This window comes from Allobosea sp. 05T438, from assembly GCF_056396025.1.
In genome coordinates, this window is record NZ_JBFTKQ010000005.1 from 1 (window position 1) to 110,956 (window position 110,956).

Sequence of the window (110,956 nt, forward strand, 5' to 3'; positions counted from 1 at the left end):
CATGAGATCAAGCATGAGATCAAGGTCGGCCGCTTCAACTTCGTCGCCAACGGCAAGGCGGTCGCGCTCGGCGAGGACAGCGGCCTCGCCAAGACGATCTTCGACGCCAAGACCGGCAAGCTGCTCGGCGCCCATCTGGTCGGCCCGGAAGTCACGGAACTAATCCAGGGCTTCGTCGTCGCGATGAACCTCGAGACGACCGAAGAGGAGCTGATGCACACCATCTTCCCGCATCCGACCCTGTCGGAGGTGATGAAGGAGAGCGTGCTCGACGCCTACGGCAAGGTGCTGAACGCCTGAGGGTTCACCTTCGGGCGCTGGGCTCGCGGCGATCGTTGGGGTACTCGCGCGTCATGCTCGGGCTTGACCCGAGCATCTCGTGACAAGAGTACGCCTGAACCTCATCCTGCAAGAGATTCTCGGGTCGTCGCTTTGGGCCGCCCGAGAATGACGGCCGCGTTTCGAGAATAACCGCCTTGCGCTTGGCGTCGGCCTGCCTGCGCTCCATATTGGCGCCATGCCGCCTCGCACCCGCAAACCGCCCAAACCCGACCGCGTCGTTCGCGACGAAGAGGTTGAGGTTCTGCCGCCGCGCCGGACGCTGCCGCTTGACTGGAGCGTCGTGTTGCCGACCGTGGCGTTCGGAACCGTCACGGGCTTCGTCGCCAGCCTCGTGGTTGGTGGTGGCGGGTTGATCCGTCATGCCGTCGTCGGCGTGCTCGGCATGCTGGTCGGGCAGGGCATCGTACGGCTGACCGGCTGGCGGCTGAATACCGGCCACGGCTTTCTCGACGATGCCGGCATGGCTGTGCTGGGCGCGATCCTCGTCATCCTGCTGGCGCGCTTCATTGCCTGACCGGAACCGCCGGCCGCCGTCATCGTTATCCGGACGCGCATTCGCGCATGGCTAGGGGGACTTCTTCGATGGAAAGCTTTGCCGCCACCATGGCCCAGCCGGGCTACGGTTTCTTCATGACGCTGCTGATCGGCGTGCTCGCCGGCTGGATCGCCGAGCGCCTGACCTCGTCCGATCACGGCCTCTTCACCAACATGCTGGTCGGCGTCGCCGGATCCTTCGTGGGAACGAGGGTGGCAGAACTCCTGCAGATTCCGGTCTTCGGCTTCTGGCGCACGCTGACCGCAGCCATTGCCGGCGCGGTCATCATCATCGCGATCTGGAATGCGGCCCGCAGCCGCAGCTGAGGCCGTCCAGTGCGGCCCGGCAGTTGCGGGAGCGAGCTTTGGGGATTAGCTAGGGAGGAGCCGGCAGTGCCGGCTCCTGCTTTTGAAGCCCGGACCCCGACATGGCGCTTGTTCTCGACCTGCTGAACCGCGATCCGCGGCCCAACGCCGGCAATCCGAAGGCGCAGCCGGCCCCAGTTGCGGGCGAGGTGCGCCATCCGGAGAAGCAGAAGCGCCCGGAAAACCCCGTCCTGCGCAAGCCGGACTGGATCCGGGTCAAGGCGCCGGGCTCGCCCAAATGGGCCGAGACCAAGGCGATCGTGAAAGCCGAGAAGCTGGTCACGGTCTGCGAGGAGGCCGGCTGCCCGAATATCGGCGAGTGCTGGGAAAAGAAGCACGCCACCTTCATGATCATGGGCGACACCTGCACGCGGGCCTGCGCCTTCTGCAACGTGAAGACCGGCGTGCCGCAGGCTCTCGACCTCGAGGAGCCACGGAAGGTCGCGGAAGCCGTCGCCAAGCTCGGGCTCGAACATGTCGTCATCACCTCGGTCGACCGCGATGATCTCAAGGATGGCGGCGCCGAGCATTTCGCCAATGTCGTCCAGGCGATCCGCAAGGCCTCGCCGGGCACGACCATCGAGATCCTGACGCCGGACTTCCTGCGCAAGCCCGGCGCGCTCGAGGTCGTCGTGGCGGCCAGGCCCGACGTCTTCAACCACAACCTCGAAACCGTTCCGGGCAAGTACCTCAAGGTGCGGCCGGGCGCGCGCTATTTCCATTCGCTCAGGCTGCTGCAGCGGGTGAAGGAGCTCGACCCCACGATCTTCACCAAGTCCGGCATCATGGTCGGCCTCGGCGAGGAGCGGAACGAGGTGCTGCAGTTGATGGACGACCTGCGCTCGGCCGAGGTCGATTTCATGACCATCGGCCAGTATCTCGCGCCCTCGCGCAAGCACCACGCCGTGATCCGTTTCGTCACGCCCGACGAGTTCAAGAGCTTCGAGACCATCGCCTATGCCAAGGGCTTCCTGATGGTGTCCTCGACGCCGCTGACCCGCTCCTCGCACCATGCCGGCGAGGATTTCGCGCGGCTGCGCGCGAACCGGGCGGCGCGGCTGGGCCAGTAACGGCAGCGCTGCCATGCCGATGTTCAACAGCACCCGCCGGGTGAAGCATTCGCCCGAGCAGATGTTTGCGCTTGTGGCGGATGTCGAGAAGTACCCGCTGTTCCTGCCGCTCTGCGAGGGGCTGGCGGTACGCCGGCGCACGCCGCGCGAAGGCGGCGGCGAGGTGCTGCTGGCCGACATGACCGTCGGCTACAAGGCCATCCACGAGACCTTCACCAGCCGCGTCACGCTCGATCCGGCGAACCTCAAGATCCTCGTCGAATATGTCGACGGTCCGTTTCGCCATCTGGAGAACCGCTGGACCTTCAAGCCGCTCGAGACGGGCTGCGAGGTCGGCTTCTTCATCACCTACGAGTTCGCCAGCCGCATGCTCGGCATGCTGATGGGCGCGATGTTCGACAAGGCCTTCCACAAGTTTTCGGAGGCCTTCGCGCGCCGGGCCGATCTGGTCTATGGCGGAGCCGCGTCAAAGGCAGTGACGGGCACCTGATCTCAACGCGCAGCCGACGCTCGGCCAGCGGTTGATGCCTCCCGGCGATATGGCGCCGCCTTTCCCGCTGAGGCAGTTCAGCGCGCAGCGTCCCGCAGCAGTTCGAGCGCAACGATCACGGATAGCCGCCGGATCTCGTCGCGCGACAAATTCCCGAAGCGCATTTCGCGGTGCACGGTCCCGGTGGACGTCGCACAGGCAAAATGCACGAGGCCGACCGGCTTGCGCTCCGTTCCTCCGCCCGGACCTGCGACCCCGGTGATCGCGACGGCCAGATCGGCGGACAACCGGGCGCGGCCGCCTTCGGCCATGGCGCGCGCCACCGGCTCGCTGACGGCACCATGCCCTTCGAGCAGTTCAGCCGCCACATCGGCGAGTGCCGTCTTGGCTGCGTTCGAATAAGTCACCAGACCGCCGTTCACGACATCGGAGGAGCCGGCAATCGCCGTAAGCGCTCCCGCGACAAGGCCGCCTGTGCAGGATTCGACGGTGGCGACCCTGAGACCGGCTTCACGGCACATTGCCAATACGGTCTCGGACAGCGTCGTGACTTCGGCATCGAACATCGCGCTACTCCGCTTCGGGCAACCGGATCGTCGCCGTTCCCAGTGCGACGAGGCCCTCGCGCCGGCCCGTGAAGCCCATGCGCTCGGAAGTCGTCGCCTTGATTGCGACCTTCTCGACCGGAATGCCGGCGGCCGCTGCAATCGCAGCGCGGATGGCCTCGCGATGCGGCCCTACCTTCGGTGCCTCGCAGACGATCGTCAGATCGAGATGGTCGATGCGCCCGCCGCGCAGGCGCACCCGTTCGGCGGCAAAAGCCAGGAACTGCGCTGAGGCAGCACCGCGCCATTGCGGGTCGCTCGGCGGGAAATGCGTGCCGATATCGCCATCGGCCAGCGCACCGAGCAGGGCATCCGTCAGGGCATGGAGCGCCACGTCGCCATCCGAATGGGCGACGACGCCGTGGTCATGGGCGATCCTGACGCCACCGAGCCAGACATGGTCGCCCGGACCGAAGGCGTGGACGTCATAGCCGGTGCCGACCCGCGTCACGAGCGTCTGGCCGGCGCGCGCATCCATGCGCCGGAAATCCGCGGCATGGGTCAGCTTGATGTTGGCGAGTTCGCCCTTGAAGGTCGCGACCAGGTGGCCGGCCCACTCCATCAAGGCCGCATCATCGGTGAAGCCGTGCAGCGAAGCCGTTTCGGCTGCCTCATGCGCGGCCAGGAGGGGCCTGAAGCGGAAAGCCTGCGGAGTCTGGACGGTGACGAGCTGGTCGCGCGACGGGGTCTCTGCGACATGGCCGCCGGCGTCGATGCGCTTGACCGTGTCCGTGACCGGCAGAGCGGGGATGGCCGCCAAACCGGTTTCGCCGAGCGCGCGGATCGCCGCGCCGATCAGCGCCTGCGAGACGAAGGGGCGGGCGGCGTCGTGGACCAAAACGATACCGTCGAAACCCTCGCGTGCAAGCGCGAGCAATCCGCGTCGCACCGAATCCTGCCGGGTCGCACCGCCCAGCGTCGGAGCCGCAAGCCGGTTGTCGTCGACCCCGGCGACAGCATTGGCGTAGCGGATTTCGTCGTCCTCACCGATGACGACCACCACGCGGCCGATCGCGCGTTCGGCCAGAAACGGGGTGAGCGCGCGCGCGAGGACCGGAACACCGTCGACGAGCCGATACTGCTTCGGCTCGCCTGTGCCCGCGCGCAGCCCGCGCCCGGCAGCGACGAGCAGGGCCGCCACCGGAATGCGGCTATCGGCGCGGCCGGAAGCGGGGATGGATTCTGCAGGATGGCTGTTCATGCGGCATGCCATAGCCAATTCCGTCCGCACAGGGCAGGGGGTCTGTTGTCGCTGCAGTGCAACATAAATCTGTACACCCTTGCGCTCCTGCAGCATTGTCCAATAAATATGCATGCTGAAAGTTGCCTCAAAAGCAGGCTGGGCCGTTTGAACATCGCAGGAATATCAATCGAATCCCGCGCCTTTCTGGCGCCGATGTCCGGCGTGACCGATATCGTCATGCGCCGGCTGGCAGCACGCCGCCATGCCGGGATCGTCGTTTCGGAAATGGTGGCATCGGACGAATTTGTCCGAGGCAGCGAGGAAGCGCGCATCCGCGCCGAGGGCGAGGGTGTCTCGCCCCATGTCGTCCAGCTCGCCGGATGCGACCCTTATTGGATGGGCGAGGCTGCAAGGCTGGCCGAGGCCAACGGCGCGGCGATCGTCGACATCAATATGGGCTGCCCGGCGAAGAAGGTGACCGGTGGCTGGGCCGGCTCTGCGCTGATGCGCGATCTCGATCACGCCGTGGCGCTGGTCGAGGCGGCTGTCGCCGCCGCCACGGTGCCCGTGACGGTCAAGATGCGGCTGGGCTGGGACGACGCCTCCCGCAACGCCCCCGAGCTCGCGCGCCGCGCCGTCGCCGCAGGGGCGCGGATGATCACCGTCCACGGCCGCACCCGCCAGCAATTCTACAAGGGCAAGGCCGACTGGCGCGCCATCGCCGCCGTGCGGGCGGCCGGTGATTTTCCGCTGGTGGCGAACGGCGACATTCACGATGTCGCCGATGCCGAAGCCTGTCTCGCCGAGTCGGGAGCCGACTTCGTCATGGTGGGACGGGCGGCACTCGGGCGCCCCTGGCTGGTCGGCGAGATCGGGGCCGCACTCGACGGTCGCACGCTGGCGCCCCTGACCTTGGCCGACAAGCTCGGCGTCGCGCAGGAACACTATGAAGGGCTGCTGACCTTGATGGGAACGGCGCATGGCGTGCGCCACGCCCGCAAGCACCTCGCCGCCTATGCCGACGAGGCCGTGGCGGAGGGCTGTGAGCCGAATCCCGAGCTGCGGCGGACGCTGCTCACTTCGGAAGATCCTGGCCAGGTCCTGGCGGCGCTTGCGGGGCTGTTTTCGACGGAACGAAGCCGCGAAGCGGCCTGAGACGGAAAGGAAGGGCCGATGACGGCGATGTTTGCCGACAAGGGGCTCGCGAGCGGGCGGACCTATTTGCTCGACGCTATCGAGGTTCAGACGTTGAATGTCCTGCCGATGCCGGTCCTGGTCATCGGCGAAGGGCACGTGGTCATCTACGCGAACACGGCGGCTGAGGATTTTTTCCAGTCGAGCGCCGCCGTGCTCAAGCGCCAGCGCATCGACGATCTCGTCGCCTTCGGCTCGCCGATCCTTGGACTGATAGAGGAGGTGCAGCGCCGTGGCGCGAGCGTCAGCGAATACCGTCTCGACTTTGGCTCGCCGCGCCTCGGCAGTGATCGTACCGTCGATGTTTTTGCCTCTCCGTTGCCCAGCCAGGGCGACGCCGTCGTCCTGATGCTGCAAGAACGGACAATTGCTGAAAAAATGGACAGGCAATTGACGCATAGAGGGGCAGCTCGTTCAATCACCGCACTCGGCGCCATGCTCGCCCATGAGATCAAGAACCCGCTTTCGGGCATCCGCGGAGCGGCGCAATTGCTCGAAGGCTCGATCTCGGATGCGGATCGAATGCTGACCCAGCTCATCTGCGACGAGACCGATCGCATCGTGAAGCTGGTCGAGCGTGTCGAGCTCTTCGGCGACGAGCGGCCGAGCGAACGCGACCCGGTCAATGTCCATGACGTGCTCGATCATGTGAAGCGCCTGGCGCAGTCGGGTTTCGCCCGCCACATTCGCTTCTCCGAAGTCTACGATCCCTCCCTGCCGCCTGTGTCCGGCAATCGCGATCAGCTCGTCCAGGTCCTGCTGAATCTGGTCAAGAACGCCGCCGAAGCCATTGGCGAACATGCGATCAACGGCGAGGTCACGCTGTCGACGGCCTATCGCCCGGGCATCCGCATGCAGGTTCCCGGATCGTCCGAAAGGATCGCGCTGCCGCTCGAAATCGTCATCCGCGACAACGGCCCGGGCGTGCCGCACGACCTCGTCCAGCACCTGTTCGATCCCTTCGTCACCACCAAGGCACAGGGAAGTGGCCTTGGACTTGCACTCGTCGCCAAGGTGATCGGCGACCATGGCGGAATCGTCGAATGCGAGTCCGTCCCCCGCCGCACGCAATTCAGGATCCTTCTGCCGCTGCACCAGCTTGGTCAGGGCAGTCAACGCAAGGCCTAATCGAACACATGCCGACCGGTCATATCCTCGTTGCCGACGACGACGCCGCGATCCGCACCGTCCTCAATCAGGCGCTCGCCAGGGCCGGCTATGAAGTCCGCACCACCGGCCAGGCCGCGACATTGTGGACCTGGGCCGCTCAGGGCCTCGGCGATCTGATCATCACCGACGTCGTGATGCCGGACGGGAACGCCTTCGACCTGCTGCCGCGCATCAAGCGCGTGCGGCCCGAACTGCCGATCATCGTGATGAGCGCGCAGAACACCTTCATGACGGCAATCAAGGCGTCCGAGCGCGGCGCCTATGAATATCTGCCGAAGCCCTTCGACCTGAAGGAACTCGTCGCCATCGTCGGCCGCGCCATGTCGCGGCCCCGCGGCGAGACCGCACGCAGCCACGCCGCCGAGCCCGAGGACATCCCGCTGATCGGCCGCTCGCCCGCGATGCAGGACGTCTACCGCGCGCTCGCCCGCCTGATGCCGATCGACCTGACCGTGATGATCAACGGCGAGTCGGGCACCGGCAAGGAGCTGGTGGCGCGGGCGCTGCACGACTACGGCAAGCGCAAGAACGGTCCTTTCGTCGCGATCAATATGGCGGCGATCCCGAAGGACCTGATCGAATCCGAATTGTTCGGTCACGAGAAGGGCGCCTTCACCGGGGCGCTGACGCGCTCCTCCGGCCGCTTCGAGCAGGCGGAAGGCGGCACGCTCTTCCTTGACGAGATCGGCGACATGCCGATGGAGGCACAGACCCGCCTCCTGCGCGTGCTCCAGCAAGGCGAGTACACGACCGTCGGCGGGCGCACGCCGATCAAGACCAATGTCCGCATCATCGCGGCGACCAACAAGGATCTGCGGATCTCGATCGCGCAGGGGCTGTTCCGCGAGGACCTGTTCTTCCGGCTGAACGTCGTGCCGATCCGGCTGCCGCCTCTGCGCGAACGCGTCGAGGACATCCCGGATCTCGTCCGCCATTTCTTCTCGCTGGTCGAGAAGGAGGGACTGCCGCGCAAGCAGGTCGATTCGGAAGCGATGGACGTGATGCGTCGCTACCGCTGGCCCGGCAACGTCCGCGAGCTGGAGAATCTGGTCCGCCGCCTGGCTGCGCTTTATCCACAGGAGACGATCACCGCGCCGATCGTCGAGGCCGAACTGCAGCCGGCAGCGGCCGGGGCGGGATATTCGAGCAGCCCGGCCGCCCCGGAACGCGCCGAGACCCTGTCCGGCTCAGTCGAACGCCATCTCAGCCAGTATTTCGGCGGTTTCGGCGAGAACATCCCCCCGCCGGGCCTCTATCACCGCATCCTGCGCGAGATCGAGCCGCCGCTGATCGCCGCAGCGCTGGCCGCGACGCGCGGCAACCAGATCCGGGCTGCCGAACTGCTCGGCCTCAACCGCAACACCCTGCGCAAGAAGATCCGCGAGCTCGATATGCAGGTCGTCCGCTCGCCGCGGTGAGCCGCCGGAGCGCCCGCCTTGTCCATGTCATATTTTGACAACACCGTTGCGGCGGCGCATCAGTCGCGTCCGTAGGTGTCGCCATGCTTCGGCGGCGCCGCATCGGAGTTGTCAGAACACGTGTCCGCTTCCGCAACTGAAGCCAGAATGATGCCGCGCGGCGAGGAGAAATCCCGCCGCGTTTCCGGCTGGATCGGCGGGATCATCGTCTTCCTGGCGCTGGTCTCGGCGCTGCTCACCTTCCTCGTCCTGTCGGGCGCGACGCCGATCGCCCCGGTGCATGAGGTCGTGATCGGCGTCTTCGTCCTCAACGGACTTCTGATTCTGGCTCTCCTGGTCGTCGTCGCGATCGAGGCAGCCGTGCTGATCCGGGCCCGCAAGGCGGGAGCCGCAGCCGCCGGGCTGCATGTGCGGATCGTCGGCCTTTTCAGCATCGTGGCAGCCTTGCCGGCCGTGCTCGTCGCGATCATCGCAACCGTCACCATCGAACGTGGCCTGGAGCCCTGGTTCTCGGACCGGATGCGGGATGCGATCTTCAAGTCGGTCGAGGTCGCGGATGCCTATGCCGCCAGCCAATGCCGCTCGCTGGGCCGCGAAATCCGTGTGCTCGCCGATGATTTGACGCGCGCCAAGCCCGCCTATGACGCGGACCGCAAATGGTTCGAGAATTTTCTGACCTCGCGCGCAACGGCGCTCGGCGTCCCGGTCGCTGCGATCATGCAACCGCCGGACAAGGTCCTGGTGCGCGCCAACATCGACGTGCTCAAGGACGCCCCCAAGCCCGATCAGGCCGCTTTCGACGACGCCCAGTCGGCGCCCGAGCCGATCTGCGTCATTCCGCGCACCGGCAGGGTCTTCGGCGCGGTGATGAAATTGCCGGCCTATGACAACAGCTTCCTGCATATCGCGCGGGAGGTCGATCCGCTGGCGGTCGAGTTCCCGGCGGTCGCTCGCGGCGCGGCTGTCGAATACCTGTCGATCGATGCCCGCCGCAAAGGGGTACAGGTCGCCTTCGCTTCGATGTACGGGCTGATAGCGCTGATCCTGCTGCTCTCGGCGATCTGGCTTGGCCTCAGCTTCGCCAACGGGCTCGTCGCTCCGATCAGGCGGATGATTCACGCGACCGACCAGGTCTCCAGCGGCAATTTCTACGTCCAGGTGCCGATCCGAAGATCGGAGGGCGATCTTGCCCATCTCGGTGAGACCTTCAACAAGATGACGGCGGAGCTGCGCCGCCAGCGCGACAGCCTGGTGACGGCGAGCGAGGTCATCGACAGACGCCGGCGCTTCACCGAGACCGTGCTCTCCGGCGTCTCTTCCGGCGTGCTGAGCCTCGACGGCGATGGCCATATCACGACGATCAATCGCTCGGCCGAAGCGCTCCTCGGTACGGGTGGTCGCCTGCTGGGCAAGCCGATCGCCGAGATCGCCCCCGAGGTCGCGGCCCTGGTCGCCGAGGCCCTGCAGGGCAGGCAGCGGCAGATTTCGGGGCAGGCGACGCTGACGCGGGCCGGACAGGAGCGAATGGTCAACATCCGCGCCGTACGCGAAGGCGAGGGGCTCAGCGCCGGTCTCGTGGTGACGCTCGACGACATCACCGACCTCGTCTCCGCCCAGCGCACGGCCGCCTGGGCGGACGTCGCGCGACGCATCGCGCATGAGATCAAGAATCCGCTGACGCCGATCCAGCTTTCGGCCGAGCGGATCAAGCGCCGTTTCGGCCGCGTCATCACCGAAGGCAAGGATGTCTTCGACCAATGCACCGACACGATCGTGCGGCAGGTCGAGGATATCCGGCGCATGGTCGACGAGTTCTCCTCCTTCGCCCGCATGCCGAAGCCGTCCCTGGCGCGCGAGGACATCGTCGAGACGGTTCGTCAGATCGTCTTCCTCTGGCGGGTCGGCAATCCGGAGACGACAATGGAGGAGAGCCTGCCGGCGGAAGCCGTCTTGGCCCGTTTCGACCGCCGCCTGATTTCCCAGGCCCTGACCAATGTCATCAAGAACGCGACGGAAGCGATTGAGGCGGTCCCGGCCGACGAGCGCGGCCGGGGTCGCATCGATGTCCGCGTGGAACGGCGTGACGACGGGCGCGTCGTCATCGAGATCATCGACAACGGCAAGGGGCTGCCGGCCGACCAGCGCCAAAAGCTGCTGGAGCCCTATATGACGACGCGCGAAGGCGGGACCGGTCTCGGCCTCGCCATCGTCGGCAAGATACTGGAGGACCATGGCGGCGGCATCGAACTGCTCGACCGCCCGGACGCCTCCAGCGGGGCGAGGGGCGCCCGTATCCGCCTCTGGTTCCCCGAAGCCGGCCCGTCCGAGGCCGATGGCGGCGATGATGCCGCCCAACCGGGCACCGGCCCGGTCAATCACGTTTCGCAGAATGGGATAGGTTGATGAGCGCTGACATCCTGGTGGTGGACGACGAAGTCGATATCCGCGATCTGGTCGCCGGCCTTCTCGAGGACGAAGGCTACCGGACCCGCAAGGCGGGCTCGGCCGACGAGGCGCTGGCCGCGATCGCGGCGCGGCGGCCGAACCTCGTCTTCCTCGACATCTGGCTTCAGGGCAGCCGCCTCGACGGCCTGCAGGTCCTCGAGCTGATCAAGGAGAGCCATCCGGATCTTGCCGTGGTGATGATCTCCGGCCACGGCAATATCGAGACGGCCGTCTCCGCGATCAAAAGCGGGGCCTACGACTTCATCGAGAAGCCGTTCAAGGCGGACCGGCTCGTCCTTGTCGCGGAACGGGCGCTGGAAGCGTCGCGGCTGCGCCGCGAGGTACGGGAGCTCAAGACCCGCTCGGTCCAGGCCAACCGCATCGTCGGCCGCACGACCGTCGTCAACCAGCTCCGCCAGACCATCGAGCGGGTCGCGCCGACCAATGCGCGCGTCCTCATCACGGGCGAGCCGGGCTGCGGCAAGGAACTGGCGGCGCGGACGCTGCACGAGGCGTCCACGCGCTCGCACAGCCCCTTCGTCGTCATCAATGCGGCGACGATCACGCCAGAGACGATGGAGGAGGAGCTCTTCGGCGTCGAAAACGGCGACGGTCGCTCGCGCCGGATCGGCGCGCTTGAGGAGGCGCATGGCGGCTCGCTCTATATCGACGAGATCGGCGATATGCCGCGCGAGACGCAGAACCGCATCCTGCGCGTGCTGGTCGACCAGAATTTCCAGCGCGTCGGCGGCGCCACACGGGTCCATGTCGACGTCCGCATCATCTCCTCGTCGAGCCGCGATCTTGCGCAGCTGATCGCCGAGGGGCACTTCCGCGAGGATCTCTATCACCGCCTCAGCGTCGTGCCGATCCGCGTGCCCGCGCTCTCCGAGCGGCGCGAGGACGTGCCGGAGCTGATCGAGTTCTTCATGGACCAGATCTCGGTGGCGAGCGGCCTGCCCAAACGGCGGATCGGCTCCGATGCGATGGCCGTTCTGCAGTCGCATGAATGGCCGGGCAATGTCCGCGAGCTGCGCAACAACGTCGAGCGGCTGATGATCCTGACCAAGGGCGACCCGACTGCAGAGGTCACGATCGAGATGCTGCCGGCCGAGGTCGGAGCGATGGTGCCGACGACGCCGTCGGGCACCGGCGGCGAGCGGCTGATGAGCCTGGCGCTGCGCGATGCGCGCGAGATCTTCGAACGCGAGTATTTGATCGCCCAGATTGCGCGCTTCTCGGGCAACATCTCGCGCACCGCCGAATTCATCGGCATGGAACGCTCCGCATTGCACCGGAAGCTCAAATCGCTCGGCGTCGGCTAGGCCTTTATTCGCGGGCATGTGTGCGCGCAACGCAAGCGCACATGCGAAAAAACGCGGTATTGCTGCACTTGCGTTGAAAGCAAACTCGACGATCTAATGGCTCGTCGGTGTTCCGAGGCTGGCGGAATGCGCCGCCGGCCTGAACGGAACGAACTGGATCGCGGGCGTAAACCGATCGACGATCCCAACAACAGGGACTTCCTATGGCCGCAGAGCGGGCACAGAACCTTCAGGACACCTTCCTCAATCATGTTCGCAAGCAGAAGATTCCGCTGACTATTTTCCTGGTCAACGGCGTGAAGCTGCAGGGCGTCGTCACCTGGTTCGACAATTTCTGCGTGCTGCTGCGCCGTGACGGTCACTCGCAGCTCGTCTACAAACATGCGATCTCGACCATCATGCCCGGTCATCCGGTGCAGCTGTTCGAGCCCGAGGACACGGACAAGAACTGACTTGGCGGCAAGCCGCGACAGCGACAAGGAGCGGGCGGCCGTGAAGCCGCTCGACGAGATCGAACGCGACATCGCGGCGAATACGCGCGCCTTTGTCGTGGGGCCCTATCTGCAGAAGCGCGGCGTCGCAGCCGACGCCAACCAGCGCTCCTTCGCAGCGCGCCTCGACGAGGCCGTAGGCCTTGCGGCCGCGATCGACCTGACGGTCGTGGAGCCGGTCCAGGTGCTGCTCACAGCGTTGCGCCCCGCGACCTATCTAGGCAAGGGCAAGGTTGACGAGCTCGCCGAGCGCATCAAGATCGAGGAAATCGGCCTCGTCGTGATGGACTGCGCGCTGTCGCCGGTTCAGCAGCGCAACCTCGAAAAGGCCTTCGGCTGCAAGGTCATCGACCGCACGGGCCTGATCCTCGAGATCTTCGGCCGGCGGGCACGGACCAAGGAGGGCGCGCTCCAGGTCGAGCTCGCGCATCTCAACTACCAGAAGAGCCGGCTGGTGCGGTCCTGGACCCACCTCGAGCGCCAGCGCGGCGGATTCGGCTTCCTCGGCGGCCCCGGCGAGACGCAGATCGAGGCCGACCGGCGCATCATCCAGGAGCGCATGACCAAGATCGAGCGCGATCTGGAGAGCGTGAAGCGGACCCGTTCCCTGCACCGCGCAAGCCGGAAACGCGTGCCTTATCCGATCGTTGCGCTGGTCGGTTACACCAATGCCGGAAAATCGACGCTGTTCAACCGGCTGACGTCGGCCGAGGTGCTGGCGCAGGACATGCTCTTCGCCACGCTCGATCCGACGGCTCGGGCGATCAAGCTGCCGCATGGCGCACGAATCATGCTCTCCGACACCGTCGGCTTCATCTCCGACCTGCCGACGCAGCTCATCGCCGCGTTCCGCGCCACGCTGGAGGATGCGATCGAGGCCGATGTGCTGCTGCATGTCCGCGACGTCTCGCACGAGGACACGCAGGCGCAGGCCGCAGATGTGCAGGCGATCCTGCGCGACCTCGGCATCAACCCGGATGACGGCCAGCGCGTCATCGAGGTCTGGAACAAGGCCGATCTGCTCGATCCCGCCGAGCGCGAGCGGCAGCTCGGCGTTGCCTCGCTGCGGCCGGCGGAGACGCGCCCGGTCCTCGTTTCGGCGCTGACCGGCGAGGGGATCGATCGCCTGACCCGCGCCATCGAGACCCGGATCGCCTTGAGCCGCCCGGTCTACGCGCTCGAGCTCGCGCCCGGCGATGGCAAGTCGCTGGCCTGGCTGCACGCCAACGGCGAAATCCTGGAGCGTGAAGACGCCGAGGATGGCGGGCTGAAGCTCATCGTCCGGCTGCCGCCGGAGCGGGAAGGAGCCTTCACCGCTCGCTTTCCCGAGGCTGTTCGGCAGTAAGGCCGACAGGCTTCGTTCTCGGGCGGAGCGAAACGCAGGCCCGAGAAACTCATGACGAGAGGCGCTGGTTTCCGAGATGGTCGGATCGAGCCCGACAATGACGGCTGTTCCGGCTAGCCGCCTGCCTTCTCATCCTGCTTCACACGCTGCCAGAGGGCTTCCAGCTCGTCGAGCGTCGCATCCTTGGCGCTGCGCCCCTGGGTTTCGAGCTTCTCCTCGATGCCCTTGAAGCGGCGTTCGAACTTCGCATTGGCAGCGTTGAGGCAACCTTCGGGGTCGGCGTCGACATGGCGGGCGAGATTGGCGACGACGAAGAGCAGATCGCCGATCTCCTCCTGGATCGCCGCCTTGTCGCCGCTGGCCAGCGCTTCGTCGATTTCCTGGGTCTCCTCGCGGATCTTGTCGAGCACGAGCCGGGCATTGTTCCAGTCGAAGCCGACGGTCGAGGCGCGGGCCTGCAGCTTCCAGGCGCGGGTGAGGGCGGGCAGGGTGTGCGGCACGCCGGCGAGGACACTTCTGTCCTCCTGCAGCGGCGGCAGGCCGGCTGCTTCGCGCGCCGCCGCCTTGGCGGCCTTCTCCTCCGCCTTGATCCGGTGCCAGAGCACCTTCACCTCCGCCGGCGAGAGATCGCGCGCATCGCCGAAGACATGCGGATGCCGGCGGATCAGCTTGCTGGTGATCGCTTCCACCACATCGGGGAAGGCGAAGGACCCTTCCTCCTCGGCCATACGGGAATGAAAGACCACCTGCAGGAGCAGGTCGCCCAGCTCGTCCCTGAGGTCGAGCTTGTCGCCGCGCGCGATCGCATCGGCAACCTCATAGGCCTCCTCGACGGTGTAGGGAGCGATCGACGCGAAGTCCTGCTCCAGGTCCCAGGGGCAGCCGGTCCCCGGCGTGCGCAGCGCGGCCATGATCGCGATCAGGCCGTCGATCTCACGAGAAGGCTTCAACGCTGCATGTCTCCGTGGATTCGGGCAGGGCATTGCGCGACAATGGGAAACCGGTTTTTCGCTGAGGCAATGCGCAAAACTTTGATAATCCTCCTCCCATGATTCAAGCCACCCCGTCCATCGCGATCGACGAGAGCGAGATCGAGGAAAGCTTTGTGCGTGCGTCGGGCCCGGGCGGCCAGCACGTCAACAAGGTCTCGAGCGCGGTTCAGATCCGCTTTGATGCGCGCCATTCACCATCACTGCCGAATGATGTCGCGATCCGGCTGATGAAGCTCGCCGGCAGCAAGCTGACGCAGGACGGCGTCATCGTCATCGTCGCGCAGACGCATCGCAGCCAGAAGCGCAACCGCGAGGAGGCGGTGGAGCGTCTGCTTGAATTGATCCGCGCCGCCGCCGTGCGCCCTCAGATCAGGCGTGCGACGAAGCCGACCAAGGCATCTAAGGAACGCAGGCTCGCTTCCAAGGAGAAGCGCTCGGGCGTCAAGGCCGGACGGCAGAAGCCGGGATCCGACTAGCATGGCAGAGCAGGACGAGGGGCGAGGGCAGGGCGCGCGCCCCGCCCGGGCACCACGGCGAATTACGTCGGATTATCTCCAGCGCGCGGCGATGCACTATCTCGAACGTTATTCCGCGCCGGCCGCGCAGTTGCGCCGGGTGCTGGCGCGCAAGATCGTTCTGAGCTGCCGCCATCATGGTGAGGACCCGGCGCTTCACGGCGCCGCGCTCGATGATGTCGTCTCGCGCTGTATTGCCTCCGGGCTGGTTGACGACCAGCGTTTCGCCGAAGCGAGGGCTGCAACGCTCCGTCGCAGGGGCCGTTCGGCGCGCGCCGTCGCCGCCACGCTCGCCGCGAAGGGTGTGGGCCGCGAGCTCGCGGAACGGGTCAGCAGCGTCGACGAAGACGAGGAGTTGGCCGCCGCCCGGAAAGCCGCGCGGCGCAAAAGGCTCGGTCCGTGGTCGCGCGGTGACCGGGCCGCGAGCCGTCAGAAGGACCTCGCAGCGATGGCGCGAGCTGGCTTCGCGATCACGGTTGCCCGTGTCGTCATCGACGGTTCAGGAGACGAGGATGCGAACTGCGGCACGCCGATCTGATGGAACGCCAAGCGCATCCAATCAGGTCGGAATGCAACGTTGCTTGGTCGCATCCCACACCCCATCCTGACAGGGCACGGTCGCGAAATCGGTAAAGAGACCTACCGCCAGTAGCGCGGCAAAAGCGGCCAACGCGATCGCCAAGCCAATGACGGCCAGTCTCATCATGCTCCATTCCTCTCCATCGGGCCCATCGTTCAGGCCGACGTGACAAGGGAAGGGTGGCAGCAAGCTGCCGGCCTCACTCCAGTTTGACCTGCGCCTCCTTGACGACCTTGCCCCAGCGCTCGACCTCGGCTGTGACGAAGCGACCGAAGGCTTCGCCGCTCAGGCTCGGGATCGGCGAGCCGTTCTTCTTCCAGGCCGCATCGATGGCCGGCGACTTCAGCGCTTTCTCGACCTCCGTCCGCATCCGCGCGACGATCTCAGGTGGCGTTCCCCTGGGAGCCCAGAGCGCATACCAGGTCGAGACCTCATAGCCGTCGAGCCCGGCCTCTCTGGCGGTCGGAACATCTGGCACGGCCTCCGAACGCCTGGGCGCGGCGACGGCCAGCGCCCGCAAGGCGCCGCTCTGAATCTGGGCTGCCGAGGAACCGAGCCCGTCGAACAGGATATCGACCTGCCCGGCGACGGTATCCTGCAAGGCCGGCCCTGCGCCGCGATAGGGCACATGGGTCAGCTTTGTTCCCGTCGACAGCTGGAACAGTTCGCCGGCGAGATGATGCGTCGTGCCGTTTCCGGCCGAGGCGTAGTTCAGCTTTTCCGGGTTCTTCTTCGCGAAGTCGATCAGCTCGGCCACGGTCTTGGCCTGAACCTTGTCGGGATGGACGACGATGACCTGTGGCGGCTGGGCGATGACCGCGATCGGCATGAAATCGGTCTCGATGCTGTAGTCGAGCTTCGGATAGAGCGCTGGCGCGATGGCGTGATGCGCCGCCCCGACGAAGAAGCTGTATCCGTCGGGCTTTGCCTTTGACGCAGCGGAGGCCCCGACCGTCCCGCCAGCGCCGCCGCGATTCTCGATGATGATGCGCTGGCCCAGTTGCTGGTCGAGTTGCGCTGCAAGCGGCCGTGCAAAAGCGTCGGTACCGCCGCCGGCAGGGAAAGGCACGATGAAGGTGATCGGCCGCACGGGCCAGGCTTCCGCCCATGCAGGAGCATGCAAGGCCAGAACGGATGCGGCAGCGGTCGCCGCGATGAAATATCGCTTCGTGATCATCGGCTCTCTCCCTGGACAAGGCTCTTGCTGGCCTTCGCTATGTATCCGACGATGCGGACTGTCCTGGGGATTAGGCCATCGGGCCAATCCGTTTGGCAAGCGCGGGGCCGAGGGGTGTACCGGTCGCGCGATCTCGACTTTGGGCATTGGCAGGCGAGGCACCATGAGCCGGCTCGACAGTTTCATTCGCCGCCTGGAGGCTCAGCGCAGTGTGCTGAACTGGGCAGCTGATTTCGTCGCGGACAAGGAGGGCTTGATCCTGGAGCTGGGCCTCGGCAATGGCCGAACATACGACCATTTGCGCGAGAGGTTGCCGGGTCGCGCGATCCATGTATTCGAGCGCTCGCCCAGCCCCAATCCGCGATCGATGCCGCCGCAACACCTCCTCATCATCGGCGAGATGGAACAGACGCTGCCGGCCTTCGCGGCCCGGCATGGCGCCGCGGCGAGTTTGATCCATGTCGATGTCACGACGGGTGTGCCCACGCGCGACCGGGTGGCCTTTGCATGGCTGCCGGAACAAGTGGCGGCGCTCGCGCGCCCCGGCGCGCTGATCGTCAGCGGCTGGCCGCTCGACGATCCGGCGTTCGAGGCGGTGCCGCTTCCCATCGACATACCCGAAGAGCGCTACTTCGCGTATCGGCGCCACGGCACCGGCTAAGTCGACGGCGGAAGGGGTGCCGAAGACGTCAGCCGGCAGATCTGCGGAGCAATCGCGGCTTTCGGCCCGACGGCCGCAGATGGCCAATGACGTCGTCTGAATTGTCGACCTGCCGGTACGTCCGGCTCTATTGAAGATCGATCTCGAAACTGCGTTCGAGAACCACATTTTTATCGTGGAACACCGTATAGTTGGCGCGATAAGTGCCTCTATCCCATCCGGCTGCGGGCTTCCGGAGACCGGCAAAGATCAAGGTTTGCGCCTGATTTCGCTCAAGCGGCTGGGCTTCATGCTTGGCAAGCACCTGACCAGACGGACTGCTGACGACCATGGCCTGGACATCGCCGACCTTGAGGCCGATCCCACGGGCATAGGCGACGAGCGCAGGGGCCGTGATGCCGGGCGGCTGTTCGGCGTCTCCCGCCTCCAGCGTCTCCATTGTCACGGAGGCGGCGGCAAAGCCCGCATTCAAGACCCACCGCGGCCTGTAGGCGAGCAGGGGAACCAGTGCGGGGTCCCAAAGCATGCGACCGCCTCCGCATGAGTTCGGCGATGCCTCGTGAGCGAAAGGATCTGCGATCTCGCCGCGATGACGGACGATGAAATGAAGATGCGGATATTCGGTCAGGCCGGACAGGCCGACCCGACCGATCGCCTGACGCGCTTCGACCCGGTCGCCGACCTCGACACGCAGGCTGCCGCGAGCCATGTGGCAATACTGCGTCTGCCAGCCGGCGGAATGCTCAATCACGACGGCGTTGCCGCATTCGGACCCCTTCACCGACGCTGCGCCGTTGGCGCGGACGGACACGTCGGCCATGCCGTCGCGCCGGCGGACGACCCGGCCGGGGGCAGCGGCCAGCACTTCGACCCCTGCTCGCTGCGCGGCCATGTTCGGCAGGCGGAAATCCGTCCCGTTATGGCCGTCATAGGAGAGGGTGCCGCATTGATAGTCGCGGGCTGAGGGTGTGGGATTGGTGTCGACGTAGTTCTGAATGAAGCAGCTGCGTCCGAGCTCGCAGGCGACCGGCAAGGCGAAAACCGGCACCTCCTCGGCAAGAACGACTGTCGGGAAAACGAGAAGGACGACGGCTTTGGCTACGCGAAGGCAACAGCCGCCGATCATGAAATCAAGCCTCCTCGTGCCGAAACCGGTCCGGCTTAATACATGAATTGGGAAGATGTATTTCGTCCGGGAACAGTTGATCCCGGCACCCTTCGGCGAAGGGCGACAATGTCAGAATATAGAGCAGGAAAAACTCGATCTGCCGATTGATTCCGAGCTTGAGCATGATGCGTTTGATATAGGTCCTGACTGTCGCTTCGGTCAGCTCCAGGGTCTGGCCGATCTTCCATGGCGGCTCGCCACCCAGGATGCGCGTCACGATTCTTTCCTCGGCCCAGGGCAGGCCGAAGGCCGTCGCTATCCGCTTGGCCCCCGCCGCCGGGTCGATCTGCGGGATGACGACGAGCAGCCGGTCCATATGCCGCTCGGTGGGGGCAGCGCCGATCCATGCGAACGCAAAGGCGCGGTGGTCGGTCGACAGGGGAATGATCGTGTTCGTCCAGCCCCGCCCTGAGCGGGATGCCATCGTATCGCGCAACGCGTGGCGCAAGAGGTTATTGACGAGCGAGTTCGGGCCGGCGAGGGCGCCATGATCGAGACGAACCGGGTTCTTCGCCAGAAGCATCTGCCGGCCGGCATCGTTGGTTTCGAGGACGCGCAGTTGATGGTCCACGGCGAATGCCGGAAAGGCCAATTCCTGCAGGAGGGTGTCCAGGCTCAGGTTTTCGTGTCGCCGCTGCGTGAAGCCCTGGGTCGTCGCCCAGATCACGCTTGCGGCGCGGGATACGCAGACCATCTCCGTGGCCGAGAGAGAATGCGGCCGCCAGCCCGCCAGGAAAACCAGATCATTCCCGTCGCTGGCGGGCAGGCACCCTGCCAGCGCGTGCTCGGCCTCGTCCGGCTCCTTGCCGAGCAGTTCCGTGACCAGCGCATCGGTCGAATCGACGGCGAACAGACCGCTGCCCTGCCAATCCGGCCTGCACACCAGGCGCGTAATCACATCTGCCGATGGCTGCACATCGCCGTCAAAGCCGACACGAACCGCCGCGACGGCGAAGCCGCTCGGCCGGGAAAGCGTCAGGACAAAGCATCGCTTGCATTCGAGCAGTCCGAGCATCGCCCGTCCGAAAGCTTCCAGAGCGAGAAGCGTCGCGGCTCTGCCCGGCTGCGCCGGCGTGGTGGAATCGTCCCGCAACATCGAGGCCTCCTCAGTCGCATTGATCCCCCGCCGTGTTGGTCAACTCTCCTTGAAGGCGCGCTGCATGCGCAGCATCAACGGCTGCAGCAGGTATTCCGCGAATGTCCGCCGACCGGTCTCTATGAAGATCTCGACCGGCATGCCCGGCTGAAGCGAAGCGAAATAGGGAGTGAGCTCCGGCGTTTGCCGGAGGTCAACCTCGGCCTTGTAGAACGACTTGCCTGATCTCGGCTCGATGAGCGCATCAGCCGTAACCATCGTGACGGCGCCGGTCAGCATGGGCGTGCGTCTGGAGTTGAAGGCGAGAACCCGCACGCGAGCCGGCTGTCCGACCCTTACCTCGTTCCGATCGCTCGGCTTTACCTCGCCCTCGACGATCAGACGATCCTGCATCGGCACGATGTCGAGCAGGGTTTCACGCGGATTGAGGACCGCGTTCAGGCTGCGCGTGTTGAGGCCGACGACCGTGCCCGCCTCAGGGGCGCGGATCTCGCTCCGACTGAGCATGTCCCGCGCCGCCTCTATTCGGTGCCGCGCGTCGGCGATCCGTTCACGAGCGGCGTGGCTCTGCTTGGCGACATCCTCGAGCCAGGTGTTGACGGTTTGTCGACGCTTATCCTCCAGCTCGGCGATCTTGCCTCTTGATTGGGCCACCGACGATGCGTTCGTCGCCATCTGGGCTTCGACATCGGCTTCCGCTCGCTTGAGAGCGAGAACTTTCGGTCTTCGCGCCAGCCCCTTCGCCAAGAGAAAGTCTGAATCCTTGATTTCCTCCTGGAGGTAGGCGAGCTGTCGCCCCAAGCCTCCAGAACCGCTCTGGAGTCCCCGGATCGCCTCTTCGAGCTGCAATATCTGCTGATCGATGAGCTTGCGCTCCCCTTGGAGCGAAGTGGCCCTTGCGGCGAATTCGGAAAGCTGGGTCGCCATTGCAGACCGCGCCTCCCTGCTTGTCGTATTGGTTTGCAGCTCGTCGGGGAAGGAAACCTCGGCAGCGCCAGCCTGTTCCGCCTCCAGGCGGGCCACCGTCGCAAGATCGGAGAAGAGCTTCGCTTCGAGGACGCCGAGATTGGCTTCGATCTGCGTCGTGTCGAGCTGGGCAAGGAGCTGACCACGCTCGGCCTGCTCGCCTTCATGGACAAGAATGGCCTTGACGATCCCTCCTTCGAGGTGCTGCACCGCACGATGCTGGGACAATACCTTGACCACGCCGGGCGCGATGACCGCGCTCGCAAGCGGCACGGTTGCAGCCCAGATGCCGAAGATGCCGAAGAGAAGGATCACCAGCGCGGCCCCCCAGCGGACGAGGGAGGCGGTGTCTGACCGGGGAAGCTCCGGTACCTGGTCCAGGTCGGTGCTTGCGGCCCGGATCAGCGCGGCGGGCCGGCCGTCCTGGGCGACGCTCAGCCCACGCGACAGGGACGGAAGGTCGACGGCAGGCATCAGCGCCTCCTGTCAACAATGTCGGACCTGGCCTTCTCACTCGGGACAGGATGTGAATGCCGCATCGGCGTGGCGCCGGCCATGGTCTGCGGGAGCACCTGGCAGGGAGACCCGAAGGCAACCTGGGCGCCGTCCCGCAAGAACAGAATCAGGTCTGCCACAGTGAAGAGCCGCGGGCGATGCGTGACGATGACGAGCGTCGCTCCCCGCGCTTTCGCCTCGCGGATCGCTGCGCACAACGCCTCCTCGCCATCCGGGTCGAGATTGGAATTGGGCTCGTCCAGCAGGATCAGCTTGCGCTTGCCGAAGAGCGCGCGCGCCAGTCCAATGCGCTGGCGTTGCCCGCCTGAAAGCTTGTTGCCATCCCGGCCGATGTCGGTCTCATAGCCGTTCGGGAGAGACAGGATCATCTGATGAGCGTTGGCTTGCCTGGCGGCACTGATCACGTCCGTATCGGTTGCCGTTTCATCGAAGCCGGCGATAGCCTCCGCGACCGTGCCACCCAATAATTCGACATCCTGCGGCAGGTACCCGACGTAGCGTCCGAGTTGATCCGGGTCCCAATGCTCCAGGGAGGCGCCGTCCAGACGAATCGTGCCCGTCGTCGGCTTCTCGAGGGCGGCAATCATCCGCAGGAGTGTCGACTTGCCCGCACCGGTCGGGCCGATGACGACGATGACGCTGGCCGGGAGGCAGCGGAAACTGATGCCGGCCAGGATAGATCGCCTCGCATTCGGGTTGCGAAAGGTGACGGCATTGATGTCGAGCGCGCCAAGGGGAGGCGGCAGGAGCGTTCGCCCCTGGCTTACAAGGGCGGAAGCGGCGGCGCTGCTGACATGCCCCCAGGCATCGCGCGCCGAAGTCAGCGTGCGCAAGCCGGCGACGAGTTGCTCCATTGGCGCCAGCGTGCGGCTGATGAGGATGGAGCTTGCCATCATGCTGCCGCTGAGCACCTCGTTCTGCAGCACGAGCCAGGCACCGGTCCCGATAGCGGCGACCTGAAGCACGATCCGGATCGCGCGCGCGACGGAGGCGATCAGGGCCACGCGCTCATTCGCCTTGACCACGGGCACCAGCGCGGCGTCGTTAAGCCGGAGGAATTCGCGGATCGCCCCATGCGTCCACCCCATCGCACGGACGAGATTGGCATGAGCGACGATGCCGTCCAGCGCACGCTGCGCGCGCAGGGCGGTGCCCGAAGCCTGCACCAGCTCGGCGCGCGCCACGCGCCCGCTCACAAACGCCAGGAGGAGCAGGAGCAGGGAGCCGATCAGCGCGATCGTGCCGTACCAAGGGTGAATCAGGAAGAGCACGGCGACAAAGGCCGGCAGGAAGGGCGCGTCGATCAGGGTCGAGGCGGTGCCGCTCGACAGGACGTTTCTGAGTTCGCGCACCCGCACCATGTCGTGAGTGCCGCCCTCGTTGCGCTTAGCCGAGTCCGCAATCGCGGCCTTGAGCACGAGGGGCGCGAGCAATCGCTCGAAGCCGACCGCAAAGCGACCGAGCAGGCGGTTGCGCAGGATATCGAAGCAGGCGCTGAAGCCGAGCGCCGCGACGGCAAGGCCGGTCAGCCCGACGAGCGTCTCGATGTTGCCGCTCGTGATCACCCGGTCGAAGACCTGGATCGAATAGAAGGGCAGGATCAGCAGCAGCAGGTTGATCGCGACGCTGAAGACGACGACCCACAGCAATGAACGCCATCCCGGGATCGCCATGAGAAGCCTGCGGCCTCTCAATATGGCGGTGTCGGCGGTGACCCTGGTGCGAAACCCGGAAGTCGTGCGGCCTGCAGACGCGTCGGACATGTGTCCTCGGACTGAAAGAAGCGTTTGCGCGATATGGCAGGAGGATGACGCCGACTCGGACAAGCCGATTCACGGACGTGATCATGCTCCGGCGCATTGGAGCGAGGCGGGAGGCAGCCTTCAGATCGCGCCGTATCGCGATTTCACCTGAAGCTGTCGGCCTCTGGCCGGGGGCGGCGAGCCCCTGTTGCACAGTCGTGTTGCTATCGAGAAGTTCTTCAGCGCCCACGCCACCGCAGCCATGATCTCGCCTCCCTTGATCCAGCACGCCCCCGTCGTGGATTGCCGCAAACACCGGGCTCGGCCGGGCGCCGCTTTGCTGCCACGGAAGGCGGCCCGAGAGCGGACAAGCGACGCTAGGGAAGCTTATCCTCCGGCATAATCCCCATTTGGTGACAGAAACGGTTTGAGGCGATGAACGCCTGCAAGTCTCGCGATCTGAGCATCCTGGACACCCGGGGCATCCGTGCCTTTGCGTCGATCGCCACGCGGAATCCGTTCGACGGCGATTTGTTTTGATTGCTGCGCAAGTTGCAGCGTCTAACGCTCGGATTCTCGAAGATAAAACCAATTAGACTTGCGAAATGACGACAGAATAGCGTCGGCGTCGCCGGMTTTTGTCTCCAAATGGGGATTGCGTCGCCCCCCTGTATCTCCCTAGCTTCCGCCACCTTCGCAAATCTCTCGATCCGTAACGATCGATACCCGGCGCACGACAGCGCATGGGCGGTCGCTTGCCTATGCGAGGGCCATCTGCAGCAGGGAGAACTGCCATGGCGATTATCAATGGTACACCCGGCGACGATATCATCCCCCCTCCCGATACCAGCGGTGACGACATCATCCATGGCTTCGCCGGCAATGACACGATCGACGCCGACGGCGGCAATGATTTCGTCAGCGGCGGAGCTGGCGACGACAATATTCTCGGCGGCGTCGGCGACGACACGCTGGATGGCAATGCCGGCAACGATACGATCAGCGGCGGCGACGGCGACGACGTCGTCAACGGCGATGCCGGCAACGACATCCTGTCCGGCGACGCCGGCAACGACACCATCAGCGGCGGCGCCGGAGACGACAATATTCTCGGCGGCGTCGGCAACGACACCCTGTCCGGCGATGCCGGAAACGACACGATCGGCGGCGGCGACGGCGACGACGTCATCAACGGCAACGCCGGCGACGACACCCTGTCCGGCGATGCCGGCAACGACACCCTCAACGGCGGCGCCGGCAACGACACCATCGATGGCGGCGATGGCGACGATGTCCTGAACGGGGCGGCAGGTGCCGACACGCTGAACGGAGGGGCGGGGGTCGACACGATGGACGGCGGCGCCGGCAACGACACGCTGAATGGCGATGCCGGCGACGACGCCATGAGCGGCGGCATCGGCAATGACACGCTGAACGGCGGCGACGGCAATGACGTCATGAATGGCAACGCCGGCAACGATACGATGAGCGGCGATGCCGGCAACGATACCATGGAGGGCAATGCCGGTGCCGACGTGATGGATGGCGGTGATGGCGACGACAACCTGAGCGGCGGCGACGGCGACGACACCCTGGACGGTGGGGCAGGGCTGGATACGCTCAGTGGCGGCGACGGCGATGACACGCTGAGCGGCGGAGCGGGGGCGGATACGCTGAATGGCGACGCCGGTAACGACGAGCTGGCTGGCGGCGAAGGCAACGACACGGGCAATGGTGGCGACGGCGACGACGCCCTGGCCGGAGGGGCCGGAAACGACACCCTCTCGGGCGACGCCGGGGACGACGAGATCAGGGGTGACGCCGGCAGCGACGAGCTCCATGGCGGCGACGGCAACGACGAGATCGACGGCGGCAACGGAGCCGACAACCTGTACGGGGATGCTGGCGACGATCTGCTGACGGGCGGTGCCGGCACCGACACCTTCCATTTCGGTGATGGCGCAGACACTCCGTTCGGCGACGACGAAGTCACCGACCTCAATGCAACGGACGAGGACACCATCCAAATCGACGTTGCCGACCCGACGACGGTCTCGGTGACGGTGGATGATTCCGGCTCGAGCGTCGTTCTGGATTTCGGCTTCGGCACGATCCAGATCGACGGCGTCTCCGGCGGCGGCACGTTCACATCGATCGACGACATCAACAACGCGTTGGGATACGACGCCATCACGCTCGTGTGACGTCGCCTTGCCAAGGGTGGCGGCGAACCGCGGCGCCACCCGCCGCGAATCTCGGCCTCGCGTCCGGCGGAAGCCCGATTGGCGTCACGGTGCGGTGTTTGCCACATCGTGATGCCGGCACGGCCGGGATTTCCGTGCGCGGGCAGCCGTTGCCGACCCCATGCAGGTCGGGACGGAGCGCCGAGTCGTTTGCGGGTTTCTTCCATCTCGGCGTCGCAACGGACGCTCTCGAATCGCGCTCGCGGCCTCGCCTCGGGAAGGCCCTTTGCCTTGAGCGATTTCCCACGGTTCCCAGACTTGAACACGTGCTGCGAGCCGGCCGGATGTTTGTCTCGAAGGAGCAGGTTCCGTCTCGCGCATGGAGGCGGTCAGGCATCTCGTCTCAGCCCCCGGCGCAGCGTCCCGGTATGGCAGTTGCAGGATTTTTTGCTTGAGACGCCACGGGCTTAGAAGGAAACCAGCGACTTGGAGATGCGCTGGCGGAAGGGGTGGCGTCATGGTGTTCATCCGGTAACGTCCGGTCACGTCTGAAAAGGCCAGCAAACATAAGCACTATCGGTTCAGATTAGCACTTGAGTCGTCCGGCAACGTCCGACAAGAACCGATGGTGATTTGTGGGTCAGACCGGGGGACAGCATGGCTAAGACAATCAATCGACTGTCAGTGACGAAGATAACCAAGGCGCTTGAGCCGGGCATGTATCACGACGGTTCGGGACTATACCTACAGGTAGGTCCGACAGGCGCCAAGTCATGGTCACTCAAGTACCAGCTTAACGGCCGGGCGCGTCAGATGGGTCTCGGACGCTTCATCGACTTCGGACTGGCCGAGGCACGCGAGCGCGCCCGGCTGGCGCGTCAGAAGGTTGCAGACGGCATTGACCCGATTGATGAGCGAACGATCGCGAAAAGCCTCGCCGTTGCGAACGTCATCAAGGCGACGACGTTCAAGCAGGCGACGGAGAAGTACATCTCCGCACACTCCGCAGGATGGAAATCCGTCAAGCACGGGGCGCAGTGGTTGGCGACGCTGACCACGTACGCGTTCCCGGTGATCGGTTCGCTTGACGTGGCGCATATTGAAACGTCGCACATTCTCAAAATTCTCGAACCGATTTGGACGACGAAATCCGAGACCGCAGGACGCGTCAGGGGTCGGATTGAATCGGTGCTCGATTGGGCGAAGGCTAGGCATCTTCGCACGGGCGAGAACCCTGCAAGGCTGAAGGGTCACCTAGACCACATCCTGCCGAGCCGCGCGAAGATCGCGAAGGTGAAGCACCACGAGGCGATGAATGTCGACGACCTGCCGGCGTTTATCGCCAAGCTGCGAGAGCTGACCAGCGTCTCGGCGCGGGCGCTTGAATTCTGCATCCTGACAGGCGCTCGCACGGGCGAAGTCATCGGCGCGACGGAAAGCGAGATCGACAGGAATGCGAGCGTCTGGGTGATACCTGCGAACCGTATGAAGGCGGGCAGAGAACACCGAGTGCCGCTCTGCCACCGGGCGCTCGAAATCCTGGCAACGGTCCCGAGGGAGGCCGGCAATGCGCATCTGTTCTGCGGTGCGAAGGCGACACGCGGTCTCTCGAATATGGCCCTGCTTGAGCTTCTGAAGGGTATGGCGCCGGGTCTCACCGTGCATGGGTTCCGATCGACCTTCCGTGACTGGGCCGGTGACCGGACTTCGTTCCCGCGCGAAGTGATTGAAGCTGCCTTGGCGCACGGGATCAAGGACAAGGCCGAGGCTGCGTATCGCCGTTCGGACGCGCTCGAAAAGCGTCGTCGGCTGATGCAGGCTTGGCAAGACTTCGCTGACAGCCCGACCGCTGACACTGCGGCCCCCGGTGGCAACATCGTATCCCTGCGAGGCGCATCGGGTCTGACCATAGGTCTCGGATGATGACCATACGGAAGACGTATCGGCGCTAATCAGCCGGGAAGACATATAGGCAGCATTCACACGGGTCGTCCTATCGGGCGGCCCGTTCGCATTTATGCGTATCGCTTCGATCCTGTATCGTGATGCATATCCTTCCGACTACCGCGAAGTAGTATTAGGCTTGCGATTTCAGCAAAGAGACATATCGCTTCAAAGTTCGGAAAGAGTATTAGGCGCCGCGTTGCTTGCCTAGCGCCGGTACTCTGCTTGACTTCCCGAGCCTTCCCGGACTATTTCTGGCTTCAACGCAACGGAGCCGCGCCATGTCGCAACAGAACACCTTTATCCGCCTGCCCGAAGTGCTTCGTCGCACAGCGCTAACTCGCACCACGCTGTACGAACTGATGCAGCGGAAGGAATTCCCGGCACAGGTGGTTTTGTCGCCGCGTCGGGTCGGTTGGGTTGAGCATGAAGTTGACGCGTGGTCAGCGACCCGAGCTGAGAAGCAACGCGGCGCTTGCGCGGCTTATCGCCCGGACCTGATCAAGGACACCGTCAAGACTGCGCTCGCCGCGCCTGTCGTCCCGCCTGCATTGATCGCTGCCGCGCGCGCCCTGATCGCTCAGGTCGACGGGACCGAGCCGCAGTCATGAGCACGGTCGATCTCGCCAAAGCTGCCGCCGAGCTGGTTGCGCAGGCTGATCAGCGTGCAGCCGCCGAGGCAGCGAGGGAAGCGCGTACCCCTAAGCGCCCGTACGTTCCAACCCCGCGTCACATAGCGCTGGGCGCGAAGTTGGACGAACGACTGGCGGCGACACCGAGCCAGCTACAGGAGCACGGGGCCTTCGCCCTCTTCGGATACGACAAGACGCCGTATCTGGTCGGACCGGTCCTGTCTCACGCCCCGCAATTGTACCCATGCAAGGGTAACGATCCGTCGCGCCTGACCTCTTTTGCCGACGCGGCGAGGGCCGTGCGGATGCGTCGTCATGCCGAACTGGCGGGCGTGACCCTGCGCATGAATTCTCAGCAAGGGCTGGTCTGTCTGGATATCGACGATGTCCGAGGCAAGCTGGCCTCCATGGCGGCTACCGGTACCATCAGCGCCGAAGTGCAAGAGCGAGCCGATAAGCAACAGCGCTGCAATGATGAAATGCTGGCGTACTATCTGAATGCTGGTGCATACGTGGAGCGCTCTCTGTCTGGTAACGGTTGGCATGTCTTCGTTGCGGGCAGGCTTCCTGCGGATCGATATTCATTCGACTTCTGCGGCGGCATCTTCACCACGGGGCAGTTCATTCATCTGACCGGCGACAAGCACCCGCAATCAGGCAGCAATATCCTCGTTCAACATATGGCGCTAAATCAGATGGTCGCGCATTACGTTGGGACGATGATGCTGGTTCCGTCCAAGGCGAACGAAGGACTGAAGAGCCCCGACAATATCGACACCATGAATTCGATCGGTGATCAGGAGCCGACGGAAGGTCTGGAGGATGTCTGCGCGCGGATGCTGGCGACGAACAACCGGTTCCTGATCAGCTCGGCCAATATACTACTTACCGGTGATGCGAGCTGGTGCATCAAGGCGCCGGGCGACATATCCGAGGCCACGTATCAGGTCATCAGTGACCTCGATAAGTTCGAGCCTGACCCGCGCGTAATCCTACAATACGTCCTGGCTTCGCCGCTGATCACCCGGAACCCGTATACGACCAAGGGCCGGTTGCGCGTCGAGAAGGTCGAGCGGCTGTTCGCCTACCACATGCGCTTGGTTCGGGCGAGCAACGCGAGGCTCGCTGAAGAGCGTGCGCGGGCGAAGGAGCGCGGCGAGGCGCTGCGTCAGGCCATGGGCGGGCGCTGGGCATGAACAGACGCCGCAACGCCGTCCTCATTGCCGTAGAGACAGAGCTGCGAGAAGCCGGGCTATCCTACCGCATTGATACGAACAAGCACGTTCGCGTCAAAGCCCTTGGTCTGCCCCCGATCTTCTGCGCCGCGTCACCATCGGACCGGCGTGCAGCTCGCAACGCACGGGCGTTTGTGAGGCGCCTGATAGCCGAGCGGGGCGATGCGGGCGGATTGCCACCGGTGTCGTGATGATCGACCGCGATCCAGCCTGATCGCCAGCCCGGTGGCCATGCCGTCAAGCGGGAAAAGCCTAGTCGGCGAAAGACCTACGGCCGGTAGGCGTGGCGGGCAGAGCTTGACCCTTCCGCGCTTCAGAGCAAGTTTCGGCGAGCGCTGCAAGCAGCAGCGAAAGGTTTTCGAAAATGAAAATTGGCAGACCGCACTCTGCTACGGAAGTAATCCGTAAGATTTTGAACAACGATTCACGCTCGAGCAAGGAAATTGCACGTTCGTGCGGCATCGCCGAACGTTCGCTTCAACAGTTTGCGAACGGCGGTCAAGCAGGTTTGTCTGCTGGGGCGCTCGAAAAGCTGGTGCCGATGCTTGCGAAGGGATGGGCGTTCGGACTGTATGAGATCAAGGACCAACCGTCCGATGCCCAAAAACGCACTTAGGGCGAACCGGTGCCCAACCGGAACGCCCTAAGCGATAGTCGAAGGTCACACCAAAGAGACCCCTGAAACCAGTCTCTTTTTGGTCGGCCTTCGGCGGAAGTCAACTCTACCGCCTGAAAGGCCACGTCCATGACCACGCCGTCCCCCACCACCCTCACGCCTGTCGCCGAGACCCATCCCGACGAACTGGAGCAGGCTGCGGCCGATCTGGTTGCGCAGGCTGGAAACCCCACGCCAGCCGATGACGATGTGCAGCGGGATGGCCCATTCAAGGTCCGACTGCCCGCATCGCTCACCCAGGAGGCGGACGCGCGCACCACCGTCGTGTATCGCGCCACCAAGCATGCGACCAGCGTAGACGACTATGAAGACGCGCTGCTCGACGCAGACCTCTCGCTCTACCAGACAACCGGCAGGCTGGTGCGCGTTTCGAACAATGCTCCAGTCCTTCGCGTTTACGAGACGCAGGAGGATGGCACCAAGCGAGGCGTCAGCAAGCCTGTTGCTTCGCTCTGTCTCCAGAACATGACCGCAACGGCGCTTGATGATGTCATTTCGCGTACTATCCGCTCGGTCACGAAGAAAGTTGCGGTAGGGCCGAATGGGCAACCGGGCGAACCCACGATCGTGCCTGTCGGGGTTCCGGCTCGTGTCTCAGCAACCATCCTAGAGCGCAAAGGCACGTGGAAGTACAAGACCCTTCGCGGCATCCTGTCGTGCCCTTCGATCCGTCCTGACGGGACACTCGTCACCGCTGCCGGTTACGATGAAGCGACGGGCTATTACCTGTCCAAGGACGCTGCAATCAGCCCGGAAATCGCCAAGGCCATTGATGGTGCTACGGAAGCGATGGCTCGCATGGCCCTCTACAATATCCGTCGTCTGTTTCAGGAGTTTCCGTTCTTCGACCCAGAGACCGGCGCCAATAACATTGACCCGAACGACAAGGACGCTCAGGGCGTTTCAAAGACCGTCACCATCAGCGAGAGCGTGGCGCTCGCGGACCTGCTCTCGTCTGTTTCTCGCATGGCGTTTGACGTGCTTCCGGCAGTTTGCGTCAGCGCTCCTGACTTTGGCGCCGGCAAAACGTTTTTGTCAGAAATCATCGTGTATCTCGCCACAGGCGAATGGCCCGCGACGCTGTTCTGGTCCACCGTAAAAGAAGAAAACGACAAGCTGCTAGCATCGCTCCTGCAAGCCGGCCTGACGCATGTCGTCCTCGATAACATCAATGGTCGGCTATTCAATACCTTGCTCACGCAGATGATCAGTAGCAAATATCCCAAGCCTCGGTTGCTCGGCAAAAACGAGACTGTCGAGCGCGAGCAGTGGATGAATATCCATATCAACGGGGTCAATATCGCGCCGGCAGAGGATTTGGAACGCCGCACACTAATGTGTCTGCTCGATCCGCGAATGGAGGCGCCAAAGAACCGTAAATTCAAACAAGACCCACGACGGATGGTTACCGCGAATCGAATGGACTACGTCCTATGCGCACTCACTATTCTGCGGGCTTACGTGAATGCTAAGCCAGACATCAAAGTACCGGTGCTGAATTCGTTTCAGGACTGGTCGCGGTTGATTTGCGGGGCGCTCTTGTGGCTCGGCTGTCCAGACCCGGTCCTCTCGCAGAAGCGAGTTGCCGAGAACGACGATAAGAAGACGCGGCACGGCGCGCTCATGGCCGCAATGGAGGCTCGGTACGGGCTCGGTGCGTTCGTCACCGCGACCCAGTTGCGCGAAGACGCCAATAACCCCGAACTCATCTCGCGCCCGCTGCGTGAAGCGCTGCTCGCATACGATGCGAAGACGGAGGGTAATAACATGCCTTCGGCGCTGTCGATCGGTCACGCTATGCGTAAGCTGAATGGTGCGGTCTTGAATGAGCGGTACATCACGTCGGGAATGGATTCACACAGCAAGATTAAGTCATACGCCATCATGCAGAATGTGCCACTGGACGATGAATAGGCACGGTATGATGGGGATGGTTCGGGGTCGGCATTCGCATGGGATTCGGGGGTGGGCTCGCGGGTGTCGCGGGGATGCGGGGATTGCCCCCCCCCCTGTCAGCCCGTGGCACTCTGCCTCCTGGAATCCACCAAAATAGGGTCCTGGCTTAAGTATCCAAAACAATACCCGCAATACCCGCTTAATGCCCGAAACCCCTGCAGAAATAGGCCAAATCGCAGCGGGGATTGTAGCGGGGATTACGCGGGGATTGCGGGGAGTGGTCCGCGAAATCAGTAGTACCCGACCCCGAAACCGACCTGATTCAGCGGGGGATTGACGCGGGGATTGCACGTTATGAGCGGGGATTGCCCGCGACCACCAGTTTCATACCGGATCAGGCCACACGGTGGCAATCCACCAAGCAATCGACAACCAACCGAGACCCCGGCGAGGCAATGCCACCGGCATCGCTGACCGGAGCACTTGGCGGGAAGGCGGGTCGGCGACAAACTCGGCTCCACACAACTCCGCCCGCGCATTTAGCCGGCTTATTATAATCTGCGACTGGTTCGCAGTAACCTACGAACGGACCCCATCATGGCGAGCCAAATCATCGACTTCCCGTCCACCGGCAAGAGGGACGGTTACGACACCAAGGATGAACGCATCATCGCCGAACGCATGCGCGAAGCGTACTTCATGACGCGAATGGCCGAGCTGGATATCTACGAACAAGTCCTTGAGCACATGGGCAACGCCGTGCTCGCCGAGGAAGGTCTGTTTGGCCTGTCGAAGGATGATCGTGCCAAGCTCACGGCCATCCGTCAGAAGGTCATGCAGCATGCCGCTCTCGACCCGGCCGAGCAGATCGTCCTAGACCGGGCTGCAAAGCACTCGGAACAACTCGGCAAGCGTCTCGGCGGTATGACGCTTCGTATGACGGCCGCAAGCCGCGTGCAGCTCCTGACGATCAAGGCACACTCGCCCGTGTATGACCCGGATCGGCAGCTTAAGGCCATGAAAATGCTGATCGACATGGCCAATCGTGATGTGATGCTGTCGAAGGCGATCACCGACGAACTGCTGTCCCTGACGCTGTCGAATGCTTACGCCAAGGTCGCCGAGCTGTTCTTGATTGGCGAGCTGACGAAGGAGCAGTCCGACCACGCGCTTAAGCTTCTCGACCATCGCATGGCCGCAGCCGAGCTTGACCTTAAGGCGAAGTATCTCGGTCGCGAGGGAGAGCAGCCGCAGCAGGCGCAGGCCAATCCTCACGCGGCTGATGGTTACGAGCCGGAGTAATCATGCGTTGCCGTGTCACACCGACCGAACGTGCGACGCTGAGGCGGGCGCTTGCAGCCGAGCACGCGAGGAATAACGCGTCAGGTGCAGGCGTCCTGCGGTTCGATGCGGATGGCACGCCACATCCTTCAAACGATGATCCGACCAAGGCGCGGTTGATACTGGCGGTGCACGCCATCCCGTCAGGGCGCTACCTGTTCAAGCCGCTCACCCCCGGCCCGGTACTGGTCGACAGCAAGGGGCAGCGTCTCCGGGCACGCCTAGTCGACGCTCCGCCAAGCCCGGTGCCCGAACGCTCGGCGCCGACAGCGGTCACCCAGGAGGCGCCCCGGTGGCAGCCCCCGGAAGACCCAGACGCCGCCTTTCTTGCCAAATACGGGGTGTGACCATGTTCAGATTATTCGGCGCCAAGCGCCCGGCCGGCGAACCTACCGAGTTAGACGAGCGTAATCGTCAACGAGGGGGCGCTGATCGTGGACTGCCAGCAGATACCGGCGCCCGCTAAGGATTACGCGAGGCAGATATGATTGGTCACACCCTGATGCCGCCTGAAGCCTCATGCTCCGACCGATGGTCCAGCGCCAGCACGGTGCCGCGCATCGGGAAGCGCACAGGCTGCAGTCGCATCGCTGTCGGCAGTTCAAGCTGTCCAAAGATCCGAATTTTGTGCGGAAGCTGCGCGACGTGGTCGGCCTCTACGTTGAGCCGCCAGCCCATGCCATCGTGATGTCCGTCTATGGGAAGAGCCAGATCCATGCGCTCGACCTCACGGAGCCGGGCCTACCTCTGAAGAAGGGCCGGCCCGGCACCATGACCCACGAATACAAACGCCATGGCACCGCGACCTGTTCGCCGCGTTGAATGTCCTCGACGGCTCTGTCGACCGCAACATGCAGCGCCATCGGCACCAGGAGTACATCCGCTTCCTCAACGCCATCGAGGCTGAGGGGCCGGCCGGCAATATCGTCCCCGTGATCCTCGACGACCACGCCGCCCATTAGAGTCCGAAGGTCCGCCGATGGCTCGGTCGGCACGACGCCGTGTGTCCGAGAGGGCTAGAACTTGTAGAGCAGCCGCCCGACAACCTGATTGGTGCTCAGTTGCTGCTTGAAGCCGATGATCCCGAGTCCGCCAACGCCGACCGGATAGGTGTAGGTATCCTCCTCGAACTGCGAGTACCGATACTCCAGACCGGCGATCCAATTGTTCGTGATGGCATATTCGGCGCCTGCACCAAGCGTCCAGCCAACACGGGCGCCGTCACCCGCGCCATAGGAATAACCTGTCCCCGTCACCGTCGACTTGGCCTCGGCCAATGCCAGGCCGCCAGTTGCGTAGATCATGAAGCGATCAAAGGCATAACCGACTCGCAGCCTGGCCGAGCCTACCCAATTGGTATGCGCGGTGATGAAATCGCCGGTTAGCGCGGTGAAGCGCTGCTTGCCGGTGATGAGGGCTGCGCCGTCGATCTCGCCGCCGAGGACCAGCTGACCGATCTGGTAGTTGTAGCCCGCCAGCAGGCCGACCGCAGCGCCGTCCCGGTTCAGACTCGGCAATGAAGCAACGGCAGCCCGCCCGGCGATCACGGCGCCCGGCGTCAGTTCGGTTCTGGTCTGCGCCCAGCCGGCCTGGGCACCGACATAGAAACCGGTCCAGGTGAAGGCGGGCGGCAAGGGAGCAGCAGGTACGATCCGCCGAGACGGCAGGTCGGCGGCCTGCGCGGTGATCGAGCATGCTGCGAAGGCAATTCCGGCAAAGATTTTTATAGTGCGGAGTGGCATATCGAATGAATCCTTTGAGATGGTGGAGAGACTGGGGCTATGCAATATTGATATGGCAAGGTTTCTCTGGCTCGCGCTCGTTCTCTTACGGCACGGCCCGGTCCCGACCTCAGTCGCCTGTCGGAGCGCCAAGCGCGTAATCCTTTTGCAACTGCCGACTCGTCGACGGATAAAGCGACTGACATTCTGCCCAGTAGAAGGTATTGGGCTGCCGGTTGGCCGGATCAGCACAAATCGCGGCAAGCTGCTCTTGCCTTGATTGCGAAGTTTGGCAGCCTGCAAGGATCAGTCCGAGTGGTAGCGCAATCCCGGCTGAGATATATGGACTCATGACGTTCTATCCTGGCTGAGATTGGAGCTACCTGAAATGATTGCCGATGCTTCAAATATTTACTTCAGGTGAATTCCGAGCTTGGCGCGCTCATCCTTGAACACGACCGCAAGCGCCTCGATGATCTTCTTATCGGGATTGGCTTTGCAGTAGACGATGAGCTCGTGCTCGACGACCTTGCCCTTCTTCAGGTCAAGGAAATGCTTCTTGGCGAGACCGTTATACCAACCGCTATACCAGGCAGAAAGTGCGTCGGCATCCTCCTGGAAGGTCCCGGCGAGTTGCGCGCAGGTCAGGGCCTGAACATCGATGAAGCCGTTGGCGTCGACATAGCTCGTGAGCGGAACCTGGGCCGTCGCCGAAGACGAGGCTGCGCAGACGAGCGAAAACGCCACGGCAGCGAGAGTTTTGGACATAATGATCTCCTGTTTTAAAGTGTAAGAGTCGCAGGTATTGAGAGAAAATGGCAAGCCGATCATATTAGGCGACCCAGTTTTGGGTCGCCTTGGCGATAATTCCGATTGAATATTATGCCGAATCTGCAGACGGCACGGAAGACGACCGCGTTATCGCAATGACCTTGCGACTAGAGGGCGCACCAAGTCTTTCGTATACTATCAGACCCGCTTCACGCCCGGTGGCTGCCATGTTCCTGTGCCCGCCGGCAGAATCGAAGGCGGTGTAGGCTTCGGCCAATAGAGGCGCATCACGAGATAGATTTTGTCATCCGGCGCCGGAAGCCAGTTTGCCTCCTTGTCGGCACCAGGGCTGTCTTTTTGGAGATACAGCGTCAGCGAGCCGTCCGCGTCCTTTTTCATCGCCGGCAGCATCGGAGAGTTGATGAGGTAGCGATTGATCGGGTTCTTCACCAGCAACTGACTCTTGCCGTCGTACATCGTAACCGACCAGAACGCATTCACTGGCGGCAACTGGCCCGGCGCGAAGGTGATGGTGTATTTGTGCTTGCTGCCGTCGAGCGGCTCACCGGTCGCGTCCGTTCGCGTGTAGGGGTACATGGCTTCCACGGCGTCGTTGCCGAGGAGACCGCCCTTGGCAGACCCCGCCCGCATGATCCAATCGCCGTTGTAGAAGGCCTCGTCGCCGAAGAACGCGCCGACATTCCAGCCGTTGATATTCTTGTTTCCGCTGGCCAGCCATTTGTCGACCTTGTCGTCACCCTGCTTCATGGCGATCAGGATTGCGGCCTTATGTTCGAGTGACAGATCCTTGAACGCGAAGGTCTTGCCGGGGCCGATGCCGATCTTCGCCAGTTTCGCACGAACCGCCTGGTCCCTTGGCGTCTCGGGAACATATTGCAGCGCCGCGTCGAGATACTCGAAGAAGTTATCCTTGATCCCCGCAGTCGTGGCGGGAACGAACGCGATCTTCGGTGCGGCAGGCGGGGCGGGCTGTTTGAGGAAGGTCGAAAGCGGTTGCCCCTTGTAGCCGGCCTGGATCTTCTCGACGTTCGTCATGTCGCCGGGGTTGAAGAGCTGGGTGCGGATCAAAGCGAGCGAGAACGGCGTCGTCGATCGGAAGACCTGCTTGATCCCGGTGGGCGTTCCACCCTTCCAGTCGGGGCCAACGACCAGATAGTCGCCCGGCTCGGTTCCCGTGGCGCGCGTGCCGATATAGCCGTAATTGTAGGTATTGGCGTCGATGAGCTGGACCGCGTAGTAGCGCTCCCTTTCGACCGTCGGCACCGAGATGACCATCGGTTCAGCACGCAGATCCAGCCATATGAACGAGTAAGGCGTGTCGCTATTCGGCGTGATGACTGCCGTGTCCGCCGGGGTGGCGACATGGTGTTGGTTTTCGATTTGGTTGAACGGTGCCTTGAACTGCCCCGAATTCCTGTCGACGGCGAACTCTTGCATGACCGCGTAATTCATGACGAGCGGCAGGCCGTAGATGAAGCCTTCTTCGGCAATGTCCTTGGCCTCGAACACGTTGGGCCATTCGGCTTTGTTCTGAGCCAAGACGGGGCTAGATTTTACTGCGGCCACAGATATCGCAGCCAATGCCGCGGAGCCGAGGAGATCGCGTTTCGTGATCATCTGAACACTTCCTTCCGGTTTATAATTTATGAGGAAACCGCGCGCAGGAAGCGGAGAAAGCTATGCGACCTCGGCGAAGATTAACATTGCAAAAGCGACCAATTAGCCCGCTTGAATATTCGACCTGGGCCCGCTCGCGACACCCGAGAGGCATCCTAGGAGCGGCGTGTTCGTTCATCACTTCGGAAACAGGAACTGGAGCTGGGCCCTCAGCTGCCAATCGGCGGCGCCGCTGGGCGTTGCGACATTGTAGTAGGCTGCGAGCTGCGCATTGACGGGCTGATGGCCGATCTTGAACACGCGCCCAAAACCGCCTCCGATCGGCACCGTCCAACGTTCGCCGTGGCCGGCATCCCAATTGGCGGTGATAACGGGGGACGATGTCAGGTACCAGCCGCCATGGAAGTTGTAGTTAACAAAGGGTTGCAATGTCATCGCGTTGACCGCGCTGCGGTTGCTCTTGCCCGCGAAGGACCAGACGTTGTTGACGAGGACGCCGACAACCCAGGGTCCTTCGATTGCCAAGGCTACGAAGGCCGGCCCCGCCGAGTACTTGCCAGACGTGAGGGTCTTGTCAGTGCCGGTGGGGAGTACGACGGTCGGCCCGATGCCCCAAATGATGCCGTGAGTCGGCTGCTTCGGCGAGAAGAAGAAGCTGGGATTGATGTCGCCCAGGCCGAACTCGCGATCCCCATTCACCGTCAGGGCCGGCTGCGAGATCACAGGCGTGATCCAGCGCGTGATCAGGTTCCAATCCTTGTTCAGCGTGATCGGAATCACCGGCTGGATGTTGAGGACATTCTGCAGCTGTTTGTGCGGACCGACATTGAAGTTGAAGTTGTTCTGGAAAGGCACGCTGATCATGTCGGCAACGGGGTTCTGCGCTGCTTTAGCCAGATCGCCGGGGCTGCCCGTTGAATCTTCCGCCAGCGCGGCTCCTGAACACGACAGGGTCGCGCAGAGTGCCAGCTTAGCCAGCCCGATCGACGTCCTCATGCGCACGGCAGTAAATTCCCTCGACTTTAATAAAAGTGACGGCGATCAGAATCAGATTTCCGTTTGCTCGCGGCACTTATGCTGTGCGACAAAGCAGTAATCTAATTTTGGTGCTACTCATTTTGCGCCAACCTTGCGGCATTCCGGAGCGTCCAGCGCGTGGCTGAGATTTCTGTCATCTCGAGCCATATCCTGCACGGTCTACCAGCTTTCCTACGTCAGGAAATCGGGGCAAAGGCGCTTCTGCAGGCGAACCGCGCGGCAGGCTTCGATCTGGAGCTGATCGAAGGTCGCAATTGTTTCATCCCGCATGCCGCAGTCCTTGCCTTCGTGAATGCTGCGGCAAGGGCGGCCGGCGAGCCCAATCTCGGGCTTCTGATCGCACCGATGATGAGCGCAGGCAATTACGGCAGCTTCGGGCACTTCGTTCTGGGGGGCGATACTCTCGGCCAATCCATCCAGCGGGCCATTACGGCGCTGCCTTATCATAGCACGCAGGACAGGATGTCCTTCGCCATCGTCGGCGACGAGGCACGCTATAGCTACGTCTTTGCCTTGGCTGGCCACGCGGGCTACGACATGATCGCGGGAGCGGCTGCCGGCGTTCTGCTCAGCGTCCTGAGGGCTTATTTGCCTTTCGACTGGCGGCCATTGCGCGTCGAGCTCAATATCAACAGGCCGCGCCAGATCAGACCGTTCGAAGATCTCTTCCAGTGCCCGGTCCTGTTCAACGCGCCCGCCGTGACGATCGTCATGGAACGGCACCTCTTGTCGGCCGCCCCCAACCGCGGGGCATGGCCCATCGTCACCATCGAGGATGTGGCCCGAGACCGGCCCGGCGGCGCTCCACGCGATCTGCTCGGCGTCGTGGTGGAACAAATTCGCGCCCAGGTTCTCACCGGCAGTGTGTCCATCGATCGTGCCGCACGACCGATGGGTACCAGCGTTCGGACGCTGCAACGCGAGTTGGATCGGCTAGGCACCGATTTTCGCAGCTTAACGAACGCTGCAAGGCTTCAGCGAGCGATCGAGTTGCTCAGGCACATGAATGGCTCGATCACCCGTGTTTCGGTAGAGATGGGATATTCCTCTCCAGCCAATTTCGCGCGCGCCTTCCAAAAGGCGACCGGCCGAACACCCCGGGCGTTTCGCTCGAAAATCTAGCATTAAGAGTTCCGGGCATGTCCAAGCCTGCCGGCACAGCCGAAACTCGGCGATTGGTCTGCGACCTACGCGCTTGGGCCATCTGCAACGATTTGCGCCTCAAGCGCCACAGTACCGAAGTGACCGAGGCAACCGGCATTCGCCTCCGGCGCCGACACCCTTGACCACCCCATCAGGAGGCAAGTGTGTAGGCGCTCCTGACCGGCGCGAACAATTGACCCGGGCTCAGACCATGCCACGAGCGCCGCGCGCTCACCACAAACGCAGCGCTGGCAGCCGCCCCTGAATGACCTCCCGCTGTCGGAACTGGAGTGGCTGATCTCGCTCGCCCGCAAAACTGCGTGATCCTTCGACTGAACAGCTATCCCCGCTAGGCGATTTGGCGACTACCGCCCGGATGGCCCACAAAAAGACCCCCGTTCGGCGCCGCAGGAGTATGAAATGCACATAAACACCCACCAAATTGAATTGCTCGCTACCGTCATGGCTGAAGAAGCGGTGCGAGTGCAGCAGGCTCGCGCGCTAAAGGCATACTGTGCCGCGCTGCTGATCGTTGAAGAGCGCACGGGCGATGACCGCGCTGACCGCTCTGTGTCGCTCGGTACTGTTATTGATATCGTCGGCTCCGGGTATGTTCACACATTATACTTCGCTGACAGGCTCGGCATCGTGCCTCGGAGCGGCGATCGATTTTATGTCCGACCGCTGAAGGAGATGAGCCTACAGATGTTCGGCGCCCCGGCCACACTCGGCGCGTCAAATGCCCCCGGTGGCATCTCCCTTAAGTACTAAGGAGACAGCGCCGTGAACGAGATTGAGAGCGCCGAACTGAACCGCCACCCCCGTGATATCGACGCAGTGCTGGCCTATGCAGCCGAGCAGAAGAGTGGTGCTGTAGCGATGGATTACGTCCGCCACGCTATCCCTTGGACGAACAGCGGTCTGACCGAGGAACGTCAGCGAGCCTACGTCCTGGCTGTCTGTGAACATCTGGTCAGCGAGGGCCGGATGATTCGCCGCGACAATGGGCAAGAGGGCCGCTGGCTTCGAATCAAGTACGGCGTCCCGGGCATCGTCATGGATTTCCCGACCGCAGAGCAAAGTCGGGAGAACCGCAGACGTCAGGCAGCGAAAACTGCCTGAACGCGGTACCGACGAGCTGCTTACAAGCGGAGGTTCCAGACTCTGTTGTTTCCATCCACAACAACTTTGGGCGCGAGCTTGACTCCGTCGGGGACGGTTCCCTCTGCTATACTTTGCGGCAGGGGAACGACAATGCCAACCAAGCTTAAGATCAAAATGGGTCACATCGAGTTTGAGTACGAAGGCGACGCAGTCTACGACAATGAGGCGGTAAAGGACCTCTTCAGCCATATCGAGTCGTTGGCCGGCGCGGCCCCTCCCGGCACGTTCGACGGCCTGGCTCCGCTAAATGATTCCGACAATGGAGAGGAAGGCGCGGACGACACTGCCGATATTGCTAATCTCTCGGTGCAGACCGTTGCAGCCCGCCTCAGCGCCAAGTCTGCGCGAGAAGTTGCACTTGCTGCTGCGGCCCATCTGCAAGTGTGTCAGGGTCGAAAGAGCTTCAATCGCAAAGAATTGCTTGCCGATATGCAGCAAGCCCACGGGTACTACCATCAAACTATGAGCTCAAATCTCAGCAAGACGCTGCAGGCGCTCGTGGTTGGGAAGGTACTCATGACGATGACTGGTGATCAGATGTCTCTGTCTGCGAGCGAGCTGGCGAGCTTGAAGGCCCGAATTGCTCAGTCCTGACGAACTTAAACTCGCCCTCCAGCGCGACGGACTTTCACGGGCCGATAAGGTCCTTCTCGTCATCGCGAGCCTCAACCAGCCGGTAAAAAGCCCTGCCATCATGGCGCGGGCGGTTGAATCCGGCTGCAATATGAAGACGTGGAACATCGCCGTCATTCTGACGAGGGCGAAGGGCACAACCCTCAAAATGCCCGAGGGCTACGAGGTATCGGAGAAGGGTCACGCGCGGCTCGAAGAACTCGGTGTAAGCAAGCTCCCGCCCGCCGCCGCGAAGATCGCCCAGGACCTGCGTAAGCACTTGGCCTCCATCAAAGACGATACGACGCGCGCCTTCGTAGCTGAGGCTATCCAGTGCCACGAGGCTGCTCTCTATCGGTCCGCCATCGTAATGTCGTGGCTCGCTGCGGTCGGCGTCCTACAGAACGAGGTTGCTACTAACCATCTGGCAGCCTTCAACGCCGAGGCGAAGAAGGTCGATTCGAAGTGGAAGGTCGCGGCGACTACGGACGACCTCGGACGCATGAAAGAGTCCGACTTTCTTGACCGGATCGCAGCCATCGGGATGGTGGGCAAAAATGTGAAAATGCAGCTCGCGACTGGCTTGACCCTGCGAAACGGCTGTGGACACCCCAACAGTTTGAAGGTCGGGCCTAATACGGTCGCCGCCCACATTGAGATGCTGCTCCTCAACGTGTTCGATAAATTCGGCTCCTGAAGTTCCCGCTCTCGGCTAACTGGGCATCTCCGCAATGCCACTATGTTCGGAAGAATCAGGCACCAAAACGCCCGATTGCATCCGGGGGTGAATTGGGGGTTCGTGGGTCAGTGGGGCAAATAAGCCTATAAAACATAGGATTTTGGCGGAAGGGGTGGGATTCGAACCCACGGTGGGCTTGCACCCACGGCGGTTTTCAAGACCGCTGCCTTAAACCACTCGGCCACCCTTCCGGCCATGGTTCAATGCAATCGGGGCTGCCGATTTGCAAGGGGCCTGTGAGGGTAAAGCGCAACTTCCCGATAAAACGACCCATACATCCCGACCGTAATCGAAGCGCCGGGCTTTCGTCGACGATAGTGGCGATAAGGTCACTGCCGGTGGAAAAAGTGGCGAAGTTCTGTCGGGCCGGTTGACACCCGTCACCGTTCGAACACCTTTGTGCCCGCTCAAAGGCAGGGACGTCCTGTTCAGCGAATCCTCAACACAGGCATTTCGCTGTTTAACGATCCCTTAAAGGAATTGACCGAAAACTCGGACAAGCCGTGCATGCGGCTTGGGCGAAGCCGTGGTTTTTGGCGCAGAAAGCGGAAGAGCAGAATGATGCGAGACGCTAGCCTTTCGGCCAAGGAGCTCCCCTCCAGCGTGACCGGATCGCCTCCAGCGTCTTCTTCCGTCTCGTCCATTGCGCGTCTGGGCTGCGTCGTGCTGGCCGGGCTGTTCGTCGCCAACTGCGCAGGCAATCAGACCGCGGGCCGCCGCTCCAAGGAGATCGGCGCCTTCCCGCAGTGGAAATACGGCCCCGCCAGCCCGCGCGTCGTCGCGGATGGCGAGGAGGTGCCAAAGGGGGGCGGTCGCCAGCTCGTCGGCAAGGCCTATTCGGTCGCCGGCAAGCGCTACGTGCCCTACGAAAAGCCGCTTGGCTATTCCGCTGTCGGCATGGCCTCCTGGTATGGCGAGGCCTTCCACGGCCGGCGCACGGCCAATGGCGAGGTCTATGACCGCAACAGCATCTCCGCCGCGCATCCCACCATGCCACTGCCGGCCTATGCGCGTGTCACCAACCTTTTGAACAATCGCTCGATCATCGTACGCGTCAACGACCGCGGCCCCTACCACGGCAATCGCCTGATGGACGTGTCGCAGAAGACCGCCGATGCGCTCGCCTTCCGCCATCTCGGCACCGCGCGCATCAAGATGGAATATCTCGGCCAGGCTTCGCTCGCCGGCTCCGACGATAATCTCCTGCTCGCCACGCTCCGCACCGACGGCAGCCAGGCTCCGATCCCGGGCACCAGCGCACGGACGATGGTCGCCAGCACGGAAGGGGTCGCCACGACGCGCACGCGCAGCGCCGATATCGACGCCCCGGCCCCAGCCCCGGCGGTCGAGCCTGAACCCGCTCCGGCGCCCGCGATCAGCCAGCCTGTCGCCCAGGCCTATGCACCGCAGGCGACGCGGACGATCTCGCCCTCGTCGCCGGTCATGGCGACATTGGCCTCGGCCGGTCCCGCGGCTGCTGAAGCCACGCCGGTCCGTGCCGCCCCGCTGCCGCCGAGCCGGCCTTTCGATCTCGATACCATCGCCAACGCCGGAAAGCAGGTTGCGGTTCCGACGGCACTACGCTCCACGCTGCCGCCGCCGCGCGCGAGCATGGCCCGCCTCTTCACGGCGCCCGAGAAGGCTCCGGCAGAGCGCCTCGCCAAAGGCCATCCGCTCAACCAGGTGGCTCCCCAGACTCTTCAGTCGCTGGCGCGCAACTGACGCCAATCGCCTTGACCTGATACCGGGCGCTCTGCTTCACATTGAGGCATGAGCGCCTTTTGTCGTCCCAACCCGTATGCCGCGGCCGCGCCGCCGGTTCGGTGGCTGGTCGCTCGCCTGCTTGTCCTCTTCATCGCGCTGGGATTTGCCGCCGCGGTCCAGGCGCAGAGCTTTCAGTCGCAGGCGCCTTTCGCTGTCCTGCTCGATTCGGATACCGGCGCCGTCCTCTACGAGAAATCGGCCGACGAACTGATGGTCCCGGCCAGCATGGCCAAGCTGGCAACGGTGCTGGTCGCCTTTCAGGATATCAGCGCCGGCCGCTTGTCTCTCGACAGTGAGATCGGCATCTCCGAAAATGCCTGGCGCAAGGGCGGCGCGCCTTCGGGCGGCTCGGCGATGTTCGCCATCGTCAACAGCCGCATCAAGCTGTCCGACATTCTGCAAGGCATCATCGTTCAGTCCGGCAATGACGCTTCGATCGCTCTCGCCGAAGCCATCGCGGGGGATGAAGCGACGTTCGGCCGAATCATGACCGAGCGGGTCCGGGGGCTCGGCTTGACGAAATCCGTGTTTCGGAATGCGACCGGCATGGCCGACCCGCAACAGCGGGTGACGGCGCGCGAGCTCGCCTTGCTTGCCGACCACATCATCAAGACCTATCCGGAACTCTACAAGATCTTCGGCCAGCGCGAGTTCACCTGGAACAAGATCAGGCAGCAGAACCGCAACCCGCTGCTGACGATGGATATCGGCGCCGACGGGCTGAAGACGGGGAACATCGACGAGTCGGGCTTTGGCCTCGTCGGCTCGGCCGTCCAGAACGGCCAGCGCCTGATTGTCGTCGTCAACGGCCTCAAGACGGCGCGGGACCGGGCGAGCGAGGCCCGCAAGCTGCTGGAATGGGGCTTTCGCGCCTTTGAACGCCGCCAGCTCTTCGCCAATGGCGAGATCGTCGGAGAGGCGAGCGTCTATGGCGGCGAAAAGGGGCGCGTCGGGCTGCGCAGCAAGGGCGCCATCAGCTTGCTCCTGCCGCGGGGCAGCACCGAGCGCCTGGCTGCGCGCATCGTCTATCGCGGCCCCCTAGCGGTTCCAGTCCAGGAAGGGGCGGAAGTTGGCCGCCTCATCGTGACGCGCGGCGATATCAAGACCTTGGACGTGCCCCTCTACGCGGCCGAAACGGTGCAGGCCGGCACGCTGCAGAGCCGCGCACTCGATGCGCTGTTCGAGGCCACGACCGGCTGGGTCCGCAAGGCGCTGGGCCGGAGCTGAACGGATCGACATGGACAAGGGACGTTTCATCACCCTCGAAGGTGGGGAGGGCGCCGGCAAATCGACGCTGGCGCGCGCGCTGGCTGCGCGGCTCGGAGAGGCCGGCTTCCCGACGCGGACAACGCGCGAGCCCGGCGGCTCACCCAAGGCCGAGGCCATTCGCGAGATGATCCTGGCCGGGCAAGCCAAGGACTATGGCGCCTTTGCGGAGGCCCTGATGTTCTCGGCCGCGCGGATCGACCATATCGACAGCCTGATCCGCCCTGCGCTGGAAGGCGGCGAATGGGTGATCTGCGATCGCTTCATCGATTCCACGCGGGTCTATCAGGGCGTGCTGGGCAAGATCGATCCGGCCCTGCTGGCCGAACTCGAATCCGTGACCATCGCCGGTCTGATGCCGGATCTCACCCTGATCCTCGATCTCGATCCCGAAATCGGCCTTGCCCGCGCCGCAAAACGTCGTCGTCCGGGGGAGGCGGTCGATCGCTTCGAGGGCGAGACGCTGGCCTTCCATCGCAATCTGCGCCAAGCCTATCGCGACATTGCCGCCCGCGAGCCGCAGCGCTGCGTCGTGGTCGATGCGACGCTGCAGCCCGAGGCGCTCGCCGAAGCGGCGTGGAAGGCAGTGAGCGAGCGCCTTCAGTTCAGACCGGAAGCGTGATGCGAGAGACCAGCGACGAACCCGACCGGCTGCCGACCGCGCCGCATCCGCGCGAGACGTTGAGCCTGATCGGCCACGAGGCGCAGGAGCGAGCCTTCCTCGACGCCGTCACGTACGGCAGGATGCATCACGCCTGGCTCCTCGGCGGGCCGGAAGGCATCGGCAAGGCGAGCTTCGCCTATCGCGCGGCGCGCTTCATGCTCGCCGCTGGTGATCCGAGGACGCGGGCGGCGCAGAAAACCGATCTCGCCATGCCCGAAGGCGACCCCGCCTCGCGGCGCATCATGGCGCAGTCGCATCCCGATCTGCATCTGCTGCGGCGGCTGCCGAAGCCGGACGGCAAGAGCTACACCAGCAACATTCCCGTCGATGCGGTGCGGCGCGTGATCGATCGCTTCGGTGCGAGCGCCGCCGAAGGTGGCTGGCGCGTCTGCATCGTCGATTCCGCCGAGGATATGGAGCGCTCCGCCGCCAATGCACTGCTGAAGTTGCTGGAGGAGCCGCCGCCGCGGGCGCTGTTCCTGATCGTCGCCCATGCGCCGGGGAGGATGCTGCCGACGATCCGCTCTCGCTGTCGCCTTTTGACCTTCGCCCCGCTCGATGAGGCCGGTGTGATCGAGGCCGGAAGCCTGGCGCTCGCGCGCATGGAGGCGCCGTTCGACGCCTCCGCATTGCGCCGCGCCGCGGGCCTCGCCGAAGGCTCCGTGCGGCGGGCGCTGACCTATGTCGATCCGGAGACGCTCGCTCTGGTCGAAGCGGTGAGGGCGCGCCTCGACGCGTTGCCGCATGTCGACACCCCGGCGTTGCTGGCCCTGGCCGAGGATGTCGCCGGCAAGGCCGGCGAGCGCGATTTCGCGGTGATGATCGAGACGGTGCAGGGCTGGATCTCCGACCATCTCCACGCGCATGCTGCAGCGCAACCGGCGCGCCTTGCACCGCTTGCCGAGGTATGGGAAAAGCTGGGACAGCAGGCGCGAGAGGTCGAGACCTACAATCTCGACCGTCGACCGCTGGTGATGACGATGTTTCATGATCTGTCGGCTGCGGTTTCCCGCTCGCGCGCAGCGTGAAGCGAAGCTCTCGGACAGACGATGGCAACCGCCCCGAAATTCTACCTGACGACCGCGATCCATTACACCAACGGGCCGCCGCATATCGGCCACGCCTATGAGATGGTGGCGGCGGACGCGATCGCGCGCTTCAAGCGGCTCGACGGCTTCGACGTCTTCGCCATGACCGGCACGGACGAGCACGGCCAGAAGGTTCAGCGTACGGCGGCCCAGAACGGCCTGTCGGCGAAGGAGTTCGTCGACAAGATCGCGGCGCGCTTCCAGGAGATGGAGCAGCGCCTCGGCTGTTCCTTCGACCGCTTCATCCGCACCACCGACCCCGACCACGAGGTCTCGACCGACGAGCTCTGGCGGCGGATGGAAGCCAATGGCGACATCTATCTCGCCAAGTATTCCGGCTGGTATTCCGTGCGCGACGAGGCCTTCTACGGCGAGGAGGAGACCACCCTCCAGCCCGACGGCACGCGGCTGGGAGGGCAGGGCACTCCGGTCGAATGGGTCGAGGAGGAGAGTTATTTCTTCCGGCTCGCCAAGTACCAGGACGCGCTGCTCAAGCTCTACGAGGATGTGCCGGACTTCGTCTCGCCCGAGACACGGCGCAATGAGGTCGTCTCCTTCGTCAAGGGCGGGCTCGAGGATCTGTCGATCAGCCGCACGACCTTCGACTGGGGCCTGCCGGTTCCGGGCGACCCGAAGCACGTCATGTATGTCTGGGTCGACGCGCTCAACAACTACCTGACCGGAACGGGCTTTCCCGATCCGGCGAGCCCGCGCGCGCATTACTGGCCGGCCGATGTCCACATCATCGGCAAGGACATCGTGCGCTTCCACACGGTCTACTGGCCTGCTTTTCTGATGTCGGCGGGGCTGCCGCTGCCGAAGCGTGTCTTCGGTCACGGATTCCTGCTGAACAAGGGCACGAAGATGTCGAAGTCGCTCGGCAACGTCGTCGACCCCTTCGACCTCGCCGCGACCTATGGCGTCGACCAGCTGCGCTATTTCTTCCTGCGCGACGTCTCCTTCGGCCAGGACGGCAATTACAGCCACGATGCCATCGTCGGGCGGATCAATGCCGATCTCGCCAATGATCTCGGCAATCTGGCGCAGCGCTCGCTGTCGATGATCGCCAAGAACTGCGAGGGCAGGGTGCCGCATTGCGGGGCGCTGACCGAGGCGGACGAGGCGATGCTCGCCATGGCCGACGGCGCGCTCGCCAGGGCGCGGACCGCGATGCTCGACTATGCCCTGCATAACCTGCTGGCCGATCTCTGGGCTGTTGTCGCAGAGGCGAACCGCTACTTCGCCGCCAACGAGCCCTGGCGCCTGACCAAGACCGATCCGGCGCGCCGCGACACCGTGCTCTACGTCACGATCGAGGTGATCCGGCAGGTCGCAATACTGGTGCAGCCGGTAATGCCGGAGGCGGCGGGCAAGCTGCTCGATCTGCTCGGTGTGCCCGCCGATGCGCGCAATTTCGCTGTCCTGGGCGAGGCCGGCCGTCTGGTCAGCGGCACGCCGCTGCCGGCGCCGAGCGCCGTATTTCCGCGCTACGTCGAGCCCGAGGACGGTCAGGCCGCGTGATGGTCATCGACACACACTGTCATCTCGATTTCCCGGACTTCGCCGCGGAACTGCCGGCCTATGTCGCGCGGGCCGAAGCCGCAGGCGTCAGCCGGATGGTCACGATCTCGACCCGCGTCGCGCGTTTCGCGGATTATGCCGCGATCGCGGAACGCTTCCCGTCGGTCTGGTTCTCGGTCGGGACGCATCCGCACAATGCGCATGAGGAACTCGACGTCACAGCCGAACGGCTGGCGGAGCTGTCGCGCCATCCGCGCTGCGTCGCCATCGGTGAGGCGGGGCTCGACTATCACTACGATTCCAGCCCGCGTGATGCACAGGGGCAGGGACTGCGAACCCACATCGCCGCCGCCCGGATGACGCAGCTTCCGCTCGTCATCCACGCCCGCGAGGCGGATGACGACATGATCGCGATCCTGCGGGAGGAAACCGGGAAGGGCGCCTTCCCGGCCATCCTGCATTGCTTCACGGCCGGCGAGGCGCTCGCCATGGCCGGCGTCGAACTGGGCTTCTACGTGTCCTTCTCCGGCATCCTGACCTTCAAGACCTCGGAGAACCTCCGCCGTATCGCTCGGATGGTGCCGCGCGAGCGCCTGCTGGTCGAGACGGACGCCCCGTATCTGGCCCCCGTTCCGTTCAGGGGCAAGCGCAACGAACCGGCCTATGTCGTTGAAACGGCGAAGGTTCTGGCGGATGCAATCGGCGTATCCTTCGACGAGGCCGCACGGATCACCAGCGAGAACGCCCGGCACTGCTACTGGAAGATGGACCACGCCGCGCCGGTCGCGCGGGTCGCCTGATCCGCGCCATGACGCTGACGGCTACGATCCTCGGCTGCGGTTCCTCGGGTGGCGTGCCAAGGCCGGGTTCCGGCTGGGGCGCATGCGATCCGAGCAATCCGAAGAACCGCCGGCGGCGCTGCTCGATCCTGCTGACGCGCTCGGGGCCGGACGGCACCACACGCGTTCTGGTCGATACCTCTCCGGATCTGCGCGAACAGCTGCTGTCCGCCGAGGTGGAGGCGCTCGACGGCGTGCTGATGACGCATGACCATGCCGACCACCTCCACGGCATCGACGATCTGCGCGCGCTCGTCCTGCATATGCGCCAGCGCATCCGCATCTATGCCGACACGACGACGCAGGCCTCGCTGCGCTCACGCTTCGGCTATCTCTTTGAGACCCCAGCAGGCAGCTATTACCCGCCGATCCTGGATGTCGATCAGATCACGGCTGGCCGCAGCCAGACCATCGATGGCGCCGGCGGGCCGATCGAGGCGCTGCCATTCCGGGTCGAGCACGGGCCAAACTACGAGGCGCTCGGCTTCCGTTTCGGCTCCCTGGCATATCTGCCGGATGTCAGCCTGATCCCGCCAGCGGCGATGGAGACCATGGCCGGCCTCGATGTCCTCATCCTGGACTGCCTGCGCGAGACGCCGCATCCGAGCCATTTCCATCTGGCGCAGTCGCTCGCCGCGATCGCCGAACTGAAGCCGCGGCGCGCAATCCTGACCAATCTCCATGTCGATCTGGATTATGCCGGACTTACCAGTCGCTTGGCGGACAATATCGCAGTGGCGTTTGATGGAATGACGCTGACGATTGCCGGGTAAGGCACCAGTTTCGACACCCAAGACTGTTCCATAATATGTCTTATGCGAATCGCTTGTGTCGAAAGCAGGTTCCATTTCCAGGTGCGGCTTGTGAGAGAAATCCGCGAGTTACGCCGGGAGTGCTTTTGGACGGCCGTCGCCTATCGGCATTTCGATCCGCACGAACGCCGCCGGATCTCCCTGCATGCCAAGAAGCTGTCGGTTGACGCGAGCGCGCGTGAGCTTGGTCCAGTCGACGCCGTTGATGGAGCAGATCTTCGAGGCGCCGGCGCCACTTCCGGCAGAGCACAGCTAGCAATCCAGCCACTGCAGCGACTTCGCAGAGAGCCGCAGCGAGACGTCGGTGCCGACCCCGAAAACCGTACGGCCCGACTGAAAGGGCATATCGACCGAGACTTCCGTAGCACCGACGAGGACGCCGTAGCGCATGCTCGAACCCAGAAACTCGCAGCGGGCGATCCTGGCCGGCAGGGACAGCGCGTCGCCTGCGCCCGTCCCCGGAAGCTCCAGCGCGGCATGTTGCGGGCGGAACAGCAGCTTGGCATGGTCCGGCACCGATGCCTCGCCGGCCACCGGAACTGCGATCCCACCTTCGAGCTCGAAGCGCTGCGCGTCACCGCTGCCGACGATCTTGCCGGCGAGGATGTTCGCTGTGCCGAGGAAGTTCGCGACGAACAGATTTGCCGGGCGCTCATAGAGCTCCATCGGGGTGCCGACCTGCTGGACGACACCGTCGTTCATCACGGCGATACGGTCGCAGATTGTATTGGCCTCCTCCTGGTCATGGGTGACGAAGATCGTCGTCAACCCGAGCCGTTGCTGCAGGTCGCGCAACTCGCGGCGCACCTGCACGCGCATCTTCGCGTCGAGATTGGAGAGCGGCTCGTCGAGGAGCAGCACCTTCGGCTCCACGGCGATGGTGCGCGCCACGGCGACGCGCTGCTGCTGCCCTCCCGACAACTGCGAAGGCCTCCGACCGGCCAGGTGCGAGAGCCCCACCAAGCTGAGCGCAGCCTCGACCCGCCGCTCGATCTCGGCCTTGGGAACGCCCCTTTCCTCGAGCCCGAAGGCGACATTGGCGCGCACCGTCATATGCGGCCAGAGCGCATAGGACTGAAAGACCATGCCGACATCGCGCTTCCAGGGCGGAAGCGATGAAATATCCCTGCCGCCGATGACGACGCGACCGGTATCGGCCCGGTTGAAGCCGGCGATCAGCCTGAGCAGCGTGGTCTTGCCGCAGCCTGACGGCCCGAGGAAGGCGAAGAATTCACCCGGCCGGATCGCCAGGCTCACATCCTTCAGCACATGGTTGTCGCCATAGGAGAGGTTGACGCTCTCGATATCGACGGAGACGGCGGGCGTGGCGATCGCGGATGCGGTCATGGTCAATGGCCCTGCCCTCTAGCCTTCTGGCTGCGTTCGATGATGAGATGCGACAGGAAGGTGCAGAGCGCCACGAGCAGGACGGCCACCACGCCGAGCGCCGCACCGGGCCCCCTGCCCGCCGCCGACTGCATGAAGACGTAGAGCCCATAGGCCAGCGGAGCGTCGGAGTTGGATTGCACCAGCATCAGGGTCGCTGAAAGCTCGACCGCCGCGGTCGAGAAGCTCGTGACGAAGCCCGCCAGGATGCCGCCCGTCATCAGGGGCACGACGATCCGGCGGACGGTTCGCGCCTTGGTAGCCCCGAGATTCTCCGCCGCTTCCTCGAGCGAGGCCGAGATTTGCTGCAGCGCCGCGTAGCAGGCGCGCAGGGCATAGGGCAGCCTCCGTATCGCCAGCGCGAGCACGATGGTGACCCAGAGCGCCGCGAGCGGCGTACCGTCCGGCAAGGTGATGCCGTAGAATGTCCGCAGATAGCCGATGCCGAGCACGACGCCGGGAATGGCGAGCGCCGCGGAGGCAGCCCAGTCAAGCCATTCGCGGCCGATCAGCTTGGTCCGCAGCACGAGATAGGCGATGGCGACGCCGATCACCACGTCGATCGCGCCGGCGAGCGTCGCATAGATCAGGGTGTTCTTGATGTAGAGGGAGCTTTCGCCGAAGACGCGGGCATAATGGGCGGTCGTGAAGCCATCGGGCAGCGGCGAGAATGACCAGACCGTCGCGAAGGACAGAACCAGCAGGCCGAGATGCGGGGCCAGCACCAGCCCCAGGATCAGGATGACGATGCCATAGCCGAGCACGGCTTCGCCCCGCGTCATCCTGCGCTTCGTCAGGCCGCCGCCGCCGCGCTGCGTGGTTGCGTAATCGCGCCCTTTCAGCGCCAGCGCCGACAGCCACATCGCGATCACCGATGCGACGATCAGCACGACGGAGATCACGTAACCCATCGGATCGGCGATACCGATCGAGGTGACGCGCAGATAGGCCTGCGGGGCCAGCATATCCTTGACGTTGAGCAGCAGCGGCGTGGCGAGATCGTCGAAGACCTTGACGAAGACCAGCGAGGCGCCGGCGAGATAGCCCGGCAGCGCCAGCGGGAAGACGATGCGGCGGAACAGCCGAAAACCCGAACATCCAAGGTTCTGCGCCGCCTCCTCCATGGCCCGATCGATATTGCGCAGCGCCGCGGAGAGATTGATCAGGATGAAGGGAAAATAATGGACGGACTGGACGAAGATGACGCCGTTCAACCCCTCCATGAACCCGATCTTGAAGCCGAACCAATCGTCCAGCAGCAGGTTGATCGAGCCGTTCCGCCCGAAGAAGAGCTGCATCGCCACCGCTCCGACGAAGGGTGGCATGATCAGCGGAAGGAAGCCGAGCGTCTGGATCAGAACTGCGCCACGAAAGACGAAGCGCGTGGTCAGATAGGCGAGCGGCAGCGCAAAGACCGAGGCCCATGCCACCGACATGGCCGAGACATAGAACGAGTTCCACAGCGAGCGAATGAACAGCTCCGTGCGGACGAAATCGTAGAAGTTGATGAGCGTGAACCCGCCGGAGCCCTTTTCGGTGAAGGCGACGTAGAGCACCGTCGCCACCGGCAGGACGAGGAACAGCAGCAGGAAGATCGCGATGGCGAGCGCCAGCGCGATCTGGCCGGGCGTGGCCGATAGCCTGCTTGCGCGGAGGGAGGCAGCGACTGGGACGGCGGTCATGCGCTCTCGATCGATCGTCGTTGCACCATGTCATCCCGGACCGGCCGCAGCCTTCCGGGATGACGGCATGGGCTCTTACTTCGCCGCCTTGAGCGCTTCTTCGGCCTTGGCCTTGGCCTTGGCATAGTTGTCTCGCGCGAAACTCGCCCACTGGCTTTCGAGCTGGGCCTGACGGGCGCCCTTCTCCTTGCCGCCGGTGAAGGCGCCCTTGATCTCCGCGCTCGACGCCTGCGTCTCCGTCACCGGCATGGCGGCGATCAGATTGCGGGCCTCGTCGGCCAATGCACGGGCCTGGGCGTTGGGCTTCTTCGCCAGCGCGGCATCCACCTCGTGCAGCACCTTGGTCACGCCCTTCAGATTATCGAGCTGGAAAGAGATCAACTGGTCGAACAGCGTATCGACGCTGGCGGTGCGGGCTTCCGACTTGTCGACATCGAAGCCGATCATCTTCTGGAAGCGTGGATCGGTGAAGGGATTGGGGTAGTCGGCGCCTGCCTTGGCATAAACAGCCGGATTGATCGGAAGGCGCCGAATGCCCGGCTCGAGCAGCACCTCCTGCCCCGTCGCCGAGAGCAGGAACTCGACGAAGGCTTCGGCTGCCGCCTTGTTCGGCGCGTTGGCCACGATGCCGACATTGGCCGGCACCACCGTCGTCACCGTGGGGTAGACGAACTTGACGGGAAAGCCGGAAGCCTGGGCCGAGAAGGCAAAGAAATCGATGACGATGCCGACGCCGACCTGACCCGAATTCACCGCCTCCGGCACGCCGAACGAACGCTCGGTGATCGCATTGAAGTTGCCGGCCATCTCCTTGATGGTGCGCCAGCCCTTGTCCCAGCCTTCACCTTGGAGAATCGTTTCGATCGTCAGATGCGTCGTGCCGGAACGGGCCGGCGAAGCGATCGAGACATGATCGTAGAAGGCCGGTTTCGCGAGGTCCTGCCAATCCTTCGGCTCGGGCAGCTTGTTGGCCTTGGCGTAGCGCTCGTTCCACATGATGCCATAGCCGGACGCCGCGAAGCCGAAGTAATACCCCTGCGGATCGTTGACGGGATAGGAGCCGATCTTGTCGGGTATGCCCGCCGCCTTCGGCTTGTACTGCATCAGCAACTGCTTGCCCTTCAGCACCTCGAAGGCATCGGGCGCTGACGCCCAGAACAGGTCGACCTGGTTGTTGGCCTTGGTCTCTTCAAGATATTTCACGCCGGCATTGGTGTTGCGGTTCTGGACCTCCAGCGCGACGCCAGGCACGGCTTTCTCGAAGGCCTTCTTGATCGGATCCGTGACGTCCTTGGAAAAGGAGGTCACCACGGTGACCTTGCCGGAAGGCGCTTGCGCCGACGCTGCTGAGGCGGCCGCGATGCCGAACGCGACAGCAAGAGCGACCCTGCGGGTAAACATGCCGATTTCCTCCCTCTATGCGCTTCGCGAAGCTCATGCTCGCGAAACACCCCTGCCGCTGTTGTCGCGGCCTTTTGTCATGAGGCTGTCACAAAACCGCGTCGGCTGTCACCCTCGCAATTGGAAGAAATCGACCATCATCAATCGTCACGCGTCCGGATAAGCTCGGGTGGGGCTGCCCGCCTCCGCAGGTCGACGGGCTTTTAGAACAGGCGTCCACGTGCAAGCCTGCGACTTCCGCCCCCCTTGAAGCCCGTGCATCCATGAGTGCCTCCGCCCCGCCCTCCTCCGACCTCACGCCCCGGCAGCGTGAGATCCTGACGCTTGTCCAGGAGCTCGGCTTTACAACGATTGAGACCTTGGCGGATCGCTTCGGCGTCTCGGCGCAGACTGTCCGGCGCGAGATCATCCGGCTCCAGGCCGGCAATTTTCTGCAGCGTTTCCATGGGGGCGCGGGGCTGGCTTCCGGCGGAATCCGTTCCGCCTATGCCCAGAAACTGACAATCGCCCCGGAGGGTAAGCAGCGGATCGGCAAGGCGGTTGCGGACCTCGTGCCGCCCGGCGCTTCGGTCTTCCTCGATGTCGGCACCACCGTGGAGGCAACAGCTCGCGCGCTGCTGAGGAAGCCCGGGCTGCGGGTGGTGACAGCGAGCGTTTCCGTCGCCCAGATCTTTTGCAGCGGCGGCGTCTTCGATGTCGTCGTCACCGGCGGCACCACCCGTGGGGCCAATGGCTCCCTCGTCGGGCATGCGGCGATCACAAGCATCATGGGCTTCCGCTTCGACTATGCCATTCTCGGATTGGGCGGCTTCGACGATGACGGCGCGCCGATGGATTTCGACCTGGAGAAGATCGCTGTCCGCCAGGCGGCGATCAGCCGTGCGCGGCGGACGATCGCCGTGGCCGACCACACCAAGTTCGAGCAGGTCGGCACGGCGCGGGTCGCGGCCGCCGAAGCCTTCAGCCTCGTCGTCGTCGATGCCGAGCCCCCCCTCCCCTTGCGGGAAGCCTGGGAGCACGCCGGAACGAACTGGCTCGTCGCCTGACGGGCTTGCCGCGCCGCGCAATTGCTTAGCCGGCGCTTGCCTCGCTGGTCGATTTTGATCAGGATGGAAGAAATCTTACACGAGCGCCGTTTCAAGAGCGCCGGTTCCAGGGAGGTTGCCATGCTCAGCGCCAAGATCGCGTCCCTTTGCCTGTTCGCTCTCGGCTTCGGGCTCGCGGCCCCGGCTCAGGCGCAGGAATGCCCGAATCGCGGCACGCTCGATGCCCGCTACTGCGACGCGAACCGGGACCTCCTCGCCGACACGCCCACCGACGCGGCGAAGCAGAAGGACCCGGACACGCTGATCTTCTCCTATACGCCGGTCGAGGATCCGTCGGTCTACGAGAACGTCTTCGCCGATTTCCTCGCCCATCTGAGCAAGATCACCGGCAAGAAGATCAAATGGTTCGGCGCGGAATCCTACGCCGCGCAGGTCGAGGCCATGCGCTCCGGGCGGCTGCACATCGCGGGCGTCGCCAGCGGGCCGACACCGTTCGCGGTCAATCTCGCCGGCTTCGTCCCGATCGTCGCAATGGCCAAGAAGGACGATTCGATCGGCTACACGCTGCAGCTCATCGTGCCGAAGGACTCGCCGATCAAAAGCATCGCCGACCTGAAGGGTAAGCGCGTCGCCCATGTCGCCCCGTCCTCAAACTCCGGCGATACCGCGCCGCGCATCCTGTTCAAGGAAAAGGGCATCGTGCCGGGCAAGGACTACGAGGTCCTCTATTCCGGCAAGCACGACAATTCGATCATGGGCGTGGTCAACAAGGACTATGACGCCGCCCCGGTCGCCTCCAGCGTGGTCGAGCGCATGGCCGACCGTGGCATGTTCAAGCGCGACGACATCCGCATCGTCTATGAATCCAGCCCGTTCCCGCGCACGGCCTTCGGCATCGCGCACGATCTCAAGCCCGAACTGCAGGCCAAGATCAAGCAGGCCTTCCTGAGCTTCGACTTCCTGAATTCCGCCCTCGCCAAGGAGTTCAAGGACACCAAGGGCTTCAAGGAGCTGAGCTACAAAGACGCCTGGAGCGACATCATCCTGATCCAGAGCAACAGCGGCATCACCTATACCCAGGACGGCCTCTCGAAGCTGAAGGGCGATTGATGTCGACGGTCTCAGGGGCTTCGGCCGGTGGCGCTCCGCTGCTGGCCGTCGCGGGGCTCGCCAAGGTCTATCCGACCGGCAAGAAGGCGCTGGGCGGCGTCGACGTCGTCATCGACCGACCGCAGCTTGTCGCGGTCATCGGCTCTTCCGGCGCCGGGAAGAGCACCTTCATCCGCTGCATCAACCGGCTGGTCGAGCCGACCGCCGGCAGCGTCCGGCTCAACGGCGAGGACATCGTCGCGCTCGACCGCAAGGGCCTGCGTGCCGCGCGCCGCCGCATCGGCATGATCTTCCAGGAATACAATCTGGTCGAGCGGCTCAGCGTCATGCAGAACGTGCTGTCCGGGCGGCTCGGCTATACCGGGCTCCTCGCCTCGCTGCGCTATCGCTTCCCGCCGGCGGACATCCAGGCAGCCTTCGCGCTGCTCGATCGTGTCGGGCTCGACGGCTACCACAACCAGCGCGCCGACGCGCTTTCCGGCGGCCAGCGCCAGCGCGTCGGCATCGCCCGCGCGCTGATGCAACGGCCGGACCTGCTGCTGCTCGACGAGCCGACCGCGAGCCTCGACCCCAAGACCTCGCGGCAGATCATGCGGCTCGTGCGCGAACTGGTCGCCGAACGGCAGACGCCGGCGATCATCAACATTCACGATGTTGCGCTCGCCCGCGCCTATGCCGACCGCATCATCGGCATGAAGGACGGGCTGATCGTCTTCGATGCCGAAGCCGCCGCACTGACCGATGCCGCCTTGACCCGAATCTATGGCGAGGAGGACTGGTCGAGCCCGCAGGAGGAGGACGAGGAGGCGGCTCCCGCCGCCGCCGCGGCCTCGCTGGGCGCGCTGCCATGACCACGGCGCCCGCCGCCTACCCGAGCAATTGGCGTGCGCCGAGCATCTTCGGTAGCCCCGGACGCCGCCTGGCGTTCTGGGCGTTGGTCGCTGCCTATCTCGTCTGGTCGCTCTCGACGCTCAACATCGACACCGCCCGCATTCTGGCCGGGCTGCCGCGAGCCTGGAATATCCTGGCACGGATGGTGCCGCCGGATTTCGGGCGCTGGCAGCTTCTGCTCACCGGCATGGTCGAGAGCGTGCAGATCGCCATCGCCGCAACCATCATCGGCGCCCTGCTCTCGATCCCGCTCGGCATCGCTGCGGCAGCCAATCTCTCCCCTCGCCCGCTGTATCTCGCTGCGCGCGGTTTCATCGTGGTCGGCCGCACCTTCCACGAGGTCATCATCGCGATCTTCTTCGTGAAGCTCTTCGGCTTCGGTCCAGTGGCGGGCCTGCTGACGCTCGCCTTCTCCTCGGCGATCTTCCTCGGAAAGATGCTGGCGGAGGACATCGAGAACATGAAGCCCGGTCCGGTCGAGGCGATCCGCGCCACGGGGGCGAGCTTCGGACAGACCTTCTTCTACGCCGTCGTGCCGCAGGTGCTGATCAAGACGCTCGGCGTGCTTATCTACCGCCTCGATTCCAACCTGCGCCATTCGACCGTGATCGGCATCGTCGGCGCCGGCGGCATCGGCCAGACGCTCTCCGCCTCGTTCTCGCGCTATGATTTCGACTTCGCCAGCGCGATCCTGCTGACGATCGCGGTGATGGTGGCCTTCGGCGAATGGTTCAGCGACTGGGCCAGGCGGAGACTGAGATGACGGCGCATCAGCAGCCTCCGCGCGGCGGCGCGCCTATGCGCGGCTATCCCGACCGTTGGGAGCGCTATTCGCCGCGCGAGCGCATCGTGCATTGGCTCTGGCTGGCCGGCATCGCCATCGCGGCCGCCTGGTCGGTCTCGGCGCTCGACATCGAATGGGCCTTCTTCGCCGACGCTCACGAGCAGGCGGCAGATCTGATCGCGCGGATGTGGCCGCCGCGCTGGTCCTATCTGCCGCGCATCGTCCAGCCGCTGATCGAGACGCTGCACATCGCCACGCTCGGCACGATGATCGCGATCGTCTTCGCCCTGCCGGTCGCTTTCCTCGCCGCCCGCAACACCACCTGGAACCAGGGAACCTGGCTGATCGGCCGCGGCATGCTCGTGCTGTCGCGCTCGATCAACACGGTCATCTGGGGGCTGGTTTTCGTCGCGATCTTCGGGCCGGGGCCGGTCGCCGGAATCTGCGCGGTCGCGGCACGTTCGGTCGGCTTCATCGCCAAGCTGGTCGCCGAGGCTATCGAGGAGGTCGATGCCGGCCAGATCGAGGCGGTGGAATCGACTGGCGCCAGCACGCTGCAGGTCTATGGCGTCGCCATCCTGCCGCAGATCCTGCCCGTCCTGATCGGCACCTCGATCTATCGCTGGGACATCAATGTCCGTGAATCGAGTGTGCTCGGCTTCGTTGGGGCGGGTGGCATCGGGCTGCTGCTCTACGCCTCGATCAACCAGTTCGCCTGGTCGCAGGCGATCGTCATCCTCATCGCGATCCTAGGCATCGTGATCATCAGCGAAGCGCTCTCGGCCCATGTCCGCTCCCGCATTGTCTGAGCCGCAGGCGCAGACCGTCCTTCTCGCCGGGCTGGCGGAGGTCGCGGAGCGCTACGACGGTTTCCTGCTCGATCAGTGGGGCGTGCTGCATGACGGCAGCAAGCCGTATCCACACGCCGTCGCCTGCCTCGAACATCTGCGGGCTGCCGGAAAAGCCGTCGTCATCCTGTCCAATTCGGGCCGCAGCGGCAGCGAGAACGAGGCCGTTCTCGCGAGCATGGGATTTGCGCGCCGGCTCTACGATCACGTCGCCTCTGCCGGAGACGATGCCCGCGACGCCCTGGCCTCGCGCAGCGAGCCCGCCTATCGCAATCTCGGCTCACGCTGCCTCCTGCTCGCCCGGCCCGGCGAGGAGCATTTGGCGAACGGGCTTGGCCTGACGCTGGTGGAGTCACCGGAGGAGGCTGATTTCCTCTTCGCGATGACCATGGATGCCGAGCGGCAATCCGTGTCCGGCTGGAAGCCGTTGCTCGTGCGGGCGTTGCAGCGTGGCTTGCCGATGATCTGCAGCAATCCCGATCGCCACCGGGTCCATGCCGATGGCAGCCTGCGCGAGGCGCCGGGACTGGTCGCACTTGCCTATGAGACCATGGGCGGCACCGTGCACTATCACGGCAAGCCACACCCGAGAATCTATGCAAGCTGCCTCCGGTCGACGGCTTTGCCGGCGAGCCGGCTTCTCGCGATCGGGGACTCGCTCGAGCACGACGTCGCGGGGGCGGCAAATGCCGGTATCGATGCCTGCTTCATCGCGGGGGGCATCCACAAGGATGATCTGAGCTGGTCGAAAGAGACGGAACTGGAAGCTGATAGTTGCGAAGCGCTCTTCGCCCAGGCGGCGTTCCGGCCGCGATATTGCCTCGCCGGCTTCGCCTGGTAGCGTCGCAGCTCCTCGACCCCGGCCAGCCGGTCAGGCGGCCGGGGATTTCACAGAACGGAGCTACTTCGCGGCGCTGGCGTAGGACTGCCAGCGCTTGAGAAACTCGTCGCGCTTGGCCGCGGCTTCATCCTCGTCGATGGCGAAGACCTTGACGCTGTCGATGGCGGGCAGCTCGACATGCTTGGAGACGTCGATGTCGCTGCGGCTCGGCCGGCGGAAGGCGTTCTCCAGCAGTGCGATCTGGGCTTCCTTCGACAGCATCAGATCATAGGCCGCCTTGGCGGCGGCACCGGCAGGCGCGCCCTTGACCAGAACCTGGAATTCAGGCGTCGAGAAGGTTCCCTCGGCGGGATAGAGCAGCGAGATCTCGCGCTGTCCGCCGGCGACATACGCATAGGCGTTCGACTCGAAGGTGAGGCCGATCGCGTATTCGCCCTGGCCGACGGCGCGCAGCACCGTCGAGGCGGCGCTGGAGACCGTCAGGTTGGTCGCGAGCGCCTTCAGGCCGTCCGATCCCAGAAGTTTGTCGACGCCCCAGAGGATCGTGTAGGCGGTCGAGCTGTTGGCCGGATCGGCGATGATGATCTTGCCCTTGAAGGCTGGGTCGAGCAGGTCCTTCCAGGTCTTCGGCGCCGGCTTGCCGCCGAGCTGGTTCTTGTTGACCATGGCCACGACGAGATGGACGTTCGAGGCGGTCCAGAGATTTTCGGGCTGGCGCAGCGCCGCCGGAATCGCCTTGGCTTCGGGCGAGGCATAGGGCTCGAAGAGCTGCTTGAAGGCGCCGAGCGTATTTGCGCTGGAGCTCCAGAACAGATCGGCCTGCGGCTTGGCCGCTTCCGCCTCGATGCGGCGCAGGAGCTGGCCCGAACCGCCGGTGATCGTGCTGATCTTGAGGTTGGGCTGCTTCTCCTTGGAGACGCCGAGCACGGCGTCGACCGCCTGGGCATTGTTGGAGGTGTAGAGCACCACGGTGCCCGACGCGCTCTGGGCCAGTGCCGGGGCGGCGGCCATGCCGGCAAGGCCGGCGAGCACGGTGCGGCGGTCGAACAGATGGGTCATGGTCGTTCCTTTCTCTCCGCCTTCCCCTCTGGACGCGGGCGGCAGGCGGCGCCGGCCCGGCCTTGTCGTTCGGTGGCGCCGCTCAGCTCTTCGACGAGAACAGGTCGATCTTGAAGACGCGGGTCGCGACGATGATCGGGATCAGGATCACCGCGACCAGCACGAGGCCATAGGCCGAGGCCGGCGCCATCAGGTTGGAGTCGATCAGCTTGTAGATCTGGATCGGCATGGTCTCGCGCCCGCCGGAATAGACGATGATCGAGGCCGAGAGCTCGGCGACGGTGGTCGTCCAGGTCAGCACCGCGGCGGCGGCGACGGCGGGCAGCATCAGCGGCAGCACGACCTTGAAGAAGGTCGCGACCGGCGGCACGCCGAGGCTGATCGAGGCTTCCTCGATCGAGTTCGGGATGTTGTAGAGCGTCGAGGAGGAGTTGCGGATGCCGAAGGGCAGCCGCCGCACGATATAGGCGAGCACGATGATGCTGGCCGTCCCGGTCAGCGGCAGGAAGCCGATGTTGAAGGACATGATCAGGCCGATGCCGATGATCGTCCCCGACAGGGCCAGCGGCAGCGCCGTCAGATAGTCGAGGGCCGGCGTCAGGATGTTGCGCTTCTTGACGATGAGGTAGCTGACGAGCGCGCTGAAGGTGATGCCGATAGCGGTGGCGGCGGCGGAGTAGAGCAGCGTGTTGATCACCGGGTCGGGCGCGATCCTGACCAATCGCTCGACATGGGCCGTGGTCCATTCGCCCCAGCGCATCACCGGGCCGCGCGAGACGGTGAAGGCGCCGGCGACGATCGAGCCGAGCGGCAGCAGCGAGACCACGACCAAGAGGCCGGCGAGCGTGCCGATGACAAGGCCCGGCACGCCTCGCAAGCGCTCGGATCGGGCGCCGCGGCCCTGTACCACTTCATGGCGGCCGCGCGCGACGATCCAGCGCTGGACGAAAAGCACGATCATGACGAGAGCGATCGAGACCGTCGCCAGCGTCGACTGCATCACGGGGTCGGAGCCGCCTTCGGCGACTGCCGCCTGATAGGTCAGCACCGAGAGCAACTGCACGCGGCTGCCGAGAATGGTGGCGGTGGCGAAATTGCCGACGACCAGCGTGAAGACCAGCAGCGCGCTTGCCAGCACGGAGGGCAGCACCACCGGCAGCATGACCTTGAAGCGCGACTGCGCAGGCGAGGTGCCGAGGCTCTGCGCGGCCTCTTCGAGCTGGACGTCGAAGCCGCGGATGGCCGCGAGCGTGCCGATATAGGTGTAGGTGTAGTAGGTGAAGGTCAGCACGGTGATCAGGCCGGGCCAGCCGTAGAAGCTCGGCATGTCGATGCCGCGCGCGCCCAGCCAGCGGGTGATGAAGCCGTTGTTGCCGAGCATCATCAGCCAGGTCTGTGCTGCGATGACCTCAGGGATCACCAGCGTGATCAAGGGCAGCACCGCGACGATCGGCTTGCCGGGAAAATCGAAGCGCGCCGTGAAATAGGCGAGCGGCACGCCGATCAGCGTTGTCGTGAGCGTCACGGCGACGCCCAGCACGATCGTGTTGGCGATGGCAGCAAAGTATTTCGGGTCGCCCGCGAGCGTTGCCCAACCGTTGCGGCCGCCGCTCCCGAGGCTACCGGTGAGCACGTTCAGGAGCGGATAGAGCAGGAAGACGGCCAGGATCGCCAGCGCCAGTGCCGAGAACCAGAACCAGACAGAGCGAAGCTGGTGGCTCATGACGCAAGCACCAGCGTGCGGGCGGGGTCGAAGCCGAGGCCGACGCTCGCGCCGGGCTCGAAACGGTCATGTGCACCGCTCTGAAGATCCACCGCCAGGACGCGGCCACTGTCGAGCGCGACCTTGTAGCTGGTCTTGCCTCCCAGATATTGCCGGTGTGCGATCCTGGCGGGCAAGGTGCCGGCGCTCCCGGGCTCCGCGAGCAGGATGTCCTCCGGCCGTGCCACGAGCGTCGCGCGGCCGGCCGCCACCGCCGCCGGCGCGCGCGCCGCGATGGCGGTGCCGTCGAGCGTAACGGGGCCGGTCTCACCCGCCAGCCGCGCCGGTGTCTCGATCTCGACCAGATTGGCTCCGCCGACGAAATCCGCCACATAGCCGGTCCGCGGCTCGCGATAGATCTGGGCGGGCGTGCCGGCCTGTTCGAGCCGGCCCTTGTTCATCACGCCGATGCGGTCGGACATGGCGAGCGCTTCTTCCCGGTCATGAGTCACGAAGACCGTGGTGATCTTCGCCTCGCGCTGGAGCTCGACAATGGTCTCGCGCACCTGCAGGCGCAGCTTGGCGTCGAGATTGGAGAGCGGCTCGTCCATCAGCAGCACCTGCGGCTGGATGACGAGGGCGCGCGCCAGCGCCACGCGCTGGCGCTGGCCGCCCGAGAGCGCGGCCGGATGGCGGCCACCGAGATGGCCGAGGCCGACACGTTCCAGAGCCGCCTGGACCTTGGTCTTGATGGAGGCTTCCGGCTGTCTGCGGGCGCGCAGGCCGTAGGCGACGTTGTCGAAGACCGTCTTATCTGGAAACAACGCATAATCCTGGAAGACCATACCGATGTCGCGCTTGTGCGGCGGCAGATGCGTGACCTCCGTGCCGCCGAAGCGCAGGTGCCCGCGCTCGGCCGGAACGAAACCCGCAATGGTGCGCAGCAGCGTGGTCTTGCCGCATCCGCTCGGGCCTAGCAGGGTGAAGAACGAGCCAGGCTCGATCGTCAGCCCGAGCCCGTCGATGACGCGCTGGCCGCCATAGGCGACGGCCAAGTCCTCGATTGCGATACCCATGTCTCCCCTCTCGAATGGAGGCTCCGGCGGATCGGCGCCGTCTCGGAGCGGTTCAGGCTAGTTCTGCATCGCTCTCCCGACGAGATTCAGCATCTCGCGATGGCGCTCGGGATCCCCTGCGGCCAGGATGCGTTGCCCCGTCTCGCGCGTGATCGGCCGGCCTTCCCAGTCGGTGATGACGCCGCCGGCACCTTCGATGATCGGGCGGCAGGGTGCGAAGTCCCAGAGCTTCAGGCCGGCATCGAAGGACATGTCGGTGCGGCCGCTCGCAAGCAGCCCGAAGCTCATGCATGCGCCGCCCCAGATCCTCCATGCTGTCGCTGCCCGCATGGCATCGAGCGCCGGGCGCTCCTCGTCGTTGAACAGATCGGGGTTGCTGGCGGACAGGATCGCCTCTTGCATGGAGCCACAGCGGCGCGTGCGACAGGGCCTGCCGTTGAACAGCGTCGGGCTTCCCCTCACCCCGACCCAGCGATCGCCGGTCGCCGGGTGGTCGATGATGCCGATGATGGGTTCGCCGGCCTGCATCAAAGCGATCAGCGTGCCGTAGACCGGCAGGCCTGCGATGAAAGCCGCGGTGCCGTCGATCGGATCGAGCACCCAGACATGCTCGGCGTCAGGGTTGGCCGGACCCTCCTCTTCGCCGAGGACGCCATGCGCGGGAAATCCGTCGGCCAGCATTTCGCGCAGCCTGCGCTCGATGCGGGCGTCGAGCGCCGTCACGAAGCTCTTGTCGGGCTTGACCTCGACGTCCGGGCGAACGGCGGCCGCCTCCCGGAGGATAGCCCCGCTTTCGGCTGCCATGCGGAGGGCAAAGGCCAGCCATTCCGCCTGATTGTTCTCGATCCGCATCCGCGTGCCCCCAAGCGCCTTTGAAGTCGGCTTAGCATTCGTGCGTATTTGTGGCAATGTGGGATTATGAGGTATTTTTTCAGGCGGCTGTTGCGCTGCTTTCACGAGCGGTGCAATTAACCGGTTCGGGGAGATGCATGGCATGTGGCAAGGGGAGAGAAAGCAGCGAATCCGCGCTCTGCTCGAAACGTTTGGCAGCGTTTCGGTCGAGCGGCTGGCCCACGAGTTCGGCGTCTCGCATGAATCGATCCGCCGCGATCTGGTGGCGATGGAGCAGGAGGGCAGTCTGCGGCGGGTCCATGGTGGGGCGATCAGCGTGACCACCGAACAGGATCCGTCCTACGGGGCTCGGTCCTCTGTCCGCCTGAAAGAAAAGCGCGCCATTGCTCTCGCCGCGATGGCCTTGATCAAGAGCGGGCAGACACTGTTCCTGGACGGGGGCACGACCACCGCGGCGCTGGCCGAGGAACTCAAGACCGTACCCGAGCTGAGCATCCTGACGAATTCCCTGCAGGTCGCGACGACGATGGCATCGACCCAGCAAAGGACCGGCAGCCGAGTCTTTCTGCTCGGCGGTTCGATCGTGCATGAGCTGCCAGAGACCGGCGGCGCATCGACGATCAATGACATCTATCGGTTCAAGGCAGACTTGGCTCTCCTGTCGCCCTTCGGCGTCGACATCAATGGAGCTGCGACGAATTTCTTCGAACACACCGGCGAGATCGCCCGGGCCATGGCGATCAATTCGGGAGGCGTGGTTCTGATCGCCGATCATTCGAAGATCGGCGTGATCAGCCGCGTCCGCTTCTGTGAGCTCGATCGCGTTTCCGCGCTGGTCACGGACAAGAAGGCCAGGGCATTGCCGGCACTGGCGGCCCTTTCGGGTGCAGTCGGGCGCGTTATCGTTGCTGACAGTTAGCGACGCACCGCTTCCTGTTCGCAATCCATTGTGTCTGCCCCGTCGGCGATGGGCCGCGCCCCCGTGATCCAAAAGAGCCGGGTCAGCGGGAATCCTGCGCGTTGTTGCGGTGGATAGCCCCATCCGCCGCTGAGGTATTGTCCTCAGGGACAATAGCGCCTGCCTCCCTTTCAGGCGCCATCTGACACTCCCCGATCAGCTGGCGCGGATCTGCCAGACCGGCAGACTTCCTTCGCCAGAGATTGCCTCTGCAAAAACTCGGTCGACGGAGGGCAAAATGAAGCTCCCAATCCTGTTGGCGGCGATTACGGCCGCGATGACTGCCGCAAGCACCGGAGAGGTCCGAGCGGCTGTCTATTGTCAGTACGTCGGCTACCCAGCGGGCTGCATCGCAAGGCCCGGTGTCGTGCTGCGTCCCAGGCCGGTTGCGCGCGCCGCAGTGGCAACCCCCGGTGTCGGTGCGCCGGGCGTCGGAGTGCGGCCCGGAACTCCCATGAATCGCGGTGGCCCAGTGAATCGAGCAGGTCGGCGCTGAGCATCCTCGCAACAGGAGGCCATCCTCATGTGGGTCCTGATGTACGTCTTCTCCTACTCAGTGAGCCCGATCGCCACGAGCGATCGGGCAGAATGGCGGCTTCTGCCCACCGTGGTCTTTCAGGAATTCACCAGCGAGGAGCGATGCAAGTCAGCGAAGTCAAAACTGGAGGACAGCCTGAAGGAGGCCGGAACCAGGCTCAAAAGCGCTCTCGATGAACTTCAGCTCGTTGGCAAGGTCGGGCCGAAGGAGATCATCGTCGCCTATAATGTGGAGTGCCTTCCCAAATAGGGCTGGCGGCGGCCTTGCTGACCTGGGAGAGGATGGATGCTGCAGATCGACCTTCTCCAAGACGAGGGAATCGTGACCCTGGCGCCTCACGGGCCCCTTGAGAAGGCAGACTTCCAACGGCTGTCCGAGGTTGTCGATCCTTACATCGCCGCCAAAGGGTCGCTCAAAGGACTGATGGTTGATGCCGCTTCATTTCCTGGCTGGGAAAGCATCGGCGCCCTCCTCTCCCATCTGGAGTTTGTGATCGGCCACCATCGCAAGGTCGAACGCGTTGCGATCGTTTCAGACAGCGAGCTTTTGAAATTCGCTCCCCACGTCGCGAGGCACATTGTGGCGGCCGAGATCCAACAGTTTTCAGCAAAAGAGAAAGCACGCGCGCTGGCTTGGCTGAAGGGCAACGCGGCCCAGGATCGTTAGCGAACGATCGCAGAAAGCGGTCGCTTCGATGATCGCCAGGCGCGCGTTGCGCTGCGCCGCGTGACTGAAGATCGACTTGCCTGGAGCGGACCATGCTACATGGGCGCATGGTCGCGCGCTTTACCCTTGTCGAGCTCACAACTGCCCAGCAGGAGATCAAGAAGAGCCGCTTCATTGCGGCTGCCGGTCCTGTTGCCGACGAGGCGACGGCGAAGGACTTCGTCGCAGCACACTCCGACCCCGCGGCAAACCACAATTGCTGGGCGTGGCGCTTCGGGCAGAGCTATCGCTTCAACGATGACGGAGAACCGAGCGGCACTGCGGGCAAGCCGATCCTCGCGGCGATCGATGGGCAAGGTCTCGACGGCGTCGCTGTCGTCGTCACGCGCTGGTTTGGCGGTGTCCTGCTGGGCAGCGGCGGATTGATGCGTGCCTATGGCGGTACGGCCGCCCTGAGCTTGCGCGCAGCCGAAAAGGTGGCGCTGGTCGAGTCCATCTCGGCGACGATCGCATGCGGGTTCGGCGACCTGACGCTCGTCCAGGCGCGGCTTGGTGCGTTTCCGGGCGTGCAGGTGCGCGACCAGGCTTTCACGGATACTGGCGCCGTATTGTCAGTGTCGGCTCCAAAAGCCGAGGCGGATGGCGTGGCTCGACTGGTGACGGATCTGACCAGCGGACGCGCGATCATCAGGTGGGACGAATAGCGGCAAAGCTCGCTGGACCACCGCTTCATCGACGGATTTCCGGAGAGATCGAGCGGCCAAAATTCAGGCTTTCGTCCATACGCTGCGCCGGCAGGTCATTCCGCACGGCCTGCGCGTCGGGGCGATCCCGCCCGGCCCCGTCGTGACGGCCCTGATCGCCGACTGGCCCCAGGATAAGCTCGATGCCGAGCGCGCTCGCGGCGGCCTGATCTAAGCGGAAGAGGTGGCTGAAGCCGTGCATTTCATGCTGACGAGGCCCCGCAACGTCACGATCCGCGACCTCGTCATTCTTCCCCAGAGCACCGACCTCCAAGGGAACGCTTTGCCCGTTCCGCCACCGAATTGGAGGGCGGTGTGGAGCGCGGGACGGTGGAGGCCGGCAATCCGCCGGCATCGAGCTCACTGAGACTGGACGACCTCGCGCGCCGCAGCCCTGACCCCATCCAAGGTTCGGTCAACGATCTCGCCGTCGTGCTCCGACGACACGAACCAGGCGCCGCGTTCCAGCACGCGCACGCCGCGCTTGAGGAGCGCATGAGCGAAGCGGCTATAGGCGGCCTTGTCCGCGCGCGCGACGTCACGGTAATTCCGCGCCCGGCCGTCCAGTCCGAAAGCGACGTGGAACATCAGCGGGAAACCGGCGACCTGCGCCTTGATGCCCTCTTCCGCCAGGATCGTGCGGATGCCGTCCTGCAGGCGCTGGCCATGGGCGGAGCTGCGCTCGTAATGCTCCGGCGTGAGCGCCTTCTGCGTCGCGACAAGAGCCGCCATCGCGATCGGCTGCGCGTTGAAGGTGCCGCCATGGAGCACGCCATCGGCGAACAGATCGAGCAGATCGGCGCGCCCGGCCACCGCCGCGACGGGAAAGCCGTTGGCGATCGCCTTCGCCATGATCGTCAGGTCCGGCGTCACGCCGAAACGTTCCTGCGCCCCACCCCGGCCGAGCCGGAAGCCGGTGATCACCTCGTCGAAGATCAGCAGCGCGCCATGCTTGCGGCAGGCGGCGAGGGCGCCCTCAAGATAGCCCGGCGCGGGAGCGATGGCGCCCTGGTTGCACATCGCCGGCTCCATCAGAACGGCGGCGACATCGCCCTTTGCGAGCCGCTTCTCCAGCGCAGCAAGGTCGTTCCAGCCGAGGATCGAGAGCCCCTCGCCCGCCTCTGGGTCCTGGCCCTTGCTGCCGATCACCGGCGTCGGCGCCTCTTCCGGGCCGGCGGCGTTCAGCCCCGGCGCGGTCGACCACAGGATGTTGTCGAACCAGCCGTGATAATGCCCCTCGAACTTCACGATGGTGCGCTTGCCCGTGGCGGCGCGTGCCAGCCGGATCGCTGCCTGCGCCACTTCCGAGCCTGACGAGCCGAAACGCAGCCGCTCGGCCGAGCGGATGCGCTCGCAGATCAGCTTCGCGGCCTCGTATTCGATCGGCGCCTGGCCGGCGAAGAGGATGCCCTTTTCCGCCTGCCGCTGCACGGCCTCGATCACCGTTTTCGGCGAATGGCCGAGAACGGTCGCGCCCATGCCGCAGTAGTAGTCGATGATCCGATTGCCATCGACATCGATCAGATAGGCGCCCTCGCCGCGCTCGAAGACCAAGGGCCCAGGGGCCATGCCGAGCCGGAAGTTGCTGTTCACGCCGCCGGCGACGAAGCGCGCATTCTCCGCGATCTGCCGGGCTGATTCCTCGAAGCGCAGTGTCCCCGCCTGCTGGGTGCCGTTACCTGCCACGTGCGTTGCCTCCGCTGTTGTTGGCTCGACCTCACCAGACCGACCTCACCGTGTAAAGGAACGTCGGTTTCGTGTTGCGGAATTCATTCGCGCCCGCTATGCGGCCTTGTCCCCTCGCAAGGAACGCAGCCGCCATGACCAAGAAAGCCGACAACCCTTACGTCGTGCAGCCGGTGATGAAGGCGCTGAAGGTGCTGGAACTGGTTGCCCGCCACGGCCATGAGATCGCGCTCACCGCCGTCAGCAAGGAGCTGCGGATTCCGAAGACGACGACCTTCCGCTATCTGCAGACGCTGACGGCAGCCGGCTTCCTCGACCACAACCGCACGAGCGACCGCTACAATCTCGGCCCGCAGCTGCGCGCCATCGCCCGCGCCGATGCCAGCGTCAGCAAGGTCCGCGAGCTCGCCCGGCCGGCCATGATCGAGCTGATGCACGAGTTCAACGAGACGGTGAACCTTGCCGTGAAGGGCAACGGCACAATCGTCTATATCGACCTTGTCGAAGCCAACCGTTCGCTCAGAATGCAGGCGCGCATCGGCGACAGCCATCCGATGCATTCCACCGCCCTCGGCAAGGCGATCCTCGCCTTCCTTCCCGACGCGGAGCGTCAGCGCCAGCTCGACCTGCCGCTGACGGAGCGCACCGGCCGCACCCTGCTCGAGCGCGAGGAGATCGAGCGCCAGCTTCGGCAGGTCAAGCGCACCGGCTATGCCACGGAAATGGGCGAGAACGAGGACGGAGCGATGTGCGTCGGCGCGCCGATCCTCGACGAGGACGGTTATCCGGTCGCGGCACTGTCCATCTCGGCGCCCTTGATGCGCATGCCGCATTCGCTGGCGGCCAAGGCCGGCATGCGCCTGCGCGAAGTCGCAGCCGGCATCTGCGCCCAGCTCGGCTCGCATCCCACCGCCCCGGCGCGCTGAGACCGCACTCATCGGTATTCGATCCGCGGGTCGATCCAGGCGTAGAGCATGTCGACCAGAAGGTTGATCAGCATATAGGCGACCAGGATCACCAGGATGCAGCCCTGGATCAGCGGATAGTCGCGTGTGCTGATCGCCTGGATGAGGAGCCGGCCAAGGCCGGGATAGGTGAAGACCGCCTCCGTCACCACGGCACCGCCGATGAAGTTGGCCATCATCAGTCCGACGATGGTCACGAAGGGCAGCATCGCATTGCGCATGATGTGCAGGCCAACGATGCGGTTCTCAGGCACGCCCTTGGCACGGGCGGTGCGGACATAATCGGCCCGCGCCTCCCCGATCAGCGAAGCCCGCAGGAACCGCGCCAGGATGCCGGAAACATAGGTGCCGAGGGTGAGCGCCGGCAGCGCCAGACTGCGCAGCGCATCGAGCGGTGACTGCCAGAGCGGCACATGGCGCGAGGCCGAGGGCAGCCACCTGAGCTCGACAGCGAAGAGCAGGATCAGCAGGATGCCGAGCCAGAAGGTCGGCACGCCCAGCGCCAGCGCACTCCAGCCGCTGAGCAGCCGGTCGAGCCAGGAGTTCGGCTTCACTGCGCTGGCAATCGCAACCGGGATGCCGATGGCGAGCGCCACCACGATCGCCGTCAGCGCGAGCTGCAGCGTCGCTGGCAGCCGTTCCCCGATGAGCTGCAGCACCGGCTGGCGGCTGTGCAGCGACAAGCCGAAATCGCCTGTGGCTGCCCGGCTGAGCCAATCGAGATACTGGACGACCATCGGCCGATCGAGCCCGTAGCGCTGGATCGCCGCCGCGATCTCCTCCTGCGAGGCGTTCTCGCCGACGATGACCGCAACCGGCCCGCCGGGCACCGCGTAGATCATCGCGAAGATCGCGAAGGAAGCGAGCAGCAGCACCGGCAGCATCTGGGCGAGACGGCGCAGGACATAAGCCGTCATCGCCGCCCCCCGATCGTCACGCCGGACGCATCCGTCTCGTCGCGGTCGAGGAGCGCGGTCAACGCCCGGCCAATCGTGTCGAAGGACAGGATCGTCAGGGTCAGCACAAGGCCGGGCAGCACCGCGTAGGTCGGCGCCTCGTAGAGATAGGATTTGCCGGTACGCAGCATCTCGCCCCAGCTCGGCGTCGGCGGCGGCACGCCGACCCCAAGGAAGGCGAGCGCAGCCTCGAGCAGGATCGCGATCGAGGCCAGGACGACCACCTGAACCACCAGCGGACTCAAGGCATTGGGCAGGATCGTTCGAAACATGATGTAGCCCGGCCGCCCACCAAATCCGCGCACCGCCGTGACGAAATCGAGCTGGCGCAGCGCCATCACCTGCGCCCTGGCGATGCGGGCGAAGCCCGGAATGCCGGCGACGCCGACCGCGATCAGCGCCGCCCCCTGGCTGCGCCCGAGCACCGCGATCAGCGCCATCGCGAAGAGGATATTCGGCAAGGCGAGCAGCACGTCGATGCAGCGCATCAGCAGCGAGTCGCGCCAGTCGCCGTAGAACCCGGCGACGAGCCCGATGGGCACGCCGATCAGCGCCGCGATGAAGACCGCCCCGAAGGCTGTGACCAGCGAGGTGCGTGCGCCGTAGATGACGCGGGCGAGGATGTCGCGGCCGAGTTCATCCGTCCCGAACCAGTTCTCGGGCGAAGGCGGCTTCAGCGAATCCGCGATGCTCTGTGTGAGCGGGTCGAGCGGCAGGAAATCGGCGAAGAGCGCCGCAAGCGCTACCAGCACGAGGAAGGTCACGCTCACTGCGGCGCCGCGCCGCGCGAGCAACCGGCGCAGCAGCCGACCCAGGGATGCGAAGGCCTCACTCATGCAGCGACGCCGCGCTCCCGCACGACGTCCCTCACGCCTGTCCGGCTCATTTGAAGCCGATGGTGCGCGCGACGAAGAGGTTGTCGATGTCGAGCGTCACCCCGCCAACCTTCTCCGAAGCGACGATCAGGCCGACATCGTAGGAGTTGGTCGGAACCCCGAAGGCCTCATCCACCAGCACGCGGTTGAGGTTGTCATAGGCCGCCTTGACCTCGGCCTCGCTGCCGGCCGCGCCATCCACCTTCGCGATCGCCGCAACATAGTCCAGGTGCGGATGCGGGTCCTTGAGGATCGGATTGCCCGAGGTGCGGTAGATCGAGTTGGTCGTGACGCGCGACGGAAATTTCTGGACATTGCCGACCGCGCCGAAGGTCGCCGCGAAATCGCCACCGAGCAGCGCGGTGACGTATTCGGCGCCCTGGCGCATGTCGAGTTCGATCGGGATTCCGACCTTCTGCAGCGAACCCTGCACGATCTGGCTGATGGCGACGGAGGATTCGTCGCTGCCGTTCACCAGCAGCTTCCAGCCCTTCATCTCGTCGGCGGAAAGGCCGGAAGCGGCGATCAGCTTCTTCGCCTTGTCGAGATCGTAGGCATAGGTCTTGGTATAGCTGTCGTCGAAGGCCGGGCTCGCCGGCGCCCAGGGCAGCGCCACCACCTTGCCCATCCCAGCATAGCCGACGCGCAGGATGCTCGCCCGGTCCATCAGATGGTTGAAGGCCTGCCGGAACGCCTTGTTGCGGAAGGGGCCGCGCGTCGAGTTGATGCGGAAGACCTGCACCAGCGGTCCCGGCCCAGCGAAGACCTGGAAACCGGCATTCTTGAGCCTGACCGCGCTGCGCGACGAGCCGTTATAGACGATATCGACCGCGCCCGATTCCAGCGCCGCGCTCGCCGCGGCGTCCTCGCTAAACACGGTGAAGACGAGGTCCTGCGCGATCGGCTGCTTCTCGCGCCAGTAGTTCGGATTGGCCTTGAGCGTCAGGCTTTGGCCGACGGCGCGGTTGACCAGCGTGTAGGGCCCGGTGCCGGCCGGCACGGTCTCGACCGTCTCGATGCCCTTGGGGTCGATCGGCAGCAGGAATTGCAGGAGGTCGAGGATCTGGCGTTCGGGCACAGGCGCCTTGAAGTTGATCGTGACCGTGCGCTCATCCGGCGCCGACCAGTCCTTGACGATCGACATGGTCGCGAAGACGTTCTTGCCGCGCTTGGGGTCGGCGCCCTTCTGCAGGGTTGCGACCACGGAGTCGGCCTTGAACGGCGTGCCGCTGTGGAAGCTCACGCCATCGCGCAGCTTCAGCGTCACCGATTTCTTGTCCGGGGCGATGGTCCACTCCGTCGCCAGACTCGGCTCCGGCTTTCCCTCCGGCGTGTACTCGATCAGGCTGTCATAGAGGTTTTTGATGACGTGGAAATTGACCGTCGAGAGCTGCTGCGGATCGTAGTTCGCCAGCTCGCTCAGCACGGCCACGCGCAGCGCCCCGCCCTTGAGTTGCTGGGCGGCGGCGGGCAGAGCTCCCGCCAGAGGGGCCGCCGCCGCGAGGGCAAGGCCGGTCATGCAGAATTGACGTCGCGACAGCTTTGTCATCGCTTTCCCCTCTCGTTTTGGTTTTCAGTCGCCGTTCAAGCCGTCCCCGCTCCCGGCTGGGACGAATGCGCCCGCCAGTCGCTTATTGTCTCCAAAGGATAGACCGGGCGCGGAATCCGCTGCCACGGCAAGGTGAACACGTCGGACTGCCCCGGCCCGCGCGTATCGGCACGGACCAGCCCGGAGGCGACACGATCGAAATACTGGAAGTTCGAAGCTGTCTTGAGCACGGCCATCTTGTACTCGGAGAGGTCGATGCCGAAGGCCTCGTAGACATCCGGCACATTGCCCGCGACGCCGCGCAGTTCCGAGATCAGTAGCGTCACCGGCCCGACATCGAAGACGGCGACGCGGCCCATATCGACTTCGGTCTGATGGTTGAATTTGAGCGGGATCGCCCCGCTTCCGAGTTTCCGGACCCGTCCCGTCACCGTGAGCGGCTTGAAGAAGGCAGTGGCGGCATCGCCCCCCAGCGGCAGGGTGACCTGCGCGCCCTCGCCCGCTGCGGTCAGCACCGCGACCGCCGCGGGCGAGATCAGCGGGATCAACGCCTTGTTCTTGATGCCGAGCCGCAGCATCGCTTCCAGCAGCAGGTTGCTGTCTCCCGCCGCCCCGCCGAAGACGGTGTCGCCGGTGTCGCTGAGCACAATCATGCCGCGCTCCGCCGCATCGGCCTTGCGCACGGCATCGTCCACCGAGACGGCCTCGCGGATCTGGAAATCGTCGCGCATCGACCAGGCGAGATCGGCAAGTTCGTCGGCCAGCTTCTCGGCCAGCGCCTGGTCGCCATCGGTGACGACGATGGTCGACCAGCCGCCTTCGGCGACGTCGAGCCAGGGCTGCATCGGATAGTTCGAGGCCTGCAGCACGCGCCGGTCGGCCTCGAGCGCCCGCGCGCGGTCGAACCAGAGCTTCATCGGCCCCTTCGAGGTCAGGAACTGTTCCTGATGCGAGAGCAGCGGGATCTTGCGCCAGGCCATCACCGGCTTCGCCTTTTCCCGCAGGATGCGCAGCAGCACCTCGGTGCCGACCTTGCCGGTGTCGAACACGTCATGCGGCTGGGTGCGGTGCCCGACGATGGCCGTGCAATTGGCCATGATCTTGTGGGTGACATTGGCGTGGTGATCGAGCCCGAGCAGGATCGGCACGTCAGGCCCGAGGATTTTCCGGCAGAGCTCTGCCTGCTCGCCTTCGACATCGTCGATGCCCTCGGCCGCGCAGGCGCCGTGCAGCTGCAGGACGAGGCCGTCGATCGGCCCGGCGGTTTCGAGTCCAGCCCGGATCTTCGCCTGGAAGTAGTCGAAGGCTTCGCGCGAGATGCGGCCGCCCGCCACCGCCCAGGCCCGAATGATCGGGACCGTCTCGATGGCGAGACCGGACTCCTTCGCTGCTGCGTAGTGACCGCCGATCTGGCCGATCTCGCTGAAATGCCGGACGATCTCCTCGCCCTCATAGATGCCGAAGGCCTCGAAATCGGCCAGCGTCGTCAGCACCGGATTGAAGTCGTTCGTCTCCTGGACGATGTGGATCAGAGCCAGACGCACTGCGACCTCCCGGAAAGCGACTTCGAGTGCCCGTGGAACGGGTGAGACGAACCGTCAGCATCGCGCCGGCGTCGACCGCATCGGCTCCCGACAAAGCCGGGAAAACAGCCTGCGCAACCTTCAAAAACCTAGTTGTCGCAAATATTTCACGTCAAGGATCGGATGTTCCGTCAGAAGAAACCTCATACCGCCGCCGGCGATTCACCAGCCGGCCAGTAGCGGCAGGAGACGCCGTGCCCTGCCGCCATCTCATGCCACTCGGACGTGCCGCTGCGGTTATGATCGACGCCGTGGACGCAGCCGCCGCCATCGCCTTCCAGGAAGCGCAGATCCGGCGGCGCCCGTCGCAACCGCTCGCGCTGCTGCTTGGGATCGGGCACCGGCACGGCGTCAAGCAGCAGCCGCGTATAGGGATGGGCCGGGCTGTCATAGACCTGTGCCGCGCTGCCCATTTCGACGATGCGGCCGCGGAACATCACGGCGACGCGATGCGCCATCTCGCGGACGATGGCGAGGTCATGCGCGATGAAGAGATAGGACAGGCCGAGCTTCTCCTGCAACGATTGCAAGAGCGCGACGATCTGCGCCTGGGTGCGCACGTCGAGCGCCGAGACCGGCTCGTCGCAGACCACGAAATCGGGATTGACCGCCAGGGCGCGGGCGATGACGACGCGCTGGCGCTGGCCGCCGGAGAACTCGTGCGGATAGCGCTGCATCATCGCCGGATCGAGGTTGACCAGTTCCAGCAATTCTTCGACGCGCTCGCGGATGCGGTTGGCGGGCACCGTGCGATGAACCCGCAGCGGCTCGCTCAGGATCTGCCCGATGGTCATGCGCGGATGCAGGCTGGAATAGGGGTTCTGCAGCACGAACTGCATGTGCCGGCGCATCCGGCGCAGTTCGCCTGCGCGCATCGTCGTCAGCTCCTGCCCGAGCAAGCGGACCGAGCCCTCATGCGCCTTCTGGAGCTGGAGGATGGCGCGCCCGGCCGTGGTCTTGCCCGAACCTGACTGGCCGACGAGCCCGAGCGTCTGCCCCGGCGCGATGTCGAAGGACAAGCGCTCGACGGCCTTGACCGGCGCGGCTCCGCGCCGGGCCGGAAACAGCACCGAGAGATCGCGAACCTGCAGCAGCGGCGCGGCCGTCATCGGGCCGCTCCCGCCCCGTGCAGGCGCGGAACCGCATCGAGCAGCGCCCGCGTATAGGCGTGCTGCGGCTCGGCGAAGACATCATCGACCGGGCCGGCCTCGACGATCTCGCCGCGATACATCACGTTGACCCGGTCGACCATGCCGGCGACGACGCCGAAGTCATGGGTGATCAGCATCAGCGCCATGCCGCGCTCTTCCCGCAGCCGCAGCAGCAGGCGCAGGATCTGCGCCTGCACGGTGACGTCGAGCGCCGTCGTCGGCTCGTCGGCGATCAAGAGGTCCGGCTCGCAGGAGATCGCGATGGCGATCAGGATGCGCTGGCGCTGGCCGCCCGAGAACTGATGCGGGAAATCGTCGATGCGGTCAGCCGGATCGGGAATGCCGACGAGAGCGAGCAGCTCGATGCTGCGCTCGCGCGCGTCCCTGACGGAGAAGCCAAGATGACGGCGCAGCATGTCGACCATCTGGGCGCCGATGCTCATCACCGGGTTGAGCGAGGTCATCGGATCCTGGAAGACCATGGCGATGCGCCGGCCGCGCAGGTCGCGCATCTCGTCCTCGCCGAGCCCGAGCAGGTCCTGCCCCCAGAAGGCGACGGAGCCGCCGAGCCCGATCGAGGCCCCTTCCGGTGCCAGTCGCATCAGCGCCTTGGCGGTGACGCTCTTGCCGCAGCCGGATTCGCCGACGAAGCCGACCGCCTCGTCGGCATTGATGTCGAAGGAGATGCCGCGCACCGCCTGGATCACCTCGCGCCGCGTCGTAACCGTCGCGGTGAGGTCGCTCACCCTCAGCAGCGGGCCAATCATCGCACGCTCCCCACGTCGAGAACCTCACGCAAGCCGTTGGCAATGATGATGAAAGTCAACGTCGCGAAAACGATCGCGGCGGCCGGGCCGATCACCGTCAGCGGCGCGAGCTCCATGAATTGCCGCGCTTCGGAGAGCATGCCGCCCCAGTTCGGATCGGGTGGCGGCGGACCGAGGCCCAGGAAGGACAGCGCCGTTACCGTGAAGATCGTTTGGGACAGGGTCAGGCTGGTGGCGACGAGGATCGGCGAAACCAGGATCGGCAGGATATGGCACAGCACGAGGCGCAGTTCGCTCATGCCGACGCTGCGGGCAGCCTCGACATGGTCCCATTGCTTGACGCTGAGCACCGGCGCCCGCACCACCCGCGCCATGGCCGGCGTATAGACGATCGCGATGGTCAGGATCAGGTTCGGCACTGTCGGCCCCAGCGCCGCCACCACCGCGATCGCCAGCAGCAGCACCGGGAAGGCGAAGACGACATCGAGCAGGCGCATGATGATCTCGTCGACGAGCCCGCCGAGATAGCCGGCCGCCAGCCCGAGGATCAGCCCCGTGACCAGCGCGATGAACACCGCCGTCACCGTGATCAGCAGCGTCGTGCGCCCGCCGACGATCAGGCGGCTCAGCACGTCCCGCCCGATCGAATCCGTGCCGAGCCAATGCGCGGCGCTGGCCGGCGCCAGCGAATCCGGCGAGGTAGCCGAGGGGTCATAGGGCGCAACCAGCGGCGCGAAGATCGTCAGCACCAGCATCGCCGCGAGCATGGCAAGCCCGACGCCAAGCAGCAGCCAACCTTGGCTGATCCCCGCCCCCCTGCGCTCGCCGCGCGGCGCCGCCGTAGCCGGCGCGCGCTCCTGCACGGCGCCGCTCACATCTGCACCCGCGCATCGATCCGCGCATAGGCGATGTCGATGGCCGTGTTGACCAGCACGACGATGCCGGCGGCGACAAGCACGATCGCCTGGATCACCGGATAGTCGCGGCTGTTGATGGAATCGAACAGGTATTGCCCCATCCCCGGAATGGCGAAGATGGTCTCAACCAGGATGCTGCCGCCGAGCAGCGCCGCGATCTTCAGGCCCGCTGCGGTGACGACTGGCGTCAATGCGTTGCGCATCAGGTAGTCGCGCAGGATCGAACCGGGCGTCAGGCCCTTGGCGCGAGCGACCATGACGAAATCCTGATTTGCGACCTCGAGCACGGCGGCGCGCGTGTTCTCCGCGATGGTGACGGAGACCGCGAGCGCCAGCGCGAAGGCCGGCAACAGCAGGCTGGCGAGATTGCCGAGCGGGCTTTCGAGGAAGGGCGTATAGCCGAGCACCGTGATCTCCGGGAAATACAGCCCGAAGAGCAGGACGATCAGAGTCGCCACGACATAATTGGGCACCGCCAGCATCAAACCGTTCCAGAGCCGGACCAGCCAGTCGGTCGCGCCACGCAGACGCGCTGCGGCAAGCCCCGATGCGACGCCCATCACGGCGGCGATGACAGCGGCGAGAAGCGTGAGTTGGACGGTCACAGTGAACCGGTTGAGCAATTCGCCGAGCACCGGCTGCCGGGTGACGAAGGACTTGCCGAAATCGCCGGTCAGCGCCGCGCCGAGCCAGCGCAGATATTGCGCCATCAGCGGCTGATCAAGCCCGAGATCACGGCGGATCGTCGCCAGGACCTCCGGCGCGACGCTCTGCGAGCCGGCCGCCGCGATGGCGAAATCGCCGGGGATGGCGCGCATCAGCAGGAAGGAGACGAGCGAGACGCCGAGCAGGATCGCCGCCATCCAGGCGAGCCGTCCGAGAACGAAGCGCGTCATCGGCAGGCCTCAGCCGGGAGGCGGCAGGCCGGACCTATTTCTTCAGCCATGTCGTACGCACGAAGGAGCGGATGTTCGCGGCCAGCGGCGCATAGCCCTGCACATGGTTCCACCAGATCTCCCAGCGCAGCGGGTACTGATAGATCTGGATGACATAGGCGTTGTCGGCGATGCGCTTCTGGATCGCCTGGTTCTTCGCCGCGCGCTTGGGCACGTCGAGCTCGGCCCGCGCCTCCGCGATCATCTTGTCGAGCTCGGGGTCGTTCGAGCCCATCGCCTTGCCGTAGCCGCTGGTCGAGGTGATGTACTGGAACACCCCGTCCGGGTCGGGGGTCCAGGACAACGCGACCGAGAGCAGCGTCGGCCAGTCGCCGCTAGCCCATTTGGCCAGCAGCGGTGCGGTCTCCATCGGCACCAGCTTCACGGTGATGCCGGACGCCTGCCATTGCTGTTGCAGGATCTGGGCGCAGGCGACGTCGAGCGGATTGGCGGCGACGACGATATAGTCGCCGAGATCGATGCCGTTGGGATAGCCGGCCTCGGCGAGCAGCGCCTTCGCCGCCGCCGGATCGTGCTTGTAATAGGGCAGCTCACTGGTGCCGTCATAGCCGCCGACCTGGCTTTCCGGGATCATCGCGCCGACCTTGCCCGAGCCGCCGAGCACGGTGTCGAGGCAGGCCTTGCGGTCGGTCGCGAGGCTGAGCGCGCGACGCACCTTCACGTCGTTAAGCGGCTTCGCCTTCATGTTCAGCCAGATCGGGAAGGTCCGCGAGGTCTGGCCCGGCGCCGAGACGAAGTTCGATGAAGCGCGCGAGATGGCGGTCGCCACCTTCGGGTCTTTCACCCAGGTCATGTCGATCGCGCGTGAGCGCAGAGCCGAGGTCAGCGTCGCCTGGTCCTTGTAGAACTTGAAGATCACCTTCGCGAGATAGGGCTCGCCCTTCTCGTAATAGGCGTCGAAGCGCGTCAGCGAGAATTGCTGGTTGGGCTGATAGGCCTCGAACGAGAAGGGCCCGGTGCCGACCGGCTGGGTGGCGAGGTTCTCGACGCCTGCGGGAACGATCGCGCCGTTGGGGTTGCTCGCGAGATTGCTGAGGAAGGCCGCGTCGGTCGCGTTGAGCTGGAACTTCACCGTGAAGGGATCGACCACCGTCACCGACTCGACGCTGGAATAGAGCGCCTTGAGGCGGCTGCCCGTCGCCGGGTTCATGATCCGGTCGAAGGTGTGTTTCACGTCCTCGGCGCTGAAGTCCTTGCCGTTGTGGAACTTCACGCCCTGCCTGAGCTTGAAGACGTAAGTCTTTGGATCTGGCTGCTCATAGCCCGTCGACAGATCGGGCTCGACCTTCATCCGCGCGTTCCAGCGCAGCAGGCCGGAATAGATCAGGCTGGTGAAGTCATAGGAGGAGAAGGCGTTGACCGTGACCGGGTCGAGCCCGATCGGGTCGGCATCCGCGCCGATCGTCAGCACCCCGCCCGCGGCTGGCGCCTGGGCCGAAGCCAACGTGCTCCAGAGACCTGGAGCCGCCAGCGCCGCACCGCCCGCTGTCAGCAGTTGCAGCAGGCTGCGTCGCCGCAGGCCCTGCGCCGCCGCATCGGGCTCGTCAGCCATCGGGAATGACGGTGTCTTCACGAACGATCCTCCCAGCACCCTGCTTGCCGGCCGAACCCGGCCGATCCGCGCGAGACAGGAGCCGGCCTGCGCCGTGCTTCCAATCATCGCCGCCCGGCCCGTCTCGTCCGCGTCGCGGATGGCAGGCCTTCCCTCTGTGGACGCAGGCTAGAAACGGCCGAAATTCACGTCAAGGATCGCCGGTTTCACTGGAAGAAACAGCGCGCAATGTCTGCCCTCCGCGGCCTGGCTCAAACATCCACAAACCCTCATCCTGATGAGCAGCCGAAGGCTGCGTCTCGAAGGATGCTCTAGGAGGCACCGGAGACATCTGGAGCATCCTTCGAGACGGCCCTGTGGGCCTGCTCAGGATGAGGGCTGCAGTGAAACAGACCGTCAGAAGAAGGTCCTGATCGCGCCCGTGACGCGGTAGTCGTCATCGACCAGCATCAGCACGGCCCATTTGTCGAAGGTCGTGCAGGGGTGGCCGATGCCGAAGGCGACCATATCGCCGACCTGCAGCGGGCTGTCGTCCGGCGTGCCGAGATGGCAGTGCTGGTCGTTGAGCGCCAGCACCGCATGTCCAGGCGGCATCGTCTCCGGCCGCGCCATCGTTTCGCCTGGACGGAACCAACGCAGCGGCACCGGCATTCCGGAATCGAAGCTAATGTCGCGCTTGCCGACGGTGAGCAGGCTGCGCCCGCGCTCCGGCCGCGACTGGACATAAGCCCAGACCTCGAGCGCCGGCTCCAGCCCGCCCGGCGGCAGCTTCAGGCTGGTCTCCAGCGTGATCCGCCGGAACGCCGCCGAATAGACCGTGGAATCATGGGTCAGGTAGCAGCCCGAGCGCAGCACCTTGATCACCGGCCGAGAGAAGGCGGCTGCGTTGAAGGCTTTGCCGACCCGGTCGAACAGCGAGGTCCCGCCAGCAGAGAGCACCATTGGCTCCGGGCCGAGCAGCCCCTCGCCTTCCGCAGCCGCCGCGACCGCGACCACCTCGCCGAGCAGCCTGTCGGCGCCGACAGTGTCGCTGATGAGCCCCTCGAAGCACTCGAAGCCGGCGAGCCGTAAGCCCGGCGCGGCAGCAACCGCGCGGGCCACCGCCAGCGCCTCATCGCGGCTGCGCGCCCCTGTTCGCCCGCCCATGAAGCCGATCTCAACGAGGATGCGCAGCGGATTGGCGGCAGCGCCGCCATGCTCATTAGCAGCCATCGCGAGCAGAGCGACGCCAGGCAAGCTGTCGGCGAGGCAGTAAAGCTCGAAGCCCGGCTCCCGCAGCGCCTCGAAGCAGGCGGCAACCTCCTGCCGCCCGACCGGCTGGTTGGCGAGGATGACGCGCTTCACACCGAAATGCCGGGCGACCGCGAGCTGCTGCATCGTGGCGACCGTAATCGCCCAGGCGCCGTCGGCGATCTGGAGATCGAAGAGCTGCGGCGCCATCGTCGTCTTGCCATGAGGCGCGATCAGCAGGCCGTTTGCGGCGGTGAAAGCGCTCATCCACGCACTATTGGCCTTCAGCACGCTCTCGCGGATCACCGCGAGCGGCATCGGCATGTCACCGGCCAGCACGTTCCAGCCCTGCTTGCCGATTTCGCCGAGCCGAAGGGATGCGCCCGGCGGCAGGCCTTTCACGAGCATATCGAGGCGCTGATCCTCGATCTCGCCCAGCGACAGGCGCGGAAGAACCGCGGCGGAAGCAGTCATAGCCATGGATTCGGGTCCAGCGGAGAGAAGGGGCGCTTCACCTTGGTATAGGGGATCTTGCTCGCATCGGGCGGGTAAGGTCCACCGCTGTCGAGATAGAGCACGGCCGCCGCGATCGGCGCGAAGGCGGCGTGGAAATGATTGGAGGATTTCACCACCACGACCGTCTTGGCGCCGAGGTCGATGCCGAGATCGGTGAAGACCGGCGGGCTGAAGGTCTGCGCCCGCGTCGAGGCCAGCACGATGTCGAGCTTGCCGATCCGGATCGCGGCGGCCGGGCCGAGCGAAACCCAGCTCTGCTCGAACGGGATCAGCAAATCCCCGATCGTCCCGATGATCTGGACCGTCGCATCAATCGGCCTGCCTGAGGAGGGCGCGGCCTTGCCGATGAAGCGCAAAGGGATTTCTGCGCCGACGCCAGCGGCCCGGCAAAGGCTGACCGCGACGGGGTCCCACAGCGCCCCGATCGCCGCCGGCACGTCCGGATGCCGCAGCAGCGCCTCGACCATCACCGAGGAATCGCCGGCGACGCCGCCGCCCGGATTGTCCCAGCGATCGGCGAGCACGACCGGCTTGCCGGGCTCAGCCAGTTCGAGCGCCGCCGCGATGGCCTCCTCCGGCTTGTAGTGCCTCGGCGAAGCGCCCTGCCCCCAGCGCAGGATTTTGAGGCCGAGTTCCTTCGCCAGCGCCGCCGCCTTGGCACTGTCGCCATCGGCAATGACCAGCACCTTCGTCCCGACATCGGCGACATCCGCGGCCTGGAAGCCGTGCGCGACCGAGATCGAGAGGATTCCGTCCCGTCCCTCCATCGCCATGAGCCGGTCGACGAAGCTGCGGCCGGGCTCGCGGCTGGTCATGAAGGCGGCGAGCCCTCGGCAATCGAACACGCCGCTGACCGGCTTCACCTGCCTGCGGGCAGCCTTCAGGCAGAGCTCCAGCAAATCCTCGGCCCGCGCTAGGAAATCCGTGTGCGGAAACTCCTTGAAAGCGACGATGATGTCGGCACCCGCGACCATCTCGGCCGTCAGGTGGCAATGCATGTCGAGCTCGGCTCCGATGACACAATCTGGGCCGGCCAGCGCCCTCACCCGCGCGATCAGGTCGCCCTCGCAGTCGTCATAGCCGCGCGCCACCATCGCGCCGTGCAGGCCGAGCAGCACGATATCGACGGGCAGCGCCGCCTTGAGCTGGCCGAGGATTTCATCGCGCAGGCTTTCATAACCCTCCTGCGAGACCAGCCCCGCTGGCTCGGCCCAGGTCGCCGTGCCCTCGATGAGTTCGTAGCCCTCGCGGGCGGCGCGGCGCCGGGCTGCGACGATCGGCGCGGAGCACAGGGTCGGCGTCTCCGGATGGGTGCCGGGCGGGCAGTAGAAGCCGCTCTCGAAGGCGCTGCGATCGACGAAGAGCGGCGCGAAAGTGTTGGTTTCCGTCGCCAGCGACGCAGTGAAGACGCGCATCCGCATGCATTCCCGACCAGCAGCAGCACGTCCCCTCCGACGCGCCCGACCAGCGCCATGAAACGGGAGGTTGGCGCAACCTGTCAAAGCACCCGCGTTCCTTCGAGCGGAACAATGCCGGCTTGATTCGGAACAGCGCAGCGGCCGAGATGAGGAGGCTTCAGGGAGCCTTGCCGATCATGCCGCAGCCTCGCCGGATCCTGCTGGGGTCCCTCTTTCACGAGACGCACAGCTTCGTCGACGAGGTCACGCGGCTGGCCGATTTCACCATCCGCACCGGCGACGAGCTATTGCGCCGGCGTGGCGACGGCTCGACCATCGACGGCTTCCTCGAAGTGGCCGAAGCCGAGGGCTGGCAGGTCGTGCCAACGGTCGATTACACGGCGCTGCCGGCCGGAACCGTCGATCACGCCGTCTTCGCGCGCTTCCTGTCGGAATTCGATGCCGGGCTGAGGGCCGCGCTCGCCGATGGCGGTCTCGACGGTATCTGGCTTGCCCTGCACGGCGCCATGGTCACGGCCGATTGTCCCGATCCGGAAGGCGCGCTGCTCGCTCATATCCGTTCCGTGCCCGGCTGCGAGACCCTGCCGGTTTTCGGCGTCTTCGACCTGCACGCCAATTTCACCGCGGCGATGGCTGAGCATGCCAACGCCCTCGTCGCCTATCGCGAGAATCCGCACACGGATGCCCGCGCATCCGCCCTGCGCGCGGCCGGTCTGCTGGCGCGGGCGCTCAGGGAAGACGTTCTGCCGCGGATGCTCTCGACCAACGCACCCGTGGTCTGGCCGCCGACCGGCACCGGCACGGCCGACCGGCCGATGCGAGACCTCGAAGCGCTGGCGCGCCGGATCGAGCAGGAGAACCCGGCGATCTGGGTCGCGAATGTCGTCGGCGGATACTCCTTCTCCGATGTGCCCGAGGCGGGCGCCGCCTTCGCGGTCGTCTTCACCGGGCCGGAAGCCGAGGCGCATGATGCCCTCGCCCGCCTGACCGGGACGGCCGTCGAACTGCAAGAGCTGGGCCTGCCGGCGGAATGGGATATCGACGAAGCCATCACGGGAATCCAGCGTTTGCCGGGCGGCCCCTATCTCGTCGTGGAGCCCGCCGACAATATCGGCGGCGGCGCGCCGGGAGACGGCACCTCGGTGCTGCGGGCCTTCCTGCGTCACGGTGTCGAAAATTGCGCCGTCGCCATCGCCGATCCCGCGGCCGTCGCGGCCATGGCGGGGGCGCAGCCGGGCGAGATCCGCAAGCTCTCGATCGGCGGCAAGGGCAGCGCCATCGCCGAAGGCCCTGTGGAGATCGAGGTGCGCTTCGTCAGTGCCAGCGACGGGCAGTTTTCGTTGGAAGACCTCAACAGCCACCTCGCCGCCTCGCAGGGCTCGCGCTTCAGCATGGGGCCGAGCGTCGTGGTCGAGGCCGGCGGCGTCACCATCCTGTTGACCAGCCGCAAGACCCCGCCTTTCGATCTCGGTCAGTTCCGCTCGCAGGGCATCCACCCCGAGACGCTGAAGGCGATCGGCGTCAAGGCGGCGGTGGCGCATCGGCGCGCCTATGACAAGATCGCCAAGGGCAGCTTCACGGTCTCGACACCCGGCCCCTGCACCAGCAAGATCGCGGGGTTGCCCTATACGCGTTTGCGCAAGCCGGTCTTTCCGATCCACGCTGGCGCGTCGCATCGATAGTGCGACGTTGCCTGCGCCACGCAGAAGCGCAGCGGCGAATGGCCTGTTCCCTCTCGCGAAACAGGCGCATCTTGCTTGAGGTGGGTGGCGCGTCGTCTGCTGCTGCCGCGCTGGCCATCGAACGGTTTTCAGCAATAGGCGGAGGGGAAGCCATGTTTCACAATCTGATCAAGATCGCCGCTGGGCTTGGCGTGGTCGCCTGCGCCCTGCTGCCCGCCACCGGGGCTTCGGCCCAGGGCAAGCTCAAGGAAGTGCTGAGCCGCGGCAAGCTCATCGTCGGCACCGGCAGCACCAATCCGCCCTGGCATTTCCGTAACGAAAAGGGCGAACTCGTCGGCTTCGACATCGAGATCTCCAAGATCATCGCGCAGGGACTGTTCGACGATCCCAACAAGATCGAGTTCGTCAACCAGGCCTCGGATGCCCGCATCCCGAACATCGTCACCGGCAAGGTCGACATCGCCTGCCAGTTCGTGACCGTGACGGCGGCGCGCGCGCAGCAGGTCGCCTTCACCGTGCCCTATTACCGCGAAGGCGTCAGCCTGATGCTCGTGGCCGGCGGCCCCTTGGCCGATTTTGCAGCGTTGAAGGCGGCCGGCAGCAAGGTCACGGTTTCGGTGCTGCAGAACGTCTTCGCCGAGAAGATGGTCAAGGACGCGCTGCCTGAAGCGAAGGTCGATCAATTCGAGAGCGTGGACCTGATGTATCAGGCGCTGAACTCGGGCCGCGCCCAGGCCGCCGCGACCGACTCCTCGTCGCTGCGCTTCTACATGAAGCAAAACCCCGGTCGCTATGTGGATTCCGGCTATAGCTGGAACCCCCAGACCTATTCCTGCATCGTCAAGCAGGGCGATCCGGACTGGCTCAACTTCGTCAACGTGGCGCTGCGCGAGTCGATGACCGGCACGACCTTCCCGATCTACAAGGCGGCCTATGAGCGCTGGTTCGGCGAGACGCCGCCGGAGCCCAAGATCGGCTTCCCGCAGGAGTTCCGCTGAGCCTTAGGCTAGCTGCCCCGTGGACTACTCGCTGCATTTCGGCGCCGTCTGGGCGAGCTTCGACAGGCTTCTGTTGGGGCTCGCCATCGGGCTGGGGCTTGCCGTCGTCGCCGTGGCGATCGGCACGGTGCTCGGCCTTCTGTCCGCTTTCGCCAGCGTCGCGCCCTATCGGGCGCTGCGCAGCCTTTCCGCCCTCTATGTCGCGCTGATCCGCAACCTGCCGCTGCTGGTGCTGGTGCTGCTCGCCTATTTCGCCCTGCCCCAGGCCGGCATCACGCTCGACAAATACCAGAGCTTCGCCGGCGCGCTGGCGCTCTATTCCGGCGCCTACCTCACCGAGGTGTTCCGCGCCGGACTGATCTCCGTGCCAAAGGGTGTGATCGAGGCGGCCCGCTCGATCGGGCTGACGCGGCTGCAGACCAATACCTCCGTCGTCGCGCCGATCATGCTGCGCAACGCCTTGCCCTCGCTCGGCAACACCTTCATCGGCATGTTCAAGGACAGCTCCATCGCCGCCGCCATCGCGGTGCCGGAACTCACCTTCGAGGCCCGCAAGATCAACGTCGACACCTTCCGCGTCATCGAGACCTGGACGGTGGCGAGCGGGCTCTACATCGCTGCCTGTGTCGTCATCGCCATGCTGCTGCGCGGCCTCGAACGCCGTTTCCCGAAGTTCTGAGCCGCTGATGCAAGCTTTCCTCGATCAGCTCTGGATCGCCCGCTTCGCACTCTGGGACGGCTTCGTCCTGACCGTCGAGATCGCCGCCGCCTCGATCCTGTTCGGCACGCTGCTCGGCGGTCTCGTCGGCATCCAGCTGTCCTATGCACCCTGGTGGCTCAAGCTGCCGTTCCGGCTCTATGTCGACATCATGCGCGGCACGCCCGTGCTCGTCCTGATCCTCGCGGCCTTCTACATTCCCGCCGTCGCGGGCCTGAACCTCGGCCCGACCCAGGCCGGCATCCTGGCGCTGTCGCTCTTCGCCGGTGCCCATATCGGCGAATTGCTGCGCGGCGCGCTGCAGTCGATCCCGCCGGGGCAGGCAGAGGCAGGACGCAGCATCGGGCTGACCTTCCCGCAGCTCCTGGCCTATGTGTTGCTGCCGCAGGCGGCGCGCAGCGCCCTGCCGCCCTGGATCAATACCGGCGTCGAGCTGATCAAGGGCTCGAGCCTGCTCTCGATGATCGGCGTCGGCGAACTCCTGCTCAAGACGCAGGAGATCATCGGCCGCAACTTCATGACCATCCAGTTCTATGTCTTCGCCGGCATCCTCTATCTGGTGATCAACATCGTGCTGGACCAACTGGGCAAGGCCGTCGAACGGCGGGTCGGGCAGCACTGATGGACAAGCAGCACCCTCTCCTCGCGATCCGCGGCCTGACCAAGCGATTCGGCTCCACCGAGGTACTCAAGGGCGTCGATCTCGACCTCAACCAGCGCGAGGTGGTCTCGATCATCGGCTCCAGCGGCTCGGGCAAGACGACCCTGCTGCGCTGCGTCAACCTGCTGGAGGAATACCAGGGGGGCGACATCGTTCTCGATGGCGAGACGATCGGCTACCGCTCGGCCGCCGGGCGCCGTCATCGGCTCGGCGACCGCGAACTCTCGCGCCAGCGCGCGATGACCGGCATGGTCTTTCAGAGCTTCAACCTGTTTCCGCATCTGACGGCGGCCGGCAATGTGATGCTCGGCCTGCGCAAGGTGCTGCGGCTGCCCAAGGCCGAAGCCCGGGCCATCGCCGAGAAATGGCTGGCGCGCGTCGGCCTCGCAACGCGGGCGGACCACTATCCGAGCCAGCTCTCCGGTGGCCAGCAGCAGCGCGTCGCCATTGCCCGGGCGCTCGCGATGAACCCCAAGCTCGTGCTGCTCGACGAGGTGACCTCGGCGCTGGACCCCGAGCTCGTCCAGGAGGTGCTCAATACGGTGAAGAGCATCGCGGAGGATGGAGCGACGCTCTTGATCGTGACCCACGAGATGCGCTTTGCGCGGGACGTCTCGAGCCGCGTTGTCTTCATGGAACATGGGCGGATCGTCGAGGAGGGGCCGCCCGCGGAGATCTTCGGCAATCCCAAGAGCACCCGGCTGGCGGAGTTTCTGCGCAATACGCGGGGCTAGCGGCCGGCCGCGGCGAACTGGCCTGCTCGCACTGCCCGCGTCCTCCCGGTCATCGTTCGCGCGCGCCGACGCGCGGGCGAAGTCCCGCTGCTTTGTGCCGGCGCCGGAGAAGCAAGACGGCATGATTGACCCGCTCGCGCGGGTCCCCGAGAGAAGGAGAATGTCGGCAAGGCCGGCGGCGCGAATGGCGCGCGAGGCGCTGCAATCAACCTCGGCCGGTGGCAACACGGCAGCCGAATTCGGCCGCCGATGCGGCAAACCAGGACCAGAAGCTCCCTGCCATGCTGCGTGCGACCATGATCTCGAATACGGGCCCGTCCGGGCCGTCGGCGAGCCGCCACAGCTGCACGCCGACATAGGCGACGCTGATCAGAGCGGTATCGCCGACGGCGAAGGCCGCCGGGTGCAGATCGAGCATCACGCCCTTCGCCAGCACATCGCGAACGCGCGAACCCGAGAGCCTGAAGGCGGCGCGCGCATCGCTCTGATCGCTGACGGCAGCATGGGCCGAGAGCTCGCCGAGAAGCCCGGCAAAGCCATCGCGCGAGGCCGCGCGCAGCAGCCATTGCCCCGGCCCCGCCCAGACCACGTCATGCGCCGCGGCCTGCGCAATCCTCGGTGTCTCCGGCAGGGCGATGCCGAGCCTGCCTTCGACGGCCCGCGACAGAGCCGCTGCCCGGCCGGGTTCGGCGATCAGCGTCGCCAGACCAAAGCCATCGAGCAAAGTCGCACAGATGCCAGCATCCCCCTTCATGCCGAAGGAGCCGGGCTGCGCGATCCCGGCCCAGGCGCCGCGCGGGACCCAAGAGATCGCTGTCTCAGCCATGGAGGTGGTTTCCTTCGGGATCGACGAAGACCGGCGAGCAGATCTCGACGACGATGTCGCCGTTGCGGACGGGGTCGTAGGCGCGGACGCGCTCGCCGATGCGGCTGGTGCCGTTCCGGATCAGGCCGAGGCCGATCCAGTGGTTCAGATGCGGCGAATGGGCGACCGAGGTCATGTAACCCTCGTCGTTTTCCATCACCGCCGCCTTGCCGATGCCGATGAAATGGGCGCCCGCACGCAGGCGCTGGGACGGATCGACCGGCTTGAAGCCGACGAAGGACGGCCGGTCCCCCTCGACCAGGGCCTGCCGGCCCGCCATCAGCCGCCCGACGAAATCCTTCTTCGTCGACATCATCTTGCCGAGGCCGAGATCGCGCGCCGTGGTCTGGCCGTTGAGCTCGTTGCCCGCGACATGGCCTTTCTCGATGCGCAGCACACCGAGCGCCTCGGTGCCGTAGGGCGTGATGCCGAAGGGCTCGCCCGCCCGCATCAGGGCGCGCATCATCGCGTCGCCATAATCGGCCGGGACTGCAAGCTCGAAGGCCAGTTCACCCGAGAAGGAGATGCGGAAGAGCCGGGCCGGAATCCCGCCGCCGACCGTCACGGTGCGCGCCGCGAGATAGGGGAAGGCCTCGTTCGAGATGTCGTGCGGGGGATCGACGACGCCACGCAGAGTTTCGCGCGCCTTCGGGCCGGCCACGGCCACCTGCGCCCATTGCTCGGACACCGAGACCATGCGGACATCAAGCTCCGGCCACAGCACCTGATGGCAGAATTCCAGATGTTGCATCACCCTGCCGGCGTTGGCCGTCGTGGTCGTCATCAGGAAATGATGCTCCCCGACGCGGGAGGTGGTGCCGTCATCCATGACGAAGCCGTCCTCGCGCAGCATCAGCCCGTAGCGGGCCTTGCCGACCGGCAGCGCCTTCCAGCCGTTGATATAGACCCGCTCGAGGAATTCGGCGGCGTCTGGGCCCTGGATGTCGATCTTTCCGAGCGTCGAGACATCGCAGATGCCGACGCTCGCGCGCACGGCCTCCACCTCGCGATTGACGGTCGTCAGCCAATCGCCCTCCCCGGGCTTCGGATAGTACTGGGCCCGCAGCCACTGGCCGGCTTCGATGAAGACGGCGCCCTCCTCCTTCGACCACTCATGGGTCGGCGCCAGCCGCACCGGCTTGAAGTCCTTGCCGCGGTGGTGGCCCGCCAGCGCGCCGATCGCGACCGGCGTATAGGGCGGGCGGAACGTCGTCGTGCCCGTCTGCGGGATCGTCCTGCCCGTCTGCTCGGCCATGATGGCGAGGCCGGAGAGGTTCGAGGTCTTGCCCTGGTCGGTCGCCATGCCGAGCGTGGTGTAGCGCTTGAGATGCTCGACGGGCCGGAAGCCTTCGCGCGCGGCCAGCTCGACATCCTTGTCGGTGACGTCGTTCTGATAGTCCACGAAAGCCTTGCCCTTGGCACCTGTCACCCGCCAGACGGGCTTCAGCGCGGTCGTCTCGGGATCGGTCGCGGGCGCGGGCTCAGCCGCCGCAGGCGTCAGCCCCGCATCGGCCACAGCCTCGCGGCCGAGCCGAGCGCCGTCCTCCAGCGCCTGCGCCAGGGTGAAGTGCCCGGCTGCGCTGCCGGCGACGGAGAGCCCCGGCGGCAAGGTGCCCGGCACGAAACATTGCAGGCCCTCGTCCCAGGCCGGCTTGCCGTTCTGGTGCGAGGTCAGATGCAGCGTCGGGTTCCAGCCGTTCGAGACGGCCAGCAGATCGCAGGCGAGAGCCGTCTTCGCGCCGGAGGCATCGCGGATGCTGACGCCGCCGAGCTGACGGCCCCCGCGCGTGCCTTCGATCACGGCGCCTGCTAACAGCCTTGCGCCGAGCTTGTCGGCGAGCGCCTTCCGCGCTGGATCCGCGTCGGGACGGCTATCGACGATGGCCGCCACCTTGCCGCCGGCGGCTGCGATGTCGCGCGCTGTCGTCCAGCCATCGTCGCCCGCCGTGAACAGCACCGTTTCGCGGCCCGGCAGGACGCCGTAACGGTTGACATAGGCGCGCGCCGCCCCGGCCAGCATCACGCCGGGCGCATCGTTGCCGGGGAATACGATGGGCCGTTCCAGCGCGCCCGCGGCGAGGATCGCGCGTTTGGCATAGATGCGCCAGCCGCGCTGGCGCGGCTGATGGGCCGCAGGCTCCGGCAGGTGATCAGCGACGCGCTCGACCGCGCCGTAGATGCCGTGGTCGTAGAGGCCGAAGATCGTGGTGCGCGGCATAATCCGCACTTCGGGCAGGCTTTCGAGCTCCGCCAGCGTCGCCGCCAGCCATTCGGCCGCCGGCTTTCCAGCGATCTGGCGCTGCTCCGCCAACAGGCGACCGCCCAGGCGGAAATCCTCGTCGCAGAGGATCACGCGGGCACCGCTGCGGCCTGCTGCCAGCGCCGCCGAAAGACCGGCGGGCCCGCCGCCGATCACGAGCACGTCACAGAAGGCGAAGGCCTTTTCGTAATGGTCGGGATCTTCCGCTCCGGCCGCGCGGCCAAGGCCTGCGGCGCGGCGGATCAGCGGCTCGTAGAGCTTTTCCCAGAACGCCGCCGGCCACATGAAGGTCTTGTAGTAGAAGCCGGCGACCAGAGCCGGCGAAACGAGCCCGTTGAGCGAGAGCAGATCGAAAGCGAGCGAGGGCCAGCGGTTCTGGCTTGCGGCATCGAGCCCGCCGAATAGTTCGATCACCGTGGCGCGGGTGTTCGGTTCCCGGCGGGCGCCGGTGCGCAGCTCGACCAGCGCGTTCGGCTCCTCCGGGCCAGCGGAGAGAATGCCGCGCGGGCGGTGATACTTGAAGGAGCGGCCCACCAGCCGCACCCCGTTGGCGAGCAGCGCAGAGGCCAGCGTGTCGCCGGCATAGCCCTGATATGGCTTGCCATCGAAGCTGAAGGTCAGCGCCCGGCCGCGATCGATCAGACCGCCGGAGGCGCGGCGGAAGGACTGCCCGCTCATGCCGCCGCTCCCGTCTTGCGCGTCTTTGCCGGCTCGACCGCCGCGATCGCATGAGTGCGGGTATCGCGGGTCACGACCAGCCAGGCATGGCAGCCGGCGCCGTGATACCAGAGCTCGCGGTGCGTGCCCGCCGGATTGTCGCGCAGATAGACATAGTCGGTCATCGCCGACTCTGTCGCCGCCATGCCGTCAGGGCGTTGCGGGTCGGCCGCGCCCAGATAGCTGAATTCCTGGGCGTCGCGCGCGCCGCAATGGGGACAGGTGATGCGCATGGTCAGGCTTCCACGATTTTCGGGATGCGACGCACCGCAACCGTCATGCTCGCCCTCGTGGCGAGCATCCACGTCTTGAACACAACGTTCGACCAGCGAAGACGTGGATGGTCGGGACAAGCCCGACCATGGCGGGGATGGTGAGCGCAGCTTGTCATCTCAGTGCAGGTTTGGCTGGGCGCCGGCGCCCTTCTCGTCGATCAGGCGCCCGGTGGCGAAGCGATCGAGCCGATAGGCGGTCGCGACCGGGTGCGGCTGTCCCGTCGCGATCAGATGCGCGAAGCAGAAGCCGGAAGCCGGCGTCGCCTTGAAGCCGCCATAGCACCAGCCGGAATTGAGGTAGAGCCCGTCGACCGGCGTCAGATCGATGATCGGAGAGCCGTCCATCGACATGTCCATGACGCCGCCCCAATGCCGCAGCATGCGCACCCGGCCGAGGCCCGGCCAGAGCGCCATGGCAGATTCCATCACGTCCTCGATCACAGGCAGATTGCCGCGCTGGGCGTAGGAGTTGTAACCGTCGATATCGCCGCCGAAGACGAGCCCGCCCTTGTCCGACTGGCTGATGTAGAAATGCCCGGCGCCGAATGTGACGACGGTATCGATCAGGGGCTTCAGTCCTTCGGAGACGAAGGCCTGCAGGACATGGCTTTCGATCGGCAAGCGCAGGCCCGCCATCGCCGCCACCCGTGAGGAGTTGCCGGCCACCGCCATGGCGATCTTCCTCGCCCGGATCGGCCCGCGCGAGGTCTCGACGCCGACGGCCCGCCCGCCAGCCATGGTGATGCCGGTGACCTCGCAGTTCTGGATCATGTCGACGCCACGGCTGTCGGCGGCCCGCGCATAGCCCCAGGCAACGGCGTCGTGCCGGGCCGAGCCGCCGCGGCGCTGCAGCAGCCCGCCCTGGATCGGGAAGCGGGCGTTGTCGAAATCGAGATAGGGCAGCATCGCCCTCACCTGCTCGCGGCCGAGCAGCTCGGAATCGACGCCGGCGAGCCGCATCGCATTGCCGCGCCGGGCGAAGGCGTCACGCTGCGCATCCGAGTGGTAGAGGTTGATCACGCCGCGCTGGCTGACCATGGCGTTGTAGTTCAGATCCTGCTCCAGCCCCTCCCAGAGCTTCATCGAAAGCTCGTAGAACGGCGTGTTGCCCGGCAGCAGGTAGTTCGAGCGGATGATCGTGGTGTTGCGGCCGACATTCCCGGAACCGAGATAGCCCTTCTCCAGCACCGCGACGTTCGTGATGCCGTGCCGGCTGGCGAGGTAATGCGCCGTCGCGAGGCCATGCCCGCCGCCGCCGATGATCACGACATCGTATTCGGCCTTGGGCGCAGGATCGCGCCAGACGGGGGTCCAGCCTTTATGCCCCTGGAAGGCCTGGGCGAGCAGCGAGAAGACGGAATAGCGCATCGAGGGGTCCGGGCGGTCTTGTCATCTGGAGATTGACCGACATAGGCTGCGTGACATGCTCGATAGCGACATCCGATTGCCCAGCAGCGACGACAGCGCACCGGCTCATGTCGGCTTTCTGCTGATCCCTGATTTCGCTCTGCTGCCCTATGCCTCGGCGATCGAACCCTTGCGCGCGGCCAACCGGCTCTCCGGCAGGCCGCTCTATCGCTGGAGCCATGTCTCGATCGACGGCGCGCCCGCTTCGGCCTCGAACGGCGTCGCCATCGCGGCGGATGCGAGCGTCGGCGCCGAATTGCGGCTCGACTACCTGTTCGTCTGCGCCGGGGGCAACCCGGCCCTCTTCCACCATCAGCCGACCTTCGCCTGGCTGCGCCAACTCGCCCGGCGCGGTGTGCGGATCGGCGGCGTCTCGGGCGGCCCCTATCTGCTGGCGCGCGCCAACGTGCTGACCGGCTATCGCTTCACGCTCCATTGGGAGCACGCGCCGGCCTTCCTGGAGGAGTATCCGGACCTCGATCTGCGCCGCTCGCTCTACGAGATCGATCGCGACCGGCTGACCTGCAGCGGCGGCACCGCCCCGCTCGACATGTTGCATGCCGTGATCGCGCGCGAACACGGCAGCGAACTGGCGCTGGCCGTGAGCGAGTGGTTCCTGCAGACCCATGTCCGGGAAGGAGCCGGTCCGCAGCGTATGCCGCTGCGCGAGCGGCTGGGCATCGCGCATGCGCCGCTGCTGCGCGTCATCGGGCGCATGGAGCAGACCATCGAGCATCCCGAACCGCGCGAGGACCTCGCCCGCCTCGCCAATGTCTCGCTGCGCCAGCTCGAGCGCCTGTTCCGCCAGCATCTCGGCCGGTCGCTCGGCGAGCACTACCTGGCCCTGCGCCTTGACCGCGCGCGCGACCTGCTGCGGCAGACAAGCCTCTCGATCCTCGAAACGGCACTCGCCTGCGGCTTCGCCAGCGCCAGCCATTTCTCCCGCAGCTATCGCGAGCGCTTCGGCCATCCCCCGCGCGGCGAGAGAGTGCAGCAAGCTCACTCTGATCGACGCTGACAGGCAAGAAAGCGTCGCACAGGATCAAATCCGCGCACCGATCCCCCGGAAGTCTAGGGCTTCAAATAAAAACAAGGGATCGCGACCGATGAAACGTTTGACCGCTCTGGCGCTGGCTGTCGCCGCCACGCTCGCCGCCATGCCGGCCCTCGCTCAGGACACCCTCGCCAAGATCAAGGAGAAGGGCGTCCTCACTGTCGGCGTGAAGAACGACTACAAGCCCTGGGGCTTCCTCGACCCGTCGGGCAAGATCGTCGGCCTCGAGATCGATCTTGCGCAGGAGGTTGCGGACAAACTCGGCGTCAAGATCGAGATGGTTCCCGTCATCGCCGCCAACCGCATCGAGTTCCTGCGGCAGGGCCGCATCGACATGATCCTGGCGACGCTCGGCGACACGCCCGACCGGCGCAAGCAGATCGGCATGATCGAGCCGAACTACTATGCCGGTGCCACCAACGTGCTCGCGCCGAAGAGCGCCGGTCTCAAGAAGTGGGAAGATCTGAAGGGCCGAAAGGTCTGCGCCGTGCAGGGCGCCTATTACAACCGCCGCGTCTCGCAGATGTATTCGCCCGAGCTGGTGGTGTTCCCCTCCGTGCCGGATGGGCTGAACGCGCTGCAGGGCAACAACTGCGTCGCCTTCCTCTTCGACGACACGCTGATCGTCTCGACGCTGGCGGGCGGCGATCCGAAATGGGCCAATTACGAAATGCCCCTGACCTCGGAGGATCCGCAGCTCTGGGCGATCGGCGTGCGCCTCGACGACCTCGACGGCGCCTTCGGCAAGCTGCTGAAGGACATGTCGGTCGAGTGGCACAAGAGCGGCAAGCTGCTCGCGCTCGAGAGCAAGTGGGGCATCAAGCAGAGCCCCTACCTGATCGAGACCAACAAGAAGCTGAAGGGCGGCTCGTAGCCTCGGGGCGTCATTCTCGGGCTTGTCCCGAGAATCTCATGACCAGAGGGCTCTGGTTTCCGAGATGGTCGGGTCAAGCCCGACCGTGACGCGCCAAGCCTACCCGAGGTTTCGGACATGATTGCCGCCTTCTTCGAGCGCCTGAACGATGTTCATGGCCTCAACTTCTCGATCTTCTACGACGCCTTCGATCGTTCCCGCTTCCTCACCGGGCTGTGGACCACGACCTATATCTGCGTCGTCTCCATCCTGGCCTCGCTCGCGATCGGGCTCCTCGGGGTCTGGGTGGCCGGCAGCCAGTCGCGCCTCGGACGGCTGCTGGTGCGGATCTACGTCCAGTTCTTCCGCAATACCCCGCCGCTGGTGCAGCTCTCCTTCTTCTACTTCGCCGTCGGCGGCCTGCTGCCGACGGTGTCGGACGGTTTCGGCGGACAGTCACCGCTTGTCAGTGGCACAGGCTGGGCGATCATCGCCTTCTCGCTCTTCGCCGGCGCATTCAACGTCGAGATCTTCCGCGCCGGGATCGAGGCCGTGCCGGAGACGATGGTCGAGGCCGCGGAATCGCTCGGCTACACGCGCTTCCAGCTATGGCACCAGATCGTGCTGCCCCTCGCCTTCCGCATCTGCCTGCCGGCGCTCAACAACAACCTCGTCAATCTCGTGAAGACCACCACCCTCGCCTACGCGATCGGCGTGCCCGAATTGCTCTACGCCGCCTCGCAGATCTGGTCGGAGATGTTCAACGTCCGCGAGATGATGAACGTGTTGCTGGTGACCTATGTCCTGCTCGTCGCAGTGCTGGTCTGGGTGATGCATCGCTGGGAGAAGGCCATGCGCATTCCGGGCTACATGCCATGAAGAGGGACGCCACCGATCTCCCTGTCCTCAAGCCATTCCGCGCCGCGCCGATCGCGCCGAGCGGCCTTGCCGCACCTGCCCTCCTGAGCGCCGGGCTCGTCGCGGGCGCCGGAATCCTCTTCGCCGCTTCGCTGGCCGTGGCGCAGGTGACCGCACCGGCGGCGCGCGACAGTGCCGTCACCATCCTGCTGCGCTGGGCACCGCTGATCTTCCAGGGCTTCCTGTTCAACCTGCTGATCAGCTTCCTTTCGATGGTGTTGGGAACGGCGGTGGGCGTGCTGTTCGGCATCGGCCAGGTCTCGCCATCCGCGGCGCTGCGCAAGCCTGCCTGGGCCGCGACGCAGTTCTTCCGCAACGCACCCTGGCTCGTGCTGCTGTTCTACGCGATGTTCCTGCTGCCCTTCGAATTGAAACTCGGCCCGGTCACCCTGGCCTTTCCCGCCTGGGTCAAGGCCATCATCGGGCTGGCGCTTCCGGTCGCGGCCAACGTCTCCGAGATCGTGCGCGGCGGCATCCGCTCGATTCCGTCGGGCCAATGGGAATCGGCCGAGGCGCTCGCCTTCACCCGCCGCCAGACGATGTGGATGATCATCCTGCCACAGGCCTTCAAGCGGATGATCCCGCCCTGGATGAACCTCTACGCCATCCTGACGATGGCCACGACGCTGATCTCGGTCGTCGGCATTCAGGACGGGCTGACGGTGACGCGCGCCGCGCTCGTGGCCGAGAGCCGGCCGGAGCTGATGCTGCCGATGTATCTCCTGCTCCTGCTGATGTTCTTCGCCTATTGCTATCCGATCGCGCGCCTCACCATGGCGCTCGAACGCCGCTTCAACGTGAAGGGATGACCATGGTCGCCAAGCATCAACTCGGCGAGCCGGTCGTCGTCGTCGAGGGCGTCGAGAAGGCCTTCGGCGCCTTCGCGGTTCTCAAGGATGTGGGTTTCACCATCCGCCGCGGCGAGACCGTCTGCATCATCGGCCCTTCAGGGTCGGGCAAGTCGACGCTGCTGCGCTGCATTAATGCGCTGGTGCCGATCAGCAAGGGTTCGATCACCGTCGCCGGCCGGCAGGTCAACGACCCCATGCTCGACAAGCTCGCCCTGCGCCGCGACGTCGGCATCGTCTTCCAGCAGTACAACCTGTTCCCTCACAAGACGGCGCTGCAGAACGTGATGATGGCGCCGGTCCATGTGCTGAAGCAGGATCGCGCAGAGGTCGAAGAGCGGGCCAAGCGCCTGCTCGCCAAGGTCGGATTATCGCACAAGCACCAGGCTTATCCGGGCGAGCTTTCGGGCGGGCAGCAGCAGCGCGTCGCGATCGCCCGCTCGCTGGCGATGAACCCCAAGGTGATGCTGTTCGACGAGGTCACCGCCGCGCTCGACCCAGAGACCAAGAAGGAGGTGCTCGTCACCATCCGCGACCTTGCCGCAGAGGGGATGACCTGCATCCTCGTCACCCACGAGATGGGCTTCGCCCGCGAAGTCGCCGACCATGTCTATTTCACCGACGGCGGCGTCATCGTCGAGCACGCGCCACCGGCGGAGTTCTTCGGCGCGCCGCGAGAAGCCCGCACCCGCGCCTTCCTCGATCAGGTGCTCTGACGCGACATGTCGCGTCAGAGCCGGTCGATGTCGCAAACCGGCCTGCCACCGCAGGCCGCCCGTCCAAGAATGAACGCCGTCATTCGAGAGCGTGCCTCATGAACACTCCGGCCTCAGACCCCAAATCCGTCACCGGCAAGCCGCTGGCCATCGACGAGACGGTGGACGTCCTGGTCATCGGCGGCGGGCCCGCCGGGCTCGAGGCGGCGATCCAAGCCGCGAAGCGTGGGTTCGGCGTCCTGCTGATCGATGAGAACCCCGTGCCATTCAAGACGATGGGCGACGATGTGCCCTTGCATTTCGGGCAGGGCATGGCGGCCAGCGCCCGCAATCGCAACGCCATGATGGAGGCATTCGTGGCCTCCGAACCGCGGATCGCAGAGGCTTTCGAGGCCGGCATCGATGTGCGCCTCGGCACCGCCTGCTGGGGCCTTTATGCGAACGGTCCGACACTCGGCTGGATGCCCGGCCTCGTCGCGGGGCTCGCCGACGAGGAACGCAGCGCCCTGGTCCAGGCGCGGCACGTTATTCTCGCCTGCGGCCGACGCGACATGGGTCTCGGCTTCCCTGGCTGGGAGAAGCCGGGGGTGCTGGGCGCCACCGCCGCGCTCAGTCTCGCGACACGCTACGGCGCGCTCGGCCCGTGCCGGCTCGTCATCCTCGGCTCCAGCACGGAAGCCTTGACCACGGCGCTGGCGCTGCGTGAGACCGGCGCCAGCGTCGCTGCGATCGTCGAGCAGGCGTCCGATATCGTTGGCGACGCGGCGCTGCTGGCCAGCCTGCGCGAGGGCGGGACGGAGATCCTGACCCGCCATGTCGTCCGCGAGGCGGCCGGGCGCGATTCCGTCGAGGCGGCGATGGTCGCTGGGCTCGACGACGAAGGCCATCCGGCACGCGACGAGCGCGCCATCGCCTGCGATGGCATCGTGCTCGCGGTGGGAGCCACCCCGGTCGTCGATCTGATCGATGCCGCCGGCTGCAAGGTGGCGTTTCAGCCCGAGCGCGGAGGCTATGCGCCGGTCCTAGATGCGAACCAGCGCACAAGCATCGCGAACGTGTATGCGGTCGGCGACTGTGCCGGCATCTGGGCAGCGAAGACCCGCGACCGCGCGGTCGCCGAAGCGGAAGCCCGATGCGCCGTCGCGGCGCTCGGCACGGATGCAATGGCAGACAGCGCCACGAACCCGCCGGCACCGGAATACGACATCTCCGATTACCGCCTGGCCTGGGTGCGGGCGAGTGTCATCGAGGCGCGCGCGGAATTCCATGTCTGCCAGTGCGAGGAGGTGACGGCCCGCGAAATCCTCGAAGTCCGTCCACCGCGTTATCTCGACTGGCAGAACGAGCGCCGCAACGACCGTTCGCGCGCGGCCTTGCTCGGCGATGGCCCGCCCAACCCCGATCAGGTCAAGCGCCTGACCCGTGCCGGCATGGGCCCCTGCCAGGGCCGCCGCTGCCGCGAACAGGTCGCGGCGCTGCTGGCGCTCGGCGCCGCCCTGCCGCTCTCGGCGATCCCGCTCGCGGGCTATCGCGCGCCGACGCGGCCGATGCCGCTGTCGATGACGGCCCATGTGCCGGAAGCGCCGGAGCAGGCCGAGCATTGGGACACCTGGTTCGGCATGCATGCGCAGTGGGTGCCGTTCTGGGAGGTTCCGGAGCGCTACACCGTCGCGACCAACGACGCGACCGGCCCCGTCGCGAGCGAGTGAGAGCCAACATGAGCGAGATCAAGGGAGCTTCCGTCGTCATCGTCGGCGGCGGCGTGACCGGTCTCTCCGCCGGCTGGTGGCTGGCGCGCGAGGGCGTCGACGTGCTTGTGCTGGAAAAGGGCCTGATCGGCTGGGAGGCCTCCGGCCGCAACGGCGGCGGCTGCTCGCACCACCATTCGCCGCTCTTCGCTGAAGAACAGCGGCTCTGGCCGATCATGGACGAGTTGCTGGGATATCCGACCGAGTTCAGGGGCGAGCGCATCCGCCTTGCTTCCAGCGAGCACCAGATGGCGCTCTACGGCCGCGCCCTGCGAAACGCCGAGCGGCAGGGCTTCCAGTCGGACATGCTCGACGTCCGGCAGGCGAAGGAACTCGTGCCGCTGGCGGGCGACACCATCGTCGGCGGCTATCACTACAAGTTCGGCGGCCATGCCAATCCGCACCGCACGCTGCAGGGCTATGCCTGGGCGATGCAGGACCATGGTGGGCGCATCCTGCAGCATACGACGGTCACCGGCTTCCGCAGCGAAGGCGGGCGCGTGACGGCGGTCGAGACCGACCGTGGGGTCATCGGCTGCGACAGCCTGGTGCTCGCTGCCGGCCCACAGACCGGACGGCTCTCGGCGATGCTCGGGCAGGAGGTGCCGGTGCAATCGGCCCGCTGCGAGATGATCGTGACGGAGCCGTTGCCGCTGATGCCGCTCGGCGGCGTCGACGGCTGCGGCCTCTATGGTCGACAGACCCTGCGCGGCAACCTCGCCTATGGCGGCGGGCCGCATGAATGGCTGGCCATGGCCGAGGAAGGCACGCCGGCGAAGCCGACCACGCCGCTGATGCTGCATATGGGCAAGCGCCTGGCCGAGCTTCTGCCGAAGGCGGCACATGCCCGCATCATCCGCTCCTGGGCCGGCGTGATCGAGAATACGCCGGACGGCCGTCCCGTCATCGACCGGTTGGATTCACAGGCGAATGTCGTGGTCGCGACTCTGTCGAGCGTCGGCTTCGGCCTCTCGCCCGCGAGCGGCCACGCAATCCGGGACCTCGTCGTCGACGGCGCGTGCAGCTTCGCCGATATTTCCACCTTCAAGCTGTCGCGCTTCGCGAAGCTGGAGCCGAACTGGCGGGAATTGCAGGGCTGGCAGGTGACGGCGGCGACCGAAGCGCTGGTCGCGTGACGGTCCAAGACCGGAGCAAAGTCGTCAGGCAGCCGTGGCCTTCATCGCCGGTGGCCAATTGTGGGTCTCGCCCTTGCGGCGGGACGCCCAGGCGTAGAGCGCATCGTAGATGATGAAGCCGCGCTTCAGCACCTCGTGATCGTCCGGGGAGAGGTCGCGAAGCCCCATCGAGATCGCCAGAAGTCCGGCCGATTGCGGCGTGAGATCGTGCCGGTCCGTATCGGCGCCGCGAACGATCGCGGCAATCGTGGCGATGGCCGGATCCTTGGCCAGATCATGCTTCTCGACGAAGGCATCGAAGCTGCACCCCTCGCCGAAATGCGTGTATTCGACACCGGGTACGTCATAGGGAATGGCGCCGCTTTCCTCGGCCACCTTCCTGACCTGATCCGGCGGCACGAACAGGAACTCCGGCTCCTTGTCGATGAACCGCATGATCAGCCAGGGACAGGCGATCCGATCGATGACGGGGCGCTCGCGTGTGACCCATTTCATGGCGTAGGCCTCCCTTCAGCGATGATGAGCGGAACGGTTGGGGCGCCGATCGCATGCCAGGCGGCAATGCCGCCTGCGAGCGAGCGGGCATCGAGGCCGCGACGGCGAAGTTCGGCGACGGCGTTGCCACTGACCTGGAATCCGTAGACGCAGTAGGCGACGATCGGCTTGTCCTTCGGCAGGTCCCCGGCCCAATCGGCGATCTGTTCCGGCGCGCGCAGTTGCGCCCCCGGGATCATGTCGCTGCGCTTCGCCAGGTCCTCCGCGAGGCAGACGTCCAGCAGGAGGAGGTCTTCCTGTCGCTGCAAGCGCGCCAGCAGATCCTCGGCGGCTACGGTGTCTCCGGGAACGTCGGCGGCAGCTAAGCCGACCGCGCGTCGGTTCACGGCGAGCCGCTGGAACCGAGCGCCAACCCGCTCCCAATGGATGTTCTTCATGAAGGCGTCGACATAGGCTCCGGCTTTAGCCCCGAAATCGATGTGATAGGCGTGCTCGTACATATCGAGCGCCATGATCGGGATACTACCGGCGAGGTAGCTCGTGTGATCCTGCCCCCATTGGATCATCAGGCGTTCGTGGCGCTCCGACCAGACCAGCAAGGTCCACCCCGAGCCGCCGGCTTGTGCCTTGGCGCAGGCCGAGAATTTCGAGCGCCAACCGGCGACACTGCCGAAATCCCGCTCCAGCGCCAGCGCCAGGTCCCCCGCGGCATCGCCGGTGCCGCCGAGCCCGTCGAAATAGATCTCATGCAGGATCGCCGAATTGGCGGCGACGAGTTCCTCCCGCTTGAGGCCGTTGATGTCGAACACCGGCGCCTGGCTCCAGTCGAGCTCGTCGAGGCGGCGCTCGATGGCGTTGAGGCGTCGCACGGCGCCTCCGTAATTGTTCTCGTAATGGCTCGCCAGAAGCCGCTCGGAGAGCGCGTCAAGGCGCGGCGGCTTGAACGGCAAGGGCATGATCCGATGCATGGCACCCTCTCCAGGATACGCAATGACCGGACACTACGCTCGAATCAAAAATGATACAAGTGTTGCTTCTTACATTTCAAATGATACGGTACGAACATGAATGACGATGCGAATTCCGCGGAGCAGCGCTGGCTCCTGCTGATCCACCAGTTGCCGAGCAAGCCGGCGTATTTCCGGGTGAAGATCTGGCGGCGCCTGCAAGGGATCGGCGCCGTCGCAGTGAAGAGCACGGTCTACGCACTGCCCGCGAATGCCGAAACTCAGGAGGATTTCGAGTGGCTGCTGAAGGAGATCGTTGAAGGCGGCGGCGAGGCCATGATCTGCGAAGCGCGTCTGATCGACGGCCTCTCGGACAGCCAGGCACGAGCTCTCTTCGACGCGACACGCGATGAAGATTACGAGGAAATCTCCAAGGAGGCGCGCGCTCTTTCCGCCCGGCTCACGGCAACCGCCACGCCCGAGGACAAGGCGGAGGCTCGCTCGCAAACCGGTCGTCTGCGGAAACGGCTCGCAGACGTCGCCGCCATCGACTTCTTCGGAGCGACCGGCCGCCTTTCGGCCGAGAGCCTGGTCGCCGAGATCGAGCGCAGGCTTGCAGAGGATGCCCATATGACGACGCCGTCGCCGGAAACACCGACGCGAACTGCAGCCGACCTCAAGGGCCATGTCTGGGTGACGCGCAAGGGCGTGCATGTCGACCGGATCGCCTGTAGCTGGCTGATCCGCCGCTTCATCGATCCCAGTGCCGTCATCCGCTTCGTTCCGGGCAAGGGATACGAGCCCGAGCCAGGAGAGCTGCGCTTCGACATGTTCGAAGGCGAGATCACGCATGAAGGCGATCGTTGCAGCTTCGAAGTCCTGCTCTCTCGCAGCGGCATCGCCGATGCGGCGCTCCAGGCCGTTTCCGAGATCGTCCACGACATCGATTTGAAGGACGGCAAATTCGGGCGCGAGGAAACGACAGGCATTGCGAGCCTGATTTCGGGCGTCTGCACCGCATACCCTCAGGACGAAGAACGCATTGCGCAAGGCGCGGCTGTCTTCGACAACCTCTATCAATACTTCAGGTCGAAGCGCGCCTGACGACCGGGGAATGTGATGAACAAGAGCGAGACCATCGACGCTGCGCCTCCCAATCGGAGCGCCGAGCCCGACCATGGGATTTCATTCGGTGAGGCTCTGCGCGTCTGGGCGCGAGTCGCAGCGCTCAGCTTCGGCGGCCCTGCCGGGCAGATCGCGGTGATGCACCGCATCATCGTGGAGGAGAAGCGCTGGATCGGCGAGACGCGGTTCCTGCATGCGCTGAACTACTGCACCTTGCTTCCCGGGCCGGAAGCACAGCAACTGGCCGTCTATATCGGCTGGCTCCTGCACAAGACCAAGGGCGGCCTCGTCGCAGGAACCCTGTTCGTGCTTCCCGGCCTCATTGCCATCATGGCGCTGAGCTGGATCTACGCCATCTTCGGCAATGTCGGGAGCGTGCAGGCGCTGTTCTTCGGGTTGAAGGCGGCGGTGCTGGCGATCGTGCTCGAAGCCGTGCTCCGGATCGGCCGGCGCTCCCTCAAGAACGGAGTTATGATCGGCCTCGCCGCGGCCGCCTTCCTCGCCCTGGCACTCTTCCATGCGCCCTTCCCGCTTGTCGTTCTTGTAGCGGGCCTGATCGGCTATGTCGGCGGCCGCGCCGGCTGGTCCGCATTCCGGGTGGGAGGCGATCACGGCAAGGTCGGAGGTAAGCAGGTCGCCGACATCGATTCGGCGCTCGGCGATGGCATTCCGGCACATGCCAGGCCGCCGCTGAGTTGGTCTTTGAAGGTCGCCGCCATCGGCTTCTTCCTCTGGTTCGCTCCGATCGCCGCCTTGCTGGCGACGCTCGGCCGAGGCGACGTGTTCACCGAGATTTCCATCTTCTTTTCCAAGATGGCGATGGTCACCTTCGGCGGGGCCTATTCGGTCCTGTCCTATGTCGCCCAGCAGGCGGTCGAGCATTACGGCTGGCTGAAGCCGGGTGAGATGCTGGACGGCCTCGGCATGGCCGAAACCACGCCCGGGCCGCTGATCATGGTCACGCAGTTCGTCGGCTTCATGGGGGCCTACCGTGCGCCGGGCTCGCTGAATCCGCTGCTGGCCGGCACGCTCGGCGGATTGCTGACGACCTGGGTGACCTTCGTTCCCTGCTTCCTCTGGATCTTCCTGGGCGCGCCGTTCATGGAGACAATGCGCAACAACAGGGCGCTTTCCGCCGCTCTTGGGGCGATCACGGCCGCCGTCGTCGGCGTCATCCTGAACCTGTCGATCTGGTTCTCGCTGCACGTCCTGTTCGCCGAAGTCCGCCAGATCCGCGCCTATGGCATGGAACTCGACGTGCCGGTCCTGAGCACGGTCAACGTCGCCTCGCTGCTGTTGACGCTGGCCGCCATGATCGCCGTGTTCCGCTTCAAGGTCGGGATGATCAAGGTCATCGCAGCATGTTCGGCGGCCGGCTTGCTCTACGGGATGCTGCACGGCCTCACCTGACGGAAATATTGCCCGTCGACAGCACCAAGTATCGGAGCGTGTCGAGCCGGATCGCGCCCGCCGCCCAGCGCGGTTGCGCAGCATCCGCAACCCGTCAAGTCCTCCAGCTGGTCCGTAACAGTTACACGCTTCTGATGATCGGCCGAATGCTGTTCGATAGCCGCCCCGATGATGCGTGCGCGAGGCGTGTGATGACTCGTTCCACCGGACCTTTCCCGCTCGCGACGAGGCGAGACGCTCTCGTCACGGCTCTGATTGCCTCGGTGGCGATGGCCACTGGCATCAGCCCCGTCACGGCCCAGACCGATCCGCTGCCCTCCTGGAATGACGGGAACGCCAAGCAGGCCATCAAGACCTTCGTCGAGAAGGTCACACGGCAAGGAGGCCCGGATTTCGTCCCGGTGGCCGAGCGGATTGCCACCTTCGACAATGATGGAACGCTCTGGTCGGAGCAGCCGCTCTATTTCCAGGGCATGTTCCTGCTGGACCGGATCAAGGCGCTCGCGCCCGGCAGGCCGGAATGGCAGACGCAGGAACCCTTCAAGTCCCTGCTCGCCGGAGACCTGAAAGCCGTCACGGCAAGCGGAACCAGGGGAATCGAAGAGCTCGTCCTGGCGACCCATGCGGGGATGGACAGCGCCGAGTTCGAGCGGAGCGTCAAGGAGTGGATGGCGACAGCGCGGCATCCGAAGTTCAACCGCCCCTATAACCAGCTCGTCTACAAGCCGATGGTCGAGCTGCTGGCCTATCTGCGGGCAAACGGCTTCAAGACCTATATCGTCTCCGGGGGCGGGGTAGAGTTCATGCGGCCCTGGGTCGAAGCAGCCTATGGCATTCCGCCCGAACAGGTCGTCGGGTCCAGCATCAAGCTCAAATATGAACTCGTCGGCGACAAGCCGGAGCTGCAGCGGCTGGCCGAGGTGGATTTCATCGACGACGGTCCTGGCAAGCCCGTCGGCATCGCCAAGTTCATCGGCCAGCGCCCCGTCTTCGCCGCCGGCAACTCTGACGGCGACTTGCAGATGCTCCAATGGACGACCCTCAACACGGGTCCGCGCTTCGCACTCATCGTGCACCACACCGACGCCGAGCGCGAATTCGCCTACGATCGGCAGTCCCAGGTCGGGAGGCTCGACAAGGCCCTCGATGAAGCTCCGTCGCGCGGATGGCTGGTCGTCGACATGCGCAACGACTGGAAGACGATATACGGCCCGTAGCAGATCCGAAGGCAAAGCCGCCGATCTTCAATCCGCGGGAGCACGGCGCCGGTTTCGCCTGCGAGGCGCCGGCAAAATGTGCCGGCGGCCATTTCGATCTGCTGATCCGCTCGGTGACATTCGCGACATAATGAAATCGGCCGGGTAGAAGCCGTGCTTGACCAGGCCTGCCCTCCTGCCGGTCACGATGACGGCGAGAGTTCTGGACGCAAGGCGGCCTGCAATACTCCTGCCTCCCGGCGAAGGGCCGATGCCGGAATAATGGCAAGGCGCCTTTGCGCCGACTGCGCCGAAAATCTTCAGCCCGGTTCGCTCAGCCGAGCGCGCTTCGGAACGGCATACCCGCCTGCGCTCCCGGTGCAAGGCAGGAGAGAGCGGCGGCGCGGCAGCCGAGGTCAAGCGCCTGCTGGAGATCCAAGCTCTCATCGAGAGCAGCCGCGATCGCGCCGACGAAGGTGTCGCCGGCGCCTGTCGTATCGACCGGTTCGATATGCGGAGCGGGCACGTGGAACGTTTCGCCCTCCGGCGTGTACGCGAAGGCGCCCTCGGCACCGGCCGTGACGATGCAGAGCGTCGCGGTGCCCGCGATCAGGCCCGCGATCTCGCCGCCCGGTTTCCCGAGAATGGCGGCGATATCGGCGGCCTCGTGCTCGTTGACGATCAGGACATCGCTGGCGGCGAGCAACGCCGCCGCATCCGCCGCCGGGAAGCCGTCCGGCACCGGCGCGCAGTTCCAGATGACGCGCCCGCCCGATTGCCGGACGCGCCGCGCAAGCGCCAGCGACTGTGCGAAGGGCACCTCCATCTGCAGCACAAGCGTCGTGCCGGCGGTCAACAGCGCCCCCGGCACGTCGTCCGCGCTGGGCTCGAGGTTGGCGCCGCTGGCGACGGTGATCGCATTCTCCGCGCGCGCATCGACGGTGATGAAGGCGCAGCCTGTCGGAGCCGCGCCGGCACCGACCAGATCGGTCCCGACGCCGTTGGCGACGAGGTTGTCGATCGACTCGCGGCCGAAGCCGTCATCGCCGACGCGGGCCGCCATGGCGACCCGGCCGGGCGCAGCCAAGCGCGCCGCGGCAACGGCCTGGTTCGCTCCCTTGCCGCCGAAATGGCGCTCATAGGACGGAGCGAGCACCGTCTTGCCCGGTCCTGGAATGGTCGCGACCCGCGCGACCAAATCGACATTGATCGATCCGAAGACCAGGATCATCGGGCCCTACCCTCGTTTCAGCCTTCGGCATCCATCTGATGCAGCTTCTCGACACGGCGGCGGAAATCCTCGTCGGTCGAGAACTCGGCGGAGAGATAGGACGAAATCAGATCGCTGGCGAGCCAGGGGCCGACGATCTTGGCGCCGATACACATGACATTGACGTCGTCATGCTCGACGCTCTGATGGGCGGAGTGGATATCGTGGCAAACCGCGGCGCGGATGCCCTTCATCTTGTTGGCGGCGATCGAGGCGCCGACGCCGGTGCCGCAGACCATGATGCCGCGCTCGGCCTCGCCGGACGTGACCTTGCGGGCGACTTCGCGGGCGATGTCGGGGAAATCGACCGGCTTGTCGTCATGGGAGCCGACATCGATGACCTCGTGGCCCAGCGATTTGATGTGGTCGATGACGTGCTGCTTGAGGGACCAGCCGGCATGGTCGGAGCCGATGACGAGGCGCATGGGAGTTCCTGTTGGTTGGAGCGAAGCGCCGGCGCCCTTGTCGGGCGCCGGCGAGGAATGGATCAGCCGCGCATGTTCGCGGGCAGTTCGGTGCCGTGGAACTTCTTGTAGATCGCGTTGAGCTTGCCGTTCTTGAGGTTCTGCTCGACCCAGGCGTCGAGCTTCTCGAGCAGCTTGGGCTCGCCCTTCTTCACGCCGACGGCGAGATCGAAGTTGGTGATCGAGACCTTCGGCTCGAAGGGACGCGCAGGCGCCTTGACGCCGATCTGCGAGACGATCGTCGCCGAGGTGGCGACGCAGTCGGCCTGGCCGGAGATGGCGGCGGTGACCATCGTCGCATCGTCCTCGAAGCGGGCGAGCTTGAGGTCGCGCTCCTTCATGTTGGTCAGCGTCGTGTCCTGCGTGGTGCCGCGCGAGACCGCGATCGTCTTGCCCTTCAGATCGTCCCAGCTCTTCACATCGAGGGATTTCAGGCAGCCCACGACCGACTGCAGCGCGGCATAGGGCTTGGAGAAATCGATGACCTTGGCGCGCTCGGGCGTGACCGAGAGCGTCGAGATGATGATGTCGGCCTTGTTGGTCTGGACGTTGGGGATGCGGGTCGCGCCGGTCGTCTGGACGAATTCGAGCTGCAGGCCCCAATCCTTGGCGAGGAGCTCGGCGGTCTCGACATCCGAGCCGGTCGGCTTCATCGCGCCGTCGATCATGCCGGACGGCGGGATCGCGAGATCGGTCGCGATGCGGATCTTGCCGGCCTTCATGATGTCGTCGAGCATGTCGGCGCGGGCGGCCTGGCCGGCGCAGGCGAGCGCCGCCGTGCCGAGCAAGGCAATCGTGAGAAAGCGTTTCATCTTTGGTTTTCCTTCCCTTTTTGGTCGTTAGAGCCCGGTTCCGACGAACTGGGCGAGTTCCGGCGTGGCCGGTGCCGACAGGATCGAGGCACTTCCGGCCTCGTGAACCCTGCCCGCGTGCATGAACACCACCTGATCGGCGATGCCCCGTGCGAACCCCATCTCATGGGTGACCATGACCATGGTCATGCCGTCGGCAGCGAGCTGCTCGATGACCTTGAGCACCTCGCCCGTCAGCTCCGGATCGAGCGCGGAGGTGACCTCGTCGAACAGCATCACCTTGGGCTGCATGGCGAGCGAGCGGGCGATCGCCGCGCGCTGCTGCTGCCCGCCGGAAAGCTGCTCGGGATAGGCGTCGAGCTTTTCGGACAAGCCCACCTTCGCCAGCATCACCTTGGCGAGCTCTCGGGCCTCGGCCTTCTTCATGCCCTTCACCGAAACCGGCGCCAGCGTGATGTTCTGCTCGATGGTGAGATGCGGGAACAGGTTGTAGCTCTGGAAGACGATGCCGACATCCTGCCGCAGCGCCCTGAGATCGATATCGACAGCGTCGACCCGGTGATCGCAGACGCGGATCTCGCCGGAATCGATCTTCTCGAAGCGGTCGATGCAGCGCAGCGCAGTGCTTTTGCCGGAGCCAGAGCGGCCGATCAGCACCAGCACGTCGCCGCGCGCGACCGTGAAGCTGACGCCGTCCAGCACCTTGAGGGTGCCGAAGCTCTTGTGGACCTTGTCGAGGACGACGATGGGACGTTCAGCGGTGGGACGTTCCTTGCTCATGGCTTTGAGTCTCGTCAGGCCGGCATCAGCTTCGCGCGGCCGACGCCCATGCGGCGTTCGAGACGCCGGCTTAGGAGCGAGATCGGGAAGCATAGCGCGAAGTAGATCAGGGCGATGATCGCGTAGATCAGGAAGGGTTCGAACAGCGAGTTGTTGATGATCTGGCCGGAGCGGGCGAGCTCGACGAAGCCGACGACAGAGGCCAGCGAGGTGTTCTTGATGATCTGCACCATGAAGCCGACCGTCGGCGGCGTCGCGATGCGCATGGCCTGGGGCAGGATGACCTTGAGCATCCGCTGCGTGCGGCTCAGCCCCAGCCCTTCGGCCGCTTCCCATTGCGGGCGCGGCACGGCCTGAATGCAGCCGCGCCAGATCTCGCCGAAATAGGCGCCGACATAGATCGTCAGCGAGGCGCCGGCCGCCCAGAGCGGCGTGATCGCGAAGCCGAGCGCCGAGAGCCCGAAATAGCCGAGGAACATGATCACGAGCAGCGGCGTGCCCTGGACGAGCTGCACATAGGCGCCGCTGATCAGCCGCACGGCCTTGCTCGGCGACACCCGGGCAAGCGCTATCAGGAAGCCGACGAGGCCGCCGCCGATCAGCGCGACCGCCGACAGCCCGATGGTCCAGAGCGCGCCCTGGCCCAGAAACAGGAGATGGTTCGCGTTGAGGGAGCCGCCCATGACGATCCTCTAGAGCGGCGTGCCGAGGCGCCGGCGGCGCGGGAAGAGGACGAGCCCGAGCGCCCAGAAGGCGGCGCGCAGGACGAGCGAGAGCGCGATGTAGCCGAGCGCGACGAGGATGTAGGTCTCGAAGGCGCGGTAGGTGTCGGACTGGACGTAGTTGGCGACTGCCGTCAGCTCCTCGGCCGAAATCTGCGAGGTGACGGAGGAGGCCAGCATCAGCAGCACGAACTGGCTGGTCAGCGAGGGATAGACCTTCTCGACCGCCGGCAGCAGGATGACGTGCCAGTAGATCTGGAAGCGCGAGAGCGCGAGACCTTCCGCCGCCTCGATCTGGCCGGGCGGGATCGACTCGAAGCCGGCCCGCATGATCTCGGCGGTATAGGCGCCGACATTGATCGC

At 65.2% G+C, this 110,956-nt stretch carries 105 protein-coding genes, 1 tRNA gene and 3 pseudogenes (1 of these 109 cut by a window edge); 63 read left to right on the plus strand and 46 right to left on the minus strand.

All coding sequences use genetic code 11. The features are described 5' to 3' along the window. From AC1DIN_RS12560 to AC1DIN_RS12580, 5 genes and pseudogenes are all read left to right on the plus strand, one after another. Positions 1 to 300, plus strand: a pseudogene (locus AC1DIN_RS12560) (dihydrolipoyl dehydrogenase); the annotation flags it as partial. A 217-nt stretch (positions 301 to 517) separates the two neighbouring features. After that, positions 518 to 856 (plus strand): GlsB/YeaQ/YmgE family stress response membrane protein, encoded by a 339-nt coding sequence (locus AC1DIN_RS12565; protein WP_476810054.1) that lies wholly within the window; start codon positions 518 to 520, stop codon positions 854 to 856. A 68-nt stretch (positions 857 to 924) separates the two neighbouring features. Then, positions 925 to 1,203 carry a GlsB/YeaQ/YmgE family stress response membrane protein gene (locus AC1DIN_RS12570; protein WP_476810055.1) on the plus strand — a complete coding sequence of 93 codons (279 nt, stop codon included), beginning with the start codon at positions 925 to 927 and terminating at the stop codon, positions 1,201 to 1,203. A 101-nt stretch (positions 1,204 to 1,304) separates the two neighbouring features. Next, a complete protein-coding gene (gene lipA / locus AC1DIN_RS12575; protein WP_476810056.1) occupies positions 1,305 to 2,312 on the plus strand; it encodes a lipoyl synthase in 1,008 nt (335 codons plus the stop codon). A 13-nt stretch (positions 2,313 to 2,325) separates the two neighbouring features. Next, positions 2,326 to 2,802 carry a type II toxin-antitoxin system RatA family toxin gene (locus AC1DIN_RS12580; RefSeq protein WP_476810057.1) on the plus strand — a complete coding sequence of 159 codons (477 nt, stop codon included), beginning with the start codon at positions 2,326 to 2,328 and terminating at the stop codon, positions 2,800 to 2,802. 77 nt (positions 2,803 to 2,879) lie between these two features. On the opposite strand, the gene AC1DIN_RS12585 is transcribed toward AC1DIN_RS12580, so the two are convergent. Next, a complete protein-coding gene (locus AC1DIN_RS12585; protein WP_476810058.1) occupies positions 2,880 to 3,368 on the minus strand; it encodes a CinA family protein in 489 nt (162 codons plus the stop codon). A gap of 4 nt (positions 3,369 to 3,372) precedes the next feature. Then, a complete protein-coding gene (locus AC1DIN_RS12590) occupies positions 3,373 to 4,608 on the minus strand; it encodes a bifunctional 2-C-methyl-D-erythritol 4-phosphate cytidylyltransferase/2-C-methyl-D-erythritol 2,4-cyclodiphosphate synthase (RefSeq protein WP_476810059.1) in 1,236 nt (411 codons plus the stop codon). Positions 4,609 to 4,716: 108 nt separating this feature from the next. Between AC1DIN_RS12590 and dusB the strand changes: the two genes are divergently transcribed. The 7 genes from dusB (at position 4,717) to hflX (ending at position 13,978) form a co-directional block, all read left to right on the plus strand. Continuing rightward, complete coding sequence (dusB, locus tag AC1DIN_RS12595) at positions 4,717 to 5,745, plus strand: tRNA dihydrouridine synthase DusB (RefSeq protein ID WP_476810060.1); 1,029 nt, start codon at positions 4,717 to 4,719, stop codon at positions 5,743 to 5,745. A gap of 27 nt (positions 5,746 to 5,772) precedes the next feature. Further along, a complete protein-coding gene (locus tag AC1DIN_RS12600; RefSeq protein ID WP_476810269.1) occupies positions 5,773 to 6,912 on the plus strand; it encodes a two-component system sensor histidine kinase NtrB in 1,140 nt (379 codons plus the stop codon). Between the two features lie 8 nt (positions 6,913 to 6,920). Then, on the plus strand, positions 6,921 to 8,372 hold the full coding sequence (ntrC, locus tag AC1DIN_RS12605; RefSeq protein ID WP_441470424.1) for a nitrogen regulation protein NR(I): 1,452 nt from the start codon (positions 6,921 to 6,923) through the stop codon (positions 8,370 to 8,372). A 120-nt stretch (positions 8,373 to 8,492) separates the two neighbouring features. Then, positions 8,493 to 10,775, plus strand: a complete 2,283-nt coding sequence (locus tag AC1DIN_RS12610; protein WP_476810061.1) for a sensor histidine kinase NtrY-like — start codon at positions 8,493 to 8,495, stop codon at positions 10,773 to 10,775. Further along, positions 10,775 to 12,142 carry a nitrogen assimilation response regulator NtrX gene (ntrX, locus tag AC1DIN_RS12615; RefSeq protein WP_476810062.1) on the plus strand — a complete coding sequence of 456 codons (1,368 nt, stop codon included), beginning with the start codon at positions 10,775 to 10,777 and terminating at the stop codon, positions 12,140 to 12,142. The genes AC1DIN_RS12610 and ntrX overlap by 1 nt, the downstream gene beginning before the upstream one ends. A 203-nt stretch (positions 12,143 to 12,345) precedes the next feature. Continuing rightward, on the plus strand, positions 12,346 to 12,594 hold the full coding sequence (gene hfq / locus AC1DIN_RS12620; RefSeq protein WP_055726983.1) for an RNA chaperone Hfq: 249 nt from the start codon (positions 12,346 to 12,348) through the stop codon (positions 12,592 to 12,594). A gap of 1 nt (position 12,595) precedes the next feature. Further along, positions 12,596 to 13,978 carry a GTPase HflX gene (hflX, locus tag AC1DIN_RS12625; protein ID WP_441470427.1) on the plus strand — a complete coding sequence of 461 codons (1,383 nt, stop codon included), beginning with the start codon at positions 12,596 to 12,598 and terminating at the stop codon, positions 13,976 to 13,978. 113 nt (positions 13,979 to 14,091) lie between these two features. On the opposite strand, the gene mazG is transcribed toward hflX, so the two are convergent. Beyond that, positions 14,092 to 14,928, minus strand: a complete 837-nt coding sequence (gene mazG, locus AC1DIN_RS12630) for a nucleoside triphosphate pyrophosphohydrolase (RefSeq protein WP_476810063.1) — start codon at positions 14,926 to 14,928, stop codon at positions 14,092 to 14,094. A gap of 98 nt (positions 14,929 to 15,026) precedes the next feature. Between mazG and arfB the strand changes: the two genes are divergently transcribed. Together arfB and AC1DIN_RS12640 are read left to right on the plus strand one after the other, a co-directional pair. Next, positions 15,027 to 15,446: an alternative ribosome rescue aminoacyl-tRNA hydrolase ArfB gene (gene arfB / locus AC1DIN_RS12635; protein WP_441470429.1), complete on the plus strand. Its 420-nt coding sequence runs from the start codon at positions 15,027 to 15,029 to the stop codon at positions 15,444 to 15,446. 1 nt (position 15,447) lies between these two features. After that, on the plus strand, positions 15,448 to 16,023 hold the full coding sequence (locus AC1DIN_RS12640) for a regulatory protein RecX (RefSeq protein ID WP_476810064.1): 576 nt from the start codon (positions 15,448 to 15,450) through the stop codon (positions 16,021 to 16,023). A 21-nt stretch (positions 16,024 to 16,044) separates the two neighbouring features. Here the strand turns inward: AC1DIN_RS12640 and AC1DIN_RS12645 are convergent, their stop codons facing one another. Together AC1DIN_RS12645 and AC1DIN_RS12650 are read right to left on the minus strand one after the other, a co-directional pair. Beyond that, the gene (locus tag AC1DIN_RS12645; RefSeq protein WP_441470431.1) at positions 16,045 to 16,191 is read right to left on the minus strand and encodes a hypothetical protein; all 147 of its coding nucleotides are present in this window, start codon (positions 16,189 to 16,191) and stop codon (positions 16,045 to 16,047) included. 73 nt (positions 16,192 to 16,264) lie between these two features. Beyond that, positions 16,265 to 17,242: a Bug family tripartite tricarboxylate transporter substrate binding protein gene (locus tag AC1DIN_RS12650; RefSeq protein WP_476810065.1), complete on the minus strand. Its 978-nt coding sequence runs from the start codon at positions 17,240 to 17,242 to the stop codon at positions 16,265 to 16,267. Between the two features lie 163 nt (positions 17,243 to 17,405). Between AC1DIN_RS12650 and AC1DIN_RS12655 the strand changes: the two genes are divergently transcribed. Further along, positions 17,406 to 17,903 carry a class I SAM-dependent methyltransferase gene (locus tag AC1DIN_RS12655; RefSeq protein WP_476810066.1) on the plus strand — a complete coding sequence of 166 codons (498 nt, stop codon included), beginning with the start codon at positions 17,406 to 17,408 and terminating at the stop codon, positions 17,901 to 17,903. 127 nt (positions 17,904 to 18,030) lie between these two features. Here AC1DIN_RS12655 and AC1DIN_RS12660 read toward each other — a convergent pair whose 3' ends face one another. The 4 genes from AC1DIN_RS12660 to AC1DIN_RS12675 are packed head-to-tail and all read right to left on the minus strand — an operon-like array spanning position 18,031 to position 23,322. After that, a complete protein-coding gene (locus tag AC1DIN_RS12660; protein WP_476810067.1) occupies positions 18,031 to 19,029 on the minus strand; it encodes a M23 family metallopeptidase in 999 nt (332 codons plus the stop codon). A 4-nt stretch (positions 19,030 to 19,033) separates the two neighbouring features. Next, a complete protein-coding gene (locus AC1DIN_RS12665; protein WP_476810068.1) occupies positions 19,034 to 20,167 on the minus strand; it encodes a helix-turn-helix transcriptional regulator in 1,134 nt (377 codons plus the stop codon). A 39-nt stretch (positions 20,168 to 20,206) separates the two neighbouring features. Then, on the minus strand, positions 20,207 to 21,607 hold the full coding sequence (locus tag AC1DIN_RS12670; RefSeq protein WP_476810069.1) for an HlyD family type I secretion periplasmic adaptor subunit: 1,401 nt from the start codon (positions 21,605 to 21,607) through the stop codon (positions 20,207 to 20,209). Then, entirely contained in the window at positions 21,607 to 23,322 is a 1,716-nt protein-coding gene (locus AC1DIN_RS12675; protein WP_476810070.1) for a type I secretion system permease/ATPase, read from the minus strand. Before AC1DIN_RS12675 ends, AC1DIN_RS12670 begins: the two co-directional genes overlap by 1 nt. Before the next feature lie 863 nt (positions 23,323 to 24,185). On the opposite strand from AC1DIN_RS12675, the gene AC1DIN_RS12680 reads away from it, so the two are divergent. The 8 genes and pseudogenes from AC1DIN_RS12680 to AC1DIN_RS12715 all read left to right on the plus strand — a co-directional run. After that, on the plus strand, positions 24,186 to 25,595 hold the full coding sequence (locus AC1DIN_RS12680) for a calcium-binding protein (RefSeq protein WP_476810071.1): 1,410 nt from the start codon (positions 24,186 to 24,188) through the stop codon (positions 25,593 to 25,595). Between the two features lie 636 nt (positions 25,596 to 26,231). Beyond that, positions 26,232 to 27,497 carry a tyrosine-type recombinase/integrase gene (locus tag AC1DIN_RS12685; protein ID WP_476810072.1) on the plus strand — a complete coding sequence of 422 codons (1,266 nt, stop codon included), beginning with the start codon at positions 26,232 to 26,234 and terminating at the stop codon, positions 27,495 to 27,497. 302 nt (positions 27,498 to 27,799) lie between these two features. After that, positions 27,800 to 28,129, plus strand: a complete 330-nt coding sequence (locus tag AC1DIN_RS12690; RefSeq protein ID WP_476810073.1) for a helix-turn-helix transcriptional regulator — start codon at positions 27,800 to 27,802, stop codon at positions 28,127 to 28,129. Next, positions 28,126 to 29,346: a hypothetical protein gene (locus tag AC1DIN_RS12695; RefSeq protein WP_476810074.1), complete on the plus strand. Its 1,221-nt coding sequence runs from the start codon at positions 28,126 to 28,128 to the stop codon at positions 29,344 to 29,346. Before AC1DIN_RS12690 ends, AC1DIN_RS12695 begins: the two co-directional genes overlap by 4 nt. Before the next feature lie 403 nt (positions 29,347 to 29,749). Further along, on the plus strand, positions 29,750 to 30,001 hold the full coding sequence (locus AC1DIN_RS12700) for a hypothetical protein (RefSeq protein ID WP_476810075.1): 252 nt from the start codon (positions 29,750 to 29,752) through the stop codon (positions 29,999 to 30,001). 129 nt (positions 30,002 to 30,130) lie between these two features. Continuing rightward, entirely contained in the window at positions 30,131 to 31,975 is a 1,845-nt protein-coding gene (locus AC1DIN_RS12705) for a hypothetical protein (protein WP_476810076.1), read from the plus strand. 579 nt (positions 31,976 to 32,554) lie between these two features. Beyond that, entirely contained in the window at positions 32,555 to 33,259 is a 705-nt protein-coding gene (locus AC1DIN_RS12710; RefSeq protein WP_476810077.1) for a hypothetical protein, read from the plus strand. Between the two features lie 609 nt (positions 33,260 to 33,868). Further along, positions 33,869 to 34,257, plus strand: a pseudogene (locus tag AC1DIN_RS12715) (transposase); the annotation flags it as partial. A gap of 57 nt (positions 34,258 to 34,314) precedes the next feature. On the opposite strand, the gene AC1DIN_RS12720 reads toward AC1DIN_RS12715, so the two are convergent. The 5 genes from AC1DIN_RS12720 to AC1DIN_RS12740 all read right to left on the minus strand — a co-directional run bounded on the left by AC1DIN_RS12720 (position 34,315) and on the right by AC1DIN_RS12740 (position 38,424). Beyond that, positions 34,315 to 35,085, minus strand: a complete 771-nt coding sequence (locus AC1DIN_RS12720) for an outer membrane protein (RefSeq protein WP_476810078.1) — start codon at positions 35,083 to 35,085, stop codon at positions 34,315 to 34,317. A gap of 64 nt (positions 35,086 to 35,149) precedes the next feature. Further along, on the minus strand, positions 35,150 to 35,371 hold the full coding sequence (locus AC1DIN_RS12725) for a hypothetical protein (protein WP_476810079.1): 222 nt from the start codon (positions 35,369 to 35,371) through the stop codon (positions 35,150 to 35,152). 59 nt (positions 35,372 to 35,430) lie between these two features. Beyond that, complete coding sequence (locus AC1DIN_RS12730) at positions 35,431 to 35,787, minus strand: HdeA/HdeB family chaperone (RefSeq protein ID WP_476810080.1); 357 nt, start codon at positions 35,785 to 35,787, stop codon at positions 35,431 to 35,433. A 201-nt stretch (positions 35,788 to 35,988) separates the two neighbouring features. Then, positions 35,989 to 37,428, minus strand: a complete 1,440-nt coding sequence (locus tag AC1DIN_RS12735) for a DUF1254 domain-containing protein (RefSeq protein WP_476810081.1) — start codon at positions 37,426 to 37,428, stop codon at positions 35,989 to 35,991. Positions 37,429 to 37,605: 177 nt separating this feature from the next. Next, complete coding sequence (locus AC1DIN_RS12740; protein ID WP_476810082.1) at positions 37,606 to 38,424, minus strand: hypothetical protein; 819 nt, start codon at positions 38,422 to 38,424, stop codon at positions 37,606 to 37,608. A gap of 159 nt (positions 38,425 to 38,583) precedes the next feature. On the opposite strand from AC1DIN_RS12740, the gene AC1DIN_RS12745 reads away from it, so the two are divergent. From AC1DIN_RS12745 to AC1DIN_RS12765, 5 genes are all read left to right on the plus strand, one after another. Beyond that, entirely contained in the window at positions 38,584 to 39,588 is a 1,005-nt protein-coding gene (locus AC1DIN_RS12745; protein ID WP_476810083.1) for an AraC family transcriptional regulator, read from the plus strand. Between the two features lie 441 nt (positions 39,589 to 40,029). Further along, on the plus strand, positions 40,030 to 40,380 hold the full coding sequence (locus tag AC1DIN_RS12750; RefSeq protein WP_476810084.1) for a hypothetical protein: 351 nt from the start codon (positions 40,030 to 40,032) through the stop codon (positions 40,378 to 40,380). Between the two features lie 12 nt (positions 40,381 to 40,392). Continuing rightward, positions 40,393 to 40,731 carry a hypothetical protein gene (locus AC1DIN_RS12755; RefSeq protein ID WP_476810085.1) on the plus strand — a complete coding sequence of 113 codons (339 nt, stop codon included), beginning with the start codon at positions 40,393 to 40,395 and terminating at the stop codon, positions 40,729 to 40,731. A 132-nt stretch (positions 40,732 to 40,863) separates the two neighbouring features. Continuing rightward, entirely contained in the window at positions 40,864 to 41,367 is a 504-nt protein-coding gene (locus AC1DIN_RS12760) for a hypothetical protein (RefSeq protein ID WP_476810086.1), read from the plus strand. Next, positions 41,354 to 42,082: a hypothetical protein gene (locus AC1DIN_RS12765; RefSeq protein ID WP_476810087.1), complete on the plus strand. Its 729-nt coding sequence runs from the start codon at positions 41,354 to 41,356 to the stop codon at positions 42,080 to 42,082. Before AC1DIN_RS12760 ends, AC1DIN_RS12765 begins: the two co-directional genes overlap by 14 nt. A gap of 143 nt (positions 42,083 to 42,225) precedes the next feature. On the opposite strand, the gene AC1DIN_RS12770 is transcribed toward AC1DIN_RS12765, so the two are convergent. Then, positions 42,226 to 42,315 (minus strand) — tRNA-Ser (locus AC1DIN_RS12770). Positions 42,316 to 42,682: 367 nt separating this feature from the next. Here AC1DIN_RS12770 and AC1DIN_RS12775 point away from each other — a divergent pair. From AC1DIN_RS12775 to AC1DIN_RS12805, 7 genes are read left to right on the plus strand one after another with little or no spacing between them, the layout of a single operon-like run. Beyond that, a complete protein-coding gene (locus AC1DIN_RS12775) occupies positions 42,683 to 43,846 on the plus strand; it encodes a septal ring lytic transglycosylase RlpA family protein (RefSeq protein ID WP_476810088.1) in 1,164 nt (387 codons plus the stop codon). Positions 43,847 to 43,894: 48 nt separating this feature from the next. Then, on the plus strand, positions 43,895 to 45,115 hold the full coding sequence (locus AC1DIN_RS12780; protein WP_476810089.1) for a D-alanyl-D-alanine carboxypeptidase family protein: 1,221 nt from the start codon (positions 43,895 to 43,897) through the stop codon (positions 45,113 to 45,115). Positions 45,116 to 45,125: 10 nt separating this feature from the next. Then, entirely contained in the window at positions 45,126 to 45,776 is a 651-nt protein-coding gene (gene tmk / locus AC1DIN_RS12785; protein WP_476810090.1) for a dTMP kinase, read from the plus strand. Further along, entirely contained in the window at positions 45,776 to 46,846 is a 1,071-nt protein-coding gene (locus tag AC1DIN_RS12790; protein ID WP_476810091.1) for a DNA polymerase III subunit delta', read from the plus strand. Before tmk ends, AC1DIN_RS12790 begins: the two co-directional genes overlap by 1 nt. Before the next feature lie 21 nt (positions 46,847 to 46,867). Continuing rightward, positions 46,868 to 48,427 carry a methionine--tRNA ligase gene (gene metG, locus AC1DIN_RS12795; protein WP_476810092.1) on the plus strand — a complete coding sequence of 520 codons (1,560 nt, stop codon included), beginning with the start codon at positions 46,868 to 46,870 and terminating at the stop codon, positions 48,425 to 48,427. After that, complete coding sequence (locus tag AC1DIN_RS12800) at positions 48,427 to 49,227, plus strand: TatD family hydrolase (RefSeq protein ID WP_476810270.1); 801 nt, start codon at positions 48,427 to 48,429, stop codon at positions 49,225 to 49,227. Before metG ends, AC1DIN_RS12800 begins: the two co-directional genes overlap by 1 nt. 8 nt (positions 49,228 to 49,235) lie before the next feature. Then, positions 49,236 to 50,039: an MBL fold metallo-hydrolase gene (locus tag AC1DIN_RS12805; RefSeq protein ID WP_476765180.1), complete on the plus strand. Its 804-nt coding sequence runs from the start codon at positions 49,236 to 49,238 to the stop codon at positions 50,037 to 50,039. Positions 50,040 to 50,330: 291 nt separating this feature from the next. Here AC1DIN_RS12805 and AC1DIN_RS12810 read toward each other — a convergent pair whose 3' ends face one another. The 3 genes from AC1DIN_RS12810 to AC1DIN_RS12820 form a co-directional block, all read right to left on the minus strand. After that, positions 50,331 to 51,425: an ABC transporter ATP-binding protein gene (locus AC1DIN_RS12810; protein WP_476810093.1), complete on the minus strand. Its 1,095-nt coding sequence runs from the start codon at positions 51,423 to 51,425 to the stop codon at positions 50,331 to 50,333. Between the two features lie 2 nt (positions 51,426 to 51,427). Further along, complete coding sequence (locus tag AC1DIN_RS12815; protein ID WP_476810094.1) at positions 51,428 to 53,146, minus strand: ABC transporter permease; 1,719 nt, start codon at positions 53,144 to 53,146, stop codon at positions 51,428 to 51,430. A gap of 75 nt (positions 53,147 to 53,221) precedes the next feature. Continuing rightward, a complete protein-coding gene (locus AC1DIN_RS12820; RefSeq protein ID WP_476810095.1) occupies positions 53,222 to 54,547 on the minus strand; it encodes an ABC transporter substrate-binding protein in 1,326 nt (441 codons plus the stop codon). A 263-nt stretch (positions 54,548 to 54,810) separates the two neighbouring features. Between AC1DIN_RS12820 and AC1DIN_RS12825 the strand changes: the two genes are divergently transcribed. The 6 genes from AC1DIN_RS12825 to AC1DIN_RS12850 all read left to right on the plus strand — a co-directional run bounded on the left by AC1DIN_RS12825 (position 54,811) and on the right by AC1DIN_RS12850 (position 60,067). Next, a complete protein-coding gene (locus AC1DIN_RS12825; protein ID WP_441470457.1) occupies positions 54,811 to 55,593 on the plus strand; it encodes a DeoR/GlpR family DNA-binding transcription regulator in 783 nt (260 codons plus the stop codon). A gap of 120 nt (positions 55,594 to 55,713) precedes the next feature. Continuing rightward, positions 55,714 to 56,703: a phosphate/phosphite/phosphonate ABC transporter substrate-binding protein gene (phnD, locus tag AC1DIN_RS12830; RefSeq protein ID WP_476810096.1), complete on the plus strand. Its 990-nt coding sequence runs from the start codon at positions 55,714 to 55,716 to the stop codon at positions 56,701 to 56,703. Between the two features lie 38 nt (positions 56,704 to 56,741). After that, positions 56,742 to 57,554: a phosphonate ABC transporter ATP-binding protein gene (gene phnC / locus AC1DIN_RS12835; protein ID WP_476810271.1), complete on the plus strand. Its 813-nt coding sequence runs from the start codon at positions 56,742 to 56,744 to the stop codon at positions 57,552 to 57,554. Further along, positions 57,551 to 58,357 carry a phosphonate ABC transporter, permease protein PhnE gene (gene phnE, locus AC1DIN_RS12840; RefSeq protein ID WP_476810097.1) on the plus strand — a complete coding sequence of 269 codons (807 nt, stop codon included), beginning with the start codon at positions 57,551 to 57,553 and terminating at the stop codon, positions 58,355 to 58,357. Before phnC ends, phnE (AC1DIN_RS12840) begins: the two co-directional genes overlap by 4 nt. Then, positions 58,354 to 59,187, plus strand: a complete 834-nt coding sequence (gene phnE, locus AC1DIN_RS12845; RefSeq protein WP_441470460.1) for a phosphonate ABC transporter, permease protein PhnE — start codon at positions 58,354 to 58,356, stop codon at positions 59,185 to 59,187. Before phnE (AC1DIN_RS12840) ends, phnE (AC1DIN_RS12845) begins: the two co-directional genes overlap by 4 nt. Continuing rightward, positions 59,165 to 60,067 (plus strand): TIGR01459 family HAD-type hydrolase, encoded by a 903-nt coding sequence (locus tag AC1DIN_RS12850; RefSeq protein ID WP_441470461.1) that lies wholly within the window; start codon positions 59,165 to 59,167, stop codon positions 60,065 to 60,067. The genes phnE (AC1DIN_RS12845) and AC1DIN_RS12850 overlap by 23 nt, the downstream gene beginning before the upstream one ends. 60 nt (positions 60,068 to 60,127) lie before the next feature. Here the strand turns inward: AC1DIN_RS12850 and AC1DIN_RS12855 are convergent, their stop codons facing one another. The 4 genes from AC1DIN_RS12855 to AC1DIN_RS12870 all read right to left on the minus strand — a co-directional run bounded on the left by AC1DIN_RS12855 (position 60,128) and on the right by AC1DIN_RS12870 (position 64,756). Then, the gene (locus AC1DIN_RS12855; RefSeq protein ID WP_476810098.1) at positions 60,128 to 61,126 is read right to left on the minus strand and encodes an extracellular solute-binding protein; all 999 of its coding nucleotides are present in this window, start codon (positions 61,124 to 61,126) and stop codon (positions 60,128 to 60,130) included. Positions 61,127 to 61,208: 82 nt separating this feature from the next. Then, entirely contained in the window at positions 61,209 to 62,849 is a 1,641-nt protein-coding gene (locus AC1DIN_RS12860) for an ABC transporter permease (RefSeq protein ID WP_476810099.1), read from the minus strand. Then, a complete protein-coding gene (locus AC1DIN_RS12865; protein ID WP_476810100.1) occupies positions 62,846 to 63,904 on the minus strand; it encodes an ABC transporter ATP-binding protein in 1,059 nt (352 codons plus the stop codon). The genes AC1DIN_RS12860 and AC1DIN_RS12865 overlap by 4 nt, the downstream gene beginning before the upstream one ends. A gap of 57 nt (positions 63,905 to 63,961) precedes the next feature. Beyond that, positions 63,962 to 64,756 (minus strand): inositol monophosphatase family protein, encoded by a 795-nt coding sequence (locus tag AC1DIN_RS12870; protein WP_441470465.1) that lies wholly within the window; start codon positions 64,754 to 64,756, stop codon positions 63,962 to 63,964. Positions 64,757 to 64,898: 142 nt separating this feature from the next. Here AC1DIN_RS12870 and AC1DIN_RS12875 point away from each other — a divergent pair, with 142 nt between their 5' ends. The 6 genes and pseudogenes from AC1DIN_RS12875 to AC1DIN_RS12900 all read left to right on the plus strand — a co-directional run. Then, positions 64,899 to 65,675: a DeoR/GlpR family DNA-binding transcription regulator gene (locus AC1DIN_RS12875; RefSeq protein ID WP_476810101.1), complete on the plus strand. Its 777-nt coding sequence runs from the start codon at positions 64,899 to 64,901 to the stop codon at positions 65,673 to 65,675. A 277-nt stretch (positions 65,676 to 65,952) separates the two neighbouring features. After that, entirely contained in the window at positions 65,953 to 66,210 is a 258-nt protein-coding gene (locus AC1DIN_RS12880; protein WP_441470466.1) for a hypothetical protein, read from the plus strand. Positions 66,211 to 66,237: 27 nt separating this feature from the next. Next, positions 66,238 to 66,501, plus strand: coding sequence for a hypothetical protein (locus AC1DIN_RS12885; RefSeq protein ID WP_441470467.1), 264 nt, complete (start codon positions 66,238 to 66,240; stop codon positions 66,499 to 66,501). A 36-nt stretch (positions 66,502 to 66,537) separates the two neighbouring features. Then, positions 66,538 to 66,918, plus strand: coding sequence for a SpoIIAA family protein (locus AC1DIN_RS12890; RefSeq protein WP_476810102.1), 381 nt, complete (start codon positions 66,538 to 66,540; stop codon positions 66,916 to 66,918). Positions 66,919 to 67,025: 107 nt separating this feature from the next. Next, a complete protein-coding gene (locus tag AC1DIN_RS12895; protein WP_476810103.1) occupies positions 67,026 to 67,622 on the plus strand; it encodes an IMPACT family protein in 597 nt (198 codons plus the stop codon). A gap of 61 nt (positions 67,623 to 67,683) precedes the next feature. Then, positions 67,684 to 67,932, plus strand: a pseudogene (locus tag AC1DIN_RS12900) (glucose dehydrogenase); the annotation flags it as partial. 89 nt (positions 67,933 to 68,021) lie between these two features. On the opposite strand, the gene AC1DIN_RS12905 reads toward AC1DIN_RS12900, so the two are convergent. Next, complete coding sequence (locus AC1DIN_RS12905; protein ID WP_476810104.1) at positions 68,022 to 69,347, minus strand: aspartate aminotransferase family protein; 1,326 nt, start codon at positions 69,345 to 69,347, stop codon at positions 68,022 to 68,024. Positions 69,348 to 69,481: 134 nt separating this feature from the next. On the opposite strand from AC1DIN_RS12905, the gene AC1DIN_RS12910 reads away from it, so the two are divergent. Continuing rightward, positions 69,482 to 70,273, plus strand: a complete 792-nt coding sequence (locus AC1DIN_RS12910) for an IclR family transcriptional regulator (protein ID WP_476810105.1) — start codon at positions 69,482 to 69,484, stop codon at positions 70,271 to 70,273. Positions 70,274 to 70,281: 8 nt separating this feature from the next. Here AC1DIN_RS12910 and AC1DIN_RS12915 read toward each other — a convergent pair whose 3' ends face one another. The 11 genes from AC1DIN_RS12915 to AC1DIN_RS12965 form a co-directional block, all read right to left on the minus strand. Next, positions 70,282 to 71,229, minus strand: coding sequence for an ABC transporter permease (locus tag AC1DIN_RS12915; protein ID WP_476765172.1), 948 nt, complete (start codon positions 71,227 to 71,229; stop codon positions 70,282 to 70,284). Next, positions 71,226 to 72,104 carry an ABC transporter permease gene (locus AC1DIN_RS12920; protein ID WP_476810106.1) on the minus strand — a complete coding sequence of 293 codons (879 nt, stop codon included), beginning with the start codon at positions 72,102 to 72,104 and terminating at the stop codon, positions 71,226 to 71,228. Before AC1DIN_RS12920 ends, AC1DIN_RS12915 begins: the two co-directional genes overlap by 4 nt. A 46-nt stretch (positions 72,105 to 72,150) precedes the next feature. Then, a complete protein-coding gene (locus AC1DIN_RS12925; protein ID WP_476810107.1) occupies positions 72,151 to 73,692 on the minus strand; it encodes an ABC transporter substrate-binding protein in 1,542 nt (513 codons plus the stop codon). 35 nt (positions 73,693 to 73,727) lie between these two features. Next, the gene (locus tag AC1DIN_RS12930; RefSeq protein ID WP_476810108.1) at positions 73,728 to 75,236 is read right to left on the minus strand and encodes a M81 family metallopeptidase; all 1,509 of its coding nucleotides are present in this window, start codon (positions 75,234 to 75,236) and stop codon (positions 73,728 to 73,730) included. Between the two features lie 182 nt (positions 75,237 to 75,418). Then, positions 75,419 to 76,384, minus strand: coding sequence for an ABC transporter ATP-binding protein (locus AC1DIN_RS12935; RefSeq protein WP_476810109.1), 966 nt, complete (start codon positions 76,382 to 76,384; stop codon positions 75,419 to 75,421). After that, positions 76,381 to 77,193, minus strand: coding sequence for an ABC transporter ATP-binding protein (locus AC1DIN_RS12940; RefSeq protein ID WP_476810110.1), 813 nt, complete (start codon positions 77,191 to 77,193; stop codon positions 76,381 to 76,383). The genes AC1DIN_RS12935 and AC1DIN_RS12940 overlap by 4 nt, the downstream gene beginning before the upstream one ends. After that, positions 77,190 to 78,068 carry an ABC transporter permease gene (locus tag AC1DIN_RS12945; protein ID WP_476810111.1) on the minus strand — a complete coding sequence of 293 codons (879 nt, stop codon included), beginning with the start codon at positions 78,066 to 78,068 and terminating at the stop codon, positions 77,190 to 77,192. Before AC1DIN_RS12945 ends, AC1DIN_RS12940 begins: the two co-directional genes overlap by 4 nt. Further along, a complete protein-coding gene (locus AC1DIN_RS12950) occupies positions 78,065 to 79,006 on the minus strand; it encodes an ABC transporter permease (protein WP_476810112.1) in 942 nt (313 codons plus the stop codon). Before AC1DIN_RS12950 ends, AC1DIN_RS12945 begins: the two co-directional genes overlap by 4 nt. A gap of 34 nt (positions 79,007 to 79,040) precedes the next feature. After that, the gene (locus AC1DIN_RS12955; protein WP_476810113.1) at positions 79,041 to 80,639 is read right to left on the minus strand and encodes an ABC transporter substrate-binding protein; all 1,599 of its coding nucleotides are present in this window, start codon (positions 80,637 to 80,639) and stop codon (positions 79,041 to 79,043) included. A 375-nt stretch (positions 80,640 to 81,014) separates the two neighbouring features. Next, positions 81,015 to 82,328: an alanine racemase gene (locus AC1DIN_RS12960; protein ID WP_476810114.1), complete on the minus strand. Its 1,314-nt coding sequence runs from the start codon at positions 82,326 to 82,328 to the stop codon at positions 81,015 to 81,017. Then, complete coding sequence (locus AC1DIN_RS12965; RefSeq protein ID WP_476810115.1) at positions 82,319 to 83,779, minus strand: M81 family metallopeptidase; 1,461 nt, start codon at positions 83,777 to 83,779, stop codon at positions 82,319 to 82,321. Before AC1DIN_RS12965 ends, AC1DIN_RS12960 begins: the two co-directional genes overlap by 10 nt. A 179-nt stretch (positions 83,780 to 83,958) precedes the next feature. Here AC1DIN_RS12965 and AC1DIN_RS12970 point away from each other — a divergent pair, with 179 nt between their 5' ends. From AC1DIN_RS12970 to AC1DIN_RS12990, 5 genes are all read left to right on the plus strand, one after another. After that, entirely contained in the window at positions 83,959 to 85,464 is a 1,506-nt protein-coding gene (locus tag AC1DIN_RS12970) for a M81 family metallopeptidase (protein ID WP_476810116.1), read from the plus strand. Positions 85,465 to 85,616: 152 nt separating this feature from the next. Continuing rightward, the gene (locus AC1DIN_RS12975) at positions 85,617 to 86,462 is read left to right on the plus strand and encodes a transporter substrate-binding domain-containing protein (RefSeq protein WP_441470484.1); all 846 of its coding nucleotides are present in this window, start codon (positions 85,617 to 85,619) and stop codon (positions 86,460 to 86,462) included. 19 nt (positions 86,463 to 86,481) lie between these two features. Beyond that, complete coding sequence (locus tag AC1DIN_RS12980) at positions 86,482 to 87,141, plus strand: amino acid ABC transporter permease (RefSeq protein WP_441470485.1); 660 nt, start codon at positions 86,482 to 86,484, stop codon at positions 87,139 to 87,141. A 7-nt stretch (positions 87,142 to 87,148) separates the two neighbouring features. Then, complete coding sequence (locus AC1DIN_RS12985) at positions 87,149 to 87,802, plus strand: amino acid ABC transporter permease (RefSeq protein ID WP_441470486.1); 654 nt, start codon at positions 87,149 to 87,151, stop codon at positions 87,800 to 87,802. Next, a complete protein-coding gene (locus tag AC1DIN_RS12990; protein WP_441470487.1) occupies positions 87,802 to 88,575 on the plus strand; it encodes an amino acid ABC transporter ATP-binding protein in 774 nt (257 codons plus the stop codon). The genes AC1DIN_RS12985 and AC1DIN_RS12990 overlap by 1 nt, the downstream gene beginning before the upstream one ends. Before the next feature lie 205 nt (positions 88,576 to 88,780). Here AC1DIN_RS12990 and AC1DIN_RS12995 read toward each other — a convergent pair whose 3' ends face one another. The 4 genes from AC1DIN_RS12995 to AC1DIN_RS13010 form a co-directional block, all read right to left on the minus strand. Next, positions 88,781 to 89,401: a sarcosine oxidase subunit gamma gene (locus tag AC1DIN_RS12995; protein WP_476810117.1), complete on the minus strand. Its 621-nt coding sequence runs from the start codon at positions 89,399 to 89,401 to the stop codon at positions 88,781 to 88,783. Next, the gene (locus AC1DIN_RS13000) at positions 89,394 to 92,378 is read right to left on the minus strand and encodes a sarcosine oxidase subunit alpha family protein (protein ID WP_476810118.1); all 2,985 of its coding nucleotides are present in this window, start codon (positions 92,376 to 92,378) and stop codon (positions 89,394 to 89,396) included. Before AC1DIN_RS13000 ends, AC1DIN_RS12995 begins: the two co-directional genes overlap by 8 nt. Beyond that, entirely contained in the window at positions 92,375 to 92,650 is a 276-nt protein-coding gene (locus AC1DIN_RS13005) for a sarcosine oxidase subunit delta (RefSeq protein WP_441470490.1), read from the minus strand. Before AC1DIN_RS13005 ends, AC1DIN_RS13000 begins: the two co-directional genes overlap by 4 nt. Before the next feature lie 159 nt (positions 92,651 to 92,809). Beyond that, complete coding sequence (locus tag AC1DIN_RS13010; RefSeq protein WP_476810119.1) at positions 92,810 to 94,060, minus strand: sarcosine oxidase subunit beta family protein; 1,251 nt, start codon at positions 94,058 to 94,060, stop codon at positions 92,810 to 92,812. 55 nt (positions 94,061 to 94,115) lie between these two features. Here AC1DIN_RS13010 and AC1DIN_RS13015 point away from each other — a divergent pair, with 55 nt between their 5' ends. The 7 genes from AC1DIN_RS13015 to AC1DIN_RS13045 all read left to right on the plus strand — a co-directional run bounded on the left by AC1DIN_RS13015 (position 94,116) and on the right by AC1DIN_RS13045 (position 101,372). Then, positions 94,116 to 95,117, plus strand: a complete 1,002-nt coding sequence (locus AC1DIN_RS13015; protein WP_441470492.1) for a GlxA family transcriptional regulator — start codon at positions 94,116 to 94,118, stop codon at positions 95,115 to 95,117. Between the two features lie 88 nt (positions 95,118 to 95,205). Continuing rightward, positions 95,206 to 96,027 carry a transporter substrate-binding domain-containing protein gene (locus tag AC1DIN_RS13020; RefSeq protein ID WP_441470493.1) on the plus strand — a complete coding sequence of 274 codons (822 nt, stop codon included), beginning with the start codon at positions 95,206 to 95,208 and terminating at the stop codon, positions 96,025 to 96,027. 117 nt (positions 96,028 to 96,144) lie between these two features. After that, positions 96,145 to 96,885, plus strand: coding sequence for an amino acid ABC transporter permease (locus tag AC1DIN_RS13025; RefSeq protein WP_476810120.1), 741 nt, complete (start codon positions 96,145 to 96,147; stop codon positions 96,883 to 96,885). Further along, positions 96,882 to 97,733: an amino acid ABC transporter permease gene (locus tag AC1DIN_RS13030; RefSeq protein WP_476810121.1), complete on the plus strand. Its 852-nt coding sequence runs from the start codon at positions 96,882 to 96,884 to the stop codon at positions 97,731 to 97,733. The genes AC1DIN_RS13025 and AC1DIN_RS13030 overlap by 4 nt, the downstream gene beginning before the upstream one ends. After that, the gene (locus AC1DIN_RS13035; RefSeq protein WP_476810122.1) at positions 97,730 to 98,488 is read left to right on the plus strand and encodes an amino acid ABC transporter ATP-binding protein; all 759 of its coding nucleotides are present in this window, start codon (positions 97,730 to 97,732) and stop codon (positions 98,486 to 98,488) included. Before AC1DIN_RS13030 ends, AC1DIN_RS13035 begins: the two co-directional genes overlap by 4 nt. A 98-nt stretch (positions 98,489 to 98,586) precedes the next feature. Further along, positions 98,587 to 100,197 carry an FAD-dependent oxidoreductase gene (locus AC1DIN_RS13040; RefSeq protein ID WP_476810123.1) on the plus strand — a complete coding sequence of 537 codons (1,611 nt, stop codon included), beginning with the start codon at positions 98,587 to 98,589 and terminating at the stop codon, positions 100,195 to 100,197. An 8-nt stretch (positions 100,198 to 100,205) separates the two neighbouring features. Beyond that, a complete protein-coding gene (locus tag AC1DIN_RS13045) occupies positions 100,206 to 101,372 on the plus strand; it encodes an NAD(P)/FAD-dependent oxidoreductase (RefSeq protein ID WP_476810124.1) in 1,167 nt (388 codons plus the stop codon). Between the two features lie 24 nt (positions 101,373 to 101,396). On the opposite strand, the gene AC1DIN_RS13050 is transcribed toward AC1DIN_RS13045, so the two are convergent. Beyond that, positions 101,397 to 101,867: a chromate resistance protein ChrB domain-containing protein gene (locus AC1DIN_RS13050; protein WP_476810125.1), complete on the minus strand. Its 471-nt coding sequence runs from the start codon at positions 101,865 to 101,867 to the stop codon at positions 101,397 to 101,399. Beyond that, positions 101,864 to 102,835, minus strand: coding sequence for a Fe-Mn family superoxide dismutase (locus tag AC1DIN_RS13055; protein WP_476810126.1), 972 nt, complete (start codon positions 102,833 to 102,835; stop codon positions 101,864 to 101,866). The genes AC1DIN_RS13050 and AC1DIN_RS13055 overlap by 4 nt, the downstream gene beginning before the upstream one ends. Before the next feature lie 96 nt (positions 102,836 to 102,931). Between AC1DIN_RS13055 and AC1DIN_RS13060 the strand changes: the two genes are divergently transcribed. The 3 genes from AC1DIN_RS13060 (at position 102,932) to AC1DIN_RS13070 (ending at position 106,566) form a co-directional block, all read left to right on the plus strand. Then, the gene (locus AC1DIN_RS13060) at positions 102,932 to 103,918 is read left to right on the plus strand and encodes a chromate resistance protein ChrB domain-containing protein (protein WP_476810127.1); all 987 of its coding nucleotides are present in this window, start codon (positions 102,932 to 102,934) and stop codon (positions 103,916 to 103,918) included. Between the two features lie 15 nt (positions 103,919 to 103,933). Further along, complete coding sequence (gene chrA / locus AC1DIN_RS13065) at positions 103,934 to 105,349, plus strand: chromate efflux transporter (protein ID WP_476810128.1); 1,416 nt, start codon at positions 103,934 to 103,936, stop codon at positions 105,347 to 105,349. A 269-nt stretch (positions 105,350 to 105,618) separates the two neighbouring features. Beyond that, on the plus strand, positions 105,619 to 106,566 hold the full coding sequence (locus AC1DIN_RS13070; protein WP_476810272.1) for an HAD family hydrolase: 948 nt from the start codon (positions 105,619 to 105,621) through the stop codon (positions 106,564 to 106,566). A gap of 313 nt (positions 106,567 to 106,879) precedes the next feature. On the opposite strand, the gene AC1DIN_RS13075 is transcribed toward AC1DIN_RS13070, so the two are convergent. The 6 genes from AC1DIN_RS13075 to AC1DIN_RS13100 all read right to left on the minus strand — a co-directional run. Further along, the gene (locus AC1DIN_RS13075) at positions 106,880 to 107,776 is read right to left on the minus strand and encodes a ribokinase (protein ID WP_476810129.1); all 897 of its coding nucleotides are present in this window, start codon (positions 107,774 to 107,776) and stop codon (positions 106,880 to 106,882) included. Positions 107,777 to 107,793: 17 nt separating this feature from the next. Then, positions 107,794 to 108,240 (minus strand): ribose 5-phosphate isomerase B, encoded by a 447-nt coding sequence (rpiB, locus tag AC1DIN_RS13080; RefSeq protein WP_441470505.1) that lies wholly within the window; start codon positions 108,238 to 108,240, stop codon positions 107,794 to 107,796. 62 nt (positions 108,241 to 108,302) lie between these two features. Next, the gene (locus AC1DIN_RS13085) at positions 108,303 to 109,091 is read right to left on the minus strand and encodes a transporter substrate-binding domain-containing protein (RefSeq protein WP_476810130.1); all 789 of its coding nucleotides are present in this window, start codon (positions 109,089 to 109,091) and stop codon (positions 108,303 to 108,305) included. A gap of 27 nt (positions 109,092 to 109,118) precedes the next feature. Next, entirely contained in the window at positions 109,119 to 109,871 is a 753-nt protein-coding gene (locus AC1DIN_RS13090; protein ID WP_441470507.1) for an amino acid ABC transporter ATP-binding protein, read from the minus strand. A gap of 14 nt (positions 109,872 to 109,885) precedes the next feature. After that, positions 109,886 to 110,554: an amino acid ABC transporter permease gene (locus AC1DIN_RS13095; protein WP_476810131.1), complete on the minus strand. Its 669-nt coding sequence runs from the start codon at positions 110,552 to 110,554 to the stop codon at positions 109,886 to 109,888. A 9-nt stretch (positions 110,555 to 110,563) separates the two neighbouring features. Beyond that, positions 110,564 to 110,956 carry the 3' portion of an amino acid ABC transporter permease gene (locus AC1DIN_RS13100; protein ID WP_476765154.1) on the minus strand. It continues 291 nt past the right edge of the window, so the window shows 393 of its 684 coding nt (coding positions 292–684); its start codon lies beyond the right edge, outside the window — the gene reads right to left on this strand; its stop codon occupies positions 110,564 to 110,566.

What these genes read in the sequence shown, in the direction of transcription:
- AC1DIN_RS13015 (WP_441470492.1), top strand. Translation starts at nt 94,116, where the DNA reads ATGCTCGATAGCGACATCCGATTGCCCAGCAGCGACGACAGCGCACCG.
- AC1DIN_RS12935 (WP_476810109.1), bottom strand. Translation starts at nt 76,384, where the DNA reads ATGACGGCCGCGCCGCTGCTGCAGGTTCGCGATCTCTCGGTGCTGTTT.
- AC1DIN_RS13090 (WP_441470507.1), bottom strand. Translation starts at nt 109,871, where the DNA reads ATGAGCAAGGAACGTCCCACCGCTGAACGTCCCATCGTCGTCCTCGAC.
- AC1DIN_RS13005 (WP_441470490.1), bottom strand. Translation starts at nt 92,650, where the DNA reads ATGCGCATCACCTGTCCCCATTGCGGCGCGCGCGACGCCCAGGAATTC.
- hfq (WP_055726983.1), top strand. Translation starts at nt 12,346, where the DNA reads ATGGCCGCAGAGCGGGCACAGAACCTTCAGGACACCTTCCTCAATCAT.
- AC1DIN_RS12655 (WP_476810066.1), top strand. Translation starts at nt 17,406, where the DNA reads ATGAGCCGGCTCGACAGTTTCATTCGCCGCCTGGAGGCTCAGCGCAGT.
- AC1DIN_RS12885 (WP_441470467.1), top strand. Translation starts at nt 66,238, where the DNA reads ATGTGGGTCCTGATGTACGTCTTCTCCTACTCAGTGAGCCCGATCGCC.
- AC1DIN_RS12675 (WP_476810070.1), bottom strand. Translation starts at nt 23,322, where the DNA reads ATGGCGATCCCGGGATGGCGTTCATTGCTGTGGGTCGTCGTCTTCAGC.
- phnE (WP_441470460.1), top strand. Translation starts at nt 58,354, where the DNA reads ATGACGGCGCATCAGCAGCCTCCGCGCGGCGGCGCGCCTATGCGCGGC.
- AC1DIN_RS12800 (WP_476810270.1), top strand. Translation starts at nt 48,427, where the DNA reads ATGGTCATCGACACACACTGTCATCTCGATTTCCCGGACTTCGCCGCG.
- AC1DIN_RS13010 (WP_476810119.1), bottom strand. Translation starts at nt 94,060, where the DNA reads ATGCGCTATTCCGTCTTCTCGCTGCTCGCCCAGGCCTTCCAGGGGCAT.
- AC1DIN_RS12970 (WP_476810116.1), top strand. Translation starts at nt 83,959, where the DNA reads ATGCCGCAGCCTCGCCGGATCCTGCTGGGGTCCCTCTTTCACGAGACG.
- AC1DIN_RS12590 (WP_476810059.1), bottom strand. Translation starts at nt 4,608, where the DNA reads ATGAACAGCCATCCTGCAGAATCCATCCCCGCTTCCGGCCGCGCCGAT.
- AC1DIN_RS13075 (WP_476810129.1), bottom strand. Translation starts at nt 107,776, where the DNA reads ATGATCCTGGTCTTCGGATCGATCAATGTCGATTTGGTCGCGCGGGTC.
- AC1DIN_RS12920 (WP_476810106.1), bottom strand. Translation starts at nt 72,104, where the DNA reads ATGAGTGAGGCCTTCGCATCCCTGGGTCGGCTGCTGCGCCGGTTGCTC.
- AC1DIN_RS12705 (WP_476810076.1), top strand. Translation starts at nt 30,131, where the DNA reads ATGACCACGCCGTCCCCCACCACCCTCACGCCTGTCGCCGAGACCCAT.
- AC1DIN_RS12815 (WP_476810094.1), bottom strand. Translation starts at nt 53,146, where the DNA reads ATGACCGCCGTCCCAGTCGCTGCCTCCCTCCGCGCAAGCAGGCTATCG.
- ntrX (WP_476810062.1), top strand. Translation starts at nt 10,775, where the DNA reads ATGAGCGCTGACATCCTGGTGGTGGACGACGAAGTCGATATCCGCGAT.
- AC1DIN_RS12995 (WP_476810117.1), bottom strand. Translation starts at nt 89,401, where the DNA reads ATGGCTGAGACAGCGATCTCTTGGGTCCCGCGCGGCGCCTGGGCCGGG.
- AC1DIN_RS13035 (WP_476810122.1), top strand. Translation starts at nt 97,730, where the DNA reads ATGACCATGGTCGCCAAGCATCAACTCGGCGAGCCGGTCGTCGTCGTC.
- AC1DIN_RS12950 (WP_476810112.1), bottom strand. Translation starts at nt 79,006, where the DNA reads ATGACGCGCTTCGTTCTCGGACGGCTCGCCTGGATGGCGGCGATCCTG.
- chrA (WP_476810128.1), top strand. Translation starts at nt 103,934, where the DNA reads ATGAACAAGAGCGAGACCATCGACGCTGCGCCTCCCAATCGGAGCGCC.
- AC1DIN_RS12640 (WP_476810064.1), top strand. Translation starts at nt 15,448, where the DNA reads ATGGCAGAGCAGGACGAGGGGCGAGGGCAGGGCGCGCGCCCCGCCCGG.
- metG (WP_476810092.1), top strand. Translation starts at nt 46,868, where the DNA reads ATGGCAACCGCCCCGAAATTCTACCTGACGACCGCGATCCATTACACC.
- AC1DIN_RS13020 (WP_441470493.1), top strand. Translation starts at nt 95,206, where the DNA reads ATGAAACGTTTGACCGCTCTGGCGCTGGCTGTCGCCGCCACGCTCGCC.
- AC1DIN_RS12790 (WP_476810091.1), top strand. Translation starts at nt 45,776, where the DNA reads ATGCGAGAGACCAGCGACGAACCCGACCGGCTGCCGACCGCGCCGCAT.
- AC1DIN_RS12890 (WP_476810102.1), top strand. Translation starts at nt 66,538, where the DNA reads ATGCTGCAGATCGACCTTCTCCAAGACGAGGGAATCGTGACCCTGGCG.
- AC1DIN_RS12740 (WP_476810082.1), bottom strand. Translation starts at nt 38,424, where the DNA reads ATGAGGACGTCGATCGGGCTGGCTAAGCTGGCACTCTGCGCGACCCTG.
- AC1DIN_RS12990 (WP_441470487.1), top strand. Translation starts at nt 87,802, where the DNA reads ATGGACAAGCAGCACCCTCTCCTCGCGATCCGCGGCCTGACCAAGCGA.
- AC1DIN_RS13040 (WP_476810123.1), top strand. Translation starts at nt 98,587, where the DNA reads ATGAACACTCCGGCCTCAGACCCCAAATCCGTCACCGGCAAGCCGCTG.
- AC1DIN_RS12570 (WP_476810055.1), top strand. Translation starts at nt 925, where the DNA reads ATGGAAAGCTTTGCCGCCACCATGGCCCAGCCGGGCTACGGTTTCTTC.
- AC1DIN_RS12975 (WP_441470484.1), top strand. Translation starts at nt 85,617, where the DNA reads ATGTTTCACAATCTGATCAAGATCGCCGCTGGGCTTGGCGTGGTCGCC.
- ntrC (WP_441470424.1), top strand. Translation starts at nt 6,921, where the DNA reads ATGCCGACCGGTCATATCCTCGTTGCCGACGACGACGCCGCGATCCGC.
- AC1DIN_RS13025 (WP_476810120.1), top strand. Translation starts at nt 96,145, where the DNA reads ATGATTGCCGCCTTCTTCGAGCGCCTGAACGATGTTCATGGCCTCAAC.
- AC1DIN_RS12725 (WP_476810079.1), bottom strand. Translation starts at nt 35,371, where the DNA reads ATGAGTCCATATATCTCAGCCGGGATTGCGCTACCACTCGGACTGATC.
- AC1DIN_RS12825 (WP_441470457.1), top strand. Translation starts at nt 54,811, where the DNA reads ATGAGTGCCTCCGCCCCGCCCTCCTCCGACCTCACGCCCCGGCAGCGT.
- AC1DIN_RS12645 (WP_441470431.1), bottom strand. Translation starts at nt 16,191, where the DNA reads ATGATGAGACTGGCCGTCATTGGCTTGGCGATCGCGTTGGCCGCTTTT.
- AC1DIN_RS13055 (WP_476810126.1), bottom strand. Translation starts at nt 102,835, where the DNA reads ATGCATCGGATCATGCCCTTGCCGTTCAAGCCGCCGCGCCTTGACGCG.
- AC1DIN_RS12665 (WP_476810068.1), bottom strand. Translation starts at nt 20,167, where the DNA reads ATGTTGCGGGACGATTCCACCACGCCGGCGCAGCCGGGCAGAGCCGCG.
- AC1DIN_RS12730 (WP_476810080.1), bottom strand. Translation starts at nt 35,787, where the DNA reads ATGTCCAAAACTCTCGCTGCCGTGGCGTTTTCGCTCGTCTGCGCAGCC.
- AC1DIN_RS12855 (WP_476810098.1), bottom strand. Translation starts at nt 61,126, where the DNA reads ATGACCCATCTGTTCGACCGCCGCACCGTGCTCGCCGGCCTTGCCGGC.
- AC1DIN_RS12680 (WP_476810071.1), top strand. Translation starts at nt 24,186, where the DNA reads ATGGCGATTATCAATGGTACACCCGGCGACGATATCATCCCCCCTCCC.
- AC1DIN_RS12565 (WP_476810054.1), top strand. Translation starts at nt 518, where the DNA reads ATGCCGCCTCGCACCCGCAAACCGCCCAAACCCGACCGCGTCGTTCGC.
- rpiB (WP_441470505.1), bottom strand. Translation starts at nt 108,240, where the DNA reads ATGCGCCTCGTCATCGGCTCCGACCATGCCGGCTGGTCCCTCAAGCAG.
- AC1DIN_RS13085 (WP_476810130.1), bottom strand. Translation starts at nt 109,091, where the DNA reads ATGAAACGCTTTCTCACGATTGCCTTGCTCGGCACGGCGGCGCTCGCC.
- AC1DIN_RS12780 (WP_476810089.1), top strand. Translation starts at nt 43,895, where the DNA reads ATGAGCGCCTTTTGTCGTCCCAACCCGTATGCCGCGGCCGCGCCGCCG.
- AC1DIN_RS12940 (WP_476810110.1), bottom strand. Translation starts at nt 77,193, where the DNA reads ATGATTGGCCCGCTGCTGAGGGTGAGCGACCTCACCGCGACGGTTACG.
- AC1DIN_RS13000 (WP_476810118.1), bottom strand. Translation starts at nt 92,378, where the DNA reads ATGAGCGGGCAGTCCTTCCGCCGCGCCTCCGGCGGTCTGATCGATCGC.
- AC1DIN_RS12860 (WP_476810099.1), bottom strand. Translation starts at nt 62,849, where the DNA reads ATGAGCCACCAGCTTCGCTCTGTCTGGTTCTGGTTCTCGGCACTGGCG.
- AC1DIN_RS12915 (WP_476765172.1), bottom strand. Translation starts at nt 71,229, where the DNA reads ATGACGGCTTATGTCCTGCGCCGTCTCGCCCAGATGCTGCCGGTGCTG.
- AC1DIN_RS12875 (WP_476810101.1), top strand. Translation starts at nt 64,899, where the DNA reads ATGTGGCAAGGGGAGAGAAAGCAGCGAATCCGCGCTCTGCTCGAAACG.
- arfB (WP_441470429.1), top strand. Translation starts at nt 15,027, where the DNA reads ATGATTCAAGCCACCCCGTCCATCGCGATCGACGAGAGCGAGATCGAG.
- AC1DIN_RS12650 (WP_476810065.1), bottom strand. Translation starts at nt 17,242, where the DNA reads ATGATCACGAAGCGATATTTCATCGCGGCGACCGCTGCCGCATCCGTT.
- AC1DIN_RS13095 (WP_476810131.1), bottom strand. Translation starts at nt 110,554, where the DNA reads ATGGGCGGCTCCCTCAACGCGAACCATCTCCTGTTTCTGGGCCAGGGC.
- AC1DIN_RS12850 (WP_441470461.1), top strand. Translation starts at nt 59,165, where the DNA reads ATGTCCGCTCCCGCATTGTCTGAGCCGCAGGCGCAGACCGTCCTTCTC.
- AC1DIN_RS12775 (WP_476810088.1), top strand. Translation starts at nt 42,683, where the DNA reads ATGATGCGAGACGCTAGCCTTTCGGCCAAGGAGCTCCCCTCCAGCGTG.
- AC1DIN_RS13030 (WP_476810121.1), top strand. Translation starts at nt 96,882, where the DNA reads ATGAAGAGGGACGCCACCGATCTCCCTGTCCTCAAGCCATTCCGCGCC.
- AC1DIN_RS12660 (WP_476810067.1), bottom strand. Translation starts at nt 19,029, where the DNA reads ATGATCGGCGGCTGTTGCCTTCGCGTAGCCAAAGCCGTCGTCCTTCTC.
- AC1DIN_RS12695 (WP_476810074.1), top strand. Translation starts at nt 28,126, where the DNA reads ATGAGCACGGTCGATCTCGCCAAAGCTGCCGCCGAGCTGGTTGCGCAG.
- AC1DIN_RS12585 (WP_476810058.1), bottom strand. Translation starts at nt 3,368, where the DNA reads ATGTTCGATGCCGAAGTCACGACGCTGTCCGAGACCGTATTGGCAATG.
- AC1DIN_RS13060 (WP_476810127.1), top strand. Translation starts at nt 102,932, where the DNA reads ATGAATGACGATGCGAATTCCGCGGAGCAGCGCTGGCTCCTGCTGATC.
- AC1DIN_RS12750 (WP_476810084.1), top strand. Translation starts at nt 40,030, where the DNA reads ATGCACATAAACACCCACCAAATTGAATTGCTCGCTACCGTCATGGCT.
- AC1DIN_RS12580 (WP_476810057.1), top strand. Translation starts at nt 2,326, where the DNA reads ATGCCGATGTTCAACAGCACCCGCCGGGTGAAGCATTCGCCCGAGCAG.
- AC1DIN_RS12700 (WP_476810075.1), top strand. Translation starts at nt 29,750, where the DNA reads ATGAAAATTGGCAGACCGCACTCTGCTACGGAAGTAATCCGTAAGATT.
- AC1DIN_RS12710 (WP_476810077.1), top strand. Translation starts at nt 32,555, where the DNA reads ATGGCGAGCCAAATCATCGACTTCCCGTCCACCGGCAAGAGGGACGGT.
- AC1DIN_RS13070 (WP_476810272.1), top strand. Translation starts at nt 105,619, where the DNA reads ATGGCCACTGGCATCAGCCCCGTCACGGCCCAGACCGATCCGCTGCCC.
- AC1DIN_RS13045 (WP_476810124.1), top strand. Translation starts at nt 100,206, where the DNA reads ATGAGCGAGATCAAGGGAGCTTCCGTCGTCATCGTCGGCGGCGGCGTG.
- AC1DIN_RS12670 (WP_476810069.1), bottom strand. Translation starts at nt 21,607, where the DNA reads ATGCCTGCCGTCGACCTTCCGTCCCTGTCGCGTGGGCTGAGCGTCGCC.
- tmk (WP_476810090.1), top strand. Translation starts at nt 45,126, where the DNA reads ATGGACAAGGGACGTTTCATCACCCTCGAAGGTGGGGAGGGCGCCGGC.
- AC1DIN_RS12760 (WP_476810086.1), top strand. Translation starts at nt 40,864, where the DNA reads ATGCCAACCAAGCTTAAGATCAAAATGGGTCACATCGAGTTTGAGTAC.
- AC1DIN_RS12960 (WP_476810114.1), bottom strand. Translation starts at nt 82,328, where the DNA reads ATGGCTATGACTGCTTCCGCCGCGGTTCTTCCGCGCCTGTCGCTGGGC.
- AC1DIN_RS12925 (WP_476810107.1), bottom strand. Translation starts at nt 73,692, where the DNA reads ATGACAAAGCTGTCGCGACGTCAATTCTGCATGACCGGCCTTGCCCTC.
- AC1DIN_RS12735 (WP_476810081.1), bottom strand. Translation starts at nt 37,428, where the DNA reads ATGATCACGAAACGCGATCTCCTCGGCTCCGCGGCATTGGCTGCGATA.
- AC1DIN_RS12895 (WP_476810103.1), top strand. Translation starts at nt 67,026, where the DNA reads ATGGTCGCGCGCTTTACCCTTGTCGAGCTCACAACTGCCCAGCAGGAG.
- AC1DIN_RS12685 (WP_476810072.1), top strand. Translation starts at nt 26,232, where the DNA reads ATGGCTAAGACAATCAATCGACTGTCAGTGACGAAGATAACCAAGGCG.
- AC1DIN_RS12985 (WP_441470486.1), top strand. Translation starts at nt 87,149, where the DNA reads ATGCAAGCTTTCCTCGATCAGCTCTGGATCGCCCGCTTCGCACTCTGG.
- AC1DIN_RS12805 (WP_476765180.1), top strand. Translation starts at nt 49,236, where the DNA reads ATGACGCTGACGGCTACGATCCTCGGCTGCGGTTCCTCGGGTGGCGTG.
- AC1DIN_RS13050 (WP_476810125.1), bottom strand. Translation starts at nt 101,867, where the DNA reads ATGAAATGGGTCACACGCGAGCGCCCCGTCATCGATCGGATCGCCTGT.
- phnD (WP_476810096.1), top strand. Translation starts at nt 55,714, where the DNA reads ATGCTCAGCGCCAAGATCGCGTCCCTTTGCCTGTTCGCTCTCGGCTTC.
- AC1DIN_RS12820 (WP_476810095.1), bottom strand. Translation starts at nt 54,547, where the DNA reads ATGTTTACCCGCAGGGTCGCTCTTGCTGTCGCGTTCGGCATCGCGGCC.
- AC1DIN_RS12600 (WP_476810269.1), top strand. Translation starts at nt 5,773, where the DNA reads ATGTTTGCCGACAAGGGGCTCGCGAGCGGGCGGACCTATTTGCTCGAC.
- lipA (WP_476810056.1), top strand. Translation starts at nt 1,305, where the DNA reads ATGGCGCTTGTTCTCGACCTGCTGAACCGCGATCCGCGGCCCAACGCC.
- AC1DIN_RS12870 (WP_441470465.1), bottom strand. Translation starts at nt 64,756, where the DNA reads ATGCGGATCGAGAACAATCAGGCGGAATGGCTGGCCTTTGCCCTCCGC.
- AC1DIN_RS12865 (WP_476810100.1), bottom strand. Translation starts at nt 63,904, where the DNA reads ATGGGTATCGCAATCGAGGACTTGGCCGTCGCCTATGGCGGCCAGCGC.
- AC1DIN_RS12880 (WP_441470466.1), top strand. Translation starts at nt 65,953, where the DNA reads ATGAAGCTCCCAATCCTGTTGGCGGCGATTACGGCCGCGATGACTGCC.
- AC1DIN_RS12690 (WP_476810073.1), top strand. Translation starts at nt 27,800, where the DNA reads ATGTCGCAACAGAACACCTTTATCCGCCTGCCCGAAGTGCTTCGTCGC.
- AC1DIN_RS12810 (WP_476810093.1), bottom strand. Translation starts at nt 51,425, where the DNA reads ATGACCGCATCCGCGATCGCCACGCCCGCCGTCTCCGTCGATATCGAG.
- phnE (WP_476810097.1), top strand. Translation starts at nt 57,551, where the DNA reads ATGACCACGGCGCCCGCCGCCTACCCGAGCAATTGGCGTGCGCCGAGC.
- dusB (WP_476810060.1), top strand. Translation starts at nt 4,717, where the DNA reads ATGCATGCTGAAAGTTGCCTCAAAAGCAGGCTGGGCCGTTTGAACATC.
- AC1DIN_RS12965 (WP_476810115.1), bottom strand. Translation starts at nt 83,779, where the DNA reads ATGCGCGTCTTCACTGCGTCGCTGGCGACGGAAACCAACACTTTCGCG.
- AC1DIN_RS12910 (WP_476810105.1), top strand. Translation starts at nt 69,482, where the DNA reads ATGACCAAGAAAGCCGACAACCCTTACGTCGTGCAGCCGGTGATGAAG.